Below are 113,880 nucleotides of genomic sequence, written 5' to 3'. Positions count from 1 at the left end.
GAACGTGGTCGTGGCGGGGCGGGTGGCGGAGTCGACGCCGTCACGGATCGTGGGCCCGTGGCCCCCGTTGACGAGCAGGGTGAAGAACGCATCCATCACGTCGTCGTTCAGGGCCCGGCCCCCGCACGTCCGGTGCAGCTCGCCACCTCGGGCGGCCAGCTCGATCTCGAGGAAGGATCCCCGCTCGGCGTACGGCAGGGTGGGGTCGACGACCAGGTAGTCGGCGAGGACGAGGTCGGTGAGCGGGTGGCTCCCGTCCGCTCCGACGGACCAGTCCTGGGTGCCATCGAGGCCGTCCCAGAACGCCAGGTTGGCATCCAGGCGCGCCCGGTAGGCCCCGCAGTAGGAATCGCCGAGGTGGAACGCGTCCTCCATGTTGTAGAGGTCGCGGATCTCCAGATCCCGGTTGACCCGATCGAAGTCCTTCGGGGCCAGCAACATGTTCTTCACCTCGGGCCGGCCGACCCGTTCGATGCGTACGTTGAGCTCACCGCGGGTCAGGGTCTCGGCCACCACGCCGACGAGCCCCCTGCCCGGCAGGAGGCCCGAGTCGATCTCGACCACGATGCTCAGCACGTTCTTGCCGTCCAGGAAGATGGATCCCTCCTCGGTGAAGGCGAGCTTCCGTGTCGCGATCGTGGCCAGCGCGGCGCGGGCGTCCATGATGAACGGGTCCCACCGCACCCCGGCGAAGACGCGGACACAGTCGCCGATACCTCCGGGCTCGTCGTTGACCCGGAAGGCGACCTCGTCACCGCTCGGCGTCAGACAGCTGCCGTGCTGCGTCGCCCCACCGGCATCCGGACTCTTCACCTGCTCGGGCGGGTCGAAGACGCAGTCGAGGACCACCTCGTCATCGCCCGCGACGAACGGCGCACCGTACGAACCGCCGACAGCCACGCTCAGCGGTCGCAGCCGGAAGCGGTAGAGCAGCCCCGACGAGAACAGGTCGGTGGGTCTGGCCATCGGCAGGGTGTTCATCACCAGAACGAGACGACCTGGAGAGTCGGGGCTCGGGAACGCGTAGAAGTCGGTGATGTCCGCGATCGGGTCGGCCAGTGCGCGCGGCCCGGAGATGTGGTCGGACATGGCAGCTCCTCGCCCCGCTCGCGGCTAGTCCGCGGCCTCGTCGAGCAGGGGCCGCATCGCGGGATGCTGAAGGATCTCGGCGGCCTGCGGATCATCGAGGACCTGCTGGAAGGCGCTGTTGACACGCTGCGCCTTGCGGATCTCCTTGACCGTGCCGCCGTAGTTGCGGGCGTACGCCGCGGCACTCTGCTCGGCTCCCAGGACGAACGAGCGCACGGCCGCCAGGTCCGGCAGTCCGTCGTACCCCTCGACATGGCTGAAGATCACGTCGAAGAGGGCCAGCGTCGGCCCCGAGGTGAAGAAGTCCTCCATGTAGGCGTCCCACGGGCCGTCGAAGCTGGTGATGAATGCCAGCCGGGTGTCGTCGTCGAACAGCACGAACCGCGCCTCGTGGATGGTCTGGATCGCCATCCCGTAGTCGCCCGGCCGATAACCGGGAGTGTCCTGCAGCGCCTGCAACGCCTGGCGCAAGGACGCCGCCCCACCGGGTTTGACCCGGAAGAACAAGCTGAACTCGCTCGTCGGCCCGACGCTCAGCCCGGGCTGCGGGCTCACATCCGATGTCGTCACGACTTCCTCCAAGTCTCCGGCTGGGAACTCCAGCAGACTGAACGTAGGACCACGTCCACGCCGAAGACTTCACCCCTCACGGATGAGCCGACGCGGCTCGGGGCCACAGCTCACTGCGCCACCAGCCCCAGCTCACGCGCACGCCTGACGGCATCGTTGCGACGACTGACACCCAGCTTTCGAAGGATGTTGCGCACGTGGGTGCGGACCGTGTTGACGGAGATGTACATCACGCTTGCGATCTCCTCGGTGGTGAGCAGGTTCGCCAGGTGACCCAGGACCTCCCTCTCCTTCTGCGTGAGCTCTTCGAGCACAGGTGCGGGTGGGCCCGCCGGGGCCGACAGACTCCGTGAAGGCCCCGTCGAGATCTCGAAGAGCCATGCGTGCTCAGCGCTCAGCTGTCTGTCCCGCACGAGCAGTTGGCGCACCACTGCGGGCGCTTCGTGGAAGGGGCGTCGTACTCGTTCCTGCGAGGCCAGCGTGAGGGCACGGTGGAGCGCCGCGTGTGCCCGGGCCGATGGTCCGTCGTGGAGCCGGCGCGCGCACTCGACCAGCCAGCCGGAGACCTGGATCGGAACTGCAGCCCGCTTCGAGAGGACCGTGGACATCGCGGCATCGGCGGCGTCAGAGTCACCCAGCTGCATCTGCGCCAGCGCGACGACTCGGGCCGCCTCGGGTTGGTCGGCAAGACCCTCGACCTCAGCCATTGCCGCCGGCTCACCAGCGGCGACTCGCACGTGGGCGAGCTCGATGCGTACCTGCTGACCGAGCCAGCCACACTCGTCCCCGACTTCGGTGGCAGCCTGCTCGAGCCCGCTGGCCGCGCCCAGCCGGTCACCGTGCGCCACCTGGAGGCGCGCCCTGATCAAGGCCAGGAAGGCATGTGGGACATGGTCACGCGGTGGCAGGCCCAATCGCTCCACCGACTGAACGTGATCGGCAGCCGCGCGCAGGTCGTACCGTTCCATCTCCACCCAGCCACGTGCTATCCGGGCGGCGGCCGTCCGGTCTGCAGCATTGACACCGATGCGCTCGGCCGCGCCGATCGCACGATCGCCGAGCCTCACCGCCCTGGAGAGCTTGCCCCGGCAGCACGCGATGACGGCCTGGTAGCCCAGACACTCCACCAGGATTATCTCGGCTCCGGCGCTCGTGGCCGCGGCGACTCCAGACTTGAACATCGCATCAGCCGTGCCCAGCCTCCCGAGGCGCAGGGCCGCGATGCCCTTGCTGAGAAGGACGAGAGAAGTCAGCTCGGGGCGGGAGCTCCCCGCCGGGCCGTCGCCCGGCGCTTCCAATGCCTGTTCGGCCGCGGTGGCGAGGGACATCGCTTCACTCGGGTCCTCCGACGACTGCGCACCCACGGCCTCCAGCACCCGGACGGCGACGTTGGTGGCCCACGGATGAGAACCCGATGGCTCTGCCGGCACGGTCCGTACCCGAGCCAGCTCGCTCGTGAACCCGATGGTGTCGCCGGCTCCCAACGCGAGGGTCGCTCTCACGACAGTGGACGCAGGGTCCTCCAGCTCGGCCGGGATCGACCGCAACGACAGGGTCAAGGCGCTCGTGCTGTCGTCGAGAAGCATCTGGCCGACCGCCAGGTCGTCGACGACTTCTGCGGCCGCCTCCTCCCATGCCTCGATCGCCACGAAGTGACCGACGGACGCAGTGACCTGACCGTCGCGCGCGTACCACTCCGCCGCTGTTCGCTGCAGACGCCTCATCTCATCAGGCGACTCGTAGGCGAGCACGGCGCGAAGGAGGTCCCGGAAGAGCGGGTGGTAGCGGTAGCACCCAGGGTGGCCTGATACGGGCTCGATGAGAACGTTGTCCCGGGTCAGAAGGCTCAGCGTACGTTCTGCCGTGGGGCCGGCGAGCGCCTCAGCCAACCCCTGTTGGATCGTGTCGGGGACGCTCGTCGCCAGGAGCAGGGCTCGTACGTCTGGGCTCTGGGCGGCCAGCACCTCGCCCACGAGGTACTCCGCGATGTTGCCGGTGTCGCCGACGATCTCCGCGACGGCGCGGTCCGGATCTTGTCGCATCCGCAGTAGCTGAGCACCGAACCGCAGCCCCGCCGCCCACCCCTTGGTCCGAAGGTTGAGCGAGCGTACGGACTCCGGTGTCAGGGTCAGTCCCGCCCGCTTGGTCAGCTCCGCGGCTTCCTCATCGGTGAAGGCGAGGTCTGACATCCGCACCTCGACGATCGTGTCGTCGAGCCTGTAGCGGTACAGCGGAAGTACCGGATCGGCCCGTGTCACCATCACCAACCGCAGATGACCGCCGGTGTGTCGCAACAGGAAGTCCAGATCGTCCGCCACGTCTGCGGAGAGCAGGTCGTATCCGTCCACGACGACCGTCAGTGGTGCCGGGTGGACGTAGACCGCCTCCGCGACAGCCCGGCGAACCCGGCGGTCGAGCGGGCGCTCGTCCCGACGGACCGTCTCGGGTGGGATCGCTACGCCCAGGCTTTCAAGACACCCGATGAGACCGGGCCACAGCACGGCCTCCGCTCCGTCAAAGGTGATCCAAGCCGTGCGACCCTGCTCCTCGGCTGCGGCGACCCAGTCCGCCACCAAGGCTGTCTTCCCCGTCCCCGCCGGCGCGCTGACCAGCACCAACGGGCAGCCGTCGCTGTGATCGAGCAGCTGCAGGAGGCGGGGTCGTCGGACGTACCCCGAGGGAACCGCCGGAACACCGACCCAGCCATCGCCGGGGTGGGGACCCATCGCGTCGACGTGCCTCCTCGATCGAACCAGTGCGCAGCGCGCCCTACGGATTGAACAGGGGGAACGTCAGTCCCGAGGACTTTTGACGTTAGTACGACGTCCTGATGCCGTACATAGCCCTTACGCGTCAGGCGTGCGGGCCAGTGCAGCAGGACCTTCCTCCAGGTCAGCCCCGTCCGATCGACCCACACGCCCCCGGACTCGACCAAGGACCTCGCGGCCCGCACCCACCTTTCATCGGAGGCCGACGACCCGGATGTTCTCCACCGTCAGCCCCTCAGCATCCAGCATGCCCACCAGGTCGGCCACGCCGAGACCCGCGGCGGCCGTGGCGCGGAAGACGGTGCACGGCTGCCGCTCCATGGCATCGGGTTGCAGCGCGCGACGGAGCACCGGACCCAGCTCACCATCGACGGTCAGCTCGACCATGACCTCGGCGTCGGGCCCGGCCTCACTCATGCGTCACCCTCCTTCGGTTCCTCGTCCGCCGTTCCTGTGATGAGCCGTCGGACCTCCACGACGTCGAGACCGAAGGTCCGAAGCCTCGCGAGGAACCCTTGGAGCTCGGCCTGGTCCCGGCACCGGCGGATCAACACGGTTCTCGTCTCTCGCGACGAGGTTTCGACGTCGACGAGCTGCATCAGGACCTGCTCCGGGACCAGCCCGGCGACGCGTATCTCGAAGGCTTGGGCGTCGGTTACCGGATCCGGCGGGTTCTGATCCATGGTCTCAACTCGACTTCCCGCACTCGTTGCTTGGCCGCTACCGCTCCCCAAGCCTGGTGCCGAAACAGTGACAGGGCGTCGTCCGTGGTGGATGAGGACCATGAACTCGCCGATGCGGCTAGCCGGTGAACTCGCCTGCGAAGTACTCGAGCGCTGTGGTGGTCTTGGTCTGCTGGTCGCCCGAGATCTCGAGTCCGCGCCTGACCAGGAACGCCTTGAGCTCCGCCGCGACCTGGAAAGCGCTCCCGGGCGCGCATCTGGAGGAGAGCTCGAGGATGCGCGAGCCATCCGGGTAGAGCCACAGCTCGGCGACCAACCGACCGGCGTACTCCTCTGGCCGCAGCTTCTGCTTCAGGACGGTGATCGGGCCAAGGCGCACCAGATCGTCGAGCTCGAGGTCCGAGGGGGCGTTGGTGCGGAAGAAGCTCTGCTGCTCCTTCGTGTAGAGCTTGTGGGTCGCGCGCGTGCCCGCGGCGACCTCCTTGACGTCGGTCCGGCCGATGGACGCCTTCATCGAGGCGGAGCAGACGAAGCCTCCGGGCATCGCATCGACCTCCACGGTCAGGCTCTTGGACTTGTGCGCTCTCGAGACATCCGTCGGGTTGACGGGCCGTAGTTTCACGACGGAGTCGTCGTTCCGTCCCCGGATCCGACGCGCGCGGACGACGACCCCGCGCCGGTTGAGTGCCAGGTCGGCGGTGTCGAAGAAGTACACCTGCCGGAGCTGGGCGTCCAGCGGGTCCAGGCCCAGGGCTTCGACCGCCCGAGGTCGCTCGGCGTTCGGCACGGTCATCTTGAGCTCGACGCTGTCGGCCAGCTTGGTCAGCTCGAGCAGCTCACCGAGCTGCTCGGCGGTTAGCAGTCCCGGTGGCTGGGGGCTTGTGGACATGGTCGATCACGTTTGCACGCGCGCCGAGGCCGGGGCATCACCCCAGCCGGATGACTCGGACCGATGCGGTTCGAGCTTGATCAAGCACTCAGGATCGACCGGATCTGCATGATCAGGAACAGCGCGATGACGATCTCGCTGACGACCCAGGCGTTCGCGTTCATCCAGCTTCTGAGGGCCGGCAGCACCGTCTCGGCTCGCGTGCCCATCAACAGAAGCACCAGCAGCGGTGCGCTGATCAGCAGCCCGGTGACGAACAAGAAGCCGATCGACCGCCACAGCGGTTCCCCCTGAGAAGCCAGGAGCGTGCCGACGGTGAAGGTGACGATCATGTTCGTGGGCATGAACAGGAACAGCAGAAGACCTATCCGGAACGAGGCCCTGGGCGACGCCGTCTGCAGCTTCCGCATGTATTTCGGAGGCTCGCTGACGTGCCGCTTGAGAAACACCCGCACGGCCGCCACCAGCAGCAGAGCCACGAGGAACCAGTCGACTGCGACGGAACCGGACTCTCCGTCGGCCCCCTCCAGGTTCAGTGCCCGCGCCAGATAGTAGAACGCGGTCGTCGCGGCGGTGGACGCCACGATCGCGCCCCCGACGTAGGCGTAGGAGTTCCGCAGCGCCTTCTCGCTCGTCGCGAGCATGATGGCGGTGATGATCTGCGGACCGGCGATCATCACCACCGCCAGCGGCACGACCTTCAACAGGTTGTCCATCCGGATCCCCCGGCATGCTGTGGTGTGCTGTCCGTCGGTGGCGGGGCGGCACGAGGAATGAAGCACCTGACGAGATCACCGTGCGGTGTGCGGGACGAGAAGTCCTCACCCCCGGGGGACGAGTTCCCACGGGAGACGGTGCCGTGCGGTCAGCATCAACCGAGCATGTGCAACACATGGTCCCGTCGGCGCGTCATGATGACACACACATCGCCCGCACTCGGAGGGTCACATGAAACAGCTCGGCGTCATCCTTCTCATCGGCGCACTCGCACCCGTGTTGGGGCCGGCCCTCAGCGCCCAGGCGTCGCCGCCCGACCTCGTCTGCGACGGCAGCTACCACCACCGGACGTTCCGCCACGTGGTCATCCCGGACGACGCCCGCTGCGTGATCACCCGCTCCAGGATCACCGGCAACGTCCGCACCACCGGTGCACCGAGGGTGGTCAGCATCACCGACACGAACGTCGGGCGGAACATCCACGTCCGCAACGTCGTCGAACGCGTCACCATCGGGGCTGCCGGGTGCCGCGTGGACCCGGTCGCCGGACGCAATCTCATGGTCCGTAACTCCCGCAACGTGGCGATCTGCGAGATGTCGATCGCCAACAATCTCGTGGTACGCGACAACCGGGGGACCTTGATGGTCCGGGACAACAAGGCGTGCAACAACCTCCGCGTCGTCGACAACCACCTGCGGTCCCTGCGTGTGCTCAGGAACTCCTACGCCGGCAACTTCTCGGTGGATCGCAACAGCTGGGTGGACCGCAGGATCGTGAAGGGCAACGTGAAGCTGCGCAAGAACCCCGCCGCGTGCCGTCGCGGGTGATTGCGCACCACCGTCACAGCTTCTCCTCCGCGTCACCGACCTGACCGGCCACCTCGAGCCCACACCCGAAATAGCCCAAAAGAACCGGCCTCTGACCAGGTCAACTACCTGATCAGAGGCCGGTTCCGCTGGTGCGTGATACTGGGTTCGAACCAGTGACCCCTTCGGTGTGAACGAAGTGCGCTACCACTGCGCCAATCACGCGTTGCGGGTGAAACATTAGCGCATCCGTCAGTCGGGTCCACATTCGGGGACCCGACTGGCCCTAGGCTCCTCGTCATCGGCTCGACACCACGAGGCAACCTGGAGGAGCGAGGATGCTCGCCTACGAACGGACCGGCAGCGGGGAGCCGCTGCTCCTGATCCATGGCATCGCCCACCGCAGGCAGGCGTGGGCGGGGGTGGTGGAGCGGCTGGCGGGCGAGTTCGAGGTGATCACGGTCGATCTGCCGGGTCACGGCGAGTCGCCCGCGTTCGATCTGGCGGGACGTACGGTGCGGGCGGCGGTGACGGACGAGCTCAACGCGCTCCGGGTCAGCCTCGGGATCGAGCGGCCACACGTGGCCGGCAACAGCCTCGGCGGACTGCTCGCGCTGGAGATGGCGGACTCCGGGCACGCGCGGTCGGTGACGGCGCTCTCCCCCGCCGGCTTCTGGATGAACCGGGCCGACTATCTCTACGTGCGGGGTCTGTTCGCCGGGATCCAGGCGGTCGCACGACCGCTGGCGCCGGTGGCACCGACGGTGCTGCGGTCGCGGGTGGCCCGAACGGTGACGATGGGCTGCTTCTACGCCCACCCGGAGCGGATCGACCCGGACGTCGCGGCCGGCGACGCGGCCAACATGGTCGCCTCACGCGAGGGCATCAAGACGTTCTTCAGCAGCGCCTACCGCTATCCCGGGGCGACACAGACCGACGTGCCGACCACGATCGCCTGGGCGACGCGTGACCTGACGCTCCTCCCCTACCAGGCGAAGGTGGCTGCTCGGCGTCTTCCGCATGCGAGCCACCGGTGGCTGGCGGGCTGTGGCCACGTGCCGATGAACGATGACCCCGACCTGGTGGCCGAGGTCATCCGCGAGACCGCCCGGACACGGCCGCGCGGCCATCAGGTCGCCTAGCCCCGCGCCGCCAGGATCGCGCGCGGGTCGAAGGCGACTCGGATCTCGGTGATCAGCCCGTCCTCGACCCGCATCCAGTTGGCGGTGGGGGCGGGCTCGGCAACCGTGGTGTGCAGATCGAACCAGGTGATCACGCTCGATCCGTCGGAGAGCAACTCCTTCACCTCGATCTTGTCGAGCACCTGGGACATGCCCTCGAGCCCGGCGATGCACCCCTCAGCGCCCTTGATGGTGGCTAGTGGGCCGGCGAAGCTCACGTCGTCGGCCAGCAGCGAGCGCAGGCGGGTGAAGTCGTGCTCCTGCCAGGCGGTGAAGTACGCCTCAGCGAGCTCGGCGGCGGATGCGGTCATCGGGATCTCCTCGGGTCGGTTGGCCTTTCACCAGCCAGCCTGACCGGGATCCAGCGAACACTCAAACAGATAGTTCTGCTGATTGCTAGCATCAATGGTTATGGAGATCGGACAGCTCCGCTACTTCGTCGCCGTGGTCGACCACGGCTCGTTCACGGCCGCGGCGCAGCGGCTCCACGTCAGCCAGTCGGGCATCAGCGCCCAGCTCGCGAAGCTCGAGCGCGAGCTCGGCCACGACCTGCTCGTCCGGGGTCCACGCAACGTACGGCTCACCCATGCCGGCGAGACGCTCCTCCCCCGCGCCCGCGACGCGATCCGCGCGATCGAGGGCGTGCGGCAGAGCGCCGACGAGCTGAGCGACCTGATCCATGGACATGTACGCCTCGGGATGATCGCCGGCTGCACGATCCCCGGTTTCCTCGACGCCGTCGCCGCCTTCCACCGCGAGCATCCCGGAGTCAGCGTCGAGCTCGTGGAGGACACCTCCGACAGGCTCCAGCAGCGTACGTCGGCCGGCGAGCTCGACCTGGCCCTGATCTCCCATGCCGGCCCGGTCATCGACGACTTGGCGACGGCTTCGGTGAGCGACGAACGGCTCGCCGTGATCACGCCGGCCGGCCACCGCCTCGCCGGCGCGGAGCCACGTCTCGGCGACCTCCACGACGAGACGGTGCTGTGCATCCCCCCGGGCACCGGGATCCGTACGGCCTTCGAGCAGTCGTGCGCGCGGATCGGGATCGAGGCGCGGGTCGATCTGTCGGGGTCCAATCCGGAGACCCTGCTCGGGCTCACCGCCCGCGGCCTGGGCGTGTGCGTGCTGGCCGAGTCGATGGCACGAGGCACCGAGCTGGTCGCGACCACGATCGTCGATGCGGAGGTGCGGGCCGGGCTGGCGCTGGTGATCCGCGCCGACGACCGGCAGCGTGCCACGCGACGGCTCTACGACCTGCTCCGCAGCTCCCTCAGCTGAGCACGTCCGCGGCCACCTGCGGGTGGCGCAGCCCGGGGTGCTCGCGTGGGAGCGAGCGCTGCAGGACGATCCAGCTCACCAGCAGGCACAGCGCGACCAGGGGCCAGCTGAGCGCGACCCGGGCGACAGCCAGGGCGAACACGTCGCCGGACCACCACAGCGGCGCGAAGACGGCGACGCGGACGACGTACTGACAAACCCAGACCCAGCTCGCGCGCGAGTAGCCGCGCAGCAGCGCCGGGTCGCGCCGCCAGGCTCCGCGCTGGCGCAGCACCAGGCCGACGACCACACCCAGCAGCGGCCGGCGGAACACGATGCTGACCAACCACACCAGGGCGCTGGCCGCGTTGGCCGCGAGCTGGACCACGAAGAAGTCCTCCGCCCGTCCCGTACGCAGTGCGATCATCGCCGCGACCGCGACCCCGGCCACCCCCAGCAGCACGGCGCGCGGCTTGCGGCCCTTGCGCCACTGCCAGACCGCAACGATCCCGGCGACCACCAGCGACACGACCGTCGCCACCCACAGCTCCCGGCTGACCAGCCACCCGACCGCGAACGCGAGCGGCGGGATGGTGGCGTCGAGCGCGCCGCGCGCGCCTCCGAGGAGGTCGGCGAGGGTCTCGTCGTCATCGCGGCGGCCGGTCGTCATCACGTGAGTAAGGCTAGCCTTACCTGCAAGCGCGCGTGACGCCTCGGTCGACGCGGGTGACGCCTCGGCAATGTTCACCGGGGAGGCAACCAGCGGACGTACCCCGGACATCCGGTGCCGCTTGGCTCGATCCGCGCCGCTGCTCGGGCACGCGGAGACGCCACATCTCACGCGGAGGATCCAACGTGTCACACGAGCACCCCCATTCGCACAGCCACGGCCACGACCACTCGCACGCCGGCCACACCCACTCCCACGAGGTCGACGAGATCACCCTCGCCGCCTCCTCGGACGCGTCCGACAGCGACCTGCGCCCCGCCGAGGTCACCCGGCGCAACCTGCTCCGCGCGGCCGGCATCGCCGGCGCGGTGACCGCCGGGATGGCCGGTATGACCGGCGTGACCCCGGCGATGGCGGAGGCCGCAACTGTCGCCACGACGAAGGGCGGCAACCGGGCCACGATCCGGCACTGGCTCGCCGGCGACCACCACATCCACACCCAGCACAGCTCGGACGCGATGTACCGGGTCATCGACCAAGCGCAGCACGGCGCGGCGTACGGCCTGGACTGGCTGGTCATCACCGACCACGGCGGCGCGACCCACGCCAAGCTCGGCGTCGACCTGGTCAACCCCGACATCGTCGCTGCGCGCAAGGTCCTCAAGGACACCTTGATCTTCCAGGGTCTGGAGTGGAACATCCCGGCCGCCGAGCACGGCACCGTCTTCGTCGCCCCGGGCGCCCACGAGGTCGCGGTGCTCAAGCAGTTCGAGAACGACTACGACGGGTCGGTCAAGGGCGCCAGCGGCAACACCCCGCAGAACGAGGCGCTCGCCGTCGCCGGTATCCAGTGGCTCGGCAAGCAGGTCGACAAGCGTCGCGTCGCGGATGCCCTCTTCCTGGCCAACCACCCGGCCCGCAACGGCATCGACAGCCCGCACGAGGTGCGCGCCTGGCGCGACGCCGACCCGCGGATCGCGGTCGGTTGGGAGGGCGCACCCGGTCACCAGGCGGCCGGCCTGCCCGCCGGCTACGGCCCCGGCAGCGCCCGCGGCTACTACGGCAACGGCCCGGGCCCGAACTCGTTCCCCGGCTACCCCGCCGAGTCCTACCGCTCCTGGGGCGGCTTCGACTGGTTCACCTCGACCGTCGGCGGCCTGTGGGACTCGCTGCTGGCCGAGGGCAAGCCGTGGTCGATCAGCGCCAACTCCGACTCGCACGTCAACTGGGGCACGACCTCGCGCCGCCCGGACGGCTCCGACTCGGCCTCCTTCAACGCCAACGGCCGCTACGGCGACCCGGTCTACGCGGGCTCCCTCAACACCACCGCCGGCGACTTCTGGCCGGGCTACTACAGCCGCACCCACGTGGGCACCACCGAGCGCAGCTATGGCGCCGTCATGAAGGGCCTGCGCATCGGCCGCGTCTGGGTCGACCACGGCGCGCTGGTGAAGTCGGTCGACGTCCGCGTCGTCTCCTCCGACGGCGGCTCGGAGAGCCTCGGCGGCACCCTGAAGGCGAAGAGGGGCAGCCGGATCTCGCTGGTCGTCACCATCGCCGCCCAGGACGTCCCGAACTGGTCGCAGTTCATCCCGTCGCTCAACCGGGTCGACGTGATCCGGGGCGCGGTCGACCCGACGTACGTCACCGACCGCGACACCTGGAAGGCGCCCGACACCAAGGTGATCGAGCAGACCGACACCTCGGGCCGCACCGGCACGTTCCAGCTGCGCTACGACCTCGGCCGCGTCGAGGAGGCGTTCTACGTACGCGTCCGCGGCACCGATGCCAACCGGTCCCAGCCCGGCTACCTCGGTGCGAGCGTCGACCCGGCCGGTCCCGCGATCGACGTCGTCGGCGACGCCGACCCGTGGGTCGACCTGTGGTTCTACACCAACCCGGTCTGGGTCGTCCCCACTCGATGAGCACCGCCCGATGAGCACCCTGGCCGTCGACGCCGACGCCCGGGACCTCGCCGCAGCCGAGCACCTCGTCCACCGCCTGGACGAGGTGCTCGGCGCGGACGGGCCCGAGGACGCGTACGTCATCAGCACCCACGTCGTGCAGGAGCCGACCGCCCGCCTCGTCGCCGTCCTGGACTGGCCCGGCGGCCCGGCGGTCGAGGAGCTGACCGCGCTCCTGGCCGACCGCCTCCCCGACGCGTACGTCACGCTCGACTCCCCCGCGATCGCCGAGGCCACCGCCCGCACCGCCGGGCGGCTCGCCCGCTACCCGGGTCGGACCAGGATCGAGACGGTGACCACCGTGGCCGCGGTCGCGACCGACAGCGTCGTCGACGCGGTCGAGGGGCTGGCCGGAATCACGCTCGCACCGGACGACGCTCTCGACCTCACCGGGTTCGCCCGGCCCGTGTGGCGCGAGGGCCGCTGCGTACTCCTGGTCCAGCGGGCCGCCGGAGGCCTGGTGCCCTTCGAGATGCGCCATCAGATCCCCTGCTGCTCCGACCACTGAGGGTCCGACCACTGAGGGTCCGACCAGCAGGGTCAGACCGACGCGGAACCCCGCGGAAGCGGTGCCTCCCAGTGGCGCCACATCGCCAGCAGCCGCCATCCCGAGCAGACGATGAACGCGGCCGCCATGGCCAGCGAGTTCGGCACGTGGGCGAACAGCCCGAAGGCCGCCACCGAGGCGCCGGCGAAAGCAGGGATCGCGTAGAAGACGCTGCGGCGCAGGATGATGGGGACCCGACCGGTCAGGACGTCGCGAAGCGCGCCGCCACCGACGCCGGTGGCCAGTCCCATGACCGCGGCCGCGAGCGGGGAGAGCCCGAAGTCGAGCGCCTTGACCGCACCGGCGATGACGAACAGACCCAGCCCGAGGGCGTCGAAGACGTTGACCATCGGCTCCAGCCGGCCGAGCGCGGGGTGGAAGAAGAAGGTCAGCAGACCGGCCGCCATGGGAACCACGAGGTAGCGCCAGTCGGAGAGCGCCGCGACCGGAGTCGCGCCGATGGCCATGTCCCGCAGGAAGCCGCCACCCAGCCCCGTGACGCAGGCCAGGACGATCACGCCGAAGATGTCGAGCTCCTTGCGGACCGCCATCAGGCCGCCCGAGAGCGCGAAGACGAAGCACCCGACCAGGTCGAGCACGAGAAGGGTCAGCGACTGTTCCACCGCCAAATGGTCGCCTCGCACGTCCCAAAAACCCCAAATGCCACGGCCACGCCGCATGGCCACCCCATACGATGAAGCTCCGTGGCGTAGGGTCGTCACAACCGTATCTAGAATTGAGAAGAGGATGTCAGCCGAAGGATTGCCCCTGACTCCGGGCCAGCTCGAAGAGCAGGCTCCGGATGAGGCTGGACCCGTCCTTCTGCGGCTCATCTCGGTCAGTGACGATGGTCTACGCATGCTTCTCGTCGATGACGAGGACCGTGAATACACCGCCGACATCGACGACCGTCTCCGTGCAGCACTCGAGGCTGTGTCGACCCGCCGATCGGAGCAAACCGTGAACAAGACCCCGAGCAGCAGCCTGCGGCCCCGTGACATCCAGACCCGCATCCGTGCGGGCGAGAGTGCCGAGGAGGTCGCCGCTGTCGCCGGCACCACGGTCGAGAAGATCTTGGCCTTCGCCGGCCCCGTCCTCGCCGAGCGCGAGCACATGGCGCAGCGTGCCCAGCAGGCTTCCGTACGCCGTCGCCCCGGTGAGGCCGCCAGCACCGCCCGCACCCTGGGGGAGGCGGTCAGTGCCCACTTCCAGACGATGTACGCCGACCCGGAGTCGGTCAACTGGGACTCCTACCGGCGTCCCGACGGGCGCTGGAAGCTCACCGGTGAATACGAGACCGCCGAGCGCTCGGGCATCGCCGAGCTGACCTACGACGTCCCCGGCAACTACGTCGAGCTCGAGAACGACGACGCCCGCTGGCTGACCGGCGAGAAGCTCGAGGCCCCGGCGCCCGAGCCGGAGCCGGTCACCGACGACATGCTCGCCGCCCGCCGTCGCCGTGCACAGGGCTCGGCCCCGCAGGCTCCGGCGGCGCCGGCCACTCCTCCTCCGGCGCCCCAGCCCGCGCCGGCCGCCAAGGCCACGAAGTCGGTTCCGGTCGATGTCGACACCCCGCTGGAGGCCTTCCTCGGCGCCGACACCCCGACCGAGAAGCAGGCTCCGGTCCCGGCCGAGCCCGAGCCGGTCGAGGAGCCAGCGGCGGAGCCGGTCGCCGAGCAGGTCGAGCCCGCAGCCGCCGAGGCGGACCCGGCCGACGAGGCTCCGCAGAAGCCCGCCAAGAAGTCGTCCTCCCGCCGCAAGCGCGCCTCGGTGCCGAGCTGGGACGAGATCATGTTCGGCGGCGGCAAGCAGGACTAGGGCGAGCACTCCGAATCGTCTGACCACGTTCACGGACCGGCCATCGGCCGGTCCGTGATGCGTCGGTGGACCGACCTGCCATGGTCGGTCAGGGGTCGGGTGGAGTTCACGCGTCGCCGATGAAGTGAGTGGAGGCAAGCACTTCCACCCTTTCTCGGAGGCCCCCGATGCTCCTGCCCGACTCGCTGAGCCGACGCTCTCTTCTCACCAGCACCGCCTCGACCGGATTCGCCGCATCCGCAGCCATGCTCCTCGGCACCGGCTCGATCCCCGCCGACGCGGTATCGGTCACGGGCGTCACATCGCTCTCCGGTTACCCGTTCACCTTGGGCGTCGCCTCCGGCGACCCACTCCCCAACTCCGTCGTCCTCTGGACCCGCCTCGCCCCCGAACCGCTCGCCGCCGACGGCCTCGGCGGCATGCCGCAGGTGCCGGTCAAGGTCCGTTGGCAGGTCGCGGAGGATCCGCTCTTCCGCAAGGTCGTGAAGTCCGGCACCGTCACCGCCACCCCGAGCCTGGGGCACTCGGTCCATCCCGAGGTCTGGGGCCTGCGCCCCGGCCGCGACTACTGGTACCGCTTCCTGGCTGCCGGTGAGGTCAGCCAGACGGGCCACACCCGGACCGCTCCCGCGTACGGCTCCTCGGTCTCGCAGATGAGCTTCGCGTTCGCCTCGTGCGCGCTCTACAGCCACGGCTTCTACACCGCCTACCGGCACCTGGCCGACGAGGACGTCGACGTCGTCTTCCACCTGGGCGACTACCTGTACGAGTCCGGCGTCACCCCCGAGAACAACTGGCGCGGCACCCCGGTCACCCCTGCCGTCGCCGGAGAGACGCTCGACCTGGCGCGCTACCGCCTGCAGTACGGCCTCTACAAGTCCGACCCGGACCTGATGGCCGCCCACCAGGCCCACGCGTTCGTGGTCGCCCCCGACGATCACGAGGTCGAGAACAACTGGGCCGACGAGACCCCCGAGGAGCGCAGCCAGTCGAAGGGCGAGCTGTGGATGCCGCGGCGTACGGCTGCCTTCCAGGCCTACTACGAGCATCTGCCGTTCCGCGCCAGCGCGATTCCCGACGGCCCGGACATGCAGATCTACCGGAGCCTGCGCTATGGCGACCTGGTTGACTTCAATGTGATCGACACCCGGCAGCACCGCGACGACCAGGCTTACGGCGACGGGTCCGACCCCGCGAGCCCCGAGCTGACACCAGACATCTACGACCCGTCACGCTCGATGATGGGGTTCGAGCAGGAGAAGTGGCTCCAGCGCAGCTGGCGGCAATCCCGGGCCCGCTGGCAGGTGCTCGCCAACCAGGCGCCGATGGCCGAGACCGATCTCGACGAGACCGAGGCCAAGACGCTCTACATGGACCCCTGGGACGGCTACGTCGCCAACCGCAACCGGCTCCTCGAGGGCGCCCGCACCAGCGGCATCGAGAATCTCGTCGTCATCACCGGCGACCGGCACCACAACTACGCCAGCAACCTGCTGGCCGACTACGACGACCCCGAGTCCGCCGTCGTCGGCAGCGAGTTCGTCGGCACCTCCATCGCCAGCGGCGGCGACGGCGCCGACATGACCACCGGCGGCGAGAGCCTGCTGCGGGCCAACGACCACCTGAAGTTCTTCAACAGCCAGCGCGGCTACGTACGCGTCAAGGTCACCCCTGACGAGCTCTCCAGCGACTTCCGGGTGGTGCCGTACGTCCAGCGCCCGGGCGCCCCGATCTCCACCCGCGCGACGTACGTCGTGGAGAACGGCCGCCCCGGAGTCCAGCTCGATACCACGAGCGCCCCGGTCGGGACGCGGTACGCCGACGTGCCCATGCCGAGGCTCAACCGCTGACCGGCGGGGTCAGCCGAACGGCAGTGGCTCGGGCACCAGCGAGACCGACTGGGCCCGGGCCGCGGTCAGGCGGCGGCGGTGGTGCTGGCGGCAGAGGACCTCGTAGGAGACCGCGCTGGGGGCTGTCTCCGAGTCACCGTCGATGTCGCCGACGACGACCTGGTCGCCCTCGGTGACCATGACGCCGTCCTCGACCCGGGCGTTGTGGGTTGCCCGCTTTCCGCACCAGCACAGCGCTTCGACCTGCAGCACCTCCGTACGGTCGGCGAGCTCGACGAGGCGGGCGGCGCCCGGGAAGAGCCGGGTGCGGAAGTCGGTGAGGATGCCGAAGCAGAACACGTCGATCTGCAGCTCGTCGACGATCTTGGCCAGCGCCTCGATCTGCTCGGGCGAGTAGAACTGGGCCTCGTCGCAGATGAGGTAGTCGATCCGGGCCCCGTGGGTCAGCGCGTCGACGGCGTGGCGCCAGAAGTCGAAGTCGTCGGTGACCTCGATCGCGTCGTGGGTCAGGCCCAGCCGCGAGGTGACCACCGCCTCCCCGGAGCGGTCGTGGACGGTGAAGATGAGCCCCACCCTGCCGCGTGCCGCGTGGTTGTGGTTGGTCTGCAGCGCGAGGGTCGACTTCCCCGCGTCCATCGTCCCGGTCCAGAAGGTCAGCTCAGCCACTTGCGGAAGCCTAGTGGTCCACGGCCCCGCCCGTGGCAGGGCCCTCGTGGCTGGACATGCTCCGCCGGTAGTGGCGCGCGACCCGGGCCCGGTTGCCGCAGCCTGCCGAGCACCACTCCCGCCGCGGATGGTCGCGGACGAAGTAGAGGACGCATCCGGGGCCGCCGCATGCCCTCAGCTCGTGGGGCGCCTGCTGAGCCACCACCTCGGACCCCTCCAGCGCCACCAGGTTCAGCGCCCGCTGCAGCCCCGAGCCGTCGGTGAGCCACTCGCGCTCGAAGCCGCCCTCCGGCCCGGGGCGCAAGGCCGGAGCACAGTGGGACACGAACTCGTTGACCACCGCGAGCGCCATCTCCGGGCTGAGCGCCTCCGCGACGCTGTGCGGCCGGCCGTCGGCGGTCACGTCGGCGGCCAGCCGACGCAGGGCGTCGCGCAGGGCCCGGGCCCGGCCGAGATCGTGCCCGTTCAGCTCCTCATGCCTTCCCAGTCCCGCCTGCTCGGCCCACGCCTCGAGGTGTGCCACGGTCTCCAGCGAGTCGTGCACACCCGTCCGGTCGGCCCAGATCGTGTTCATGAGGCGTACGGCCCGGGGCTGGGTCGGATACAGCACGGGCACCTGCTGCTCCACAGCCGTCGTCTCCTCTGCCATCGATCCTTGTTCGCGGTCCTAATGGTCAGTCTAGGCCTCGGTCGTTAGTTCACCCCGCGCAACAGCCAGCTGAGCCTCGAGCTCGCTGATGCGTTCGGTCAGCTCGGCGACAGTGTGCCGGGCGGCCGCCAAGGGCACCAGCTGCGGGATGTGCTGCTTGCAGTTCCAGTCGTAGGCCTCGACGTCGATCAGGATCGCGCGCTCGACGCGCGCCGTGCCCCCGGCCGGAGCCAGCGACTCGACCAGCTCGGGATCATCCTCGGGCTCGACGACCCGCGCGCGGCCGAAGATCTTCATCCTGGCCTGCAGCTGGTAGTCGATCAGGAACAGCGAGACCCGCTCGTCGTGGTCGAGGTTCCCGCGGGTGATGTACTGGCGGTTGCCCCGGAGATCGGCGAACCCCAGGGTGGTCTCGTCGATCACCTTCAGGAACCCCTGCGGTCCGCCGCGGTGCTGCATGTAGGGCCAGCCGGTCTCGCTGACGGTCGCCAGGAAGAAGCTGTCCCGCGACGAGATGAACGCGGCCTCGCCCCTGCCGATCCGGTCCGACTCACCGCCCATCTCGGCCATCCGTGCGTACGCGGCGGCGCTTCCGTGGATCTCCTGGTGCTCGGTCACGAGCGGCGTGAACGCAACCTGCGCGTAGTGCCCGGTCATCGCCGGCCCTCGATTCGGTGCTCACCCATGGCCCACTCCTTCCCGCCGGAGACGGCGAGTCGTCACTAATGGATACACACGGTGTAACCATTAGTGACGAGGTTCATTCCCCTAGGAGACCAGCAGCGGGATGAGCATCTCGTCGGGCGTCAGCGACCCGTGCAGCCCGACCAGGGTCGTCTCGTACTGGAACAGGCTCGTCGAGACCACCGCGTGCTGGCCGTGGGAGGCGACGATGACGTCGCCGAGCCGCGGCAGCACCGACGGCGTGACCGGTCCGAACCAGCCGCGCCGGATGGCGGTCTCCCGCGTCATCACCTCGGCCTTGTCACCCAGCTTCTCCGACCAGGTCGCGACCACGTCCTCGACCGCGCCGCGCGAGCAGTAGAGATGACGGAAGCGGGCCTCGCCACCGACCAGGGCGACCCCGTCGCGCAGCTCGGGGAAGTCGTCGATGTCGGTGCGGGAGGCCGCCGGCGAGTCGACCATGCCGTGGTCGGCGATCACCAGCAGACGTACGGACGGGTCCAGCGCGTCGCGCAGCTGCTCGGCCTCGGCGTCGATCATGGAGAGCTGCTGCAGCCAGGGCGAGGAGGCGACACCGTATTTGTGGCCGGTCCAGTCCAGGTCGCCGTCGTAGAGGTAGGTCAGCGAACCCGGCACCCGAGAGAGCGCGACCGCCGACGCGATCCGCTCACCGACCCGGTCGGCGCCGACGAACTCCGCGCCCCGGTGGGCGGCAATGGTCAGGCCCGAGCCGCCGAAGACCCGCTTGTTGATCACCGTGACCGGAACGCCTGCCTCCCCCAGCCGCTGGAAGACGGTCTGGTTGGGCTGCCACTCGACGGGGTCGACGTCCTTGGGCCACTGCAGTGCGTTGAGCAGGTGCTCGGTGCCGGGGATCCGGGAGGTGTAGCCGACCAGACCGTGGCCGCCCGGGGTCAGCCCCGTGCCGAACGAGGTCAGGCTCGTCGCCGTCGTCGAGGGGACGCCCGCCGTGCCGGCCTCCTGGACCTCGCTCAGCGAGGACAGGAACGGCGCCGCATGCGCATAACGCCGCAGCAGGTTGGTGCCCATCCCGTCGACCAGGAAGACGACGTACGCCCCGGCCGGGGGCAGCTCGAGACCGGAACGCGCCTCCGCGGCCAGCGGGATGCCCAGGGCGGCAGCGACCGCCGGCAGGACATCACCCAGTGAGCGCTCCCCGTAGGCAGGAGCGACGAACCCCGTCACCTGGTCCTCACCCGCGGTGGGTGCGAGCCGAGAGCGATTCTGCGAAGGAGAGCAGCCGGTCGACCGAGTGGTGACCGTCGGCGGCAGCCGAGACGCGCAGCGAGAAGTCGTCGGGCGTCAGGACACCGGTGTAGCCGTGGTCGGCGTCGCAGTTGGGGTCGGAACAGCCCGCCGGCTCCAGGTCGACGCGGTTGACGCCGCCCCAGCCGATGGTCATGACGACCTCGGCGGGCTTGCTCGAGCCCTTGGTGGGGTTGGTGATCATCCGGGTCACCACGACGGAGTTGACCGCGTCGATGCGTACGGCCTCGGTCGAGGTCGAGGTGTAGGGCTCGGGCAGCAGGTCGTCGCCGGCGTGCTCGTCGGTGTGGGCCAGGATCAGCCTGGTCGGGGTCAGCACGAGCACGGAGAGGTGGCGGCGCACCTCGTCACGGTCGAAGGTCGGCTCGTGGTGCAGGAAGAAGGACGACACCTTCTCCCCCGCCACGGCGGAGGCGACACAGTCGGCCACCACCTCGGGGTAGTAGCCGGTGCGGTCGATCTCGGCGCGCAGGTCGTCGGCGCGGTCGAGATCCTCGGTGCGGGTGCTCATGCCACCCATCCTTCCACGAGGCGGCACATGGTCGATAGGCGGACGTCGCGAGCGTCGCGAGGCGCGTGCGTCGGCAAGGCGTCGTCGCGAGGGCATACCGGGGTTGTATGGCGAGCGGCGGCAACGCAGCCGACGCGCGCGGATCGCGGCGCGCAGCAGGCCGCATGTCGACCATGTGCCGCCTAGCCAGGAAGGGTGTCGCCCACCGCCGGGTTGAGGCGGCGTACGAACCAGTCGGAGCGGGGATCGGCGACCAGATCGACCCGGGCGGTGGCGGTCAGGACAGCGGAGTACTCCAGGCCGACCAAGACCAGGGACAGGTCGAGGGAGGAGATCTGGGGCAGGTCGTTCTGCAGCTGGGCGACCTTGAGGACGAGCCGCTCGATCTCGTCGACGTCGACCATGTCGCCGCCGCGATAGCCGAAGAGCATCGGAGCGGCCTTGATCTCCCGCACCATCGAGGCCGCGTCGCGCTTCGACAGCGGCGGGATCCGATAGGCGCGGTCGGCCAGCAGCTCGGTGATCGGGCCGGCGATGCCGAAGGAGACCACCGGTCCGAAGAGCGGGTCCTCCATCGACCGGATCGCGACCGGGACGCCAGGCGGCGCGGTGCGCTGCACGGCGAACCCACCGGTCTCGGGCGGGATCCGGCTGGTGATCAGCTCCCAGGCCTCGGTCATCTCGTCGACGTCGTCGATGTTGCGGACGACGTGGGCCTGGTCGGGCCGCTCCCGGACGCTCTCGACGGTCGCCTTGAGCACGACGTCCCAGCCGAGGTCCTCGGCCGCGGCGATCGCCTCCTCGAGGGTGGTGACCTTGTGGGTGTTCCACAGCTTGATCCCGTAGGCCGCCAGCACCATCGTCAGGTCCTCGCGACTCAGCTCGCCACCCGAGGGACGCGCGGCGAGCACGTCGGTGACGATCTTGCGCGCGGTGCGCGGGTCGCACTCGTCGGCGCTCAGCCACGGGGTCTCGCCGTCCGCGGTGCGCAGCCACACGGCGTACTCCACGACCTTGGCGAGGGCTCGCACGGCCGACTCCACCGAGGAGTAGGACGGCACCGAGCCACGGCCGGCGGTCGACCCGGCGACGTCGGGGACGCGGAGCAGCTCGGGGACACCTTCGGCACCGAGGAAGCTGGTGACGAGCGGTTTGTCGGACTGCTCCCCCACGGCGGCGAGGACGTTGGCGATCTCCTCGCCGGAGACGTTGAGCGGTGGGATGTAGACCGAGATCACCGCGTCGACCTCGGGGTCGTCGATGGCCGCGTCGAGCGCGTCCTCAAAGTCCTCGGCGGACGGCTCGGTGGGCAGCGGGACCTGCTTGTTGACCTGCAGCCCGACCGAGACGGCGGCGTCGGCGGCCAGCAGGCCCAGGGCGTCGGAGTTGCCGACGATGGCCACGCGCCTGCCTCGCGGAAGGGGTTGGTGAGCCAGCAGCTGGGCGACGTCGAACATCTCGTCGAGGGTGTCGACCTGGATGATCCCGGCCTGGCGGAACATCGCGTCGACCGCCGCCGGTGGGGCGCTGATCTTGCGGACCGCGTGACCCATCGGCACACCCTGAGTGGTGCGGCCCGACCGGACCGCGACGATCGGCTTGCGCTGCGAGACGCGGCGGGCGATGCGGGAGAACTTGCGCGGGTTACCGATCGACTCGAGGTACATCATCACGACCTCGGTCGAGGCGTCCTCCTCCCAGTACTGGAGCAGGTCGTTGCCGGAGACGTCGGCACGGTTTCCGGCGCTGACGAAGGTCGACAGGCCCAGGCCACGGTTGTTGACCTTCTCCAGGATCGCCGAGCCGAGCGCACCCGACTGGCAGAAGAAGCCCGCACGTCCGCGCGGCGGCATCGTCGGGGCGAGGCTGGCGTTGATCCTGACCTGCGGGTCGGTGTTGATGACGCCGAGCGCGTTGGGCCCGATCAGCCGCAGCCCGTAGGAGCGGGACAGGTTGACCAGGCGGCGCTGCCGCTGGCGGCCCTCCTCGCCGGTCTCGGCGAAGCCGCTGGAGATCACCACGAGACCGTGGACGCCCTTGGCAGCGCAGTCGAGCACGACGTCCTGCACGGCGTCGGCGGGCACCGCGACGATCGCCACGTCGACGTCGTCGGGGATGTCCTGGACGCTCTTGTAGGCCGGCATGCCGCTGACCGCGCTGGAGCTGGGGTTGACCATGTAGACGCGGCCGGTGAAGTCGCCGATCACCAGGTTGCGTACGAGCGCCTGACCGACGGTCTCCTGCCGCCGGCTGGCGCCGATGACCGCGACCGACCGCGGGTTGAAGAAGCGGTGGATCGAGGCTGCCTCGGCCTCGTGCTCGCGCAGTGCGAGGCGACCGACCGCGGTGTCGGTGACGTCGATCGAGAACTGCAGCGAGATGACCCCGTCCTCGTAGACGCTGGCCACCTTGTAGCCGGCGTCGCGGAAGGTCTGGATCATCCGGGCGTTGTCGGGCAGTACGTCGGCGGTGAACTTGGTGACCCCGCGCTCACGCCCGGCCTGGGCGAGGTGCTCGAGCAGGATCTGCGCGATCCCGCGGCCCTGGTAGTCGTCCTCGACGAGGAAGGCGACCTCGGCCTCACCGGGCGCGACCACGTCGTAGCGCCCGACCGCGATCATCCGGCCACGGAGCGTGAGGATGAACGCGACCCGGTCCTTGTGGTCGACCTCGGTGAAGCGCGCCACGTCCCGGGCCGAGAGGTGCGGCATCGGCGAGAAGAAGCGGTAGTACTTCGACTCGTCGCTGACCCGGTGGTCGTAGAAGTCGACCAGCAGGTCCTTGTCGGCCGACCTGATCGGCCGGATGTGGGCCGTCCGCCCGTCGCGCAGCAGCACATCCGCCTCCCAGTGGGAGGGGTACGGCGGTGTCTGCTGCGCGGTCACGAGAGAAATCTAGCGGTAGGCACCAGTCAACTACAGCGGGCACGAAGCTGAAGAGCGTTCGCAAGCGTGCGCCATTCGGCAAGCGGCAGGTCGGAGGAGCTGTCCTCGGTGAGCACCTGGACCAGGACGTGGTCCGCGCCGGCGTCATGATGCGCCTGCAGGCGCCCCCGCACCGCGTCCTCGTCGCCCCAGGCGGCTCCGAGGTCCACCCAGCGGTCGCTGCCCTCGCCCTCGAAGTCTTCAGGCTCGAGGCCGTAGTCCTGCAGGGCTCCGGTGTAGTTGGGCAGGCCGAGATACATCGACAGGCGCTGCCGGGCGATGGCCCGAGCGCGTGCCGGATCGGTCTCGAGGACCACCTTCTGCTCGGCAGCCAGCAACGGACCGGGACCGAGAGCGGCCCGTGCGTGCGCGGTGTGCTCCGGCGGCATCAGGTAGGGGTGTGCACCGGCGGTGCGGCTGCCGGCGAGACCGAGCATGCGCGGGCGGAGAGCAGCCAGGAGCCGGCCCTCCTCGGGGACCGTGCCCACGGCGTCGAGCTCGTCGAGATAGTCGACGGTCCGGCTGTAAGGCTTGACGTACGTCTGCTCGCCGACCCGCTGCGCATGACTGTTGCCGAGACCGAGCACGAACCGGTCGTCGTACGTTGCGTTGAGCTCCTGATGGCGTTCCGCCACCTCGGCGGCGGGGTTGTCCCAGATGCTCGCGATGCCCGTGACGACGAGCAGGTCGGTGGTGCCGGCGAGCAGCGCCTCGTGTACGTCGAACGGCAGCGAGGAGACCCCGACCCAGATCGCGCCGTACCCCAGGCTCTCCACCTCCGCCGCGACCTCACGCGCCCGGCCGAGGTCGGTCCACTGCTGCGCACTGGTCCACACCCCATACGGCGTCAGCCGCCGCTTGAGCACGTCCACCTTCTGCTGGTCAGGCATGCCACAACTCCTCCGAAATAGGTTATGTTCGACGATGATCGAACATTCAAACCTTGTACGACGGAGATCGAACATGTCAACCGACTTCCGCACCCCCGCAACCGACGCGGCACTCCAGGGCGCCCTCGACGCGGTCGGCGACCCCGTACGCCGCTCGATCCTCCGGCAGCTGGCTGCGGCCGAGCCGTGGACGATCGCCTGCGGTCAGTTCGACCTCCCTGTGAGCAAGTCGACGCTGACCCATCACTTCAGGTCCCTCGTGGACGCCGGGCTTCTCGAGCAGCGCGACGAGGGGAACCGGCGGATGAACCGCCTGCTACGCGACGAGTTCGACCGCCGGTTCCCTGGACTGCTCGACCTGGTGCTCGATCAGTGACGTACGGCGTTGGCACGGTCGCGCTCGTTGAGCACCCGCCAGCCGTCGTAGTCCCAGTTCCGCGCCAGCTTCTGGGCGTGCTTGGGAGCATCTCCCTCGTGGTTGCGCAGGACGAGCTCGCGCACGGCGAACTCGACCGCCTCCTGGGGAGTGGTCGCGCCGGAGATCCGCTGGACCTCCGCGAGCAGCTCGTTGTCGAGCTCGATCTGGGTGACAGCCATCGTCAGCACCTCCATGTGCGTCAGCGGGTGATGTCCTGATCCATCCAGCGTACGCGCCCGAGGGCTGCGAACGGACCCCCTCCGCTAGCGGCCACCCATGCCGTAGGCGCGAGTCACGGTGGCGACACGCACCTGGTAGTCCTCGTACCACAGGCTGCGACCGGTCTGCTGGGCACGACGGTGCTCGGCGACGGTCTTCCATGACCGGGCGGCCTCGTCGTCGGTCCAGTACGAGACGGTGATGCCGATGCCCTCGCGGGCAGACTCGATGCCCAGGAATCCCGGCTGCTCGGCGGCGAGCTCCTCCATCCGGGCGGCGGTCTCGGCGTAGCCCTCTCCTGTGGGCGTGCGCAGGGAGGTGAAGATGACGGCCGTGTAGGGCGGCTCGGGCGTCTTGGCGATGCTCACGGCCGGACGCTAACCCCGCCGAATCCGAATGCGGAAGCGATTTCGACAACCACGCGCCTACGGCGAGCCCCGATGGCGGACTCGCACAGGGATTCGAGACAATGCCCCTTATGGCACGCGGCAAGACCAAGCAGGAAGTCCCCGACGACTTCGAGGAGCACATCCTCGACACCGACATCGGGGACGAGATGCGGTCCTCATTCCTGGAGTACTCCTACTCCGTCATCTACTCCCGGGCTCTGCCCGACGCCCGCGACGGCCTCAAGCCCGTGCAGCGCCGGATCCTGTTCACGATGAACGACATGGGCGTACGTCCCGACCGCGGCCACGTGAAGTGTGCCCGCATCGTCGGTGAGGTGATGGGCAAGCTGCACCCGCACGGTGACGGCGCTATCTACGACGCGCTGGTGCGGATGGCGCAGCCGTGGGCGATGCGGCTGCCGATGATCGACGGGCACGGCAACTTCGGCTCCCCCGGCGGCGACGACCCGGCTGCTGCGATGCGTTACACCGAGGCTCGGATGGGTCCGGCCGCGCTGGCGATGACCGACGACATCAAGGAAGACACGGTCGACTTCCGTCCCAACTACGACTCGCGGGAGATGGAGCCGAGCGTGCTCCCCGCCGCGATCCCCAACCTGCTGGTCAACGGCGCCACCGGCATCGCGGTCGGCATGGCCACCAACATGGCCCCGCACAACCTGGTCGAGGTGATCGCCGCCGCGCGCCACCTGATCAAGCACCCGGGCGCCGAGCTCGACACGCTGATGAAGTTCATCCCCGGACCCGACCTCCCCACCGGCGGCACCATCGTCGGCCTGGATGGGATCAGGGATGCGTACGAGACCGGGCGGGGCTCCTTCAAGATCCGCGCCACCACCCGGATCGAGACGTTCGGGCGTCGCAAGGGCATCGTGATCACCGAGCTGCCGTTCAACATCGGCACCGAGAAGATCGTCGAGCGGGTCAAGACGCTGGTGCAGTCCAAGAAGATCCAGGGCATCGCCGACCTCAAGGACCTCACCGACCGCGCGCACGGCACCCGGCTCGTCATCGAGGTCAAGAACGGGTTCGTGCCCGAGGCCGTCCTCGAGCAGCTCTACAAGATGACCCCGCTGGAGGACTCCTTCGGCATCAACAACGTCGCCCTCGTCGACGGCCAGCCGCGCACGCTCGGCCTCAAGGAGCTGCTGGAGGTCTTCCTCGGCCACCGCTATGACGTCGTCCGGCGCCGGTCGCAGTTCCGCCGGGACAAGGCCGCCGACCGGCTGCACCTGGTCGACGGGCTGCTGATCGCGATCCTCGACATCGACGAGGTCATCCAGCTGATCCGCTCCTCGGAGAACGCGGGCGAGGCCAAGGAGCGGCTGATGACCGTCTTCGACCTCAGCCAGGCCCAGGCGGAATACATCCTCGACATGGCGCTGCGCCGGCTGACGAAGTTCTCCAAGATCGAGCTGGAGAAGGAGCGCGACGAGCTGCAGGCCACGATCGAGTACCTCGACTCGATCCTCGGCGACGACGAGATGCTCCGGAAGGTCGTCTCCGACGAGCTCGGCGAGGTGGCCAAGACGTTCGGCACCCCGCGGCGCACCGTGCTGCTCGCCTCCGCCGGCACCCCGGCGCTGGAGTCGATGAGCCTCGAGGTCGCCGACGACCCGTGCTACGGGTTGCTCTCCTCGACCGGGCTGCTGGCCCGCTCCTCCGACGCCGAGCCGTTCACCACCGGCTCTACTGATTCTGGGGCGCGCGCCAACCACGACGTGATCGTCTCGGTGGTCCCGGCGACCGCCCGCGGCCAGATCGGCGTGCTCACCTCCCGAGGCCGTCTCGTACGTCTCGGGGTGCTCGACCTCCCGGCGATGCCGCCGACCCACGGCGACCCGAACCTGTCCGGTGGCCTGCCGCTCTCGGCGCTACTCTCGCTGGAGTCCGACGAGCGGGCCCTGGCCCTCACCACGCTGGCGACCGACGGGCCGGGCATCGCGCTCGGCACCCGCCTCGGCGTCGTGAAGCGGGTCAATCCCGAGGTGCTGCTCAACAAGGACGAGTGGGAGGTCATCAAGCTCGCCGACGGCGACGAGGTCGTCGGCGCTGCCCAGCTGCGCACCGGCACCGAGTCGCTGGTCTTCGTCACCTCCGACGCCCAACTGCTCCACTTCCCCGCCGACGTCGTACGCCCCCAGGGCCGCAGCGCCGGCGGCATGGCCGGTGTCCGGATGGCCCACGGGTCCAAGGTCGTCTTCTTCGGCGTCGTCTCCCCCGACGCCCCCGAGGGTGCGGCGGTGGTGACCGTCGCCGGATCGTCGAGCGCTCTGCCCGGCACCGAGACCGGCAGCGTGAAGACCACGCCGTTCAGCGAGTTCCCGGCCAAGGGCCGGGCCACCGGCGGCGTACGCGCCCACCGTTATCTCAAGGGCGAGGACACCCTCGTCTTCGCGTGGGTCGGTGCCGCTCCCCCGATGGCCGCCGCAGCTTCCGGCGCCCCCATCGACCTGCCCGAGATCGACCCCCGCCGCGACGGCTCCGGGGTGCCGCTGGAGCAGCCCATCGACGCCGTCTGCGGGCCGGTCGCGCACACGTTCCCGGTCTCTGCCGGGTAGGTGGATGCTCACCGAGGTAACTCGGCCGACGCGCACCTCCCCCGCGGAGTTCCACGAGGGAAGCGCGCGCCCGCCGAGGTAACTCGGTGAGCGGACCTTCCCCTGCGGGGCTCGACGGCTGTGCATGCTCACCGAGCTAACTCAGCCGGACCGCGCCCGCCACGCGCACCCGGCGGGCACGGGATGCTCACCGAGGTAACTCGGCGGACGCGCGCTTCCCCGGCGGAGCTCCACGAGGGATGTTCATGTTCACCGAGGTAACTCGGTCGGCCCACACCGCCCCGCGGGATGCCCACCGAGGTAACTCGACCGGCCCACACTCCGCGCCGCGTGCCCGACGGGACACGGAATGCTCACCGAGGTAACTCGGTCGACGCGCGCTTCCCCGGCGGAGTTCCGCGAGGGAAGCGGATGCTCACCGAGATACCTCGGTGAGCATCCGTCCCCTCAGCGCAGCGCGATCGGGTTCACCGGTGCGCCGACAGCCCCGGTGACGCGGAGCGGGGCAGCCGTGAGGAGGAAGTCGTACCGACCGTCCTCGGCGCACGCATCCGCGAGGCCGTCGAGGTCCCACATCTCGCCCAGGAAGAGCCCGAGGTGCGGGATCGCGACCTGGTGGAGCGGCTGGAAGGCGTCGTCGAACTCGTTGGGCCGCACCTCGAAGCCCCAGGTGTCGGTGGCGATGGCGGCGATCTCGGTGCGGTGCAGCCAGTCGGCGGTGGTGAAGGACAGGCCCGGAGCCGGTCCCCCGGCATAGCCGCCCCACCCCTGGCCGGCGGCGACGCCCCGGCGGGCCCGGCTGAGCTGGCCGGTGCGTACGACGACGATGTCGCCGCGCCCCACGACCGTGCCCTGCGCGGCGATCGTGCGCTCCAGGTGCTCCTCGGTGATCGCGAAGCCGTCAGGGAGCTCGCCGTCCGTGCCCAGCTCGGCACCCAGCGCACGACCCACGTCGAGCAGCACCCCGCGACCGCAGACCACGTCCGCGACCGTCTCGATCCCGGTGACCCCGTCCCCGAGCGAGGTCACCACCGACTCCGCCGGACGGCCGTTCCAGGCGTGCCCGTGGTCGAAGATGTGGCCGAGCCCGTCCCACTGCGTCGAGCACTGCAGCGGCATCGCGATGACGTCGTCGGCGCCGCCGATCCCGTGCGGGAAGCCCTGGACGCCGGCGACCGCGTCGGTGCCGGTGTCGAGCATCGTGTGCACCGGGTTCGTACGCCGTCGCCAGCCGTTCTGCGGTCCGTCCATGTCGAACGGCAGCGAGAGCGAGTAGGACCGGCCGGTCCGCACCAGGCCTGCCGCCTCGACCCGCTTCTGGTCGGTGAGGAAGTTCATCGTGCCGCGGACGTCGTCCTCGCCCCAGCGTCCCCAGTTGGAGACCCGGGCGACCGCCTTGGCGATCTCGCCCTCGGGATCGCTTCGGTCCAGGAGGGTCATGACGCGTCCAGCTCGGCGAAGGTGTCCGCGACCCAGTCGGCGACGAAACCCATGACGTGCGGGAGGTGGTCGAGACCGATGTGCTCGGTGGCGCCCTCCTCCGGGGTGAAGATCCGCAGCTCGCGCTTGGGGCTGTTGACCGCCTGGTCGAAGGACCTCTGCGCATAGGCCAGAGGGATCTGGCGGTCGTTCTCGCCGTGGACGATCAGGAACGGCACCGTGATCTCCTCGACCACACCGTCGAGCTTGATCGACTCGGCGAACTCGATGAACGTGTCGATGTCGGGCTGCCCCCAGACCCACAGCACGTGGTCCCAGTAGTGCGGCACCGGGTTCTCGCCCTCGCGGTCCAGGCGGCGCTTCTGCACCGCACCCCAGTCGTGGTTCGCGCCCCAGGCGACGCACAGCGCCAGCCGCTTCTCGTACGCCGCCGCGCGAGGCGCGTAGTAGCCGCCGAGCGACCAGCCCACGAGCCCGATCCGATCGGCGCGTACGTCCGAGCGCGCCTCGAGCCAGTCGACGCAGGCCGCGGCCCAGGCCTCGGTGTCGACGCGAGCGGGGAGCCCGTCCAGGCGCAGCGCCTCCCCCGCGCCACCGCAGTCGACCATCAGCGTCGAGATGCCCCGGGCGGCGAGCTCGGTGTGGACGCCGGCGCCGACCATCATCTCCTTGGTGGAGTCGAGGCCGTTCCACACGATCATGACCGGCGCCGGCGTCCCGTCCCGGTGAGCCGGGTGGAAGTAGGCCGGCAGCGTGGTCTCGCGGCCGTTCTCGACGTACGGGACGGCGACCTTGACCGTCGGCTGGTCGAGCAGCTCGAAGGAGCGGACCAGCAGGTCGACGCTGCGCTGGTACTCAGCGTTGCGACCGGGGTCCTTCGCGCTCTGCATCCGCTCCGCCTGGGAGACGTAGACCGAGGCCCGGAACAGCTTCTGTCCCGCCGTACGCCGGTGGCCGGCCTTCTCGGCCTCGGTCGCCTGCTCCTCGAGCTGGTCGGCGACGCCACGCCAGGCGGCCATGAACTCGGCGGTGCCCACGTCGGAGCCCTGGGCCGCCAGCTCGCGCAGGGGCCGGCAGGCACGGTCGACCTCGTCGATCAGGCCGCCGGAGTTGAGCGTGGCGACCACGCCCAGGTTCCAGACGTAGTTGCCGGGAAAGTACTCGAACATCTCATGTCCTCTTCGTAGTGATGATTCTCAGCGCAGGGCGTCGGAGACGGCCTTGGCGCCGGCGTGCGAGGCGGCGCCGCCGTCGACGGGGATCTCGGCACCGGTGACGTAGGCGGCACCGTCACCGAGCAGGAAGACCACGACCGAGGCGACCTCCTCGGGCGTGCCGACGCGGCCGAGCGGGGCCGCGGCGACCGAGGCCTCCCGGAACGCAGCCGGCGCGGAGGCGGTCATCGCGGTCTCGATGAACCCCGGGTGGACGGCGTTGACACGGATCCCGCGCTGCCCCAGCTCGAGCGCCGCGGTGTGGGTGAGGCCGCGGACGGCCCACTTGCTGGTGGTGTAGGCCACCGGGTAGTGCCCCTGCAGGGCGGCGAGCGACCCGATGGTGACGATCGACCCGCCGGCGGGCATCAGCGGCGCCAGCGCCTGGATGCCGAGCAGCGGCCCGAGCACGTTGACGTCGTGGGCGTCGCGCATGTCGGCGACGCTCGCGGCGCCGACGCGGGCGCGGCGGGTGATGCCGGCACAGCTCACCAGCCCGTGGACCGGGCCGAGCTCCTCGGCCAGCTCGGCCCAGGCACCCTCGTCGCGGACATCGAGGGCCCGGACGCCGGGTGCGGGCTCGCGGTCGACGCCGACCACGGTCCCGCCCTCGGCCGCCACGGCGGTGGCGACGGCTTCCCCGATGCCCGAGGCGGCCCCGGTGACCACGACCGTACGCCCGGCCAGCGACGTCATCGGGGCACCTCACGAGCGGCCGTGCGAGCAGCCTCATCCCGGCGACGCACCGGCGGCAGCTCGGGCGCCGGCGGCGCGGCCGCGACGGTGTTGGTGAGGGTGCCGATCCCTTCGACCTCGAGGGTCACCACGTCGCCAGGCTGCAGCGGCTTCGGCTCCTGCGCGCCACGACGGCCCCAGAGCTCGGCCAGGCACCCGCCGTTGCCGACGGTGCCCGAGCCGAGGACGTCGCCGGCGACCACGCGGGAGTCGCGCGAGGCGTACGCGATCATCGTCTCGAAGGTCCAGCCGATGTTGGCGAGCCGGTCGCGGCCGACCTCGGTGCCGTTGACCGAGACGGTGCACAGCAGGTCGAGGAAGCCGTCCTCGTCGCGGTAGGGCTCGAGCTCGTCGGCCGTCACGATCCAGGGCCCGAGCGTGGACGCGAAGTCCTTGCCCTTGGCCGGCCCCAGACCGACCTGCATCTCCCGCCCCTGCAGGTCGCGGGCCGACCAGTCGTTGAGGATCGTGTAGCCGAAGACGTACGCCCCGGCCTCTGCGGGTGCGACCGACCGGCCCTCCGCGCCCACGACGACCGCGACCTCCAGCTCGAAGTCACGGGCCAGGCAGGCCGCGGGGAACGCGACCTCCGCATCCGGGCCGAGGATCGCGTGCGGGTTGGTGAAGTAGAAGGCGGGTGCGTCGTACCAGGCGTCCGGGACGCCCTCGGCGCCGTCGACGGAGCGGCGTACGCCCTCGACGTGCTCCTCGAAGGCGACGAAGTCACGGACCGAGGCGGGCTCAAGCGGTGCCAGCAGCTCGGCTTCGGCGAGGTCCAGCGGCTCCGCAGCCCGCGCGTCCGCAGCGGCACGGTCGAGCGCCGCTCGTCCACCCGCGATCAGCGAGCGCATCGAGTGCACGGCGGCGAACGGGTGCAGCCCTGCCTCGGTCACCAGGCCGACGCGGGGCGCACCGAGGACGGGGTCGTGGAAGGTGGCCAGCTTCATCGGGCTCTCCTCATCACGGGGCTCAGACCGGCGGGGCAACGAAGACGCCCTTGTCCGGGTCGTTGAAGGACTTGCCGGCGACCAGCTCGTCCATCGGGTTGGCGGTGCCCCACTGGTCGGTGACGTCCGGGTCGCTGAAGTCGTAGAGGTGCGGGTGCCAGCTGTCCTCGACGAGCTCCTCGAGCTCGGTGGTGTATTCGATGGTGTTGCCGTGCGGGTCGAGGAAGTAGCTGAAGGTGTTGTTGCCGGCCAGGTGCCGACCCGGTCCCCAGATCTTCTCGACGCCGGCGCGCATCAGCCGCCCGGTGCCGCGCATGTATTCGTCCAGGCCGCGCATCTCGAAGGAGGCGTGGTGCAGCGCGACGTGCGGCCCGCGGGCGATCGCGAGGCTGTGGTGGAACCGATTGGTGCGCAGGAACCACATCACCGAGCCCATCCGCGGATGGGTCAGGGTGTCGGAGAGCGCGAAGCCGAGGTGGCGCTGGTAGAACGCCACGGTCTCCTCGGGATTCGGCGAGTTGATGACGACGTGGGACAGCTTGACCGGGACCGACTCCCCCTCCTCGATCTGGCGATGTTGACGCACGGCAACATCGCAGGAGACCTCGACCGTACGTCCGTCGTTGTCGAAGAAGCGGAAGCCGTATCCGCCGCCCGGGGTCAGGACGGGGCCGGGCTCGCTGACGAGCTTCACCCCGGCACGGCCGAGCCGCTCGGCCATGGCGTCGACGTCGGCCGGGCTGGCCGCACCGAACGCGATCAGGTCCAGCCGCTTGTCGTCAGCGCGACGCAGGCGCACGGAGTAGTGCTCCGGGGAGCCCTCCGCGGCCAGGAACGCCAGGCCGGAGTCGGTGGTCTCGGCCTTGAGCTTCCAGGTGTTCGTGTAGAACTCCAGCTGCCGCTCGTAGTCGGGCACGGCCAGGTCGACGTGGCGCAGGTGGGTGATCAGCCGCTCGGCCGGCGGGGTCTCGACGGTGGGGTCGATGATGGTCACGGGGTTCTCCTTCATGAGGCAGATTTCGCGAGGTAGGTGGGTCAGGCCGGGTCGGTGACGAGTGCGGCGACGCCGGCTATCAGGCCGGGTACGTCACCGCGCTCGTGCGCCTTCAGCCAGGTGCAGAGCTGGAGCGAGGCCTCCACGACGGTCTTCGCGCGCGGCAGTCGGCGCTCGATGAACGCGGGCCAGACGGCGTCCAGATCGTCGAGACCGGTGAGGAGCTCGGCGAGCACGGCGGCGTCCTCGAGCGCCTGGGCAGCGCCCTGGGCAAGCGTCGGAGGGCAGCTGTGAGCGGCGTCGCCGATGATCACGACGCGGCCGCGGTTCCACGGGCCGTCGACGACATGACTCTCGAAGTGGGTGTGGTTGACCCGCGCGGCGTCGGTGAGGGAGGCGCGGATCTCGTCCCACGGCCCGTGGTAGGCCTCGGCCAGCTCGCGCATCACCGCCAGCCCCTCCTCGGGCGAGAGGCCGGTGCGGTCCTGCGCCGGCTCGACGATGTAGGCGTAGAGGCTGTCCGCGGAGGTCGGGCAGTAGCCGGCGATGTAGGACGGCCCGCCGTAGTAGAGATCGGTGCGGGTGACCTCGGCCGGCCTGCCGGTGAACGTTCGCCAGATCCCCATCCCGACCGGCTCGGGCTCCACGTCGATGCCGATCGCCCGGCGCGTCCAGGACCGCACCCCGTCGGCGCCGACGACGAGGTCGTAGCGCCCGTGCGACCCGTCGGCGAAGGCGACCTCGACACCCGACTCATCCTGCTCGATGCCGGCGGGGGCGACCCCGAAGCGCACCTTGGCACCCGCCGCGACGGCCCGGTCGAGAAGGATCCGGGCGAGCGTGGGGCGGTACATCCCCATCGTCGCCGGCAGGTCCGGGCCGCCGGTGCGGTGGTCCTCCATCTCGACCAGCAGGCTGCCCGTCGGGTCGGGCGCGCGCAGCCCGAGGGTGTCGTAGCCGTAGCCCTCCGCGCGCACCTGCTCCCACACACCGAGGCCGCGCAGCACCCGCAGCGCATTTCCCTGCAGGGTGATCCCGGAGCCGAGGGCGGACAGGTCCGGCTTGGCGTCGACGAGGTCGACCGAGACGCCCTGCTCGGCGAGCAGGATCGCGGTAGCCGTCCCGGCGGTTCCGGCACCGATGACGAGAACCGAGCTGATGGCGGGCATGAGATCTCCCTGGATATGCGGGGGTGGAGTGACGAGCACCACTCTGGGCGAGCGAGCACTATTCAGGAAGAGCGGATTCCCTATCCTCGCCATACACCGCGTTTATAGTCGGGCCATGGCCACCGACCCCCTGCGGAACCTCGACCTCAACCTGCTGCTCTCCCTGGACGCGCTGCTCGAGGAGCGCAACGTGACCCGGGCAGCGGAACGGCTCGGACTGAGCCAGCCGGCAGTCTCGGCCGCACTGCGGCGACTGAGGCGCCACTTCGGCGACGAGCTCCTGGTACGCATCGGCAACCGCTATGACCTCACGCCGCTGGCGGCCCAGCTGCGCGGCGCCACGACGACTGCCCTCGCCGGAGTCCGGCGGGTCTTCGAGGCCGAGCCAGGCTTCGATCCCGCGATCTCCACCCGCGAGTTCACCGTCGTCGCCTCGGACTACTCAACGACCGTCCTCGGCGACCATCTCGCCACCGAGCTCGCCCGAGAGGCCCCGGGCGTACGCCTACGCTTCCAGCTGCAGACCCGCGGCGATGTCGACCACGCACCGGAGTCGCTGCGCCACGTCGACGGGATGGTGCTGCCCCACGGCTTCCTGCGGGACCTGCCCGCCGTCGAGCTCCACACCGACGGGTGGGTGCTGGTCGTGTCTGCGGACAACGACCACGTCGGCGAGGAGATCACCCTGGATCAGCTCGCCGAGATGCCGTGGGTCGTGACCCACCTCGCCCCGACCGCCTTCACCCCGGCCGCACGCCAGCTCAGCATGATCGGCGTCGAGCCCGACGTCCACGTGGTGACCGAGACGTTCCTCCCGGTTCCGTTCCTGGTGGCCGGAACGCCTCGGGTCGCCCTGTTGCAGCGCCAGCTCGCGACCAGACTGGCGAGCTCCGCCGGCGTACGGATCTTGGAGTGTCCCTGGGACGTGGTCCCGCTGAAGGAGGCCTTCTGGTGGCATCCCGCCCACCGCGTCGACCCGGCCCACGCCTGGCTGCGGCGGATGATGAAGCGAGCCGCGGCCCAGCTGGGCCGAGCAGACTGACCACCGACTATCGACGGCGCTGATACCCGACAGAAGCAGGTTTGGCTTCCGCAATACCTCCCGGATCTCCCACGATTCTGTGACTGCTGTCACAACGTCTCGGCCTGATCCAAGGGAGACCCATGCTCGACACCACCACGCCATCGCGGCGCGCCGGACGCCCACAAGGCTTCCTGCTCATGTTCATGAGCTGCCTGCCGGTCCTCGGCGCCGTGCTGCTCGCTCCCGTCCTGCCCCGGATGCAGGACCACTTCGGCGACAGCGGCGCGGCGACCGCGCTGGTGCCGCTCTCGCTCACCGTCCCGGCACTGATGATCGCGCTGCTGGCACCGTTCGCGGGCAGCATCGTGGACCGGTTCGGACGCAAGCGGCTGCTGCTCACCGGCCTGGCGGTCTACGCCGTCTTCGGCACCGCACCCCTCTGGTTGGAGGGACTGGGCCCGATCGTGCTCAGCCGGATCGGCGTCGGCGTCGCGGAGGCCGCGATCATGACCTGCTGCACCACCCTGATCGCCGACTACTTCTCCGGCACCGAGCGCGACCGCTGGCTCGGCCTGCAGACCGTGTTCGCCTCCCTGTCGGCGACCGTGTTCTTCGCTCTCGGCGGCGCGCTCGGCGCGCAGGACTGGCGCACCCCGTTCTGGCTCTACGCCTCCAGCCTGCTCTTCCTCGCCCTCGCCGCGGCGCTGCTCTGGCAGCCCGCCGGCGAGACCGCCGGGTCTCCCGAGCGCGCCCCGCTCCCGCCGCTTCCCGTCCGCACCTTGGCGGTGCCGTGCGCGGTCACCCTCGTCGGCGGCATCGTCTTCTACACCCCGATCGTGGAGCTGCCCTACGTGCTCGACGCAGCCGGGATCACCGCGGTGCCCGTGATCGGCGCGTTCACCGCGCTCGCCTCGCTCGCGACCGCAGGTGGTGCGTACGCCTTCGGCCGGATCTCCGGCCGCGGCACCGCCACGCTGCTGCCGATCGCCTTCGGGCTGGCCGGAGCCGGCCTGATGGTGCTCGGTGCCACCTCGCTGGTGCCGGTCATCGTGCTCGGCGCGGTGGTCGCCTCGGCCGGCACCGGCCTCATGCTGCCCACCCTGCTCGTCTGGGCACAGTCCGAGCTCACCTTCGAGCAGCGCGGGCGCGGCACCGGCCTGTGGACGGCTGCCCTGTTCCTCGGCGAGTTCGTCTGCCCGCTCCTCGTGGTCGTCTTCACCGGCGTCCTCGGCGGACTCGGCGCCGCAGTCGCCCTCGTCGGAGCCGTCGCCATCGTTCTCGCCCTTCTCACCCGTCGCATCCTCACCCGCGACGTGGCCGTTCCCGCCTGATCCAGGAGACCGATCACCCATGTGTCATGTGCTCAACGAGGCCGTCGCCTCCCTCCCGACCACCGACCGCCGCAGCCTGCTGTCGATGGTCGGCCTCGGAGCCGTCGGCGCGGTGGCCGGCTCGGCCCTGCGTACGCCCGCGGCGGCCGCCGCACCCACGTCCGCCCGCCGCCGCCCGAAGGCCCGCACGCGGGTCGTACTGCTCGGCACCGCCGGCGGCCCGGCCGTGCTCGACGGCGGCCGGCACGGGGTCTCGACCGCGATCGTGTTCGAGGACAAGGTCTACGTGGTCGATCTCGGCATCGGCGCCTTCGGCCGCCTGCAGCAGAGCGGCCTGGCCCCCGACACCGGGCTGGGCTCGGCGCTCTCCCGGGTGCGCGGGATCTTCTTCACCCACCTGCACAGCGACCACACGGTCGACTGGCCCACGACGTACGCGATCGGGTCGATGAACATCGTCGGCCGCTCCGGTGGGCCGGTCCAGGTCTTCGGCCCGGGTGCCCGCGACACGCTCACGCGGGTCTTTCCGCCCACGCGTCCGGCACCGGGCCTGGTCAGCCCGGACGAGCCGATGCCCGGCATCTCCTCGATGACCGGCCATCTGCGCAACGCCTTCGCCCAGGACTTCAACGACAGGCTGCGGGACAGCAACTTCCCCGACCCGGACACGCTCTTCGAGGTCCACGACATCGACCACTCGGCGGTGTGGAGCATCGACCCGGAGGGTGTCCCGCCGCGGCTCGAGGCCCCGATCGACGTCTGGAAGGACGGCGAGGTGACCGTGACCGCGACGCTGGTCGACCACCATCCCACCGCCCCGGCGTACGGCTATCGCTTCGACACCCCGGACGGCTCGGTCGTGGTCTCCGGCGACACCTGCGTGAGCCAGAACCTCATCGACCTCGCCCGCGGCGCCGACGTCTTGGTCCATGAGGTGATCGACCCGGAGTTCGTCGAGCGGCTCGTCGCGTCTCTGCCGTCCGAGACCGCTGGACCCGTCCGCAAGCACCTGCTCGAGTCGCACACGACCATCGAGCAGGTGGGCCGCGACGTCGCCGAGCAGGCGGGCGTCGGCACCCTTGTCCTCTCTCATCTCGTCCCTGCCGACAACCCGTCCTCACGGTGGCGACAGGCCCGCAGGGGCTTCTCCGGGGAGCTGGTCGTCGGTGAGGACCTCGATGTGATCCCCATCGGCACCACGACGTCATGAACGGGAGTCCCCGGGGGTACCGGGGCTTCCATGCTCACCCTGGGACGTGCGGCTCGCCTCAAGGCTCGTCGGCTTCCGTGGGGTCCGGCCCTGACGACGGCGGCGGCAGGGGCCATCGCCTACTGGATCGGCGCCGTCTTCCCCGGGCCGGCCGGCGAGTTCCCCTACTACGCGCCCCTGGGTGCCGTGGTGGCGATGTCCTCGACGGTGATGGGCTCCGTACGCCAGTCCGTCCAGAGCGTCGTCAGCATCTGGCTCGGCTCGGGGATCGCGCTCGCGGTCGGGGCGGTGCTCTCCCCCAGTCCCGTGACCGCAGCTCTGGTGATCGCGGTGGGGACGCTGGCGGGGACCTGGCGCTGGCTCGATGACAGCGGTCACTGGGTGCCGACGGCCGCCCTGTTCGTGCTGATCATCGGGACCGAGGACCCGGTGGCGTTCGTGAGCGCGTTCGGCGGGCTGACCCTGATCGGGGCCGCGATCGGTGTCGCGATGACAGTGCTGTTCCCGCGTCTGCCGCTCGCGCCCACGGCACGGGCGATCGACGACGTACGCGCCGAGGTGCTCGTCCAGCTCCGGCGGCTGGCCCGTGCCCTGCAAGGAGACCGACCACCGACCGCGAACGAGTGGAGCGCCTATCGGGCACGGCTCGAGCCGGCGGTGCAGAACATGCGTGCCGCACGGCAGCTCGTCCTCGAGGCCTCCCGCGTCAACCGGCGGCGGGAACGTCACCGGCAGCACCTGGACAGACAGCTCGAACAGGCAGCGAGCCTGGAACGGGTGTGCTTCCTGGTCGAGGAGCTGACCCAGCTGTTGGAGGAAGAGGAGCGGGCGGGCAACGATCTCGTCGGGCTCGGCCCCGAGCTGCGACCGCAGACGGCGCAGACGCTGCTCGCTCTCGCCGACCTCGTCCAGTCGGGCGACGGCCGGACCGTGGACCCGGAGGTCAAGGCGGACGCACAGGACGCCCTCGCCACGCTCGTCCGTCAGATCCATGACGTACGCGCGGGCGAGTCCACCGATGACGAGCTCTTCACCGCCGGCAGCATCGTCACCACGATCCGACGGTGCCTGGAGACTCCGCGCCCGGTCAGCGTCGCCGATTAGGCCACCTCGACACCACGAAGGTTGCGAAGCGTGGCATTCTGACCCGCATGCCCCTGAGCCTGCCACGCTTCGCCTTCGCTCTCGTCGCCCTCCTGGCCGCGCTTCTCGTGATGACCTCCTGCGGCGACGAGGACCCGACCAAGGGACGTACGCCGCAGCAGGTGCTCGCTGCGGCCCAGAAGAACCTCGACGAGACGAGCGGGATCAACTTCTCGCTGGCCTCCGACGACCTGCCGGAGGGCATCACGACCCTGAAGGCCGCGACCGGCACGCTGACCCGCGAGCCGGCGTTCGAGGGCAAGCTGACGGTGCCGGTGATGGGGGTGGAAGCGCAGGTCGACGTGGTGTCGGTCGACGGTGTCGTCTACGCCAAGCTGCCGTTCACGACCTCGTTCCAGGAGCTCGACCCGGCCGACTACGGGGTGCCGGACCCGGCAGCGCTGATCGCTCCGGAGGGCGGCATCTCCTCGCTGCTGTCGGCCACCGAGGACGTGAAGGCCGGCAAGTCCGTACGTGGCGGCGCCGACAACGACGAGATCCTCTCGACCTACACCGGCACGCTCCCGGACACGGCCGTCCAGAAGATCCTCGCCGGAGCGGCCGGCGACTTCGACGTCACCTACATCATCAACGACTCCGACGAGCTCACCGAGGCCACCATCACGGGCCACTTCAGCGGTGAGGGCGAGGCTGCCTACTCCTACACCATCGAGGTGACCGAGTACGGCGTCGAGAAGGAGATCACCAAGCCGTGAGAGCGGTCCTGTGGCTCGCCGCTGTCGCGGTGGCCTTCGCCGCCGCGGACACCTACGTCGTCGTGCTGGCGTTGCCGGACATGATGGCGGGCGTCGGGCTCTCGATCGAGGAGCTCCAGCGCGCGGCGCCGCTGATCTCCGGCTTCCTGCTGGGGTACGTCGCGGTGCTGCCGCTGATCGGACGGCTCGCTGACCTCCTCGGCCATCTGCCGGTGCTCGTCGGTGGCCTGGTGGTCTTCGCGTTCGGCTCGTTCCTGACGGCGCTGTCGTGGGACCTCGCGGCGATGGTGGTCGGCCGGTTCTTCCAAGGCCTGGGTGGCGGCGCGCTGGTACCGGCGACCCTGGCACTGGTCGCGGTCCTCTACCCGGCTGAGCGCCGAGGCGTGCCGCTCGGGCTGGTCTCTGCCGTCCAGGAGCTCGGCTCGGTGCTCGGCCCGCTCATCGGAGCGGCCGTGCTCGCGGTCGCGGACTGGCGAGCGATCTTCGTGCTCAACCTCGTGGTCGGTGCCGTCCTGGCGGTGGCGATCCAGCGTCTGGGCCGCTCGGACGCGGTCCGAGGCAGCTCGCGTCGGCCGGACCTGGTCGCGCTGGCGCTGCTGCTCATCGCCGGCGCGGCGTACGTGCTGCTCGCGGTCGAGCCGACCGCCCTCGTCCAGGACCTGACCTGGGGCGCGCTCTATGTGCCCGCGGCCGGGTCGACGCGTTGGCTGACACCGCTGGGCCTGGTCACGATCATCGCGACCCTGGGGTGTCTGGTGAAGTGCGGCCTCCGGCCAGGCGTACGCAGCGTGCTCGGCCGGATCGCCGCCGAGGTCGACCTTCTCGGGGCGCTGCTGCTCTCGATCGCTCTGGCCGGGGTGATCCTGGCCTTCGCGACCGCCGACCCCGAGGTGGCGGTCTTCTCGGAGCAGGGCGTCTGGTATCTCGTCGCCGGCGGGCTGGCGCTGCTCGGTTTCGTCTTCCACCTGCGCCGGGCGCAGGACCCGATCGTCCCGCGCGGCGCGTTCGCCCGGACGCCGGCGTGGGGCTCGGTGCTGATCTCGTTCTTCGTCGGCGCCGCGCTGGTGGCCGCACTGATCGACGTACCCCTCTTCGCTCGCACCACGATCTACGGCGACAGCCAGCTGAAGGCGGCCCTGGTGCTGCTGGAGTTCCTGGTCGCGCTGCCGGTGGGTGCTGTCGCGGGCGGCTTCCTCACCCGGCGGCTGCCGGCGGGCGTGATCGCCGGTGGCGGGATGCTGCTGGCCGCTGTCGCGTTCGTGTTCATGGCCCGCTGGGACGCGGACGCGCTGCGCTCGGCGTCAGCCACCGTCGTGCTCGTCGCCGGCGGCCTCGGCTTCGGCCTTGCGCTGGCGCCGGTCAACGCCGCGATCCTGGCCACGACCGAGCAGTCGATGCACGGGCTGACCACGTCCTTCACCGTGGTGGCCCGGATGGTCGGCATGCTGGTCGGCATCTCCGCGCTGACCACGGTCGGCCTGCGCAGCTACTACTCAGCCCAGGCCGACCTGCCGTCGCTCTCTTCGGTCTGCACCGGCGGTGGGATGTGCGAGGAGTATCAGGACCTGCTCATCGGGGCGGCCATCGCCCAGGAGCACACCGTCTTCGCGGGGGCTGCGGTCTGCGCCTGGATCGCGGCACTGCTCGCCGTGGTGCTGCTGCGGGGCGCACCGACCCGGGCGCTGTCGCCGAGCGAGACCGTCACCGCACTCTAAGGCGTCTCGACGTACTCCGGGCGGGTGGATCCCATCCGCTCGTGGGTCCGGTTCCGTTGCCCGGCCGACCTCTCGACCACTCCGAGCGCGGCACCGAGACCGAAGGCCGGCATGTTGCCGTACAACGTCTCGACCTGATCGGCGGGCACCCGGTAGGTCTCGTGCCAGATCCCGATGTCGCCGGTCGAGGCCGCACGCCGGTTGAAGGCTGCCCACGCGGGAGCGTGCGTGAGCGACGGGTCCTTGGCGAACCGGCCGAGGTCCTCGACGCTGCGCCAGTACTGCACGGTCAGCAAGACTCGGCCCGACCAGTAGCTGCGCGCGGAGAGCATCCCGAGATCCGGGTTCCTGGCGAGCTCGGCGAGCATCCGGGGCATCCCGACGAAGACCGGGAACCAGCTGCGCACCTTGTGCCAGCGATGGATGCGCATGCCGATCAGGAACACGACGACCTCGTCGGTGACGTCGGCGACGCTGTGCCCGGGCGTGACACCGACCGGCACGTTCTTCGGAGCCTCCCGGTAGGCCCTTGCGATCTTGGACATCCCCGTCTCCCTTACTGGATAGTTGCAATATCTAGTCTAGGATAGTGCTCCTATCCAGCAAGCCTGTCAACTACTTCCACGGAGGCACGATGCGGATCTCCGAGCTCGCCGACTCCACCGGCGTGAGCGTCGCGACGATCAAGTACTACGTACGCGAAGGCCTCCTCTCCCCCGGCAGAAAGCTCTCCGAGCGCTTGGCCGACTACGACGACCAGCACGTACGCCGCCTGCGCCTGCTCCGGGTGCTGCGCGATGTCGGCGCGGTCCCCGTCGGCGCGCTCAAGGCGCTTGTCGACGCCACTCAGGACCGCAGCGCGTCGGTGCACGACATGTTCGGCAAGGCCTGCGACGCACTCCGCACCGAGACCACGGTCCCCGAGACCAGCGACATCCATCTCCGCGAGCTCGCCGACCAGATCGTCGATCGGGCGGGGTGGACGAAGGTGAGGCCTGACGCACCCGAGCGCGACCACCTCGCCGGCATCATCAGCGTCATCCTGGACAGCGGCCTCCCCACCGACCCCGAGGGCGCGGCGACCTACCTGCCTCTCGTGGATGCCCTCGCCACCTACGAGCTCGACCAGATCGACGCCACCCAGGACCGCGAGGCGATGATGGAGCAGATGGTGGTGGGCCAGGTCGTCCTCGGAGAGTTCCTGCTCTGCCTGCGCCGGCTGGCACATGAGCACCACAGTGCCCTGCGTTTCGCCGAGCGCCGCTGACCCAGCCGCCCGGTCCTGCAGGCGGCGGCACCGCTCACGACCGGCGCGCGGTCAGGAACCGCTGGTGACACGATCGCTCACGCCCGTGACGCCCACCGCGTGGGCACAGTGGGCGCAGCAGAACATGTGCTGCTCGTTCTGCACCCCGTGACCGAGGATGCGGGTGCCGCAGTTGACGCACACCGGGGCGATCAGCGGCACCGCACACTCGATCGAGTCGAAGACGTGCTGCTCACCCGAGGCCGTGGTGACCTCGAAGCTTCCGTCGTACTCGTTGCCGCACGTGACGCACTTACCCATGGTCTGTCCTCTCGTTGCCGTTGACCGGACTTCACACCAGTCACTTCACCCTGGACACCGCGCGGCCCGGGGCCCCCAGGAAAGGGCGCACCGGGCCGCACGGTTTCTAGGTGAAGATGCTCACTCCGCCGGGGCCGACCAGCAAGCCGACCACGATGAGTACAGCTCCCCATAGGATTTGGCCACGGACCAGCGACACGATGCCGCTGATCACCAGGACTGCCGCGATCAGCCAGAGAATTAATGCCATTCGGATCTCACCTCGGTGTGTAGTTGTGGTGGGGAAGCCCCTCGGTACCCGGTCAGGCCGACCCGTATACCCCCTGACGGCAAACATCAGGAGAGCGCGAACCTCTCCCACGACCGGTGCGCGCCCAGCAGGTCAGGAAGCTCGGCGGCCACCGCGGAGCCGGACTCCTCGGCCTTCACGCCGGGCGCCGGGACCGCGATCCCGGCGGTGGCGACGGCCTCGGCGCCGCTCCCCCAAGCCAGCAGGGCCTTGCCGTGCCGGAAGATCTCCTCCACCAGCAGCATCACGTGCGGGTCCGAGGCGACAGCGCCCGCACCGTCGGCGAGCACGAGCGCGTCGAACTCGACGGAACGAGCCGTCGCGAACGTACGCTGCACGGCGAGCTCGCCGCCGAGCGGAGCCGCCGTCGGTGCGATCAGCAGCGGCATCATCCGGGACCCGAGGAGCGCGGAGCGCAGCCCGTCGACCTCGTCGACCGCACTGTCCGGACCGACGAGGATCCCGACGGTCCGCCCGTCCGGCGGGAAGGAACCACCCAGCATCGACAGCGCCGGGCTCGGCTCCGGGTCGGCCAGCTCGTCGGTCGGCGAAGGTGCCGGCAGCCCGAGGGCCTTGGCCACGCCGCCGCAGAGGTCCGGCGCGATCTCGGCCAAGCACTGGAGCTGGCGTTCGCGGATCGCGGTCTCGTGGACCTTGCCCAGCTCGAAGGAGTACGCAGCGATGATGTGCTGCTTCTCGACCGGCGTCATCGACTGCCAGAAGAGCCGCGGCTGGCTGAAGTGGTCGTCGAACGAGGCCGGCTGCGCGCGCTGCTTGACCGTCTCGGGCACCGTGACCGGGTTGTCCAGGAAGGCTCCCTCGGGGTCACCGGCCAGGAACGGGCATCCGCCGTCGAGCGAGTTGGGGTGGTACGGCGCCACCCCGTCGTGCACCTCGTGCTGGTGGAACCCGTCGCGCAGCATGTCGTTGACCGGCGCGTGCGGCCGGTTGACCGGGATCTGGTTGAAGTTCGGCCCGCCGAGGCGGGTCAGCTGGGTGTCGACGTAGGAGAACAGCCGCGCCTGCAGCAGCGGGTCGTCGGTGACGTCGATGCCGGGCACGAGGTTGCCGACGTGGAACGCGACCTGCTCGGTCTCGGCGAAGAAGTTCGTCGGGTTCCGGTCGAGCACCAGCCGGCCGATCCTCTGGACCGGCGCGATCTCCTCGGGGACCAGCTTGGTCGGGTCGAGCAGGTCGATCCCTTCGTACGTCTGTTCCGGAGTGTCCGGGAAGACCTGGATCCCGAGCTCCCACTCGGGGTAGGCGCCCGCCTCGATCGCGTCGGCCAGGTCGCGGCGGTGGAAGTCCGGGTCGAAGCCGCCGAGCATCTGGGCCTCCTCCCAGAGGAGGCCGTGAACGCCGAGCTTCGGCTTCCAGTGGAACTTGACCAGGCTGGTCTCCCCCGCGGCGTTGACGAGCCGGAAGGTGTGCACGCCGAAGCCCTCCATCATCCGGTAGGAACGGGAGATGCCGCGGTCGGACATGTTCCACAGGGCGTGGTGCTGGGCCTCGGTGTGCAGCGAGACGAAGTCCCAGAAGGTGTCGTGCGCGGACTGCGCCTGCGGGATCTCCCGGTCGGGGTGGGGCTTGCCGGCGTGGATGACGTCGGGGAACTTGATGCCGTCCTGGATGAAGAAGACGGGCATGTTGTTGCCGACGAGGTCGAAGGTGCCCTCGTCGGTGTAGAACTTGGTCGCGAACCCACGGGTGTCACGGACGGTGTCGGCGCTGCCGCGGGATCCCAGCACCGTGGAGAACCGCACGAAGACGGGGGTCTGCCGGCCCTCGGCCAGGAACCCGGCCCTGGTCACGGACTCGGCGGTCCCGTACGCGGTGAAGGTGCCGTGCGCGCCGGCACCGCGGGCGTGGACCACGCGTTCCGGGATCCGCTCGTGGTCGAAGTGGGTGATCTTCTCGCGAAGATGGTGGTCCTGGAGCAGGGTCGGGCCGCGTTCGCCCGCCTTGAGGGACTTGTCGGTCTCGCGCAGGCGCACACCGCCCGAGGTGGTCAGCCACTCGGTCTGCTGCTCGGGGGCGCCGGGGCTCGGCGTGTCAGTCATAGCGGTCCTTCGTTCGGGGACAGAGCTCGTAGTCCCGTACCCGCGCCGCGATCCGACATGCCCGGCCGGCCCTCCCTCACCTTCCGCAGCCGTCGGCGACCCAGCGGAGCACGTCGTCCCACTCGTCGAGGAACCGCTCCAGGCCGTAGCGCTTCCGGGCGTGCCGACGCCCGATGAGACCCGCCTCCTCGGCGACGTCGGGATCCTTCATCAGATGACGCACGGCGGGGACGATCTCGTCGCGGCGGGTGGTGACGAAGCCGGCCTCGTGCGGCACGGCGAGCGGGGTCTCGGCCATGGCCAGGGCGACGACCGGCATGCCGAGGTGCATCGCCTCGATCAGGGAGAGGCTCAGCGAGGTCCAGCGGTTGAGGTGGACGTACACCCGTCGTCGCGGGAGGTGGTCGTGCAGATCCTGCTGCGACAGGTTCTCGTATGTTCGCAGCCCGTCGTACGCGGGCAGGTGCTCGACCTGCCTGCCGAAGACGTCCGCGCCGACACCCTCGGACAGCGCCGGGAGCAGGTCGGCGCCGACCGAGCGGCCTCGGCGTACCGGATCGTTGACGACCAGCCCGGCACGCTCGATGTCACCGGTGTAGCGGCGGCCGGGGTCGACGATGCCGTGCTCGATGACCGTCGTCGGCGTGCCGCTGCAGTCCCACAGCAGGTCGTTGAAGCCGGTGACGTGCACGATCGGGACACCGCCACCCGCCATCGGGTGGCGAACGTCCGGGACCGCGCCGACCGGGGTGTCGTGCTCCACGTAGACCGCCGATACGTCGCGGCCGGGGCGCCGCCCACCGAGCCACCGCTCAGCCAGGTCGACCTCGTGCGGACGCTGGAGGACGACGACGTCGACCTCCTCGTCCGCCAGCGCCTCGATGCTCACCTCGCGGACCGATGCCGGCCACTCCCAGGTGCTGCTGCGGCCGAGGCCGTCCGGGCCGCGCTCGGGGGTGACGGGGAGCAGATAGTCATGGCGACCGTGCACGAACGACGTCGTCCAAGTGCCGTGCACGTGCCAGATCAGGATTCTCATTCCCTGTCGGTGCCCGAGAGGGCTGTCTGTGATGCGGCCGGGCGGGAAAGTCGCCCGACACTCACCCACAAGGGTGATGCCGACCCCGCAGACCCACACCCACGGGGGTGAAGTTGACGGCGAAGCCGTTGGAACGCGCTCGATCCGGGCACTACCTGAACATGACGACGACGACTTTCGAGACAACGACGGCTTTCGAGACCGACCTACCCCGGGCCGAGCGGCAGCGTCTGACCTCAGAGCTGTTGGCGAAGGCACACCGTGCTGAAGGTGAGGAGAAGGACCGGCTCCTCGAAGAGGTGATCCTGCTCAATGCAGCGGTCGCCCGCTCGATCGCGCACCGCTACACCGGCCGGGGCATCCCGCGTGCCGATCTCGAACAGGTGGCCTACATCGCGTTGGTCAGGGCGGCGAAGAGCTTCCATCCCGACCGCGCCGACGATTTCCTCACCTTTGCCGTACCCACGATCAGGGGTGAGGTGAAGCGTTGGTTCCGCGACCACGGCTGGACCGTGCGGCCCCCGCGCCCGATCCAGGAGCTGCAGAGCACGTTGCTGCGGATCGGCTCCGAGCGGGGCACCCTGCCCACCGCCGAGCTGGCCGAGATCGCCGACGTCCCGGAGCAGAAGGTACGTGAGGCGCTCGACGCCCGTGGCTGCTTCACCCCCACCTCGCTGGACGCCCCGCTGCGCCCGAACGACGCGCAGTCCTCGGACGCCACGATCGGCGACATGCTTCCGGGTATCGACGGTGGCCTGGGTGACTGCGAGACCCGCCTGGCACTGGAGCAGGCGATCAGCGGACTCTGCCCGCGCGACCAGCTCGTGGTGAGGCTGCGCTTCCTCGAGGACCGTAGCCAGGCGGAGATCGGCGAGGCGATCGGCGTCACCCAGACCCAGGTCTCCCGGATCCTGACCCGGATCATCGACGAGCTGCGCGGGCAGCTCGAAGACGTAGGCATCGCCGCCTGACTCACCAGACCCGCATGACCCGTGTCCGTGACGGGTACGGGACCGACAGCCGACTACGACATCAAGGAGACTGGCATGACGTACTCGACGATCACCGGCGAGCGCGACGACACCGCCCAGCGCTCGCTGTGGAACGGTACGACGCCCAAGACCAGGTGGCAGGAGTCGTCCTGGGGCAAGCGGATCGCGGCGGTCGCCGCATTCGTCATCCCGGTCGCGATGACCGTCGCCACCGCCGTCATCCGCAAGAAGGGCACCGACGCCCTGCTGCGAAAGTTCAAGGCGGGTGAGAAGAAGTGAGGAAACGCAACCTCGTCACCTTCGCCCTCGGTGGCGCCGCCGGCTACGTGGTCGGCCGCTACCCCACCGCGACCTATGAGAAGCTGCGCGATGGTGCCGGCATGACCGTCGGTCTTGCCCGCGAGCGGATCGGCGTCATGGCCGACACCTTCCCGCTGGGCCGGAACGGCGATCACCGCGCCCCGACCACCCAGCCGGCCGCCGATGACGGCGTCGCCGACCGGACCTCGACGGCGTACGTCTCGCGGCCGCATCCGTAGTCGCTCGAGCATCGAGACCGATAGGCCTATGGGGGGTCTATCGGTCTCGACGTTTTCGCTGTCGGTGATGATGCGGGTTCCCAGTTCCAGCAATGACCGATGGTCCCAGACGTACGCGCCCCTCTACCGACTAGTAGAGAGGCGCGTACGTCTGGGATCTGGCCGGGCCTCGCGGCCCGACAAGGCTCAGCGCCCGACAGCCTTCTCGAGCTCGGCCTTGTTCATCTTCGAACGTCCCTTGATGTTCTTGTCCTTGGCCTCTTCGTACAGCTGGGCCTTGGTTCGCCCGCCTGGGCCGCGGTGGCTGCGCAAGCCACCGCGGCGGCCTGAGGAGATGTCCTTGGTCGAGGTGCGGCTGCGCTCGCGGGACTCACCTTCGCGGGCACGCTCCTTGTTGACCGTGCGAGCCGCGATCTCCTCGGCGGTGTCCTCGTCCTCGCCCCGGTCGAGCAGACCTTCCTTGATGTGCTCGTACTGGCGTTCTCGCTTCTTGCTCCAGGCACGTTGCGGCATCTCAGCCCCTCCTGTTCGGCTGGTCGAGGCGCTCGTCGTCCTCGGCGACATGCTTGTTCCGTCTGGCGTCGTAGAGCCAGGCGGAGATGCCGACCAAGACGACGATCACGCCGATCACGGTGAAGACGATCACTGGGGTGCTCATGGGGATCCGGTACCCGCTGGTCGCGATGTCTACGCGGCGACGGCCGTGCGCATTCGGCGGAGGATCCGTGCCAGGGATCGAGACACCTGAGCCTGGGTGGCACCGATCCGGTCGCCGATCTCGGACTGGCTCAGGCCGTCGACGAAACGCAGCTGCAGGATCATCCGGTCGGTCTCCCCGAGGTCGCCCATGGCCTGCTCCACCAGCATCCGCGCCTCCGCACGGTCGAAGCCGGGGTCGGGCTCGCTGAGCTGCTCGATGAGCGAATCATCGTCCCTTCCGGGGCGTACGCTCCGGTCCAGCTCACGGAAGCAGTGGCGGATCTCGCCGGTGGCCATCGGTACGGCATAGCTCAAGAACTCACCTTGCGCCGGGTCGTAGCGGCGCGCAGCCTTCACCAGCCCGATTCTCGCGGCCTGTCGAAGGTCGTCGACCTCGACGCCACGGCCGGTGTAGCGAGCAGCCAGGGAGCGCGCCACCGGGAGGTGACGTACGACAAGGTCCTGCTGAGACGAAGCGTCCGGCGTGGTGTCCATGGCCCGAGTCTGTCGCGTGAACCGGCGATTACCTCGTGTTCGCGAGAGAAATGGCCCCCAGGGGTGAGCCCAACCCCCACAGCGCACTCACCCCTGAGGGTTAGAACCGCGGTCCCGGGTCCGTTGCCGAGACCGCGGCACCGACAGCGCGGTCGTGGTGTCACCCCCATGCCGAAGCAGGGCCAGTCACCCAGACCGTTCTGTCGATAAGTTATCGGTAACCATCCGGGCACCCACGGATGCACCCGACTCCGAGGAATTCTCGTCGGGCGGTGCGAATCCGTGCGTGATCGCCCAGCTGACCGCCTGGCTGCGGGTGGTGACCTCGATCTTGCGGTAGGCCTGCCGAATGTGGCTCTTGAGCGTGTTTCCGCTGACCACGAGCTTCTCGGCGATGTCCTTGTTGGACAGTCCCTGGGTGATCAGCGCGAGCACCTCGACCTCGCGGGTGGTGAGCCCGGCGACCGTGCCGAGCCGGTCCTCGCGTTCCTCGAGCGGCTCGCCAGCGGCGGTGAGCTCGATGGCGCGGACCAGCTCGCCGGCATGCACGCTCATCGAGACCCATGCCCGCGCGCCCAGCGAGTAGGCCTTCGCCCGGAGGTCGGGGCGCATGTCGCGGCTGAAGATGAGCACCTTGGCGTCAGTCTCCTGCAACAGATGCACCAGATCCGAGCCGTCGGCCAGATGCAGGCCCAGGGTGTCGTAGAGGATCACGTCGACCCCGGGTGCCCGGCTCCGTACAGACGGAAGCGCTGCCACGACCAGTCGGTCCGGATAGTCCGCGAGCATGGTGGTGAGCCCGCGCATGACAACTTCTTGCGGGCTTACCACCGCGACCCGCAGAATCCCCGGCCTCATCACTCCTGAACCCTCTCAGATCGGTGGGCGGTTGGACAGGTGTATGGGCACAACACGCCGTGGGTACCAGGGCCGATGTCCATCCAGACCCCCATGAGACAGGAGCAAACCGTGTCCCACGTGACCGAAGACCTCAAACAGGCCTCCGAGCTACCCGAGGGCGACGTGGTCAGGATCCTGCTGCACCAGCACGCCGGCATCCGCCAGCTCTGCGCGACCGTGGGGAACTCCGAGGGCCCGGCCAAGCGCCAGGCGTTCGACGACCTCCGGGTCCTGCTCGCGGTGCACGAGACCGCCGAGCAGCTCGTCGTCCATCCGGTCGCCTCGGTGCACGGTGGCGAGACGCTCACCAGGGCGCTCACCGCCGACGAGCAGGAGGCCAGCGAGATGCTGGCACGGCTCGAGGACGCCGGCGTCGACAGCCCCGAGTTCGACGAGAGCTTCCCCATCTTCCAGATCGCGGTCGAGCAGCACGCCGAGGAAGAGGAGCGAGTCGAGTTCCCGCTCCTCCTCTCCATGCTCGACGAGACCGCCCGGCACACGATGGGCAAACGACTGTCGGCGGCCGAGATGGTCGCGCCCACCCGCCCCCATCCCGGCTCGGCCGGATCAGTGCCCAAGCAGCTCGCCACGATGCCGTTCCACTTCATCGTCGACCGCGTGAAGGACGCGCTGGGCAAATAGCGACGTGGCACAGTGGGTGCCGAGGAACATCGACGACATCATCGAAGTCTTCAGACGGGAGCACAACCATGGTCGAGAAGGAAACCCAGGACCCCCAGACCGGCGCCGACGAGAGCACCGAGGCCCCGATCCCCTTCCCCACCCCGGAGCGGGTCGAAGAGGAAGGCGCCGAGCGCGATCGCCAGGACGAGACCGAGGAAGAGACGTTCCCCGCCAGCGACCCGCAGTCCAGCTGGGCAGGGCCCGCTGACCCGCGGGACCGCTGACCCGGGTCTGCGGGAGCCTCAGGCCAGGCCCCGACGCTCCAGCAGCGGAGCGATCGGGGCCGGCCGGCCGCGCCACTCCGCATAGGACTCCAGCGGGTCGCGGGTGCCGCCGATACCGATCACATAGCGGACGTACGACTCGCCGTTCTCCCTCGTCAGGCCGCCGTTCTCCCGGAACCACGCCACCGTGTCGGCGTCCAGGACCTCCGACCAGATGTAGGAGTAGTAGGCCGAGGCATAGCCGCCGAAGATGTGCTTGAAGTAGGCCGTGTAATAGCGCGACCGCACCGCCGGGTTGTCCAGGCCGACCGCCGCGAGCGCGGCCGCCTCGAACTCCTCGACCGCCTCCGGCGAGGTCGGTACGTCACCCGGGGCCAGCTCGTGCCAGGCCAGGTCGATGAGAGCAGCGGCCAGGTATTCAGACGTCGCGAACCCCTCGTTGAACGTGGAGGACGCCTCGAGTTTGCCGAGCACGTCGGCCGGGATCGGCTCGCCGGTCTCGTAGTGCACGGCGTAGTTGGCGAGCACCTCGGGCCAGAGCATCCACATCTCGTTGACCTGCGACGGGTACTCGACGAAGTCGCGGTAGACCGAGGTCGCCGCGAACCGCGGGTAGGTCGCGCGCGCCAACAGCCCGTGGAGCGCGTGTCCGAACTCGTGGAAGAGGGTGTTGACCTCGTCGAAGGTCAGCAGCGTCGGCTCCCCCGGCGCCGGCTTGGGAACGTTGAGGTTGTTGGTCACGATCGCCGATGGCTCGCCCAGTAGCGTGTTGGCGGTGACGTAGGAGTTCATCCAGGCACCGCCCTTCTTCGAGTCTCGGGTGTAGAGGTCGAGCAGGAAGAGCCCGATCGGCTCGCCGTCGCGCGAGACCTCGAAGACGCGCACCTCGGGGTGATAGCCCTGCAGGTCGGGCCGCTCCTCGAAGGTCAGGCCGTAGAGTCGACCGGCGGCGAAGAAGACACCGTCGCGCAGCACCCGGTCGGCCTCGAACCACGGCCGCAGGACGGCCAGGTCGACGTCGTACTCCGAGGCCCGGACCTTCTCCGCGTAGTAAGGCCAGTCCCAGGCCTCGATCGGCCCGCCCGCGGACGCCTCGAGCGCGGCCTGCTCGGCCCGGGCGTTGCGAGCCGCCGGCGCGGCCAGCCGCTCGAGCAAGTCCCGGACGGCCTTGGGAGTGCCGGCCGTGTTGTCGGCCGTCACCAGCCCGGCGTAGCTGTCGAACCCGAGCAGCTGCGCCTTCTCCGCCCGCAGCCGCAGCGCGTCGAGCGCGATGGAGCGGGTGTCGTTGTCGTTGCCGCGCGAACCGCGGGCGAGCTGAGCCTCGAACAGCCGCTGCCGCAGCTCCCGGTTCTCCAGCACGGACAGGTAGGGGTGGGCGGTGAACAGGGTCAGCGTGATCAGGAACTTGCCCGCCAGCCCGCGCCCCTCGGCCGCCGCCGCGGCCGCGGAGATCTCTCCCGGGGTCAGCCCGGCGAGCTCCTCGACAGTGTCGACGACCACGGCGAGGTCGTTGGAGTCTGCCTGCGCCGCCTGCCCGAACGCCGCCTCCAGGGCGGAGATCTCCTGGTTGAGCTCACGCAGCCGGGCCTTCTGCTCCGGGCCCAGCGCAGCGCCGGCGAGCACGAAGTCATGGTGGTAGCGCTCGACCAGATAACGGTCCTCGCCCTCCAGCGCGTCCCGGTTCTCGTAGACGGCATTCACCCGCGCGAAGAGCGCGTCGTCGAGGAGCAGCGCGTCGTGGTGGGCCGCCAGCCGGGGAGCGTACGCAGCATGGAGCTCGTCCAGGGCGTCGGAGGAGTCCGCGGAGAGCAGCGAGAAGAAGACCCGCAGGACCCGGTCCAGCCGCTCTCCGGACCGCTCCAGCGCGACGAGGGTGTTCTCGAACGTCGGCTCCTCGGGGGACGACGTGATCGCGCTCAGCGCTGCCAGCTGTTCGGTCATCCCCTGCTCGATCGCCGGACCGTAGTCGTCGATCGCGATGTCCGCGAAGCGGGGCAGTCGGTGGGGCAGGTCGCTGGGCTCGAGTAGGGCGTCGATCATGCCGCCAGCTCCGTTGACGAGAGCGGAGAATACGCAACTGGCGGCATGTGGCTGATGGTCGTTCGCTGGCGCTCACTCATGGCGCGCACGCTATCTGACACGGGTCGATGCCGTCGCCGCGATATCGGCTACCTTGACACCATGTCCGACTTCGATGACCTGCTTGCCGCGAACCGCGAATATGCCGACAAGTTCGACGACGGAGGCTTTGACGGCGTCGCCCACGCCGGCGTGGCGATCGTGACCTGCATGGACTCGCGCATCGAGCCGCTCGCCATGCTGGGCCTGGGCCTCGGTGACGCCAAGATCTTCCGCAACCCCGGCGGCCGGGTGACCCCGCAGGCGATGGAGGCACTGGTGCTCGGCGTGCACCTCCTCAACGTCAAGCGCATCCTGATCGTGCCCCACACCCGCTGTGCGGTCGCCTCCAACACCGACGCCGAGCTTCGTGCCAAGCTCGCCGAGTCCGCCGGCAAGGACGCCTCCTGGCTCCACCTGCCCATCACCGACGACCAGGTCCGCGCGCTGGCCGAGGACGTCGCCAAGGTCCGCTCGCACCCGTTCGTTCCCGAGGACGTCAAGGTCGGCGGGTTCATCTACGACGTCGACACGGGGCTCCTGAACCAGAAAATCTGAAGCGCGCCAACCACCTGTAGGCGAGAGTTGTGGCGTGAGCCTCACAGACCCTGCACAGCAGGACCCGCCGCAGCGTGAGATCGCCGCCCAGGCGATCGATCTGCACAAGACCTACGGGAAGGGCGCCGCGGAGGTCCGCGCGCTCGACGGAGTGAGCCTGGACCTCTACGCCGGGCAGTTCACCGCGATCATGGGCCCGAGCGGCTCGGGCAAGTCGACGCTGATGCACTGCCTGGCCGCGCTCGACAAGCCCACGACCGGTGAGGTGATCGTCGGCGGTCGCAAGCTCGGCAGGCTGCGCGACCGCCGCCTCACCGAGCTGCGTCGGGACAAGATCGGGTTCGTCTTCCAGGCGTTCAACCTCGTCCCGACCCTGACCGCGCAGGAGAACATCCTGCTGCCGCTGTCCCTGGCCCGGAAGAAGCCGGAGAAGGAGTGGTTCGCCCAGGTCATCGACACGGTCAACCTCCGCGAACGACTCGATCACAAGCCGAGCGAGCTCTCCGGCGGTCAGCAGCAGCGGGTCGCCTGCGCCCGGGCCCTGGTCTCCAAGCCCGACATCGTCTTCGCCGACGAGCCGACCGGCAACCTCGACTCCACCTCGGCTGCCCAGGTGCTCGACTTCCTGCGCCACAGCGTCGATGACCTCGGCCAGACCATCGTCATGGTCTCCCACGACCCGGTCGCCGCCTCCTACTGCGACCGGGTGGTCTTCCTGGCCGACGGCCGCATCGTCGACGAGCTGGCCACGCCGAGCCGGGAGCAGATCCTCGCCCACATGGCCGACCTGCAGGCTCGGGCCATGGGACTGGACCCGATCAGCGAAGGCGCGTGAGGATGAGCGAGCGTCAGCGAGCGAACCACACGCACAACTCGCCGCCGCCTCCGTACTCTGGCGCTTGCGCAACGGAGGTGGCGACGTGAGCGAGCGTCAGCGAGCGAACCACATGAACACCACGCCGCCGCCTCCGTACTCTGGCGCTTGCGCAACGGAGGTGGCGACGTGAGCGAGCGTCAGCGAGCGAGCCACATGAACATCACGCCGCCGCCTCCGTACTCTGGCGCTTGCGCAACGGAGGTGGCGGCGTGCTACGGCTGACCCTGCGCAACCTCGCCGCGCACAAGGTGCGCCTGCTCATGTCGACGCTCGCGATCGTCCTCGGCGTGGCGTTCCTGGCCGGGGTGCTCACGTTCTCGCACGGGCTCGACCGCACGTTCTCCGGAATCATCAACGGCTCCACGCCCGACGGGCAGGTACGTCCCGTCAGCAGCGCCTCCGCGACCGAGGCCACCCGCCCCGGTGGTGGCGGCGAGGCCACGCTGGCACCGGAGGCCATCGAGAGGCTGCGTACGCTGCCGGAGGTCGCCCGCGCCGACGGTGTCGTCCAAGGCGCCGGGCTCTACGTGCTCGACACCGACGACAAGCTGGTCAACAGCTCGGGCGCGCCGACGCTGGCCTTCAACCACACCGGCACCCCCAACCTGCTCGGCGAGCCGATGCTCGAGCTCGAGGAGGGCAGCTGGCCGGCGACGACGAAGGAGCTCGTCCTCGACAAGTCGACCGCGGAGAAGGCCGGCTATCGGGTGGGCGACGCGGTCACTCTGATCGCGCCCCAGGGTGAGACCCGGCGCTCGGTCACCCTCACCGGCATCGCCGCCTTCAACGGAGGCGGCACCGCCGGCGCCCAGCTGCTCGTCTTCAGCACGGCCGGAGCGCAGGAGCTGTTCACCGAGGGCAAGGACGTCTACTCCGCGGTCTCGCTCACCGCCGCGCCGGGCGTCAGCCAGAAGGAGCTGGCCGAGGCCGCGAACACCGTCGTCCCGAAGGGCTTCGAGGCGATCACCGGCAACGAGGCCGTCGCAGAGTCCGAGGACGCCATCGGCGACTTCCTCGACGTGATCTCGGTCTTCCTGATCGTCTTCGCCGTGATCGCGGTGATCGTCGGTGCCTTCATCATCGTCAACACCTTCTCGATCCTGATCGCGCAGCGCTCGCGCCAGCTGGCGCTGCTGCGGGCCCTGGGCGCCTCACGACGCCAGGTCACCGTCTCGGTGCTCTTCGAGGCCCTGGTCATGGCGCTGATCGCCTCCACCATCGGCGTCCTCGCCGGCTGGGGGCTGGCCCACGGTCTGGCCGCCGTCTTCCGCCAGGCCGGGCTGGAGATCGCTTCCGACGTTCTGGACCTGACCCCACGCACCATCGCGATCTCCTACGCCGTGGGCGTCTTCGTCACGCTTGCCGCCGCGCTCCTGCCTTCGCGGCGGGCCGCGAAGGTCCCGCCGGTGGCGGCCATGCGCGAGGACACCCAGCCTCCGGCCAGATCCACCGCCCTGCGTACGTCGGCGGGGCTCGCCCTGCTGGTCGCCGGCCTCGTGCTCGCGGCGATGCCGCGGATCGGGATCCCCGAGATCCGCCTGCCCGGAGGGTTCGAGGTGCCGACGAGCCCGGCGCTGTGGGTGGGCGTCGGCGCGGGCGTCTCGATCCTCTCGGTCGCCTGGATCAGCGCGTTCCTCGGACGCCCGGTGCTCGCGGCGCTGCGTACCGTCTCGGGTGCTGTCTTCGGGATGACCGGCAAGCTGGCCGGCCAGAACGCGATGCGCGACCCGCGGCGCACCGGCGCCACCGCCTCGGCACTGATGATCGGGCTGGCGCTGGTCTCGCTGATCGGGGTGCTCGCCGCCTCCATGAACGCCTCGATCTCCGACGTGGTCGAAGACGAGTTCAAGCCCGACCTGATCGTGCAGAGCCCCACCTTCACCCCGTTCCCGACCTCCATCGGTGACGAGATGGAGCAGGTCGAGGGTGTCGCCACCGTCTCCCGTTCCCAGATCGCCCAGGCGGTCGTCGGCAAGGTGGACCTGCAGAACCCGAAGAAGAACGAACCCGCCTTCCTCTTCGGCGTCGACGAGCACATGCCGCAGATCTACGATCTCGACGTGCTCAAGGGCAGCGACGACGTCAAGCCCGGTCAGGTCCTGGTCACCGAGGAGACCGCGAAGGAGCACAAGTGGCAGCTCGGCGACCGTGTCGACCTGACCTTCCGCAGCGGCCGCCAGCTGCATCCTCGGATCAGTGGGATCATCGCCAAGACCCAGGTGACCGGGGACATCACCGTACGCATCGAGGATCTCGCCGAGGCCAAGGTGCCGCGGGAGGACGCCTCGCTCAGCATCCTGCTCGCTCCGGGAGCCGATCCGGACGTCGTCCATGAGCGTCTCGACGAGCTCGTCGCGGACCGTCCCGTGGTCGCGGTGCAGGACAAGGACGAGTTCGCCGAGTCGATCAAGGGTCAGGTCAACCAGCTGCTCTACATGATCTATGGCCTGCTCGCGCTGGCGATCGTGATCGCGGTGATCGGCATCGTCAACACCCTCGGCCTGAGCGTCATCGAGCGCACCCGTGAGATCGGCCTGCTCCGGGCGATCGGGCTCTCGCGCGGCCAGCTGCGCCGGATGATCACCCTGGAGTCGGTGACGATCGCGGTGCTCGGCGCGGTCCTCGGGCTCGCCCTCGGGGTGCTCTTCGGCGTACTGCTGCGCGACGCTCTGCGCGACGACCTGACCAGCCTGTGGGTGCCCCTCGACCAGCTGGCACTCTTCCTCGGCGTCGCCGTGGTCGTCGGTGTCCTGGCCGCGCTCCTCCCCGCCATCCGCGCGGGGAGGGAGGACGTCCTCAAGGCGATCGCCACGGAGTAATCTTGCGGAGGTGAGCAACGAAACCCCCGCCGACCTGCCCGAGCCCACCCTCCGCGTCCGCGAGCCGGAGACGGCTGCGGTCGGGATCCCCGGGGTGCTCCACTCGATGGAGTACGCACTGCGCGAGATGGGCCCCAAGCGCAGCCTGCAGACGCTCCTCAAGGTCAACCAGGTCGGCGGCTTCGACTGCCCCTCGTGCGCCTGGCCGGACCCCGACCACCGCAAGCCGGCGGAGTTCTGCGAGAACGGCGCCAAGGCAGTGGCCTGGGAGGCCACCCGCAAACGGGTCGACCGCGACTTCTTCGCGGCCCACTCGATCGCCTCGCTCGACGAGCGTGACGACCACTGGCTGGAGGCGCAGGGCCGGCTGACCGAGCCGATGTACGTCGGCCCCGGCGAGACCCACTACTCCCCCATCTCCTGGTCCGACGCGATCGCGCTGATCGCCGATCGCCTGCGCGCGACCGACGCCGACCGTTCGGTCTTCTACACCTCCGGCCGCGCCTCCAACGAGGCCGCCTTCGCCTACCAGCTGCTCGCCCGCCAGCTCGGGACCAACAACCTGCCCGACTGCTCCAACATGTGCCACGAGTCCAGCGGCACCGCGCTCGGCGAGGTGATCGGCATCGGCAAGGGCACCGTGACCTACGACGACCTCGCTGAGCACTCCGACCTGATCTTCGTGGTCGGCCAGAACCCCGGCACCAACCACCCCCGGATGCTCACCGCGCTCGAGTCCGCCAAGGAGAACGGCGCGAAGGTGGTCTCGGTCAACCCGCTGCGCGAGGCCGGGCTCGGACGGTTCCGCAACCCCCAGACCGTACGCGGCGTCACCGGGGCCGGCACCAAGCTCGCCGACCTGCACGTGCCCGTTCAGGTCAACGGCGACCTCGCCCTGTTCGCCGGGATCAACAAGATCCTCGTCGAGCGCGACGCCGTCGACCACGCGTTCCTGGAGCAGCACACCGACGGGTTCGAGGTCGCCGCGCAGGCGTGGGCAGCGATGGAATGGGACGACATCACCAGGCTCAGCGGCATCTCGCGCGAGGAGATCGAGTCGCTGGCCGACCTGGTCGAGACGCGCGAGCGCATCATCGTGTGCTGGGCGATGGGCCTGACCCAGCACAAGAACTCGGTCGCCACGATCCGCGAGATCGCCTCGTTCCTGCTGCTGCGCGGCAACATCGGCAAGCCCGGGGCGGGCGCGTGCCCGGTCCGTGGTCACTCCAACGTGCAGGGTGACCGCACCATGGGCATCTGGGAGAAGCCGCCGGCGTGGTTCCTCGACGCCGTCGGTGCCGAGTTCGGCATCACGCCGCCGCGCGAGGAGGGCTTCGACGTGGTCGCCGCGATCGAGGCGATGCGCGACGGTGGTGTCGATGTCTTCGTCGCCCTGGGCGGCAACTTCGCCGCAGCCACACCGGACACCGCCGTCACCACCGCGGCGCTGGCCGACGTCGGTCTCACCGTCCAGATCTCGACCAAGCTCAACCGCAGCCATCTCCACCACGGCCGCGAGGGCCTGATCCTGCCCTGCCTGGGCCGCACCGAGCGCGACGAGACCGGTGGCCGCGAGCAGTACGTCACCGTCGAGGACTCGATGGGCATGGTCCACGCCTCCTACGGCCGGCTGCTCCCCGGTTCGAAGGAGCTGCGCAGCGAGATCGGCATCATCTGCGCCATCGGCGAGGCTCTGTTCGGCTCGGATCAAGGCGTCGACTGGGCCACGATGGGTCAGGACTACTCCCAGATCCGTCGGCACATCTCCGCGGTGGTCCCGGGTTTCGAGGACTTCGAGACCCGCCTGAAGGCGCCCGGCGGGTTCGCACTGCCCAACGGTCCCCGCGACTCGCGCACCTTCAACACCGCGACCGGCCGCGCCCGGGTCACCGCCAACCCGCTGACCGCGATCTCCGCTCCCCCGGGCCACCTGCTGCTGCAGACGCTCCGCTCCCACGACCAGTTCAACACGACCGTCTACGGCTACAACGACCGCTACCGCGGCATCAAGGGCGGCCGTCACGTCGTCTTCGTCAACCCCGACGACCTCCGCGACCTCGGCATCGGCGACGGCGCCACCGTCGACATCGTCTCGGTCTGGACCGACGGCGAGCGGCGTGCTGAGGGCTTCCGCGTCGTCTCCTACGGCACCCCTCGCGGCTCCGCCGCGGCCTACTTCCCGGAGACGAACGTCCTGATCCCGCTCGACTCCTACGCCGACGGCAGCCGCACCCCGACCTCGAAGTCGGTCGTGGTGCGTCTGGAGGCGCGCTAGCCGGGAATTACATTGCGGGTGTCTGTGTTGGCACCTAACGTGATGCGCATGTTCCGCGTGGTTTCCGAGTTCGACCTGTCAGGCAAGGGCCTGACGGGCGCTCCCACGTGGGCTCCGTCAGTCGATTGCACCGGCGCCGAAAGCTGACCCTCCTCCTGTCTCACAGGACCCGCGGAGGAGGGTGGCCCGCACCGGCCCCCTCATCGCGGTGACAGCGCTGTGAGGGCTTGCCGGAGGGTCCTGGCTCACCCCGAAATCTTCTGACACACAAGGAACTCTCATGGCCAAGAGCCAGTTCGTGCGGACCAAGCCGCACCTCAACATCGGGACGATGGGTCACGTCGACCACGGCAAGACCACCCTGACCGCCGCGATCACCAAGGTGCTCGCTGAGCGCGACCCCGACGTGAACCGCTTCATCGCCTTCGACGGCATCGACCGTGCCCCGGAGGAGCTGCAGCGCGGGATCACGATCAACATCTCGCACGTCGAGTACGAGACCGCCACCCGGCACTACGCGCACGTCGACATGCCCGGGCACGCCGACTACGTGAAGAACATGATCACCGGCGCCGCCCAGGTGGACGCCGCCATCCTGGTCGTCTCCGCTCAGGACGGTGCCATGCCGCAGACGCGCGAGCACGTGCTGCTCGCGCGCCGGGTGGGCGTGCCGTACCTGGTGGTGGCGCTCAACAAGGCCGACACCGTCGACGACCCGGAGCTGCTCGACCTGGTCGAGCTGGAGGTCCGCGACCTCCTCTCCGAGTACGGGTTCCCCGGCGACGACGTGCCCGTGGTCCGGGTGTCCGGGCTGAAGGCGCTCGAGGGTGACCCGGAGTGGATCGCCGCGATCGGTGACCTGCTGGACGCGATCGACGACTACGTGCCGGTTCCCGAGCGTGAGCTCGGCGAGCCGTTCCTGATGCCGATCGAGAACGTCGTGACCATCACCGGCCGCGGCACGGTCGTCACCGGTGCCGTCGAGCGCGGCTCGCTGAAGGTCGGCGACGCGGTCGAGGTCGTGGGCCTCGGCGAGACGGTCACCAGCACCGCGATCGGTCTGGAGACGTTCGGCAAGTCGCTGGAGTCCGCCGAGGCGGGCGACAACGCCGCGGTGCTGCTGCGCGGCATCAAGCGCGACGAGGTGCGTCGCGGCCAGGTGGTGGCACTGCCCGGCAGCGTACGTCCGCACCGGAGGTTCCGGGCGAACCTGCACGCGCTGACCACGGCCGAGGGCGGGCGGCACACGCCGTTCGCCGCGGACTACCGGCCGCAGTTCTACTTCCGGACCACGGACGTGCCCGGCGGGATCGACCTGGGTGACATCGCCCTGGTCATGCCCGGCGACACGATCGAGCTCGGGGTGGAGCTGGAGAAGCCGATCGCCATGGAGGTCGGCCTCGGCTTCGCGGTCCGCGAGGGCGGTCGCACCGTGGCCGCCGGCACCGTGACCGAGCTGCTCGACTGAGGTGACGAGGAACGGCCCCCAACCTGGTTGGGGGCCGTTTCTGCTAGCTGCGTGGCCGCCAGCGCTTCCAGAGCGCCTCACCCTCGGCGCGGACCTTTCCGCCCCACTCCAGGCGCACCAGCGAGGTGATCTGGTCCTCGCTGGCATCGGCGGCCGTGGCGATGAGCGTGACCGGCTCCTTGAGCGGCGCCGGCCGCCGGTAGCGTACGTCGATCCCGGCCGTCACGTAGGCCAGCGACTCCCCCTCGGCGGGCATCCAGCCGTTGAGGAACGCCTCCTGGTGCACCGCGGCGGCGCTGTGGCAGTCGAGCAGGGTCGCGATGACGCCACCGTTGAGGAACCCGCCGCCGTTGTCGTGCTGCGGCCACGGCTGGAAGGTCGCGGTCACGCTCCCGTCCAGCTGTGGGTAGCTCTTCAGCTGGAGCCCCTGCGCGTTGGCCGGCCCGCACCCGAAGCAGGTCATCGTCGGCCACCACTCGTCCTGCAACGCGATCATCTTCACCGCGCCACCATAACCACGATCAGCCGATCCCGGTCCGGAAGCCCTCGCGCCAAGTCGGGTAGGACGGGGTCCAGCCGAGCTCCCGCTTCGCCTTGGCGTTGGACGACCCTCGCACGGAGGTCATCAGGGCGACCCCGAACTCGCCGATCAGCGGCCGGGCGAGCCAGGCCGGGAGCCGCATCGGGTTCCGCCCGCCGACCTGCTCGGCCAGGAACGGCATCCACTGGTTCACCGGCGCCGGCTCATCGTCGACGATGTTGTAGATGCCCGGCGCGCCCCGGTCGATGGCCGCGACGGTCGCGGAGGCCACGTCGTCGATGTGGACGAACGACCACACCCCCGTACCGCCGCCGACCACCGGCATCTTGCCCTTGCGCAGCAGCTCACCGATGGCGCCGTCACGGGACGCAGCGTTGCCCGGGCCGTAGAAGTTGCCGTAGCGCAGCACCAGTCCCTCGACGTCGGATGCCGACGTCACGGCGTCCTCGAGGTGACGGATCGCCGCCAGGGTGCCCCGCGCCTCCTTGCCGGGGTCCTCGATGAGCGATGAGGTCTCATCCTTGACCCAGTCGCCGATGCGCTCAAGGGTCCAGCCCCCGCCGAAGCTCTGTGCCACGAACCGCCGCACGCCGGCCGCCCGAGCCGCCGCGAGCAGGTGGTCGGTGCCCTCGGTGCGCAGCCGGTTGGTCATCGCGAAGTCCTGGTCCCACTTCTTCAGGTTCCCGCTGAGGCTGCCCAGCGCGGTGAGCTGGTGCACGATCACCTCGGGCGAAGCCTTGGTGACGGCGTCGGTGACGCTCTGCGGGTTCAGCGGATCCATCACGACCCCGGTCGCGCCCAGGCCGGCCAAGGTCTCGCACCCCGCGTCGTGGCGGGTCGAGCCGTACACCTCGTGTCCGGCGGCCACCAGCAGCGGCACCATCCTGATGCCGACCGCGCCGGTTCCGCCTGCGATGAAGATGCGCATTTCCTGTTCCTTTCGTCGTTGTCGACCCGACCGACGAAACGACCTGCGCTCGTGTGACAGCTGGCGTAAGGTCCTGCACTCGTGGACCTCGCAAGCGCTCATGACGGGCTCCGCCCGCTGATGTTCTCGATCGCCTACCGGATGCTCGGCAGCGTCGCCGAGGCGGAGGACATCGTGCAGGAGGCGTTCCTGCGGATGCACCGCAGCACCGAGGAGGTCGACAACCTCGACGCGTACGCCACGACCGTCACCACCCGGATCGCCATCGACACCCTCCGCTCGGCCCGCCATCGGCGCGAGCAGTACGTCGGCCCCTGGCTGCCCGAGCCGATCCTGGTCTCCGACGAGGACCCGAGCCACCGCCTCGAGCTGGACGAGACCGTCAGCACCGCGTTCCTGGTCCTGCTGGAGTCGCTCACGCCGGTCGAGCGTGCGGTGTTCGTGCTGCGCGAGGTGATGGGCTACGACTACGAGGACATCGCCCCGGTCGTCGACAAGAGCGCGACCAACTGCCGCCAGATCTTCACCCGCGCCCGCAAGCGGATCGCCGACGGCACCCCACGCTTCGAGCCCTCACCCGAGCGCCGCGATCAGCTCGCCTCCAGGTTCGTCGCCGCGCTCTCCGCGAGCGACGTCACCGGGCTGGAGCGGCTGCTCGCCGACGACGTCGTCTTCGTCGCCGACGGCGGCGGCCGGGCTCCCGCCATCCAGAAGCCGATGCACGGCGCCGTCGCCGTCGCCCGCTTCCTGCTCGGGCTCATGCGTCAGGGCGAGCGTCTCGGCGTACGCTTGGAGCTCTCCCACGCCAACGGCCAGCCGGCGATGCTCACCCGCGGCGCCGACGGCGCCCTGCTCGGCGTCATCGCGCTCGACGTCGAGGGCGACCGGATCGTCCGGATGCACAACGTCCTCAACCCCGAGAAGCTCGGCCACCTGGGCGAGGTCGGCGATCTCTTCGCGCTGCTGGCGGAGCGCTGACCGACGCCTCGGATCAGGCGAGGTCGGCCTTGCTGATGATCCCGTGCACCCCGACCGTGCGGTCGACGACCTGCGAGACCACGAAGTCCGAGGCGGCGGAGAGGTAGGCGTACGCGATCGCCCGGTCCAGACCCATGTCGTGCTCGAGGAAGTCGAGGGCGTTGACGACCGCTCGCCTCATCGCGACATCGAGATCGCTTCCCTGGCCGCCGACCGACCCGTCAGGGTCGGAGAGGCCGATCGGGATGTAGGCGCCGTCCGTCTCGGCGAACGGGTAGTCGTACGCCACCGATGGAGCCTCACCCGATCCGGGCTTGCACACGGTCAGTCGGAACGTGCCTCGCAGCGAGCCCTCCAGCGCCGTGAGCGCGACCTCTCCGTTGCCCATGGCCATGTGCGGGTCGCCGACATAGAACAGCGCTCCCTCGGCCTTGACCGGGAGGTAGAACGTCGAGCCCACGCCGAGCAGGTTGATGTCGATGTTGCCGCCGCCGAGTGTCGGCGGGATCGAGTTCGCCTCCGGAGCGGTCAGCTCGGTGGTCTCGGCATAGGCGACGCCCATCGTTCCGAAGAAGGTGTTCACCGGGAAGCTCACCCGGGATCTCCCGGCGCCCATCTTCACCTTGTCGCCCTGGAGCTCGGCGAAGACCGACACGTTTCCGTACGCGGTGGGCTGCCCGGTCGCGCGCCCGTCGGTCGCCACCGCTGGCATCACCTCGTCCAGCGTGATCCCCGCGGGCGCCGCTCCGTCCCTGGTGAGCGCGAGCGCGCCCTTGCCGTGACGGGAGGAGACGATTCCGTACGGCACCCGCGGGGTCGCCTCGAGCGTCTCGATCTTGAGCACGTCGCCGGGCTCGGCGCCCTCGACGAAGACCGGCCCGGTGATCACATGAGGCCCGTCGACGTCGAAGTTGCGTCGGGTGCGGTCATAGGAGGCGGCCACCTCGACCGCGTCGCGGAGCACGTCCTTGCTGCGTACACCGTGCGCGCCGAACCACGCGACCGGGTCGCGGCCCTGATCCTCGAGGATGCCCTCGTGGGAAATGGAGTCGATCGTCACCGTACGCCCGGACCGCACCCGCGCCACGGCCGTGGCGTGCACCGACGGGACGTAGCCCCACAGCACGTCGTCCGTCTCCGACGGCACGTAGACGTCGCCGGCGATCCGGCCCTCGCCCGGCTGCAGGATGCCGCGGAAACGTCCTGGCTTCCTCGGGGCCGCGGAACCGTGGGCGTGAGCCGCACCTGAGGCACCGACCGATGCCGCACCGGCACCGGCGACACCCAGTGCCGCCTGCACCAGCCTTCGTCGACCCAGACCCGCGGTCAGGTGCTCGGCAGCTCTGCGTCCGTCATGCGTCATCGTCGTCTCCTCGACCTCGGCTACAGCGAGCCTGACGCTAAGGAAGCCGCATTTCGGACCTGTGACAGCCGCGGGTCAGCGGCGTATCTACTGCTCCAGGAAGGTGCGCAGCGACTGGTCGACCAGTGGACGACCGAGGTCGCCCGAGGTCAGCGCCTCGCCGAGCGCACCGACCGAGTCGAGGCGACTGACGAGGTCGACCAGCTCGCCGACCTCCTCGCCCATCTCGGCCGGCGTGGTCGAGGCGACCGGACGGTCCAGGAGAAGCGGGCAGTCGACCGGGCCGCCCTCGGGCTCCGGGTGGCCGAGGGCGGCGACCCAGCAGCCGATCTCGAAGCGCAGCGGCGCGGACGGGCCGGCGCCCTGGGCGCGCAGGTCGATGTACCAGACGATGTCGTCGCTCTTGGGGTCACCGAGCCGGTGGTGGCCCTTGCGCAGCGGCATGCCGCCGGACTTGAACGCCTTTGTCGCGGCTACCCGGGCTGCCTTCTGGTCCATCAGAAGTCCAGATCGTCTTCGGAGAGCTGACCGCCCCCGGCGACGATGAACTCCTTGCGCGGAGCCACCTCTGAGCCCATCAGCAGGTCGAAGACCGCCGCGGCCGCGTCGGCGTCGTCCAGCGTCAGCCGGCGAAGGGTCCGGTGGCGGGGGTCCATCGTGGTCTCGGCCAGCTGGTCGGCGTCCATCTCACCCAGACCCTTGTAGCGCTGCACCGGGTCCTTCCAGGAGACGTTCTTCTTCTTCAGCTCGGCCAGCCTGCGCTGCAGCTCCGGGTCGGAGTAGGTGTAGATGTATTTCTCCATCCCCTTCTTCGGGTTGGAGATCTCGATCCGGTGCAGCGGCGGGACCGCGGTGTAGACCTTGCCGGCGGCGATCAGCTCGGGCATGTACTTGAAGAACAGGGTCGCCAACAGCGTACGGATGTGGGCGCCGTCGGAGTCGGCGTCGGCCATGAAGATGATCTTGCCGTAGCGGGCGGCATCGAGGTCGAAGCTGCGGCCGGTGCCGGTGCCGACGACCTGGATGATCGAGGAGCACTCGGCGTTCTTCAGCATGTCGCCGACCGAGGCCTTCTGGACGTTGAGGATCTTGCCGCGGATCGGCAGCAGCGCCTGGAACTCCGAATTGCGGGCCACCTTGGCGGTGCCGAGCGCGGAGTCACCCTCGACGATGAAGAGCTCGGCGCGGTCGTCGGTGGTGCGGCAGTCGGCGAGCTTGGAGGGCAGCGCGGAGGACTCCAGCGCGTTCTTGCGCCGCTGGTTCTCCTTCTGCTGGCGCAGCGAGAGACGGGTCTTGGAGGCGGCGTAGACCTTCTCCATCACCAGCTTGGCCTGCTGCTTCTGGGCGCCACGGGACTCGGTGAGGAACGTCTTCATCTCCGCGGCGACGACCTTACGGACCACGCTGCGAGCAGCCGGGGTGCCGAGGATCTCCTTGGTCTGGCCCTCGAACTGCGGCTCGGCCAGGCGCACCGTCACCACGGCGGTCAGCCCCTCGAGGACGTCCTCCTTGACGATGTCCTTGTCGTTGACCTTGAGCACCTTGGCCGCGCGCATGGCGTCGTTGAAGGTCTTGGTCAGCGCGTTCTCGAAACCACTGACGTGGGTGCCGCCCTTCGGGGTGGCGATCACGTTCACGAACGAGCGGATCTCGGTGTCGTAGCCGCTCCCCCACCGCACCGCGATGTCGACGCCGAGCTCGCGCTCGACGTCCTGCGGGGTCATGTGGCCGGCGTCGTCGAGCATCGGCACGGTCTCGGTGAAGGTGTCCGACCCCTGCAGACGCAGCACGCCGCTGACCGGCTCGTCCTTGGCCAGGAAGTCGACGAACTCGGCGATGCCGCCGTCGTGGCGGAACTTCTCCTCGATCTTGTCGGCCCCCGACTGGTCGCGGATGACCAGCTCGAGGCCAGGGACGATGAAGCTCGTCTGCCGAGCGCGACCGAGCAGACCCTCGAGCTCGAAGCGGGCGTCCTTGGTGAAGATCTGCTTGTCCGGCCAGAACCTGATCCGGGTGCCGGTCTTGCCCTTGGCGACCCGCTTGCCCTTGCGGGTCAGGCCGCTCTGCGGGGTGAAGCCCGCCGTCGGCCCGTCTCCGTCGAAGACACCGGGTACGCCGCGGCGGAACGACATCCCCTGCTGGGCCGGCGAGCGGTCCACGTCGATGTCCATCCGGCTGGAGAGCGCGTTGACGACCGAGAGGCCGACACCGTGCAGACCGCCGGTCGCGTTGTAGGAACCGCCGCCGAACTTTCCGCCGGCGTGCAGCTTGGTCGCGACCACCTCGACGCCCGGGAGCCCGGTGCGGGGCTCCTTGTCGGTCGGGATGCCGCGGCCGTCGTCGTAGACCTCCACCGAGCCGTCGGGGTGCATCGCCACCTCGACGTGGCCCGCGAATCCGGCCAGCGCCTCGTCGACGCCGTTGTCGATGATCTCCCACAGGCAGTGCATGAGACCACGGGTATCGGTCGAGCCGATGTACATGCCGGGACGCTTGCGCACCGCCTCCAGGCCCTCGAGGACGAGGAGGTGCGCGGCGTTGTAGGTGTTGTCAGAGATGATCGGCTCCTGGCTGTACTGCGCTGCTGCGTTGTTGCTCGCGGGGGTGGGTCCTGCTCAGATGAAATCTACCGTGCGACACGCCCGGCCCTCACGCAGGCACGCGGCAACCGGTCGAGGCACCGAGGGGCGGCACACGTACGTCGTGATCGGTCCGTTACGCGGAACTTGCGGGTTTCGATGCACGAAATGGTCAGTCGACAGGTAAGAATGTCCTCACGGACAGCGATGTCCCGCGGGGTAGGTCCGACCCGGATCCCCGACTTGGAGCGACAACTGCAAGGATTGAGGTGCGGCGGAGGTAAGGGTTCGCGAAGAGACGCTAGCGATCTAGGGAATCTTCCACGGCTCACGTACGTTATCCCGGCGCAATCATGATTCAGAAATGAGGCCGATGTGACCACTGCCGTTGCCACCAGCTCGCCGCTCACGTCCGAGGACCGTTGCGACCGGTGCGGAGCGCAGGCCTACGTACGCGCGGAGCTCCACTCCGGCGGCGAACTGCTGTTCTGCGCCCACCACGCCCGCGAGCACGGTGAGAAGCTCAAGGAGATCGCCAGCTCGATCACCGACGAGACGCACAAGCTCACCGAGAAGAACTGACCCCACCCACCGACTCCCCGGAGGCCCGGACCACGACGGTCCGGGCCTCCGGCGTTTTCTCCGGACCACGGGGCTAGGGTTCGCTCCGTGAGTCTCGTCGAAGTTCTCGTCGCGCTGGTCATCGCCTTCGGCATCGCCGGCATCATCGTCCCCATCCTTCCCGGCGGGGCGCTTCTCGTCGCCGCCGCGATCCTCGGCTGGGCCATCTGGCTCGGAGAGTCCACCGGATGGGTGGTCTTCGGCATCTCCGCGGCATTCATCGCCGTCGGCCTGATCACCAAGTACGCCATCCCCGGCAAGCGTCTCAAGGACTCCGGGATGCCGCTGTCGACCCAGATCGTCGGCGCGATCCTCGCCATCGTCGGCTTCTTCGTGATCCCCGTCGTCGGGCTCTTCGTCGGCTTCCCGGTCGGCGTCTTCCTGGCCGAGCTGCGCCGCCACGGTGGCGACGCCACGAGCGCCTGGGCCTCCACCTGGACCGCGCTGAAGGCCATGGGCCTGTTTATCGTGATCGACGCCACCGCTGCCACCCTCGCCACCATCGTCTGGGTCGTCGGGCTGTTCCTCACCCCGTAAGCCGGGTGCGGGGATACCCGGTGATCCAGGTATCCCCGCGGTGGCACACGTGAGATCAGCTGTCGGCGAGCACCACGTCGTCGGCCATGACGTACGCGATCCGGTGGTTGAACCAGATCTGGTAGTAGGTGGTGTCACCGCTGATCACGATGCAGTCAGGCACCCCGTTGACGGCGGCGCAGTTGAAGTTGTTCGCCTTGTAGTAGTCGGTCGGCACCGTCTCGTCGGCCACCACGTAGTGCTGACCTGCAGGGATGGTGTATTGCAGCGGCGCGATCGTCCGCGGTGTCACGCCGGCCGGATAGTCGCTGGGCTTGGTGGGATAGGCGGTCCCGTAGATCTTGGCGGTGACGCCGGGCTTCGGGGTGATCACCTTGCCGTCGGAGGGCAGGAGCACCTCGTCCGGGTTCTGGATCCAGCCCTGCTTGCCGCCGAACCAGATCCCCCACCAATCGTCACGGGTGCGGTCGTTGACGACGACCTTCTGCCCGGCGGCCAGGCGCGGGCCCCAGTTGGAGACCCGTGCCGAGCCGCCGACAACGGTGTCCGCCAGCAGCGGCGCATCGGTGGACGGCGCGGAGTAGACGTTGACGAAGTTGGTCCCGCGGTCGCTCGGGCAGGGCACGCCGGTCCCGGTGCAGCCGGTCATCACGTTGCCCGTGTTGGTCTGGAAGTCAGGCTTGACCGTCCAGATCGCGCTGCGCGAGCGGCGGTCGGGCTTGATGGGCGAGTCCAGCAGCTCGAAGTAGTGGTTCCAGTCCCAGTAGGGGCCCGGGTCCCAGTGCATCCCGGCGACATTGGCCGGAGCGACGCCCTGGACCTGGTCGTGGCCGATGATGTGAGCACGGTCCAGCGGGACGTCGTACTTCTCGGCCAGGTAGCCGACGAGCGTCGCCGAGGTCTGGTACATCGCCTCGGTGTACCACGCCCCGTTGGCGGCGTAGCCCTCGTGCTCCAGCCCGATCGAGTGGCTGTTGACGTACCAGTTCCCGGCGTGCCAACCGACGTTCTTGCCCGGGATGTGGTGGGCGACGTGCCCGTCGACCGAGCGCAGCGTGTAGTGCCACCCGAGGTACGTCGGGTCCTGGACCAGCCGCACCGTGCCGTTGTAGGAGGTCTCGGTGTCATGGATGACGATGTAGTCGACCGAGCCCTCCTGAGGCCGGTTGCCGAGGTCGTGGTTGCCGTAGGCACCGATCGAGGAGCCGGTCTTCGCGTAGGGCGCCGGCAGCGACTCGCAGCCGAGGACGGCCGGGCACTCGGCCGCCTCCGCGGTGTCGGCCTCGGCGAGGTCGAGGCGCTCGACCGCCTCCTCGCTCGCCGCGACCGGCTTCGCCGCCAGGGCGACCTCGTGCCCGTCGTTGGTCGTACGCGACTCCCCCGCGCTCAGCGTCGCGAACACCTGGCGGGCGAACTTGAGCGCGGTCGCCTCGTCAGCGGCTCCGCTGTAGCGACCGACCGCGGCGCTCCAGTCGGCCAGCGTCTCGGCTCCGCCCGCGGCCTCCTGGTAGTCGGCCAGCACCGCGGCGCCGCCGCAGATGTTGGCGACCGCGTCCGCGCGCAGGGCGGAGACCGGGATCCCGGTGATGTCGTTGGCCGTACGCAGCGTCTCGACCTCACCGAGCCGGGCCGCTTCCTCGCGCTGGAGAGCGGAGCGCTCTTGGTCGGAGCCGTCGCCCTTCCCCAGCGGGTCGGGGTGGGCCTCGGTCTCCTGCGCCAGGGCCGGAAGGTCGGTCAGGTGCATCGGACCGTATCCACCCGAGGTGCTGGGCGCGTCACCGTGCGCGTCCCAACGAGACTCCATGTAGGAGACCGCGAGCAGCACCTCGGCGGGCACGCCGCTGGTCTCGGCGGCTCGCTCGAAGACCGCTTGCCGGTCCGTCGTGCCTTCCAGGCACGCATCCCAGTCGGTCCCGGACGCCGAGGCGACCGCAGTGATCGGCACTGTCACGAGCAGGCCGCCGAGCAGTGCTCCGGCTGCTGTCAGAGCCGGACGATGTGAACGTAAGAGTCGCAAACGCACGAGAAAACCTCCCGGGGAAGGACAGTTGATCCGTGCAACCTAGCCGAGCGCGCCGCGGTCGCGGGCGATTCTTCGGAAAATGGCGAACGCCCTCCCAGATGTCCGGGAAGGCGTTCGGTGTGACCAACGAGGGTCAGTCGAGATAGTCACGCAGCACTTGTGAACGCGACGGGTGTCGCAGCTTCGACATCGTCTTCGACTCGATCTGCCGGATGCGCTCGCGGGTGACCCCGTATACCTTGCCGATCTCGTCTAAAGTCTTCGGCTGACCGTCGGTCAGACCGAAGCGCATGCTCACCACGCCGGCCTCACGCTCGGAGAGCGTGTCGAGCACCGCGTGCAGCTGCTCCTGGAGCAGCGTGAAGGAGACGGCATCGGCCGGGACGATCGCCTCGGAGTCCTCGATCAGATCACCGAACTCGGAGTCACCGTCCTCACCCAGCGGGGTGTGCAGCGAGATCGGCTCACGGCCGTACTTCTGGACCTCGATGACCTTCTCGGGGGTCATGTCGAGCTCCTTGGCGAGCTCCTCCGGGGTGGGCTCACGGCCCAGGTCCTGAAGCATCTGCCGCTGGACACGGGCCAGCTTGTTGATGACCTCGACCATGTGCACCGGGATACGGATGGTGCGGGCCTGGTCAGCCATCGCGCGGGTGATCGCCTGCCGGATCCACCACGTCGCGTAGGTCGAGAACTTGTAGCCCTTGGTGTAGTCGAACTTCTCGACCGCACGGATCAGACCCAGGTTGCCCTCCTGGATCAGGTCGAGGAAGAGCATGCCGCGGCCGGTGTAGCGCTTGGCCAGCGAGACGACCAGACGGAGGTTGGCCTCGAGGAGGTGGTTCTTGGCGCGCTTGCCGTCCTCGGCGATCCACTCGAGCTCGTCGAGGTTCTTCGGAGTGATCTTGCCGCCCTTGCCGAGCTTCTCCTCCGCGAAGAGACCGGCCTCGATCCGCTTGGCGAGCTCGACCTCCATCTCGGCGTTGAGCAGCGGGACCTTGCCGATCTGCTTGAGGTAGTCCTTGACCGGGTCGGCCGTCGCGCCGGCGACCATGACGGTCTGCTCGGGCTCGTCGGTGTCGTCGGAGGTGGAGACCACGAAGCTCTGCTTCGAGGCTTCCTTCTCGTCCTCCTTGATCGTCGGGTCGGCCGCGACGTCCTTCTCGAACTGCTCGTCAGGGATGTCGGGCAGGACCTTCTTGCCGTCGGGCCCGATCGTGACGACCGTGGTCTCCTCGTCGGAGTCGGTGTCCGAGTCGTCGACATCGAGGTCGTCGACGTCGACGTCGACATCCTCGAGGACGATCTCCTCGCCGTCCTCGTCGATCTCGGTCGTCTTCTTCGGCTTGGGCTCGTCGGCCTTCTTCGCCGCCACCTTGGCCGCCGGCTTCTCGGCCTCGGCGGCGACCTTCTTGGCGGCAGCCTTCTTCGCCGGGGCCTTGGCCGTGGTGGTCTTGCGGGTCGAGGTCGTCGCCGCCGCGGCACGGCCGGTGACCGCGGTGCCGAGGTCCACCGAGATGCCGAGCGTGCTCAGGTGACCGAGCAGGGCCTTGAGGTGCCTGGGCTCGACCGCGGCATCCTCGCTGGCCTGGCGGACCTGGTCTGGAGTCACCCGGCCGGTCGGCTTGGCCTGGTCGATCAGTGCCTTCACGGCAGGGTGGGCGAGTACCTCAGCGGGTATCTTGCGCGCGTTCGAGGACACGAACACCTCTCCGTCGAACTTGGTCGAGACTTATCAAAAACTCAGTTTGGGCGCGGCAGGGCCCGGGGTCGTCAAGAGCCGCAGATTCATTCTGCCACGGTGGTGGTGAACAGTCCCCATCCGGGGCGTCGTGTTCACCATCGACTCATCCGGCCGCTTTGGCTGCGGCCTTCTTCTGTTGTTTGTAGTCACGCACCTTCTGTAACGACGCACCGTCGACGACGTCAGCCACAGAACGGTAACCATCGAGCGCGTAGTCCCCGACCGCCTCTTCCCAGCCCTCGGGCCGCACCCCCAGCTGCTTGGCGAGCAACGAGACGAAGATCTGCGCCTTCTGCTTTCCGAAACCCGGCAGCGCCTGGACCCGCTTGAGCAGGTCCTTGCCGCTGGTTGCCTCGGTCCACAGCCGGGTGACGTCGCCACCGTACTCGTTGGTGACGATGGTCGCGATCCCTTGCACCTTCGCCGACATCGAGCCGGGGAAGCGGTGGATCGCCGGCGGCGTCGAGGCGACCGCCTTGAACTCGTCGGGATCCATCTCGGCGATCTTGGCGGGATCCAGATGCCCGAGGCGGGTCACCAGCTTGTGACCTCCCTTGAACGCATCCTCCATCCGGTACTGCTGATCCAGGGCCATGCCCAGCAGCAGCGCGAACGGATCCTCGGAGAGCAGCTTGTCGGCGGCCTCGTCGCCGGTGATGTGGAGCGAAGGCATAAGGGACATCTTGCCTCATCGGACGAGCCAACACGCTGTCGAAGCCGAAGCGATCCACGCGAACGCGATACGTTTCGTGCATCCGAAACGACGGGCGTGGACCGACACGGGTCCGGAGGGGACGTCTCGATGGCGACCGTGCTGTTCTGTCCGGTGACCTTCAACCTCGCCGAGACCACCCGGATGATTCAGGTGGCTCGGGCGCTGAGTCCGGACCACCGTGCGGTGTTCATGGGCTACGAGGACGACTATGTCGACCTCATCCGTGATGCCGGATTCGACTACATCTCGCGAGCTCCCGCGTTCACGCGCCTCGAACGCGATCAGCTGATCGCGTTCGACCAGGGAAGGACACTGAAGAACCCCTACACCGAGCAGGTGGTCTCCGAACGCGTCGCCACCGAGCGGGAGCTCATCCGTGAGCAGGGCGCTGCAGCCGTCGCGACCGGATCCAACCTGACCTCGTACATCTCTGCGCGCGCCGAGGGCGTGCCGCTCTACTACCCGGTCCCCTTCGCACTGACCGAGCCGCAGGTGCGTCAGGCCCGCCATCTGTTCCTCGTGGACGGGCGTGGCCCTATGGCGCGACTCGCGGATCGTCTGGCCACGGCCGCCTTTCGCTGGATCTACACCAAGGCGCCGCTCGCGCCACGACCGTTCGCCTCCGTTGCGGTCGCGAACGGCGTACCTCCTCTCCGGACCATCTCGTCGCTCATCACCGCCGATCGCAACCTGCTGACCGAGATGCCGTGGGAGCTCGAGGGATTCACGCTGCCGGACGGCTACGAGCGAGTCGGGCCGATCTTCGCCCACATCGAGGCGCCGATACCGCCGGTCGTCGAGGAGCTGGCCGCCGCATCACGCCCGCTGGTGTATCTCGCGCTGGGGTCCTCGGCGAACCGTGACCTCGCCATCGCCGCTGCCCAGGCGCTCGGCACGCTTCCGGTGAACGTGATCGCGCCGATCTCCCACTACCTGCGTGGCGGCGAGTCTCTCCCGTCCAACGTCCACGTCACCGAGCTGCTGCCGGCGCACCGGCTGGGTGGGCTGGTCGACGCGGCTGTGCTGCACGGCGGGCAGGGCACGGTCCAGACGGCGTGCGCGAGCGGTATCCCTTTCGTCGGCATGGGGCTGCAACCCGAGCAGACCTGGCACGTGCGGCTGTGCGAGCAGCGCGGGAACGCGATCGCGGTCTCTCCGAAGCGGGTCGGATCCCCCGAGTTCGTCGCGGCCGTCCGTCGTGTCCTCACCGATCCGGGGATTCGTGCCGCGGCTGAAGAGGTGCAGCAGGCGTACGCAGGAGCCGACGGCGCCGCCGCGTCGGCCCGGATCATCGAGACGGGCCTGTGAGCTCGCGAACCCTGTGGAAAGACGGTCGCGCGAATCAGGCATCCGTTGCACGCTAGGCCCATGGCCTCCATGTCCACTCTGTCCGAGACAAGCGTCGAGGGTCTCCACGAGCCGCTCTCGCCTCTGCTCGAGAAGCGACTCAGGCGTGCCGTGCTCGACCACACCGCCACCGAGCACCGGCGCTCGTTCCTGGCGCTCGTGCATCTCGGCATCCCCGGCGGCAAGGAGGTCGCCCATGCACATCGCGAGGACGAGCCCACCGACCAGTGGCTGCGCGCCGACATCATCCACAGCATGCGGCGGCGGGTCGGCGTGCCCGACCCGATCGTGTGGCTGACCCGCGCCGCAGAAGCGGTGGACGGGCGCGAACCGGAGTTCGAGGACGTCGATCTGCGCTGGCTCGCCGCCGCCCGCCAGGCGTTCCGGGAGATCGGCGAGCCCCTGACATACGTCGTCGTGACCCGCAACGCGTGGATCGACCCCCGCTCAGGGCTGTCGCGTCGGTGGAAGCGGCTGCGCTACCGGACCGTCTAGGTCGGCTAGGCAGGGAGGCCCGGCCAGGTGAGCGCCTCCTCCCAGGCAGCAGGAGGAACCGCTCCCTCGAGCATCTGCGCGACCAGCACTCCGAGACCGTGGTGACGCTCGCTCGCGAAGCACCGATCGAGGGCGCACCAGGCGAGCGCGCCGTCACCGCCCAGCCAGGCGGCGAAGGCCAGCACGGCCGCAGGGTGGGCGACGTGGTCGTCGGGGCTGCGGCGTACGACATCGGTCCACAGGCGCACGTGGGCCTTGGCCTCCGCGCGGGTCATCCCTCCCCAGGCGGCGTCGCGTCGTTGCGGGTCGCCCAGAGCCAGCAGCAGGGAGGCGATCTGGCCCGCCGACAGCACGACGCCGGCGAGCGCGTCGTCGATCAGGCGGCCGACCTCGTAGAGCTTCATGGAGGACGCCTGGCCCAGCGCCACCTCGGTCTCGGCGACGGCAGCGGGGACCGCGGCGATGGAGGCGACCAGGTCACCGCGCGAGCGGTGCACCAGGTGTCCGTCATAGACGGCCTGGGCACGGAACGGATGCTGGTCCACGTCGAAGGGCACACCCTCGTCGGGATTGCCGTGGAATCCGAGCGGGTCGAACCAGCGGCCACCATGGACCCGCAGGCAGCCGATCAGGTCGATGTCGCATTCGGCGAGCCGCTCGGCGAGACGTCGGGCCAGCTTCGCCCCGAACCGTGGGCCACTGTCGTAGAGGACGAGCAGGACACCGCGCACCTGATGGCGGACCGCGGGCAGGAGCAGGCTGTCCAGGCAGGTCTCGACCTCGCCCGGTGGCGGTAGGTCGATCCTGCCGTGGACCTGGTGATCTCCGCCGAAGGTCAGCATGACGATCGACTTCTCGGGCTGGAACCCCAGCAGGATGGGAACGGCTGCCAGGACGTCCTCGGGACGGGTGATGGAGAGTTTCGTGGTCATGCGGACCACGCTCCCTGCGACCGCCGACAGTCTCCCGGTCAATATCCGCACCTGTGCACAACTCGTGCTCGAACATTTGTTGTGGACGGTCAACGGCGCGGATTATCGGGCGAGACTGTCCCCGCTGCCCGATAGGTTGCCACCATGAGACCGCACGCGTCGGTGATGCACCTCGACCTCGACGCGTTCTTCGCCTCGGTCGAGCAGCGCGACAAGCCGTCGCTGCGCGGCAAGCCGGTGGTCGTCGGCGGGATCAGCGGGCGCGGCGTGGTCAGCACCGCCTCCTACGAGGCCAGGACCTTCGGCGTCCGCTCGGCGATGTCGACCCGCGAGGCCCGCGCGCTGTGCGGGCACGCCGCCTTCCTCTACCCGCGTTTCCACGCCTACAAGTTGGTCAGCGAGCAGGTCTTCGGGATCCTGCGCGACCTGTCACCGCTGGTCGAGCCGCTCTCCCTCGACGAGGCCTTCGTCGACCTCGCTGCCGCGGACCTGCCCGACCTCGAGGTCGAGACGGTGACCGAGACCGCCGCCAGGATCCGCGCCGAGGTCGCCGAGGTCACCGGCGGCCTCACCGCGAGCGTCGGCCTGGCGAGCTCGAAGTTCATCGCCAAGATCGCCAGCGACCTGGACAAGCCCGACGGTCTGGTCGTGGTGGCGCCCGGCACCGAGCTCGACCTGCTCCGCCCGATGAACGTCAAGGTGATCCCCGGCGTCGGCCCGGCCACCGCCGAGCGCCTGCGTCGCGCCGGCATCCACACCGTGGCCGACCTGGAGCAGGTCAGCGTCGAGGAGCTCGTACGCCTCGTGGGCAAGTCCCACGGCACCAACCTCTACAAGCTGGCCCGGGCCCAGGACGACCGCCGCGTCGAGCCCGAGCGCGAGACCAAGTCGGTCAGCGTCGAGGGCACCTACGACACCGACCTGACCGACCGCCCGCTCATGGAGCAGATCCTCACCCGGCAAGCCATGGAGGTCGCCGCCCGCCTGAAGAAGAACGGCCTCTCCGGCCGCACCATCACGATCAAGATCAGGCTCTACGACTTCACCACCATCAACCGCTCGGCGACACTCCCGGCCCCCACCGACCAGGCCGGCACCATCGCCCGCCTGGCCAGGACCCTGCTCGGCGAGCTGTTCACCGCGGGCGAGACGGCCGGCGGCGTACGCCTTCTCGGGGTCGGCGTCTCCGGTCTGGCCGACTGGATCCAGGAAGACCTCTTCGGTGAGGACACCGACGAGGACGCCGAGCCCGAGCTTCCGCTCCCCGAGCCGGCCCGTCGGCCCACATGGGCGGCCGGGATGGACGTCGTCCACACCGAGATGGGCCGCGGCTGGGTCTGGGGCTCGGGGCGAGGCGTCGTGACCGTGCGCTTCGAGACCGCTGAGACCCCCGCCGGCCCGGTGAGGTCCTACGCCGTCGACGACCCCGCTCTGCAGCCTTACCCCGGGTCCTGAGGGCGCAGGCCCCGCTTAGCCCGCGGCCGGGCAGCGCGTGCGGTATCACGCCGAGCGACCAAGGTGTGCGATACCGCCACGCGATAGATTTGCGGAGTTGTACCGAGGCCTTGACACAATCGACTTTGTACCGAATGCTCGACACAAGTTGTCCGTTCTCAGGGAGGCCCCGTGTTTGGAATCGGACTGGTCGAGCTGGCGCTCTTCGTCGTCACGCTGGGCTTGTCAGTGACGGTGTTGATCGTGCTGGCCACCAATCGCAGCGGTATGTCGGCCGCACGAGAATGGCGATGGGTGCGCCTGAGCCGCTTGGCCGGGCTCGCGCTGGGCATCCTGATCGCTTGGATGCTCATCGATCCCTCCGCTTTCGGGGTGATCGGTGACCAGATCTACCAACACGTCGCCATCGGCTACGGATCCCACGCTGATCTGGGATCGGCGGGTGGCGTGTCGACGATGGTCGCGCCGGTGGGATTCGGCCTCGGCGTACTTCTCGGGGCGGTCGCAGGCGAGACGGTCGTCCGGCCCGCTCGGCCGACGGGGCCGCGCACGGCTTCCCTCGAGCATCGGTCCCTCGTCACCTACCTGCCCAGGAACACCTCGTACGCGGTCGGGATCGGCCTCGCGCTCCTGGGGGCCACGCTGTTGCTGACCACGCTCACCGCCTGGGAGGACACCTACCTGGGTGGACGACGGGCAATCGGTTGCACCGTCTCTGCGGTCACCCAGATCAGGACGCCCTACCCCGGGTCGTTCTACTCCGTCCCGCTGGCGATCGCCCTTGGCATCGTCCTCGTCACCGCCGCGGCAGCTGCCGTCGTCGTCGTGCGCCGTCCCCGCGGGCTCGCACCTATCGACGCCGGCGACGACATGCTGCGCGGGCGGTCCATGACCGTCATCATCGCGGCCGTCGGTGTCGCGGTCGGGGTCAGCCTGGCGGGCATCGCGGGAACCGCAGCGACCGCACTCCTCGGCCTCGACACCACCTGTGCCGGCCCGTGGATCCCCATCGCCGGCTGGGCCCTGGTGCCGGTAACGCTCTCGGGTATCGGCCTGACGGTCTGGTGCTTCGTCCTCCTGTTCGTCAACGACACTCTCACCATCGGTTCAGACGCCGCCCGACCGGTCGAACCGTCGCCGGAGCACGCATGAGGATCACCGTCGACCCGGACAGTGGAACACCGCCGTACGAGCAGATCAGGCAGCACATCGACGACCTGATCACCACCGGGTCGCTCGCCACGGGACACCGCCTTCCATCCGTGCGTCAGCTCGCCGGCGACCTCGGCCTCGCGCCCGGCACCGTCGCCCGCGCCTATCGCGAGCTCGAGCAGGGCGGCCTGGTCCAGACCCGGCGTGGCGCCGGCACCCGGGTCATCGGCAGCAATCGCCCCGCCGCCGACCCGCTGCTCGCCAAGGCGAGGACGTACGTCGCCTCTGCCCGGGCGCTCGGTTGCGACGACGCGCAGATCAAGGACGCCATCGAGCGGGCTCTCACCGACTCCTCGCGGTCGCGGGGATAGGGTCTCGTTCATGTCTGCAGCTCTCCCCTCGACGCACTGGCCGATCGCTCCGAAGAAGCCCTCGTCCAAGCAGTTCCACGGCCTGACCAGGACCGACGACTACGAGTGGCTGCGCGACAAGGAGAACCCCGAGGTCATCGCCTATATCGAGGCGGAGAACGCCTACACCAAGCAGCAGACCGACCACCTCGCCGACCTGCGCTCGCAGATCTTCGAGGAGATCAAGGCGCGCACCCTCGAGACCGACCTGAGCGTCCCGACGCGCTCGCGCGGCTACTGGTACTACGGCCGCAGCTTCGAGGGCAAGCAGTACGGCGCGAGCTGCCGGGTCGCGGTCGCCGACCCCGACGACTGGACCCCGCCGACCCCGGCCGACGTCACCCACGACCAGCCCGCGCTCCCCGGCGAGGAGGTGCTGCTCGACCTCGACGAGCTCGCCGAGGGCCACGACTTCTTCAGCCTGGGCGGGTCCTCGGTCAGCCCCTCGACCACCCTCCTCGCCTACGCGACCGACGTGACCGGCGACGAGCGCTACACCGTACGCGTCAAGGACCTCACCACCGGCGAGCTGCTCGACGACGAGCTCACCAACGTGCACGGCGGCGCGACCTGGGACCGCGACTCCGCCAACCTCTACTACACGACCGCCGACGAGTCCTGGCGCGCCGACAAGATCTGGCGCCACCGCCTCGGCACCTCGCAGAGCGAGGACGAGCTGGTCTACCACGAGACCGACGACCGGTTCTGGGTCGGCGTGGGACGCACCAAGTCCGACCGGTTCATGGTCATCGGCACCGCCGCGAAGATCACCGCCGAATACCGCTTCCTCGACCTCGACGCCCCCGACGCCGGCTGGCAGGTCTTCGCGGCTCGCGAGGAGGGCGTGGAGTACTCCGTGGAGCACGCCACCATCGCCGGCGAGGACGTCTTCCTCGTCACCCACAACGCCTCGGGCCCCGACTTCGAGATCGCCACCGCGCCGATCGCCCCGACCCCGCGCACCGAGTGGCAGCCGCTCGTCCCGCACACCTCCGGCGTACGTCTGGAGGACGTCGACGCCTTCGCCGGCCACCTGGTCGTGCACCAGCGCAGCGAGGGCCTGACCCAGCTCCGCATCCTGGAGCTCGGCGAGAACGGCGTCTCCGACGACTACCTGGTCAAGTTCGACGACGAGCTCTACACCATCGGCTCCGGCTCCAACCCCACCTTCGACTCCCCCGTCGTCCGCCTCGGCTACACCACCATGCGCACTCCGGCCTCCGTCTATGACTACGACGTACGCAGCCGCGAGCTGACCCTGCGCAAGCAGGCCCCGGTGCTCGGTGGCTACGACCGTGACGACTACGAGGAGCACCGGCTGTGGGCGACCGCGCCCGACGGCGTACAGGTGCCGATCTCGATCGTGGCGAAGAAGGGTCTCCACGAGCAGGGACCGATCCCGGTGCTGCTCTACGCCTACGGCTCCTACGAGGCCAGCATGGATCCCTACTTCTCGATCGCCAGGCTGAGCCTGCTGGACCGTGGGATCGGGTTCGCGATCGCCCACGTCCGCGGTGGCGGGGAGATGGGCCGGGCCTGGTACGACGACGGCAAGATGCTCAAGAAGCAGAACACCTTCTCCGACTACATCGCCTGCGCCCACCATCTCGCCGAGTCGGGCTGGTCGACCCCCTCCACGATCATCGCGGAGGGCGGCTCCGCCGGCGGGCTGCTGATGGGCGCGGTCGCCAACCAGGCACCCGACGCGGTCGGCGCGATCGTCGCCGCGGTGCCCTTCGTGGACGCGCTGACCACGATGCTCGACGCGACGCTGCCGCTGACCGTCACCGAGTACGACGAGTGGGGCAACCCGGAGGCCGACAAGGAGACCTACGACTACATGGCCTCCTACGACCCCTACACGAACGTCTCCGCCCAGCACTACCCTCCGATCCTGGCCGAGACCAGCATCAACGACACCCGGGTGCTCTACGTCGAGCCCGCGAAATGGGTCGCCAAGCTGCGCGCGACGGCGGAGAATCCTGGTGACGTACTCCTGAAGACGGAGATGGCGGCCGGACATGGAGGAGTCTCGGGACGCTACAAGGCGTGGGAGGACCGGGCGTTCAGCCTTGCCTGGATGATCGACCAGGTGACCTCTTCGTAGGGCATATCTGCGGAGTTCTCGGGGTACTCCATGAGAAACCCCTGAGATTCACCTCGCGATGCAACTTATCGCCCGCGGCGTACGTCGAACCGGACAAGAGATCGAAGTCGGATCGATGACAAGGCGCTCTACCAGGGAACACCTGGGAGGGGCGAAGCGTTGAAACCACCGTGAGGCCACAAACCTCACCGTGAGGAGGTTCCCATGGCGACACGCACCGCCACTGCCACCCGAGAGATCGAGGGCCGTGACAGCGTCGGGCTGTATCTCGACGAGATCGCCCGCAACGAGCTCCTGGATGCTGCCAAAGAGGTTGAGCTGTCCAAGGCGATCGAGGCCGGCCTGATGGCCGAGCACCTCTTGGCCGAGGGCCGCGTCGGCCGCAAGAAGGCACCCGGTGGAGCCACCCGAGCCGAGCTGGAGTGGCTGGCCGAGGAGGGCCACCGCGCCACCCGTGAGTTCATCAACGCCAACCTGCGACTGGTGGTGTCCATCGCGCGGAAGTACGGCCGCGCGCAGATGCCGATGCTCGACCTGATCCAGGAAGGAAACACCGGCCTGATCCGGGCCGTGGAGAAGTTCGACTACACCAAGGGCTACAAGTTCTCGACGTACGCGACGTGGTGGGTGCGTCAGGCGATCACCCGCGGCATCGCGCAGCAGGCGCGCGTGGTCCGGCTCCCGGTCCACGTCGTCGAGGAGCTCAACCAGGTCGGCGGCGCCCGCCGCACCCTGGAGCGCCAGCTCGGCCGTGACCCGGAGCCCGAGGAGATCGCCACCGAGCTCGGCATGGACATCGAGCGCGTCCTCGACCTGCTCTCCTGGGGCCGGGACCACGTCTCGCTCGACACCCCGATCGACGAGGACGGCGACACCTCGCTCGGCGACCTGATGGCTCAGGAGTCGGCGCCCTCGCCCGACATGGACGTCATCGACGTCGAGTCGCGTGAGCGTCTCAACTCGTTGGTCGGCCAGCTCGACGAGCGTTCCGCCGACATCGTCCGCTCCCGCTACGGCCTCACCGACGGCCGTCAGCACAAGCTCGCCGACATCGGCGTCAAGCACGGCATCTCCGCCGAGCGCGTACGCCAGCTCGAGCGCGAGGCCCTGCAGAAGCTGCGCCGCTTCGCAGACCCAGACCTGGCGGCCTGATCCCTACCCGCCGACTCGGCGTCCCTTCGGGGGCGCCGAGTCTTTCTGTGTCGAGACGTCGGCCCGGTCGGCCGAGGCGTCACTCGCGCCGGCCGAGTTGGCAGCGCGGTGCCAACTCGGCCGACCGGAGCGACGCCTCGGCAGTCAGTAGCCTCCGGGAGGCGGAGCCATCTCGAGTCGTACGCCGATCAGCCGGATCGGACGGTCCTTCTCGATCCGGTCCAGGAGGGCCTCGGCCTCGTCGGCGAGGCGGTCGGCATCGAGGGTGGGCTCGGGGAGCTTGTGACCGCGGGTGACAGTGAAGAACGGCTTGTAGCGGACCTTGATCTCCACTCTGGTCACCGGGCGGTCCTCCTTGACCACGTCGGTCAGGCACTCACCACAGAGCCGCCGGGTCGCAGCGACGATGTCCGACCACTCGACGAGGTCCTGCTGGAAGGTCTCCTCGTGACCGTGGCCGCGAGCGACCCACGGTGACGGGTCTACCGGGCTGGTGTCGGCGCCTCGGCCCAAGCGGCGCAGCCAGGGACCGGTCGTGGGGCCGATCGCGGCTGCCAGACCCTCCGCCGAGGCGGCCCCGAGGTCGGCGACCGTCTCGATCCCGAGCCCGGCCAGCCGCTTCGCGGTCTTGGCCCCGATGCCCCACAGCGCGTCGGTCGGGCGGTGGCCCATCTCGGCGTCCCAGGTCTCGTGGGTGATCCGGTAGACGCCGGTGCCCCGCAGCTGACCGTCCGGACCGGGCTCGTGACCGCCCGCCCCGGCCTCACGCGCGAGCGCACCGTCGACCCGCTGCTTGGCGAAGCCGGTGGCGAGCTTGGCCTGCAGCTTGTTGTCGCCGACCCCGACCCCGCTGCGCAGCCGGGTGCGCTCGAGCACCACGTCGCGTACGTTCTGGGCGAAGGTCTTCGGGTCGCCGAGGTCGCCATGACCGGGTCCTGGCCCGAGGAAGGCCTCGTCCCAGCCGAGGACCTCGACCAGGACCGGTACGCCGCTCCACTCCAGGGAGCGGAGCGTGTCCATGACGCCGGCAGAGGCCTGGTCGTAGGCGGCGTGGTCAACCGGCAGCAGCACCGCGTCGGGACACTTCCGCACCGCCAGCCGCAGCGGCATCCCGGAGCCGACCCCGTGCGCCCGTGCCTCGTAAGAGGCCGTCGAGACCACCGCCCGCTCGGTCGGGTCCCCGCGTCCGCCGACGATCACCGGCTTCCCGGCGAGCTCGGGGCGACGCAGCACCTCGACCGCCGCGATGAACTGGTCGAGGTCGACGTGCAGCACCACGTTCGTGGTCGCTCGCGGGCGCTCGCTCATGCGTCGATGGTGCCACGAACCGGCTCAGTGACGCCTCGACGCCAGAAACTGACTTCTCGGCGTCGACGACTGACCGCTCGGGGATCAGTCGGAGGCTGCCTCGGAGAGGGCCGTGGAGGCCTTCTCCGCCTGCTCACGTACGTCGCCGGGGACCGGGACCGCACCAGCGGTGCGCTGCTGCCACAGCTGCATGGCGACGACCTTGGCCGCCGCATCCTCGACGCGGTCGCGTTCGAGTCGGCCGGAGCGGAGGGCCTTGACGACGCTGCGGTGGGCGGCCTTGGAGTTGGCAGGCATGAGCAGGAGGTCGGCGCCGGCCTCGAGAGCGACCACCGAGGGCTTCTTGGTGGTGGTCGTGACCGCGCCCATGCCCAGCGAGTCGGTGACGGCGATGCCGTCGAAGTCGAGGTCGTCGCGGAGCAGGTCGTAGATCGGGGCAGCCATGCTGGCCGGCTTCCCGGGAGCCACCGCCTTCACGTCGACGTGGCTGATCATGACGGCCGGAGCCCCGGCGTCCACGGCCGCATCGAACGGCACCAGGTCGCGCCGCTTCAGCTTCTTCTTCCCGAAGTCGAGCTCCTGGAGCCCGAGGTGGGTGTCGCCGGTGACGGCGCCGTGGCCAGGGAAGTGCTTGGTGGTGGAGACCAGGCCGGCCTCGTTGTAGCCCTGCACCGCAGCGGAGACAGCCGTCGCGGCCACCCGGGGGTCCTCGCTCGGCGAGCGCGACCCGATCGTCGGGTCGGTCGCACCGACGGTCACGTCGGCGACCGGCGCGAACGCCCAGGTGAAGCCCAGGTCGCGCAGCTCGAGTGCCGTCGTCCGAGCCGCCTCGGTGGTCACCCTGATGCCCTTGCGCGGCTTCGCCTCGATAGCGTCGCCAGTGCGCGCGAACTCCGGGAACTCGGTGGCCACGCCACGCAGGTGGGAGACCACGCCGCCTTCCTGGTCGACGCCGATGACGGCAGGAAACGTTCGGCCGTCGGCCGCCACCGCGCGCGAGACCGCGGCGGTCGTCTTGCGCACCTGCGCCTCGTCGACCACGTTCTCACCGGTCACGCTGACTCCCGCGAGGTGGAGCTTGCGCACCATCTTCGCGGCCTTGGCCGGATCGGTGCCGTGGTAGCGGCCCACGATCACCTGGCCGGCGAGCTGCTCCTCGTCCCAGCCGGCGACGAGCTCACGGGCGGTCGCCAGCTCGCCGCGCGTCGGACCCCAGCCGAGCGGTGTCCCATCCTTCGTCGGGTCGGTCTTCGTGGCGGCGTTGGCCGGCTTGTTCGGCTCGTCCTCGACACTCGTCGGCATGCCGACGGTCACCGCCGCCGCACCCGCGCCGGCAGCCAGGGCCAGCACGGCGCCTGCGACCACCGGCCTCAGCCACCGCCTCGGACGACGCGGCTCGACCTCTGATTCGGTGTGCTTGCCCCCAGTCACCCGGCCGAGTATGACAGGAACCCCTCCCCGCCATCACCTTCCGGCGAGTGAGTCGTAGATCTCCCGCACCCGTTTGCGCAGGTCCTCCAGGGTGCCGGTGTTGTCGATCACGTACGTCGCCGCGGCGAGCCGGTCCTCACGACTGGCCTGCGCGGCGATCCGACCCCGGACGTCCGCCTCGGCCATCCCGCGGGAGACCGCGCGCTCGACCTGGGTCTCGACCGGTACGTCGACGACGATCACCTCGTCGAAGCAGGGGGCGTAGCCCACCTCGACCAGCAGCGGGATGTCGTTGACGACCAGCCGGCCCGCCTCCCGCCCGGCCTCCTCCAGCTCCGCGGACCGCACCCCGACCAGCGGGTGCACGATCGCGTTGAGGCGGGCACGGGCACCCTCGTCGGCGAAGACGATCTCCCCCACCTTGGCCCGGTCCAGCTCGCCCGTCTCGGTGAGCACCGTCGGCCCGAACTCCTTGACGACGGCAGCGAGCCCCGGCGTACCGGGCTCGACGACCTCTCGGGCGATCTTGTCCGAGTCGACGATCACCGTCCCGAGCTCCGCCAGCAGCTCCGACACCGTGCTCTTCCCCGAGGCGATCCCGCCGGTCAGTCCTACGCGCATGGGCGCAACCCTAGGCCGTGTCCTCCAAGGACGCGGCGGGGGCACACGCGAACCGGCGCCGGTAGGCCTGGGGCGACAGCCCCCGCACCCGGGTGAAGTGGTGGCGCAGGGCCGCGGCGTTGCCGAAGCCGACCTCGCCCGCGATCCACTCCACCGACCGCTCGGTGCGCTCCAGCAGCTCCTCGGCCCGGCGGACCCGTTGTGCGGTGATCCAGGCATAGGGCGTGGCCCCGGTTTCGGCGCGGAACCGCCGTGCGAACGTACGCGGCGACATCAGCACCTGCCGGGCCAGCGAGTCCACGTCGAGCTCCTCGTGGAGATGGGACGAGATCCAGGCCAGCAGGGGCCCCAGCGTCTCCGCGTCGGGCTCGGGGACGGGGTGGGAGATGAACTGCGCCTGTCCCCCGTCACGCTGCGGCGGGACGACCATCCGGCGGGCGACGGCGGAGGCGACCGCGGCGCCGTACTCCTGGCGCCAGATGTGCAGCGCGGCGTCGAGCACGGAGGCGGTGCCGGCGCTGGTGACGATCTGGCCGGTGTCGACGTAGAGCACCTCGGGGACGACCCGCGACTCCGGGAACCGCCGCTGCAGCTCGGTGGCGTACTTCCAGTGAGTGGTGCACTCGATCCCGTCGAGCAGGCCCGCCTCCCCCAGCGCGAAGGCGCCGGAGCAGGCGGTGAGGAATCGGGCCCCACGGGCGTGCGCGCGCAGCAGCGCGTCCTTCACGTCCACGGGAAGGGTGCCGCTGGGACCGCCGAACGCGGGGATGGCGATCAGGTCGGCCTCCTCGAGGCGCTCCAGGCCGTTGGGTGCCTCGACCTTGAACCCGAGGTTGGTGCGCACCATCCCGGCCGTCGGCGCACACACGGCGAAGTCGAGGTAGGGCACCCCGTCGTCGCGGCGGTCGATGGCGAAAGCCTCGCAGACCGCACCGAACTCGAAGGGGGCGACACCGTCCCAGATCACCGCAGCGACGTTCCTAAGCACCTCAGAAGGGTGCCAGTTGGCAGGAAATCGCGCAACTTAGGCATTTCTGCCAATGTGGCAGGAATACCTGGTAGCGAAGAATTACTGCCATGACCACCGCACTGATCCTCATCGCACTGTTCGCCCTCGCCACCTACGCCACCTTCGCCGTCGTGCACGGCGACCGCCCCAAGGCCGCGCCTCGGTCCCACGCCACCGACCCGGCCTTCGAACCCCGCAGCAGCCTGCCTGCCGCCAGGTGGCCCTAAAAGGCCGAATACCCGGCCCCTCGAAAGGGACCGGGCATTCGTGCGTTTTCAGAGCATCAGCTCAGAAGCTCACGCGTTCACTGACCGCCGGTCAGCTTCTCGCGAAGCGCCTGGAGCGCCTCGTCGGACGCGAGGGAGCCGCCCTCGTCCTCGGAGACGGTCTCGTCGACCGAGCCACCCGAGGAGTAGGAGGTGGCCTCGCCGGCCTCGGCAGCCTTCTCGGCGGCCTCCTGCTGCTGCTTGATGTGGGCCTCCCAGCGGGCGTGGGCCTGAGCGTACTGCTCCTCCCACTTCGCGCGCTGCTCGTCGTAGCCCTCGAGCCACTCGCCCGTCTCCGGGTCGAAGCCCTCGGGGTAGATGTAGTTGCCCTGGTCGTCGTAGGTCGCCGGCATGCCGTAGAGGGTCGGGTCGAACTCCTCGACGTCGGTCGAGGTGACCGTCTCGTTGGCCTGCTTGAGCGAGAGCGAGATCCGGCGACGCTCGAGGTCGATGTCGATGATCTTGACCATGACGTCGTCGTTGACCTGGACGACCTGCTCGGGGATCTCCACGTGGCGCTCGGCCAGCTCGGAGATGTGCACCAGACCCTCGATGCCCTCCTCGACGCGGACGAACGAACCGAACGGCACCAGCTTGGTGACCTTACCCGGGACGATCTGGCCGATCTGGTGGGTGCGGGCGAAGTGCTGCCACGGGTCCTCCTGGGTCGCCTTCAGCGACAGGGAGACACGCTCGCGGTCCATGTCCACGTCGAGAACCTCGACGGTGACCTCGTCACCGACGGTGACGACCTCGGACGGGTGGTCGATGTGCTTCCAGGACAGCTCGGAGACGTGGACGAGACCGTCGACGCCGCCCAGGTCCACGAACGCACCGAAGTTGACGATCGAGGAGACGACACCCTTGCGGATCTGACCCTTCTGGAGCTGGGTCAGGAAGCCGTGGCGAACCTCGGACTGGGTCTGCTCGAGCCAGGCACGGCGCGACAGGACCACGTTGTTGCGGTTCTTGTCGAGCTCGATGATCTTGGCCTCGAGGGTCTGACCCACGTAGGGCTGCAGGTCGCGGACGCGACGCATCTCGACGAGGGAGGCGGGGAGGAAGCCACGCAGGCCGATGTCCAGGATGAGACCACCCTTGACGACCTCGATGACCGCGCCCTCGACGACGCCGTCCTCCTCCTTGACCTGCTCGATCGTGCCCCAGGCGCGCTCGTACTGCGCGCGCTTCTTGGACAGGATCAGGCGGCCTTCCTTGTCCTCCTTCTGGAGCACCAGGGCCTCGACCTTGTCGCCGACCTCGACAACCTCGGACGGGTCGACGTCGTGCTTGATCGAGAGCTCGCGCGACGGGATGACACCTTCGGTCTTGTAACCGATGTCGAGCAGGACCTCGTCCCGGTCGACCTTGACGATGACACCATCCACGATGTCGCCGTCGTTGAAGTACTTGATGGTCTCGTCGATCGCGGCGAGGAAGTCCTCTTCCGACCCGATGTCGTTGATCGCTACCTGAGGCGCGTCGTAGTCGGGAAGAGGAATGTTGAGCGTGCTCGTCATAAGGGAGGTGGTTTCCTTGGGTGGACAGATGTCGTCGGGTCATACACGTCCGAGGCCCGGTCGACCACCTCTGCCAGCACGTGCACGACGGGCATCGTCGTCCGGCGTGAACCGGCGGCCGAGGTAGCAAGCCAAAGGTCCGCTAGGTCCGGGACCAGGGCAGACTTCAGACGCAGTTTCTTAGCCTACGCTCCGCGTACAGGCCCCGTCCAACTGTCGCGGCCCGGTTGCCGCATTCCCGCGTTCAGGCCGGGAGGCATACGCTGTAGACGTGGACCAAGCCATCAGCCCGGTCGTCCGACCGGAGGCCCCCATCGATCCCTTCGGGGCGATCGAGACCATCGACACCACCGGCCCCGTGGTCAGAGCGGAGCGGCGCTCCGTCAGCGAAGCCGAGTCCCGCCGTGCCAACGGCCCCGACTGGGACAGGTACGCCGACGAATACCAGGCCACCCACGGACCCTTCCTCGGCGAGGCCGGGTTCGTCTGGGGCCCCGAGGGGCTGACCGAGGCCGACCTCGGCATCCTCGGCGACGTACGCGGCAAGGACGTCCTCGAGGTCGGCTCCGGCGCCTGCCAGTGCTCCCGGTGGGTGAACACCCAGGGCGGGCGCGCGATCGGCCTGGACCTGTCCGGCCGCCAGCTCCAGCACTCCCGCCGCCTCGACGAGCAGACCGGCGTCGTCGTACCCGCGGTGCAGGCGACGGCGACCGACCTGCCCTTCGCCTCCGGCTCCTTCGACATCGTCTTCTGCTCCTTCGGGGCGCTCCAGTTCGTCAGCGACCTCGCCCACGCGGTCGCCGAGACCGCCCGCGTCCTGCGTCCCGGCGGCCGGTTCGCGTTCTCGATCACCCACCCGACGCGCTGGATGTTCCCCGACGACCCCGGCCCCGAGGGCCTGATCGCTGCACAGTCCTACTGGGACCGCACCCCCTACGTCGAGGTCGACGACGAGACCGGCAAGGTGTCGTACGTCGAGCACCACCGCACCCTCGGAGACTGGGTCGCGATCCTGGCCGGTGCCGGGTTCCGGATCACCGACCTGGTCGAGCCCGAGTGGCCCGAGGGCCACGAGCGGGTCTGGGGCGGCTGGTCGCGGACTCGAGGCCTGCTGACCCCGGGGACGGCGATCTTTGGCGCGGACCTGGTGACCAGCTAGTCGCTCAAGAAGCCGAACGCGGGCCCGGGAGCTGTCCGCTCCCGGGCCCGCGTTCGTTCAACTGGCGTGCTGAGCCTCAGGCATCAACCAGGGTGCGGTCGTCCTCGGCGGCGTGGGCGCCACCGTTGGGCTTGCGACCGCGCAAGACCAGCCACAGACCGATCAGCAGGAAGATCAGGCCGGCGACGACGCCACCGACAGGGATCCAGGTGCCGATCAGGCCGAGCTTGGAGATGTTGGCCTTGGCGTCCTCGGCGTTGTTGGAGACGGTCTCCTCGGAGTAGCTCATCTCGGCGTCGATCAGCTCCATGCCGGTGTCGGTGACCATCTTCTGGGTCGCGCTCTGGTCGATGTAGGAACCGGTGGTCGGCTCGACGAAGATCGTCTGGGTGGCCTCGTAGCTGCCTCGGACGTCGTCCTCGGTGTCCTTCACGCCGTCGTCACCCGGCGAGAGCGAGGTGTCGTCCTCGGAGGCGGAGACCTCGAACCGGTAGGTCTTCACGCCCTCGATCTCCGCGTCGTCGACGTAGGTGGCGATGACGGTCGTGCCGAGCGTGTCGTCCCAGTACTCGTAGTCGTGGCGCTCGGTGTTGAACGGGAACTTCCCGGCCAGGCCGCTCATGTTCGCGACAGCCCGGTCCTCGCCGACGTACTTGGCCTGGTCCTCGACGACCTCGGACGTCTTGCGGTCCATGGCGTAGGCACGTTCGCTCGTGGTCACCACACGCTCGTCCTCCTCGGCACGGGCGCACGGGGGCGTCTCGCCCTCCTGGACCATGATGCAGCCGGCCTCGACGAAGACGACGACGTCGTCGGTCGAGTCCTTCGGCGCCGCTTCGGTCGTCCGGGTGTATTTCACCTCGACCGGCTCGTCCGACTTGGCCAGCGCACCGCTCGCGGTGCCCTCGAGCACGGTGGTGGTGTTGACGTTCAACGGCACGGTCGCCGCGGCGTCGCGGCCCCAGAAGCCGGCTACCGCAGCTGCGACCAGCGCAAACGCGCCGATCAACAAGAAGACGTAACCAATCACTCTTCGCATGTTCTTGCCCCTCCCAAGGCCTCAGTTCCCCCCTCGATCCGCGAACCGTAGCAGTAATACCCGGGCAGGTGTGCAACGGGTCACAAACCGCTGTGCGACACTTCGTCTTCGTGTCAGTCCCCCACCCCGTATCCGAGCCGAGCGTGGCAGCACGTGAGCGCCGGCAACCGACGCAACCCCGCGAGCTGGTCGTCGCGGCGGCGGCCGTCCTGATCGGGATCCAGGCCGGCCTTCGGGCGTGGGCCCTCTATCCGGGGTGGTTCCTGCTCGACGACTACCGTCTGATCGACGACGCTCGTGGTGGGCCGCTCAGCCTGGAACGGCTGCTGGCACCCTACGACAGCCAGTTCATGCCGGTCGGCCGGGCGATCGCCTGGCTGGTGAGCCGCGAGGACGCCAACTGGGCGATGGCCGCGACGTCGATCTTCACCGTGCAGGTGCTCGCGGGCATCGCCTGTGCGTGGATGCTCTTCACTCTCTTCGGTGTGCGCCCGTGGGCCCTCGCACCGCTGGCTCTCTACCTCTTCACCGCGCTGAACATGCCCGCGATGATGTGGTGGGCCGCCGCGCTCAACCAGGTGCCGTTGCAGCTGGCCTTCTTCGTCGCTGTCGGGGCCTGGATCCGATACCTCCGGGGCAGACATCTGGGCTGGCTGGCCGTCACGATGCTCGCCTTGGCCTTCGGGCTGCTCTGCTACGTCAAGACCGCGCTGGTGTTCGTGGTGCTGGCCTACCTGCTGCTGGCCTACTTCACCCAGGGCTCGCCGCTGCAGCGGGCCCGGCAGGCCGTACGCCGCGCCTGGCCCGCGCTCGTCGTGGCGCTCGCCATGGGCGGTGCGTACGCCTACCACTACGCCACCGAGGTCCCCTCCATCTTCGCCAGCGAGGAGCGGCCCCCGACAGGTGCTGTCGCCGAGGCGATGCTCGGGCGGTCCTTGGTCACCGGCCTTCTCGGTGGTCCGTGGCGTTGGAACGACTCCAATCCGCCCACCGTGCAGATCGACCCTCCGATGTGGGCCACGAGCGCGGCCTGGGTCGTGCTGGTCGGCTTCGCGGTCGGGGTGGCGCTCTACCGCAGGCGTACGGGACGGGCCTGGCTGCTGCTGGTCGTCTACGCACTCCTGGCGTTCGGTCTCCTGGTGACCAGTCGCGCGCCGCTGGTCGGAGCCGTCGCCGGGCTCGAACTGCGCTATCTGACCGACCTGGCCCCCGTCGCGGCGCTGTGCCTCGGGCTGGCGACACTCCCCCTGCTGGGTGCGACCGAGTCGAGCGAGCTCCGGGAGACACCACTGCTGACTGCCACCCCGGACCCGAGGATCCTGGTCGCAGCGGTGACAGCGGTCGCGCTCTCCGGGATCTGGAGCGGCGTGACGTACGCCAGGGTCTGGCACGACGACCATCCCAGCGCCGACTACCTGCACAACGCGATGTCGGACCTGCGGAACCTCGGCGGCGTCGTCGATCTGCTGGACCAGACGGTGCCACGCTACGTCGATCCGGGCTTCACACCGCCCTCGAACACCACTCGGGTGCTGCTCCCGCTGCTCGTGGACAACGCACGTTTTCCGTTGGCGAGCGACAACCTGAACCTGCTCGACGAGAACGGCCACGTGCACCCCGCCGAGGTCGAAGGGGTGAAGTCCCGGCCCGGACCGGCCGACGGGTGCGGCTGGAAGGTGACGTCCTCGCCGACGGTGGTTCCGCTGGAGAGCGTCGCCTTCGACTACAGGTGGTGGGTCTCGATCGGTTACCTTGCACCCCAGTCCGGAACGCTCGAGGTGCGCGCCGGCGACAGCACGCGCGAGGTCCCGGTGCACCGGGGCCTGGGAACCGCCTTCGTCCGGGTCGACGGTGAGGTCGACGAGGTCGTGCTCCAGATGCAGGACGAAGCGGCGACCTTGTGTGTCGACAAGGTCGCCGTCGGCGAGGTGAAGACGATGGAGACGCCATGACGCAGGTCGTGCAGGTCGGGAAGGTCGCGCAGACCCGGTTCGAGGGCATCGACTCGATCCGCGCGCTCGGGGCTCTCGCCGTGCTCACCACCCATGTCGCCTTCTGGGCGGGGGCCTACACCGACAACGGTGTCCTCGGCGTGCTCCTGGCGCGTCTCGACGTCGGGGTCGCGGTCTTCTTCGTCCTCTCCGGCTTCCTGCTCGGGCGGCCGTGGCTCGTGCGGGCGGTGACGTCCCGGCCCGCCCCCGCGGCAGGCCCCTATCTGTGGAAGCGGTTCCTGCGGATCGCACCCCTCTACGTGGTGACCGTCGCGGTCGCACTCGGCCTGCTCCGCTCCAACCAGGGGACGGGGCTTCGCACCTGGCTGGTCACGCTCGTGATGGGCAACACCTACCTCGACCGTTCCCTACCCGCCGGCCTGACCCACATGTGGAGCCTCGCGGTCGAGGTCGCGTTCTACGTGCTCCTGCCGGTGATCATGGTCGTGCTGGTCGGAAACCGCCGCCGGCTGACGCTGCGGCGGTTCGTCCTCGGCCTCGCGATCATGGCCGCGGCCACCTACGTCTGGGGGCTGCTCGCCGTGCCGCTGCTGGAGGAGCGGATCAGCGCGATGCCGGCGCAGTGGCTGCCGGCGTACCTCCTCTGGTTCGCCGCCGGACTACTCCTCGCGCTGGTCCAGGTGGTGCGCGAGCAGAAGCTGCGTCCGGGCTACGCGGGAAGACTGGTCACGCTCGCACGGCTGCCCGGAAGTGCCTGGCTGCTGGTCGGCGGACTGATGCTCGTCGCCTCGACCCCGATCGCCGGTCCGACGATGCTGACGTCGCCGTCGCCGGCGGAGGTGGTCGTCAAGCACACGCTCTACGCCGCTGTCGCCTTCGTGGTGGTCGCGACCGCGGTGTTCGCAGATCCCGCAGGTGTCTACGGGCGGCTGCTCGCCCACCGGTTCTCGCAGTGGCTGGGCCGCATCTCGTACGGCATCTTCTGCCTGCACCTGCCGGTGCTGCACCTGGTCATGTGGGTGACCGGCTGGAAGGTGTTCGGCGGTCACGGCTTCCAGATCTGGGCGATGACGGTGGTGATCTCGGTCGTGGTGGCCGAGGTCGCCTACCGACTCGTCGAGGTTCCGCTCGCACGGTTCAGGAACCGGCCGCCGTTCTTCCTGCGCTCTCGGCGTGAGGTCGCGGCCAGCAGCGTGAGCGTCACCGGCACGAGCACCGGGTAGACCAGCCAGCCGATCTCGCCCGCCCAGCCGTTCGGGCCCGCCCACGGACGCAGCGAGTAGGCGAACGCGACCAGCAGGATCGGGGCGGCCCCGAGCCAGCCGACCCACGGGAAGAGCCTGACGCCGCGACGGCGGGCGACCGCGACGGCGGTCAGCGCCACGGCCGCTGTCGCCGCGCAGACGACCGCACCCGTGGTGCCGGCGATCAGGCCGCCACCGACCACGGCGAGGGGGGTCAGCAGGAGCGGGCCGGCGCGCCACTCCCCCGCTAGGCCGTCGACGCCGACGTCCTCGGCCGCAGACCGACGGCGCCGACGGCTCCGGCGCAGCAGTCCGCCGAGGACCAGCAGCACCAGCAGCCCCCCGGCCGCGGCGCCGGCGGCCAGCCCGGTCCGGTAGCGCTCGTCCGGAGCGAAGACAGCCTTCACCTCGGTGTCGTCACGGAGCTCCCACCCCTGCTGCCATCCGTCGACGGTGACCGGGCGCAGCGCCCCGCTCTCCTGGCGGGCCTGCCAGCCGGGGTTCGTGTTCTGGCGCAGGACCACCACACCGGAGGACCGGCCCGGCTCGACCTCGCGGGTCTGCGCCGTCTCGACGACGGGGACCGGTCGAGCCGAGTAGTCGCCGAGACCCGAGGGGGTTCCGTACGACCCGGGCGCCGTGTCGACCATGGTGAGGCTGACCGGTGCCGCGACCGGTGATGCCTCGACATCGATCGTGTTCTCGCCTGCCCGGGTCGAGGTCTCGATCCGTTGGCCGGTTCTCTGTTTGGCCTTCTTGGTCCGGGCGACGGGTCGCTTGCAGAGCTGGGCGTCCACGGTCTCGCCCCGAGCCAGTGCGGCCGGCGACGCGTCCAGGGCGCTGCTGAACCGCCTGCCGTTCCAGACCACGTCCGGGCCGGTGCCGCAGGCCATCCGAGTCACACCCTCCGAGAGGGTCACGGCCGGGAACCCCTGCCTGCCCAGCGAGATCTCGCTGATGCCGGTGCCGATGTCGATCGCGCCGGTGTCGAACCCGGCCGCCGCAGCGGGCTCCATCCGGTCGATCTGGATCTTGAGCTGCTTGGTGCGGATCGGCTCGAAGGTGGCGACGCCGTCCTCGTCGAGCTCGACCTCTCGCCGGCCTCCCGGCCAGGTCAGGGTCAGCCCGACGGGACGCTTGGCCGCTGCGTCCTGGTCGAGCGCGACGCGCAGGTAGGCGAACCTGCGCGGCCTCAGCCAGCGCAGGTCGAGCGTGGGGCGCAGGTCGTCGGGGTCGGCGAGCCACGTCGTGCCCGAGTCACCGTCGAGCACGGCGAGGGCGGAGGCGCGCGGGTCGGGGACGGCGCTCGAGGAGGCCTCGACGCCACGGAGGAAGGGGTCGAGGATCAGGCGGTCGAGCGCGGGTCCGGCGACCGGTCGAACGCGCAGGCGTGCCGACCAGTCCGTCGCCTCGGGGAGGGTGACGACTCTGCGCATGTCGAGCGGCTCCTCGCCGCTGCGCTCACGGCCGGGCACGCAGCGTACGTCGTCGCGGACCTCGGCACACCCCAAGCGGGCGTCCTGCTCGGCGCTGAGCGCCACCACGTCCGGGTTGCCCCACGTCTCGGGGAGGGTGGGCGTCGCGAGGCGGCGGACGACGTCGACGCCCGGGATGGTGACCTCGGCGAGGGCGAGACCACCGCCGGCAGAGCCGGCGTCCTCCACCCGCACCCACTCGGTCGCACCGCGGGGCAGGGTCACCGTCTGGCGGTCGCCCGGCCCGAGACGTACCTCGTCCGACACGCCGCCCTCGGTGCGGACCCGGACGACCTGCCGAGCATGCGCCTCGGCGCCGCCGACCAGATGGACCTGGTCGACCCACGTCGGCTCGGTCAGGTCGATCCGCCACCACGGGTTGCGGCTGACGTAGCGCCCCGCGACCCACTCGGTCTCCTCCCGACCGTCGACGGCGGCGTACGGGAGGTCACCGGGCCTGGAGCCGCCGACCGAACCGGCGTCCGACTGCGACGAGGAGGCGGAGATCGATGCGGCTCCCTCGAGGCGGGTGGTGGTCAACCAGCGGTCGCTCTCGGTGAGGCGGTAGTCGTAGGCGGGGTTCCCGGTGCGCTTGACGTCCCCGTCGGTCAGCGTCGCCGAACCACCGTCGTGGATCCGGCTGAAGGCGCGCTCTCGCGCCCGCAGGCCGTCGGTGAGCACGACCGGGCCGGTCGGGTCGCCCTGCTGATCCACGCCGAGCACGGTGGGGGTGTCGCCGAGCACTCCGGTGTCGGTGAGATCGAGCAGGTCCTCGGGCCCGCCCGCGACCGTGGTGGTCGTCGGTGCCACGACCGCCTCGGCGGTGTCGGTGGCGACCTCGTAGATCTCGAGGGCCGGGTAGGTGTCCTGCCAGCCGCCGTTGACCGAGAGCCGCCCCTCCTCACCCTCGAGCGTCGCCTCTCCGCCCACCTCCGGCCCGAAGGTGGCGACCTGGTTGATGCCCGGGGACTGATCGAGCGCCTGGTGCACGAGGACAGGGTCTGGGATGTCGTCACCGCGGACGACGTCGTTGCGCACCACCAGGTGACGGACACCGGCCCGGCGCAGATACGAGGTCAGCCCCGTGGAGCCCTTGCCCTGAGCGAACCGGGACTCGATCTCGTCGAGCATGCGGATGTTGCCCTCGGGAGCGAGCGGGATGATGTTGCGTACGGCCCAGGGGTTGTCGGCGAGATACTGCAACGGCTCGTCGCGCGGCGAGCCCCAGACGTACTCGGCGAAGGGTGAGCCGGGCACGAGCAGCGAGGTCGACCCCTCCCCGTTCGTACGCAGCCAGTCGGCCGCCTCGTGCCAGTAGCCGGGGACGCCGAGGGTCGCCCCGGCGGGGGTCAGACGCCCGGTGATCACCGGCGTCACCGCACCGAGGAGAGCGACCAGGGTCATCGCCATCACGGCGTAGCGCCCCGCCGTGGCCGGGATGCGGGCCAGGGAAGGTCGCCCGGTTGCCTGGGAGTCCCTGGGCGCCAGCGAACGGTCCAGGGCGATCGCGATGCCGATGACCAGGGGCAGCCTGATGACCGGGTCGAACTTGTGCACGTTCCGCAGCGGCGCCAGGGCGCCGTCGAGAAGGCCGCGGACGTCGCCCGCGAACCAGCCTTCCACCGCTCCGGTGTGGCCGGCACCGACCATCAGCATCCCGACGAGGACGGACAGGCCGAGGAAGAGCCGGTGCGAGGATCCTCGGCCGAGGATGCCCGCCAGGCCGACGAGCAGCAGCACGCCGCTGTCGAGGATGAGGTAGGGCGTCGTGATCAGGTCGTGGCCGGCACGCGAGTCGCTGTCGAGGTAGGGCACCCAGTTGGAGGTGCCTCGCAGGACGTTGAAGGCGTCGGTGGGCAGGGTGGTCACCGAGCTGGTCTCGATGTAGTCCAGGAAGGCCGGACTGTAGGCGCCCAGCAGGAACAGCGGCACCAGCCACCACAGCGTGCCGAGCAGCGTGAACAGCGGCCACCACAGCATCAGCGAGCGGCGCCGGCGCCCGGGCTTGCGGGTCAGCAGCCAGATCGCCCCGAGCGGGATCACCGCGAAGGTGGCGGCCGCGTTGACGCCCCCGACCATCGCGATCGCCAGCGCGGAGAGGGCGGCGCCGAGCCGGGTGCTTCCTCTGCTGGAGGCGATCACCAGGGGTAGCAGGACCCAGGGGGCGAGGGCGCTCGGCCAGGCCTCGATCGAGATCGGCCCCAAGGTCGTCAGCATGCGGGGCGAGAGCGCGAAGGCCAGCCCGGCGACCAGGCAGGCCAGGTCGGAGCGTACGCCGACGGCCTTGGTCACGCGCGCGGCGCCGAGGAACGCGACGATGAGGATCAGGGCGAGCCACAGCCGCTGCACGATCCAGGCAGGGATGTCGAGCCCCCAGCCGGCGGCGAAGAACGGGCCCATCGGCCACAGGTAGCCGTAGGCCTGGTTCTGCAGCTGCCCGAAGGCCGACTCGGAATCCCACAGATGGAGGGCACGGCCCAGGAAGTCGACGGGCGCGACGGCGAGGTCGAACTTCGTGTCGGGCACGAGCAGCCCGGGCGACTGGACGAACGCGATCCCGAGCAGCAGCACCGAGATCGCCAGCAGACGGATCCGAAATACCCGACTGATGGCCCCGCTCAGGTCTTGCGGAGCACGAGCAGGAGGTTCCACGAGAGCACCTCCCTCACCACCGGGACCCGCATCAGCCACGCCGCCCACGCCGGGTGGTAGCGCGGAACCGCAGCCAGGATCTCGGCATTGCCGGCCTTGCGCTGGGCGCGCGCCCAGCGCAGCCCGGCGGAGGCGGTCGCTGCGTACATCGACTCGCCGAACTTGTTCTTGGGTTCGTGTCCGTGCTTGCGCTGGTAGCGGCGGCGGGCGAACCGACCGCCGAGCAGGTGCCACGGGCTGGTCTCGTGGCCGCCCCAGGGACCCCACCAGAGCGTGTAGGAGCAGAAGACGACGCCACCGGGCTTGGTCACCCGCAGCATCTCGTCGAGCATGGCGGTCGGGGTCGGGACGTGCTCGAGCACGTTCGAGGAGTAGCAGGCATCGACCGAGTCGGTGCGGACCGGGAGCCGCATCCCGTCGCCGAGCATGCTGCCCTCCGCGACGATGCCGGCGCCCTGCATCTCCCCGGCGTCGGCGTCCAGCGCGAGGTAGGTCGCGCCGGCCCCCATGAAGGCGTCGCGGAAGTAGCCCGGGCCACCGCCGACGTCGAGCAGCACGGTGCCGTCGAGCGTCTGTCCGTCGGTGTAGTGCGCGAGCTGGCCGACCGAGTCGGCGGCCAGCGCGGTGTAGAAGCGCGCCGGATCGGTCTGCTCGACGCGGAAGTCGTTGAAGAGGTCTACGGAACGGCGCAGCGTCGCCCTCCAGCCGGGGCCGGCCGGGGCGTCGGGCTGGGCCCCGCTCCGGGGGTCGAGGAGGTTCGCCACGGCGGGAACCCTAACTGATTACCCCGGAGGGTGTGCATTCGGTCACGATTTGTCCTACTCTCCAGTAACGGTGTTGAGGGACACCGGTCGCGCAACCCCTGGGGAGGGAGCGCTCGGCAGCGGGGTAACTGCGAGATCCAGGGGAGCACTGATTTGCGCGCCAACGATGGAGCGCGGCTGAACGCTTGCCATGTGGCGGTGTTCAGCTGGCGCGACTCAGACAACCCCGAGGCCGGTGGGGCCGAGCACTACCTCCACCAGATCACCTCCGGCCTGGTGGACGCGGGCGCGCGGGTGACCGTCTTCACCGCGGCCTACCCCGGCGCCCGTCCACGGGAGGAACGCGACGGCATCCGCTACGTACGCCGCGGGGGCAAGCTCAGCATCTACTTGTGGGGCGTGCTGCTGCTGGCGCTCGGGCGGTTCGGCCCGATCGGCCGTGTCGACGCCGTCATCGACGTGCAGAACGGGCTCCCGTTCTTCACCCCGCTCGGCACCCGCGCGCCGGTCACGGTGCTCGTCCACCACGTCCACCGCGAGCAGTGGCCGGTGGTCTACCCCGGCCTGTCCGGGCGGATCGGCTGGTGGGTCGAGTCCTGGCTGGCGCCGCGGCTCTACCGCCGCAAGCAGTACGTCGCGGTCTCCCGCGCCACCCGCGCCGAGCTCGCGACGCTCGGGGTCGACCCTGCCCGGGTCGCCGTCGTGCACAACGGCGCCGCACCCGCCCTCAGCGACCGGCCGGCGAAGACCGAGCACCCCTCCATCTGCGTCGTCGGGCGGCTGGTGCCGCACAAGCGGGTCGAGCTCGCCATCGACGCGGCGGCGGCGCTGCGGGCGTCCTACCCGGACCTGAGGCTGAGCATCGTGGGCGGCGGCTGGTGGGCCGACGAGCTCGCTGCGTACGTCTCCCGGGCGGGGGCCGAGGACTTCGTCGAGATGCTGGGACATGTCTCGGAGGAGGACAAGGAAGCCGTCTACGAGCGGTCCTGGCTGATGGCGCTGCCGTCGCTGAAGGAGGGCTGGGGCCTGGTCGTCACCGAGGCCGCACAGCACGGCACCCCGACGGTCGCGTTCCGTGATGCCGGCGGGACGACGGAGTCGATCGCCGACGGCGAGTCCGGGGTGCTGGTCGACGACCAGGCCGGTTTCGTGGCCGCGCTCGAGAGTCTGCTCGGCGACGAGATCCGCCGCAAGGAGCTGGCCGAGGGTGCCCGCTGGCACGCGCGTAAGCACACCTGGGAGCAGAGCCAGCTCAACTTCAACGCGGTGCTCGCCTCGGCGCTGCAGGGGCGCGTCGTCGGCGCGGACTGATCATCCTCGGAGACGAGCAAGGGCCCGGCGGATCACCGCCGGGCCCTTTCAGATTGTCGTGATTCAGTTGTCGGTGCCGTACTGAACCGTCGACTCAGAGACGCTCGGAGGATTCTCGACGGTGCTGTTCGTGCTGCTGCTGACAACTCCGACGACAGTCGCTGCGGCGACTCCACCGCCCACAAGAATGCTGGCGACGATGGCAATGATGTTGCCCATGTTGGTGTGACCTCCCTCTCCTAGCCGCGAACAGTAGCAGCCAGCCGGCGGACCATACTGATCAGTAGCAGAATTGTTGACGTTGTGGCGACGAGCCATATCAGGACGTACGCCGCCCACCCACCGATCACTGCCACCAGGGCTGCCGGGCCGATCGAGCAGCTCGTCACCGCGTCCCCTTCCTGGGGCAGGCGCTGCAGGAGCAGGCCGCCGTCGACGAAGACGACCTCGCCGGCCAGACGGGGTGACTCCCCCGCGGTGCGGTCGGTGACGGCGTACGAGATGCCCAGACGCCTCAGCGCGCTCGCCCGCGCCTTGGGTTCCGGCTCGGCGAGTGCCTCGGCGACCCCGGCTCCACGTGGGTCCTCACCCGGGATCGTCGTGTCGCCGACGACGAGGTCGCCGTTGGTGACGCTGGGACGGGGCAGCAGGCGAGGTATCGGGTCGAGCACCGGACGGCCGTCGTTCCACGACGGGGCGCGGTAGGCGGACCAGGGCAGCACCAGTACGTCGCCGGGCGCCGTCTCGTCGGCCAGCGCCGCGCCGACCCGCTGCCAGGAGGGCGGATAGTCGGCCGCGCCGATCCCGCCGGCCAGGCCCCAGGCGGCGTCGGGGAGAACGGCGATCGGCGCCAGGGTGACCACGACGGCCGCCGCCCATCGCGGCGCGGTCCCCCGGAGCCTCTCGCCGAGCGCGTCGACGCCCGCGGCCACGGTCATGACGAGCAGCGGCAGGCACAACGGAAGCAGGCGACTGCTGTCACGGAACAGCGCCAGGCCGGGTAGGTCCTGGGCGAGGGTGTCGAGCGCCTCCGGTGCCGCCCAGCCGGCGACCGCGATCGCCAGGCCGGCGACCCACAGCCCCAGGATCCGGACCCGCTGAGTGTCGGAGGTCCACCATCTCCTGGCGCCGGCAGCGACCGTTGCCGCCAGGAGCGCCAGCGCCACCCACGCCAGCCAGCCCTCGCGGCTCGCCGGGACGACGGAGGTGTTCCAGATCCCGCCGAGCGTGAGCGCCGCCAGCGGAGCGGGCAGGGCGTCCCCGCGCAGCGCGAAGACCTCGAACCCGGTGGCCGAGGCGGCCTCCGCGGTGTGGGTCAGTCCTGCAACGAGCCAGGGAGCGTTGACCGCCGCCACCGCGGCGGCCAGCAGGACCGGCCGCCGGCCGCGACGCAGGCCGGTGGCGAGCAGCACGGCAGCCGAGACGATGCCCGCGCTCGCGCTCAGGCTCCCGACGATGAGGACGGGCAGCATCCACACGGGACCCTGCCCGGCGGGACGGTGCTCGTCCGGGCTCGTCTCCCCCGCCCACCGGCGGCCGGCGACCACGAGCCAGGGCACCGCGGCATAGGCCAGCAGCATCGGCCAGTGGCCCATCCACAGACGCTCGGCGACGTACGGGCTCCAGACCGTCAGGCTCACCGCCGCCAGCCGCGCGGCGAGCGAGCGGGCCCGGACCAGCTCGGCGGCGCCGGCCCCGGCCATCACCAGCGCCCCGACGAGGACGAGCTTCTGCAGCACCAGCCCGGGCACGATCTCGTCCAGCACCGCGACCACCGCGTCCGAGGGCACCGCCCGAGGAAGCCCCGACCCGAGCCCGAGCACGTCGCGCGTCAGCGTGAGGTCGGGCACCCACACCATGTCGTAGCTGAGCACGAACCCCGACCCCAGCGCCGGGCCGAGCATGAGCACCGCGAGCACGCCCGCCCACACGGTAGGCACCACCCGCTCCCTCACGCGGCCACCCTACCCAGCCGAGACGTCGCGCCCGTCGGCCGAGACGTCACTTGTGGCGATCGAGTTTCAAAGCTGGGCGGATGCCGGTGCCGGCATGTGGCTAGCGGCACCCTAGGCTTTCCAGGTGCCCACGATGACCGCCAGCCCGACCAGCGCCCGCCGGCGCAGGCTGTCCGCGCTCATCCGCAGCAGCGGTTTCCTCGCGGTCTGCATCATGGTCACCAACGTCGCCACCTACGGCTTCCAGATCATCGCTGCCAGGATCCTCGGGCCGGCTCAGTACGGCGGCGTGTCCGCGATGATGTCGTTGCTGCTCGTGGTCGGGGTGATCCAGCTCGGGATGCAGGCGACCGCAGCGCGCCGGGTTGCCGAGGCACCGGCCGAGGACGCCCGCGGCCTCGAGCGCACCGTGCTGCGCGCGACCTATCGGGCAGCGATCGTGGTCGGGATCGTGATGCTCGCGGCCTCTCCCCTGGTCTGGCGGGTGCTGCGACTGGACTCGATCTATCCTGCGCTGCTGGTCGCGGTGTGTGCGGTGCCCCTGACGGTGATGGGCGGCCAGTCCGGGGTGCTGCAGGGCGAGCGGCGCTGGCTGAGCCTGGCGATGGTCTATCTGGCCCTCGGCATCCCCCGGGTCGTGGTGGCCACCGCGGCGATGCTGATCCGTCCCACCGAGGGTGCCGCCATGGCCGGCGTCGCGTTGGCCCAGTTCGCGCCGGCGGTCGTCGGGTGGTGGGTGCTGCGGCGACGTACGACGTCCGAGACCGTCGGCCCGATGAAGCCTGTCGTCATCGAGATGCTGCACGGCTCGTTCGCGCTCCTGGGCTTCTTCGCCCTCTCCAACGTCGACATCCTGATCGCCCGCAACGTGCTCTCCGACCATGTGTCCGGTCTGTACGCAGGTGGCCTGATCCTCACCAAGGCCGTGCTGTTCCTGCCGCAGTTCGTGGTGATCATCGCGTTCCCATCGATGTCTGCCGAGGCCAGCCGCCGCTCCGCGCTGCTCAAGTCGCTGGCTCTCGTCGGCGGGCTGGGCATCTGCGCGATCGCCGGCGCCTGGCTGCTGTCGTGGCTCGCGATGATCTTCATCGGCGGCGACAAGTACGCCGAGGTCGAGGAGCTGCTGTGGGTCTTCGCGATCCTCGGCATGGTGCTCTCCGTCCTCCAACTGCTGGTCTACTCGGTCCTGGCCCGGCGCAGCCGGCTCTCGGCGTACCTTCTCTGGATCGCCGTCGTCGCCGTCCTCGTCCTCGGCGCCGCGCAGACCAGCGTCGAGGGCCTCGTCTGGGCCGTCCTCGGTGTCGACGCCGTCCTCGCCGCCGTCCTCCTGACGGTCACCTTCTGGCGTCTCGGCCAGAGCGCCGACCGCCGCTGATCTGCGTTTTCACCAAACTGTCGGTGCGGCAGGCTTAGATGTGCGCATCATGCCTCGCTGGTCAATCGACGCCGTGGAGAAAACGGCCCCGGACGCCGGGTCGCTCAACGCCGCCCGCAAGCTCGCCGTCCCCGGCCCCTGGTCGGAGACCGGCGCCACCGACGTGCTCGTCTGGGGCAAGTGCCAGGGCTCGGGCAAGACCCCATACCAGGTGAGCGTCGACCTCACCGGCCCCGCCTACAAGTGCTCGTGCCCGTCACGGAAGTTCCCGTGCAAGCACGCCACCGCGCTGCTGTTGCTGTGGGCCGGGGCGCAGGTGGGTGAGGCCGACGAGCCGGAGGCGTACGCCTCGGAGTGGGCCTCCCAGCGTGCCGCTCGTGCCGCGGGCGCCGCCGAGCGTGCCTCGGCACCGGCCAAGCCAGTGGACAGGGCAGCCCAGGCGAGACGGGCCGCGGAGCGTCGCGCACTGATGGACGGCGGCGTCGAGGACCTGGTGCTGTGGCTGGAGGATCTCGTACGCGGCGGGCTCGCGACCGCGAAGACGCAGCCGTGGACCTGGTGGGACGCGGCCGCCTCCCGGCTGGTCGACGCGCAGCTGCCCGGCCTCGGCGAGCGGGTCCGGGAGATGGCGGCCGCGGTCAACCGGCGTGAGGACTGGGCCGAGCATCTGCTGATCGAGATGGGCCGTTGGTGGACCGCCGCCCAGGCCTGGCGGTCGTGGGACTCGCTCGACACCGACACCCAGGGCGATCTGCGGGTGGTGATCGGCTGGGCGGTGCCGAGCGCCCAGGTCCTGGAGGCCGGGGTGCACGCCGACGTGTGGACCGTGCTGGGGGCGCATCGCGACGAACGGGGCAACCTGATCGAGCAGCGGACGTGGCTGCGCTCCGACTCGGGCGAGACCGCGCTCCTGCTCGACTTCGCCGCGGGCGGCAACCCGCTGCCGATCGCCCGGCTGGCCGGTGCCCGGCTGGAGGCGTCGGTCGGGCTCTATCCCGGGCACGCCCCACGCCGGGTCGTGCTGGCCTCCGAGCCGACAACGCTTCCCGCCGCCTCCGACCTCGGCAGCGCGACCGATCTCGCCGGCGCCCGAGCGGCGCTCGCGGCGATCCGGGCGGACAACCCGTGGGCGGACCGGGCGCCGGTCGTGGTCCGCGTCGCCGCATCCGTGCCGGAGGGTGACGAGCCGCCGTTCGTCGTCGACGATGCCGGTCACCAGGTGCCGCTGCTCGGTGAGCCGGGGACCTGGTGGCGCCTGCTGGCGCTGACCGGCGGCCACCCGGTGACCGCGTTCGGCGAGATCGAGGACGGCGGGCTGCGGGTGCTCACCGTGGTGAGCGCCGAGGACGGATCCGACGACGGGGAGCTGGTGGCGCTGTGACCACGATCGAGGAGTGGTGGGACGCGGTCGCTGCGACCGCGGTGCTCGGCTCGGCCCGGCGCGGAGCACCCCCGGCACCTGAGACGGTGCCGATGCCGGATCGGCGCGGAGCTTCGGCACAGACCGCGCTGCTCGACGCGGCGGCGCTCGGCGGAGCGATGGTGCGCTCGGGGCGGCCGCTTCGCACCGGGTCCGCACCGGCGGCGGCCCAGACCGATCGGCTGCCGGTCGCGCCGGCTGGTGGCATACAGCTGCTGGAGCTGGTGCTCAACCAGACCCCCGGCGGTGCGGACCTGCGGGGCGATCTCCTCGGTCATTGGCTGGCCTGCGCGAACGCGGCCGGCTACCGGGTGCCGCACCGACTGCTCCCCCGGCTTCTCGACCAAGCGCTGACCCGACCGGAGCTGCACCGGGACGCGCTGACGGCGGCGGACGCGCGCGGCGCGTGGCTGGTGGCCAACAGGCGCCGGTGGCGTCCGATGATCGCCTCGGCGCAGGCCGCTCGTGCAAGTGAGGCATCCCTCGACGACGCGGCCTGGGCCCACGAGCCGACCGCGGCCCGGGCCGAGATGCTGACCCGGCTGCGCGCCGTCAATCCGGCCGCCGCACGCGAACGGCTCGAGTCCGTCTGGGCGAGCGAGAAGGCCGCCGACCGCGCGACGCTGATCAGGACGCTCCGCACCGGCCTGAGCCTCGAGGACGAGCAGTTCCTGGAACGCGCCCTCGACGACCGGGCCGCGGACGTACGCCTCTCCGCCCGGCATCTGCTCGATGCCCTGCCTGCCTCGGCACGCGGGCAGCGGCTCGCCGCGCTGCTCGGCCCGCTCATCAGCAGGACCGGGATCGTGCGCAAGACGCTTCACATCGAGCCGCCCACCGAGGCCGACGCCGCCGCCACGCGCGACGGGCTCGACAAGGCCCCGAAGGGCCGCTCCCAGCGCGGCCACTGGCTCCGACAGCTCGCTGCGGGCGCCCCGCTCGAGGTCTGGACCGACGCCGCCGGCCGCGACCCCGACGCGACCTGGGCGATGATCACCGACCCCGACGCCCGCGCCGGCATCATCAGCGCCGTCATCGCCCGCCGCGACCCCGCCTGGGCTCGCGCGCTGGTCGATGACGTCCACCGCGGTGAGCTTCTCGAGATCGTGCCGAGCGCCGACCGGGAAGCGATCGTGCTGCGTCAGATCCTCACTGGCGCCGGATCGGGCACGGGATCAGACGGGGCGACCATCTCGGCCCGGCTCGGCACCGTTCCCGGCCCGTGGAGCCTCGACTTCAGCCGTACGATCCTGGACCTTCTCTCGAGCCGAGAACGGGAGCTCACCAGGTCGGTCGCCATCCTGGCCGCACGGATGCCGCCCGAGATCGTGCCCGACCTGCACCGACTGCCCGACTCGCTCGCCAAGCAGCGCAACCAGCTCATCCAGCACCTCTCCCTCGTCCACGCCATCACGGAGGCCTTCCAGTGACCGACATTCTTCGCGCCCACGCCGAGGACGCCTACGCCGCCGAGCTCACCGCTCTGGCCGCCCACGATGCCGAGACCGGTCGGCCGCGCCCGCCGCAGTGGCGACTCTCCCCCTGGGCCGTGACCACCTACCTCCTCGGCGGCGAGCTGCCCGACGGCACGGCGATCAGCGCGAAGTACGTCGGCGCCCGCCGTCTCATGGAGATCGCGGTCGCCTCCCTGGCGACCGACCGTGCGCTGCTGCTGCTCGGCGTGCCCGGCACGGCCAAGACCTGGGTGGGCGAGCACCTGGCCGCCGCGATCTCGGGCGACTCGACGCTCGTGGTCCAGGGCACCGCCGGGACGCCGGAGGAGTCGCTGCGCTACGGCTGGAACTACGCCCGACTGCTCGCCGAGGGCCCCTCGCGGGATGCGTTGGTGCCGAGCCCGGTGATGCGGGCGATGGAGACCGGGGCGCTCGTACGCATCGAGGAGCTGACCCGCATCCCCGCCGACGTCCAGGACGGTCTCATCTCGATCCTCTCGGAGAAGACGCTGCCGGTTCCCGAGCTCGACGACGAGGTGCAGGCGCGACAGGGGTTCAACGTCATCGCGACCGCCAACAACCGCGACAAGGGCGTCAACGATCTCTCCTCCGCGCTCAAGCGGCGCTTCAACACCGTCGTGCTGCCGCTGCCGGACACGCTCGACGACGAGGTGTCGATCGTGCGGACCCGCGTCGAACAGCTCGGGGCCTCGCTCTCGCTGCCCGCCGACCTGAGCCGGCTGGCCGAGATCGAGCGCGTGGTCACCATCTTCCGCGAGCTCCGATCGGGCGTCACCGCCGACGGACGTACGTCGGTGAAGTCGCCCTCCGCCACCCTCTCGACCGCCGAGGCGATCTCGGTGATGACCAACGGCGTAGCGCTCGCCGCCCACTTCGGCGACGGCGTGGTGCGGGCCGACGACGTCGCGGCCGGGCTGGTCGGCGCGGTCGTGAAGGACCCGGTGCAGGACAGGATCGTGTGGCAGGAATACCTCGACACCGTGGTCCGCGACCGGCCGAGCTGGGCCGATCTCTACCGCGCCTGCCGGGAGCTGGTGTGACCGAGCGCAGCTGCGCCTTCGAGATCCTGGGCGTACGCCACCATGGGCCGGGCTCCGCCCGGTCGGTCGCGGCGGCACTCGAGGAGCTCTCCCCCGACCTGGTCGTGATCGAGGGGCCACCGGAGCTCGACGCGCTGCTGGAGCTGGCCGGCGACCCGGAGCTGGTCCCGCCGGTCGCGGCGCTGGTCTATGCGGTCGAGGAGCCGCGGCGCTCGGCGTTCTACCCGTTCGCGTTCTTCTCCCCGGAGTGGGTCGCGATGCGCTGGGCGCTCGAGCACCGCGTCGACGTCCGCTTCGCGGACCTTCCGGCGACCCATTTCCTGGCCCCGGCCGCGCCCTCCGCGGAAGCGGCCGACGAGCGGCCCGAGCCTCGCCCGTCCGGGTCCGACCCGATCTCCCGGCTCGCCCGGGCGGCCGGCTACGACGACCCCGAGCGGTTCTGGGAGGACGCCGTCGAGCACCGAGCCGAGTCGTCGCTGGGCCGGTTCACCGCGATCCGCGAGGCGATGGCGGAGATCCGCACGGAGGACCCCGCCGATCTCGAGAACGAGCAGCGCGAGGCGTCCATGCGCAAGGTGCTGCGCGCGGCGAGACGCGAGGGCCGCGAGCGGGTCGCGATGGTCTGCGGCGCCTACCACGCCCCGATGCTGCACCCGTCCGCCTGGCCCAAGGTCGCCGACGACACCGCCCTGCTCAAGGGACTCCCGAAGATCAAGGTCACCGCCACCTGGGCACCCTGGACCGCCGGCCGTCTCGCCACCGACTCCGGCTACGGTGCCGGCGTCACCTCCCCGGGCTGGTATCAGCACCTCTACGCCCACTGGCACGCCGGCACCCCGGCCGATGTCGTGCCCGGCTGGCTTACCCGGGTCGCCCGGGTGCTCCGCGCCGAAGGACTGTCCGCGGCTCCGGCGACGGTCGTGGAGGCCGTACGCCTCGCCGAGGCGCTCGCCGCCGTCCGGGGCCGCCCCTCACCCGGGCTCGAGGAGCTCGAGGACGCGACCGTCACGGTGCTGTGCGAGGGGTCGCGGCTGCCGCTCGCGCTGGTGAATCGCACGCTGGTGGTCGGCGAGGAGCTCGGCCAGGTGCCCGAGTCGGCGCCCCTGGTGCCGCTCGCCCAGGATCTCGCCCGCCAGCAGAAGCGGCTCCGCCTCAAGCCGTCCGCCGCCGAGACCACTGTGGTGCTCGACCTTCGCCGCGAGGCCCAGCGCGAACGGTCGCTGCTGCTCCACCGGCTACGGCTGCTCGGCATCGACTGGGCCACCGAGGCCGATCGGGGTGGCACCAGGGGCACCTTCAAGGAGGCCTGGACGCTCGAGTGGCAGCCGGAGTTCGCCGTACGCCTGGTCGAGGCCGGCCTCTACGGCACCACCGTGGTCGCCGCGGCCGAGGGGCTCGTCGCCGAGCGGGCGGCCCAGGCCGACGACCTCGGCACGCTGGCCGAGCTCATCGACCAGGCGCTGGTCGCCGACCTCCCCGCCGGGCTCGAGGCCGCGATCACGGCACTCGCCGAGCGCACCGCCCACCAGCACGACACCCTCTCCCTGCTCCGGGCGGTCGAGCCTCTGGCGCGGACCCAGCGGTACGGGGACGTACGCGGTTCGGACACCGGCGTGGTCGCCGACGTGCTCCACACCGTGGTCCTCCGCGCCGCCGCCGGGCTGCGGGCCGCCTGCACCTCGCTCGACGACGACGCGGCCGCGGCCATGAAGGGCGCGCTCGACGCCGCTCACCGCGGCGTATCTCTGGTCGGCGAGGCGCCCGCCGGCTCCTCGGCTCCGGCATGGGTGGCGACCTGGGAGCAGGCACTCGTCGCGCTCGCCGCCGACGACCAGGTCCACGGGTTGGTCGCGGGACGGGTCAATCGCATCCTCCTCGACTCCGAGCAGGTGGACATCGAGACCGTCTCCGCGCGGCTCAGCCGTCAGCTCTCCCGCGGCACCTCGCCGGAGCACGCCGCGGCCTGGGTGGACGGGCTGCTCGAAGGCGAGGCACTGCTCCTGCTCCATGAGGTCGAGCTTCTCCGCCTCCTCGACGAGTGGGTCGCCGGAGTCGCGGAGACCACCTTCGAGGACCTGCTGCCGCTGCTGCGGCGCACCTTCTCCCGCTTCCAGTCACCCGAGCGCCGTCAGATCGGTGGCCGCGTTCGCAACCTCGACGCGGCGGCCGACCTCCATCACACCGCCACCCTCGATCTCGACCTCGCGCTGCCCGCGGCCGCGCGGGTCGCCGACCTGCTACAGCTGGAGCCCGCATGACCCCCGAACGCGACCGTCTCACCCGCTGGCGTCTGGTGCTCGGCGGAGACGCCGAGGAGTCCCTGAGCCCCGGGACCGGCGGAGCGCCCGTGTCGCTGACCGCCGAGGACCGTGCCCGCGACGAGGCGCTCGAGCAGCTCTACGGCGAGCAGCCGAAGGGCCGCAGCGCGGGTCTCGGCGGGTCGGCTCCCCGGGTCGCGCGGTGGCTCGGCGACATCCGCACCTACTTCCCCACCTCGGTCGTGAAGGTGATGCAGGGCGACGCGATGGACCGCCTGGGTCTCCACCAGCTCCTCACCGAGCCCGAGATGCTGGACTCGGTCCAGCCCGACATCCACCTCGTCTCCACCCTGATCGGCCTCGGCCGGGTGATCCCCGAGCACAGCCGCGAGTCGGCCCGGGCCGTCGTACGCACCGTCACCGACGAGCTCGAGTCCCGGCTCCGTTCCCAGACGGTGCAGGCGGTCACCGGTGCCCTCAACCGGGCCGCGCGCACCCGTCGTCCGCGGCCCGCGGACATCGACTGGGGACGTACGATCGCCGCCAACCTCAAGCACTACCTGCCTGAGCACCGCACGGTCGTCCCCGAGCGCCTCGTCGGCCACGCCCGCAAGACCCAGCAGACTCAACGGCGCATCATCTTGTGTATCGACCAGTCCGGCTCGATGGCCGAATCGGTCGTCTACTCCAGCGTCTTCGGTGCCGTCCTCGCCTCGCTGCGCTCGGTCGAGACCAAGCTGGTCGCCTTCGACACCGAGATCGTCGACCTGACTGAGGATCTCGACGACCCCGTGGACGTCCTCTTCGGCGTACAGCTCGGCGGCGGCACCGACATCAACCGCGCCCTCGCCTACTGCCAGAGCCTCATCGAGCAGCCCGAGGAGACGGTGCTGGTCCTGATCAGCGACCTCTACGAGGGAGGGATCCGCGAGGAGATGCTGCGACGTTCCCGCGAGATCACCGACTCCGGCGCCACCATGGTCGCGCTCCTCGCCCTCAGCGACTCCGGCGCCCCGAGCTACGACGCCGGCCATGCCGCCGCACTCGCCGACCTCGGCATCCCCGCCTTCGCCTGCACCCCCGACCTCTTCCCCGACCTGATGGCCGCCGCCATCGACAAGCGCGACCTCGGCACCTGGGCCAGCGAGAACGACATCACCACCGCCGCCCCCACCGACTGACTCACGCCGAGGCGTCAGCTAGGTCGGCCGAGACGTCAGCTAGGTCGGCCGAGACGTCAGTTACGCCGGCCGAGACGTCAGTTCCGTACGCCACAGTTGCCGTTTCGGCCGACACCCCTGACGTCTGGGCCGACGTCAGTGACCCCTCGGCCGACGCGGCTGACGTCTCGGCGAGTCAGTGGGCGGCTTCGTGCCAGGAGAGGCCGGTGCCGACGGAGACGTCGAGCGGGACGTTGAGGTCGGCGGCGGAGCCCATCTGGGCACGTACGAGTGTCTCCAGCTGCTCCCGCTCACCTGGTGCGACCTCGAAGACGAGCTCGTCGTGGACCTGGAGGAGCATCCGGGAGGAGAGGCCGGCCTCGTCGATGGCGGCCTGGACCCGCAGCATGGCGACCTTGATCAGGTCGGCGGCGGAGCCTTGGATGGGAGCGTTGAGCGCCATCCGCTCCGCGGTCTCGCGCCGTTGGCGGTTGTCGGAGAGCAGGTCGGGGAGGTAGCGGCGACGGCCCATGATGGTCTCGGTGTAGCCCGTGCGGCGGGCCTCCTCGACCAGGCTGCGCAGGTAGTCGCGGATACCACCGAAGGTCTCGAAGTATTCCTCCATCAGCCCCCGCGCCTCGCTCGGCTCGATGCCGAGCTGCTGGGAGAGACCGAAGGCGGACAGGCCGTAGGCCAGCCCATAGTTCATCGCCTTGATCTTGGCGCGCTGCTCCACCGAGACCGCGTCGGGATCGACGCCGAAGACCCGAGCGGCGGTGATCGAGTGGAAGTCGCGCCCGGAGCGGAACGCCTCGATCAGCAGCTCGTCCTCGGAGAGGTGCGCCATGATCCGCATCTCGATCTGCGAGTAGTCGGCCGTCATCAGCGACTCGAAGCCGTCGCCGACGACGAAGCCCTTGCGGATCCCGCGACCCTCCTCGGTGCGCACCGGGATGTTCTGCAGGTTCGGCTCGGTCGAGGAGAGCCGCCCGGTGGCCGCGATGGTCTGGTTGAAGGTGGTGTGGATCCGGCCGTCATCCTGCACGGTCTTCAGCAAGCCCTCGATGGTGACCCGCAGCCGGGTGACGTCGCGGTGGCGCAGCAGGGCGATCAGGAACGGGTGCTCGGTCTTCACATAGAGCTGCTGGAGCGCGTCGGCGTCGGTGGTCCAGCCGGTCTTGGTGCGCTTCGTCTTCGGCATGTCGAGCTCGTCGAAGAGCACCACCTGCAGCTGCTTGGGCGAGCCGAGGTTGATCTCCTTCCCGATCACGCCGTAGGCCTCGTCGGCGGCCTGCTTCATCTGGCCGGCGAAGTGTCGCTCCAAGGCGTCGAGGTGCTCGGTGTCGACCGCGATGCCGGTCTGCTCCATCCGCGCCAGCAGATGCAGCAGCGGAAGCTCCACCTCGGAGAGCAGGCGGTGTCCGCCGGCGGCCTCGACAGCCGAGTCGAGCTCGACGGCGAGATCGATCACCGCCCGGGCGTAGAGCATCGAGGTCCTGGCCACACCGTCGCCACCGACCTCCTCGTCGCCGAAGAGCGACTCCTGGCCGCCGTCGTCCTCCTGCTTGAGCTCACGCTTGAGGTAGCGCAGCGTCAGGTCGGCGAGGTCGTAAGAGCGCTGGTCGGGCGCCACGATGTAGGCCGAGAGCGCCGTGTCGGTGACCAGCCCGCCCAAGGTCCAGCCATGGGCGTCGATCGCCAGCAGCGGGCCCTTGGCGTCGTGCAGGATCTTCGGCTTCGAGGCATCGGCGAGCCAGCCGGCCAGCGCCGCCTCGTCCTCGGGCGTCAACCCGTCCACCCCGACGTACGCAGCCCGCTCCTGCGTCGCGAAGCCGAACCCGTCCACCCGGCCGGTGCCGGAACCCCAGGTCCCGCGCACATGCACCCCGACAGGCGTGGTGCCGAGCTCGCCGAGGTAGGCCGCGACGGCGCCGGGCGCCAAGGTCTCGCCCTCCAGCGCGAACCCGCTCTCGTCGACCGGGACGTCGTCCTCGGGAGCGAGCACATCGGTGATCCGGGTGCGGATCTCGCCGCGGAACTCGAGCTCGTCGAGAAGCTCCAGCGCAGCCGCGCGGTCCCACTCGACCCGTCCGAGATCCTTCGGGCCGACCTCCAGGGGGAGGTCTCGCACCAGCGCGTTGAGCCGCCGGTTGCGCATCACGTCACCGAGGTGGGCGCGCAGGTTGTCGCCGGCCTTGCCCTTGATCTGGTCGGCGTGGGTGATCACGTTGTCGAGGCCGTCGTAGGTGTTGATCCACTTCGCGGCCGTCTTCGGGCCGACGCCCGGGATGCCGGGCAGGTTGTCGGAGTCCTCCCCCACCAGCGCGGCGATCTCGGGATAACGGTGCGGCGGGACGCCGTATTTCGCCTCCACGGACTCCGGCGTCATCCGGGCCAGGTCGGAGACACCACGCATCGGGTAGAGAACCGTCGAGGACTCCGTGACCAGCTGCAGCGAGTCGCGGTCACCGGTGAGGATCAGCACCTCCATCCCGGCCTCCAGCCCTTGGGTGACCAGGGTCGCGATGATGTCGTCGGCCTCGTAGCCCGCCAGCGACAGGTGGCGGATGTGCAGCGCGTCGAGCAGTCGCTGGATCAGCGGCAGCTGGGACTTGAACTCGTCGGGCGTCTTGTTGCGCTTGGCCTTGTATTCCGAGTATTCCTCCAGCCGGAAGGTCTGCCGCGACAGGTCGAAGGCGACCGCGACATGCGTCGGGGTCTCGTCGCGCAGCACGTTGACCAGCATCGAGGTGAAGCCGTAGACGGCATTGGTGTGCTGCCCCGTGACGGTCGAGAAGTTCTCCACCGGCAGGGCGAAGAAGGCCCGGTAGGCCAGCGAGTGTCCATCGAGCAGGAGCAGTCGGTCGCGCGTCACGTCAGCCACGGTCCGACTCTATCCACGACCACCGACAACAGCGCGATCGCGTACGTGCGAACATGCATCTATGACGGATGCATCGACCGCTGACCAGACTGCAGGTGAGGCATTCTTCGCCTCGCTCCCCCACGGCATGGGCGGACTCAACGACAAGATGGGTGTCAAGATCCTCGAGATCTCGGCCGACAAGGTCGTCGGGACCATGCCGGTCGAAGG

At 69.9% G+C, this 113,880-nt stretch carries 103 protein-coding genes and 1 tRNA gene (2 of these 104 cut by a window edge); 48 read left to right on the top strand and 56 right to left on the bottom strand.

The annotated features are described in order from the left end of the window. The 7 genes from WBG06_RS20450 to WBG06_RS20420 form a co-directional block, all read right to left on the bottom strand. Positions 1 to 1,089, bottom strand: the 5' portion of a protein-coding gene (locus tag WBG06_RS20450; protein WP_336738802.1) for a DUF4331 family protein. Its footprint begins 54 nt before the window's first position; the window shows 1,089 of its 1,143 coding nt (coding positions 1-1,089); the start codon lies at positions 1,087 to 1,089; its stop codon lies off the left edge, out of view. A 24-nt stretch (positions 1,090 to 1,113) separates the two neighbouring features. Beyond that, complete coding sequence (locus tag WBG06_RS20445; protein ID WP_336738801.1) at positions 1,114 to 1,659, bottom strand: hypothetical protein; 546 nt, start codon at positions 1,657 to 1,659, stop codon at positions 1,114 to 1,116. A gap of 110 nt (positions 1,660 to 1,769) precedes the next feature. Next, the gene (locus WBG06_RS20440) at positions 1,770 to 4,385 is read right to left on the bottom strand and encodes a LuxR C-terminal-related transcriptional regulator (protein WP_336738800.1); all 2,616 of its coding nucleotides are present in this window, start codon (positions 4,383 to 4,385) and stop codon (positions 1,770 to 1,772) included. A gap of 234 nt (positions 4,386 to 4,619) precedes the next feature. Then, the gene (locus WBG06_RS20435) at positions 4,620 to 4,844 is read right to left on the bottom strand and encodes a hypothetical protein (RefSeq protein ID WP_336738799.1); all 225 of its coding nucleotides are present in this window, start codon (positions 4,842 to 4,844) and stop codon (positions 4,620 to 4,622) included. Beyond that, complete coding sequence (locus tag WBG06_RS20430; RefSeq protein ID WP_336738798.1) at positions 4,841 to 5,110, bottom strand: hypothetical protein; 270 nt, start codon at positions 5,108 to 5,110, stop codon at positions 4,841 to 4,843. The genes WBG06_RS20435 and WBG06_RS20430 overlap by 4 nt, the downstream gene beginning before the upstream one ends. 118 nt (positions 5,111 to 5,228) lie before the next feature. After that, a complete protein-coding gene (locus tag WBG06_RS20425; protein WP_336738797.1) occupies positions 5,229 to 5,999 on the bottom strand; it encodes a hypothetical protein in 771 nt (256 codons plus the stop codon). A gap of 80 nt (positions 6,000 to 6,079) precedes the next feature. Next, positions 6,080 to 6,715, bottom strand: coding sequence for a GAP family protein (locus WBG06_RS20420; RefSeq protein ID WP_336738796.1), 636 nt, complete (start codon positions 6,713 to 6,715; stop codon positions 6,080 to 6,082). Between the two features lie 232 nt (positions 6,716 to 6,947). On the opposite strand from WBG06_RS20420, the gene WBG06_RS20415 reads away from it, so the two are divergent. Continuing rightward, positions 6,948 to 7,544 (top strand): hypothetical protein, encoded by a 597-nt coding sequence (locus WBG06_RS20415; RefSeq protein ID WP_336738795.1) that lies wholly within the window; start codon positions 6,948 to 6,950, stop codon positions 7,542 to 7,544. A 129-nt stretch (positions 7,545 to 7,673) separates the two neighbouring features. Here WBG06_RS20415 and WBG06_RS20410 read toward each other — a convergent pair. Beyond that, positions 7,674 to 7,748 (bottom strand) — tRNA-Val (locus WBG06_RS20410). A gap of 113 nt (positions 7,749 to 7,861) precedes the next feature. On the opposite strand from WBG06_RS20410, the gene WBG06_RS20405 reads away from it, so the two are divergent. After that, on the top strand, positions 7,862 to 8,665 hold the full coding sequence (locus WBG06_RS20405; protein WP_336738794.1) for an alpha/beta fold hydrolase: 804 nt from the start codon (positions 7,862 to 7,864) through the stop codon (positions 8,663 to 8,665). Here WBG06_RS20405 and WBG06_RS20400 read toward each other — a convergent pair. Further along, positions 8,662 to 9,015, bottom strand: a complete 354-nt coding sequence (locus WBG06_RS20400; RefSeq protein ID WP_336738793.1) for a nuclear transport factor 2 family protein — start codon at positions 9,013 to 9,015, stop codon at positions 8,662 to 8,664. The genes WBG06_RS20405 and WBG06_RS20400 overlap by 4 nt on opposite strands. A gap of 100 nt (positions 9,016 to 9,115) precedes the next feature. Between WBG06_RS20400 and WBG06_RS20395 the strand changes: the two genes are divergently transcribed. After that, positions 9,116 to 9,985, top strand: coding sequence for a LysR family transcriptional regulator (locus WBG06_RS20395; RefSeq protein ID WP_336738792.1), 870 nt, complete (start codon positions 9,116 to 9,118; stop codon positions 9,983 to 9,985). Here the strand turns inward: WBG06_RS20395 and WBG06_RS20390 are convergent. After that, positions 9,978 to 10,634: a DUF3159 domain-containing protein gene (locus WBG06_RS20390; RefSeq protein WP_336738869.1), complete on the bottom strand. Its 657-nt coding sequence runs from the start codon at positions 10,632 to 10,634 to the stop codon at positions 9,978 to 9,980. The two genes, WBG06_RS20395 and WBG06_RS20390, sit on opposite strands and share 8 nt — an antisense overlap. Positions 10,635 to 10,819: 185 nt before the next feature. Between WBG06_RS20390 and WBG06_RS20385 the strand changes: the two genes are divergently transcribed. Beyond that, entirely contained in the window at positions 10,820 to 12,559 is a 1,740-nt protein-coding gene (locus tag WBG06_RS20385; RefSeq protein ID WP_336738791.1) for a histidinol-phosphatase, read from the top strand. Between the two features lie 10 nt (positions 12,560 to 12,569). Then, a complete protein-coding gene (locus tag WBG06_RS20380) occupies positions 12,570 to 13,106 on the top strand; it encodes a hypothetical protein (protein WP_336738790.1) in 537 nt (178 codons plus the stop codon). A gap of 32 nt (positions 13,107 to 13,138) precedes the next feature. Here the strand turns inward: WBG06_RS20380 and WBG06_RS20375 are convergent, their stop codons facing one another. Further along, the gene (locus tag WBG06_RS20375; RefSeq protein ID WP_336738789.1) at positions 13,139 to 13,768 is read right to left on the bottom strand and encodes a trimeric intracellular cation channel family protein; all 630 of its coding nucleotides are present in this window, start codon (positions 13,766 to 13,768) and stop codon (positions 13,139 to 13,141) included. Between WBG06_RS20375 and sepH the strand changes: the two genes are divergently transcribed. Further along, positions 13,671 to 14,963: a septation protein SepH gene (gene sepH / locus WBG06_RS20370; protein WP_336738788.1), complete on the top strand. Its 1,293-nt coding sequence runs from the start codon at positions 13,671 to 13,673 to the stop codon at positions 14,961 to 14,963. The genes WBG06_RS20375 and sepH overlap by 98 nt on opposite strands. Before the next feature lie 167 nt (positions 14,964 to 15,130). Next, the gene (locus tag WBG06_RS20365) at positions 15,131 to 16,813 is read left to right on the top strand and encodes an alkaline phosphatase D family protein (protein WP_336738787.1); all 1,683 of its coding nucleotides are present in this window, start codon (positions 15,131 to 15,133) and stop codon (positions 16,811 to 16,813) included. Between the two features lie 9 nt (positions 16,814 to 16,822). Here the strand turns inward: WBG06_RS20365 and WBG06_RS20360 are convergent, their stop codons facing one another. The 7 genes from WBG06_RS20360 to WBG06_RS20330 form a co-directional block, all read right to left on the bottom strand. Next, on the bottom strand, positions 16,823 to 17,479 hold the full coding sequence (locus WBG06_RS20360; RefSeq protein ID WP_336738786.1) for a thymidine kinase: 657 nt from the start codon (positions 17,477 to 17,479) through the stop codon (positions 16,823 to 16,825). Positions 17,480 to 17,489: 10 nt separating this feature from the next. After that, entirely contained in the window at positions 17,490 to 18,128 is a 639-nt protein-coding gene (locus WBG06_RS20355) for a CGNR zinc finger domain-containing protein (protein ID WP_336738785.1), read from the bottom strand. Positions 18,129 to 18,158: 30 nt separating this feature from the next. Continuing rightward, entirely contained in the window at positions 18,159 to 18,785 is a 627-nt protein-coding gene (locus WBG06_RS20350) for a pyridoxamine 5'-phosphate oxidase family protein (protein WP_336738784.1), read from the bottom strand. Between the two features lie 111 nt (positions 18,786 to 18,896). Further along, positions 18,897 to 20,018 (bottom strand): alkaline phosphatase family protein, encoded by a 1,122-nt coding sequence (locus WBG06_RS20345; RefSeq protein WP_336738783.1) that lies wholly within the window; start codon positions 20,016 to 20,018, stop codon positions 18,897 to 18,899. 7 nt (positions 20,019 to 20,025) lie between these two features. After that, positions 20,026 to 20,610: a DUF5998 family protein gene (locus WBG06_RS20340; protein WP_336738782.1), complete on the bottom strand. Its 585-nt coding sequence runs from the start codon at positions 20,608 to 20,610 to the stop codon at positions 20,026 to 20,028. Between the two features lie 182 nt (positions 20,611 to 20,792). After that, on the bottom strand, positions 20,793 to 23,495 hold the full coding sequence (locus WBG06_RS20335) for a bifunctional acetate--CoA ligase family protein/GNAT family N-acetyltransferase (RefSeq protein WP_336738781.1): 2,703 nt from the start codon (positions 23,493 to 23,495) through the stop codon (positions 20,793 to 20,795). A 26-nt stretch (positions 23,496 to 23,521) separates the two neighbouring features. Beyond that, positions 23,522 to 24,424, bottom strand: a complete 903-nt coding sequence (locus WBG06_RS20330; RefSeq protein ID WP_336738780.1) for a TIGR03620 family F420-dependent LLM class oxidoreductase — start codon at positions 24,422 to 24,424, stop codon at positions 23,522 to 23,524. Between the two features lie 73 nt (positions 24,425 to 24,497). Between WBG06_RS20330 and WBG06_RS20325 the strand changes: the two genes are divergently transcribed. Further along, complete coding sequence (locus tag WBG06_RS20325; protein WP_336738779.1) at positions 24,498 to 24,800, top strand: ArsR/SmtB family transcription factor; 303 nt, start codon at positions 24,498 to 24,500, stop codon at positions 24,798 to 24,800. Here WBG06_RS20325 and WBG06_RS20320 read toward each other — a convergent pair. Together WBG06_RS20320 and WBG06_RS20315 are read right to left on the bottom strand one after the other, a co-directional pair. Beyond that, a complete protein-coding gene (locus WBG06_RS20320) occupies positions 24,794 to 25,021 on the bottom strand; it encodes a type II toxin-antitoxin system VapB family antitoxin (RefSeq protein WP_183545086.1) in 228 nt (75 codons plus the stop codon). The genes WBG06_RS20325 and WBG06_RS20320 overlap by 7 nt on opposite strands. Before the next feature lie 84 nt (positions 25,022 to 25,105). Then, on the bottom strand, positions 25,106 to 25,429 hold the full coding sequence (locus WBG06_RS20315; RefSeq protein ID WP_336738778.1) for an antibiotic biosynthesis monooxygenase family protein: 324 nt from the start codon (positions 25,427 to 25,429) through the stop codon (positions 25,106 to 25,108). Between the two features lie 110 nt (positions 25,430 to 25,539). Between WBG06_RS20315 and WBG06_RS20310 the strand changes: the two genes are divergently transcribed. Beyond that, positions 25,540 to 28,032 carry a DNA gyrase/topoisomerase IV subunit A gene (locus WBG06_RS20310; protein WP_336738777.1) on the top strand — a complete coding sequence of 831 codons (2,493 nt, stop codon included), beginning with the start codon at positions 25,540 to 25,542 and terminating at the stop codon, positions 28,030 to 28,032. A gap of 447 nt (positions 28,033 to 28,479) precedes the next feature. Here WBG06_RS20310 and WBG06_RS20305 read toward each other — a convergent pair whose 3' ends face one another. Genes WBG06_RS20305 through WBG06_RS20280 form a run of 6 tightly spaced genes read right to left on the bottom strand, consistent with a single transcriptional unit; the run spans position 28,480 to position 34,531 of the window. After that, complete coding sequence (locus WBG06_RS20305; protein ID WP_336738776.1) at positions 28,480 to 29,472, bottom strand: cyclase family protein; 993 nt, start codon at positions 29,470 to 29,472, stop codon at positions 28,480 to 28,482. Then, complete coding sequence (locus tag WBG06_RS20300; protein ID WP_336738775.1) at positions 29,469 to 30,641, bottom strand: alpha/beta hydrolase family protein; 1,173 nt, start codon at positions 30,639 to 30,641, stop codon at positions 29,469 to 29,471. The genes WBG06_RS20305 and WBG06_RS20300 overlap by 4 nt, the downstream gene beginning before the upstream one ends. Before the next feature lie 27 nt (positions 30,642 to 30,668). Next, on the bottom strand, positions 30,669 to 31,382 hold the full coding sequence (locus WBG06_RS20295; protein WP_336738774.1) for an SDR family NAD(P)-dependent oxidoreductase: 714 nt from the start codon (positions 31,380 to 31,382) through the stop codon (positions 30,669 to 30,671). Beyond that, positions 31,379 to 32,368, bottom strand: coding sequence for a fumarylacetoacetate hydrolase family protein (locus WBG06_RS20290; protein ID WP_336738773.1), 990 nt, complete (start codon positions 32,366 to 32,368; stop codon positions 31,379 to 31,381). The genes WBG06_RS20295 and WBG06_RS20290 overlap by 4 nt, the downstream gene beginning before the upstream one ends. Positions 32,369 to 32,390: 22 nt before the next feature. After that, a complete protein-coding gene (locus tag WBG06_RS20285; protein WP_336738772.1) occupies positions 32,391 to 33,362 on the bottom strand; it encodes a VOC family protein in 972 nt (323 codons plus the stop codon). 41 nt (positions 33,363 to 33,403) lie between these two features. Next, positions 33,404 to 34,531, bottom strand: coding sequence for an FAD-dependent monooxygenase (locus WBG06_RS20280; RefSeq protein WP_336738771.1), 1,128 nt, complete (start codon positions 34,529 to 34,531; stop codon positions 33,404 to 33,406). A gap of 115 nt (positions 34,532 to 34,646) precedes the next feature. Here WBG06_RS20280 and WBG06_RS20275 point away from each other — a divergent pair, with 115 nt between their 5' ends. The 6 genes from WBG06_RS20275 (at position 34,647) to WBG06_RS20250 (ending at position 41,670) form a co-directional block, all read left to right on the top strand. After that, positions 34,647 to 35,573 carry a LysR family transcriptional regulator gene (locus WBG06_RS20275; protein ID WP_336738770.1) on the top strand — a complete coding sequence of 309 codons (927 nt, stop codon included), beginning with the start codon at positions 34,647 to 34,649 and terminating at the stop codon, positions 35,571 to 35,573. 122 nt (positions 35,574 to 35,695) lie between these two features. Then, entirely contained in the window at positions 35,696 to 36,886 is a 1,191-nt protein-coding gene (locus WBG06_RS20270) for an MFS transporter (RefSeq protein ID WP_336738769.1), read from the top strand. Between the two features lie 19 nt (positions 36,887 to 36,905). Beyond that, entirely contained in the window at positions 36,906 to 38,096 is a 1,191-nt protein-coding gene (locus WBG06_RS20265; RefSeq protein ID WP_336738768.1) for an MBL fold metallo-hydrolase, read from the top strand. A 30-nt stretch (positions 38,097 to 38,126) separates the two neighbouring features. Further along, positions 38,127 to 39,200 (top strand): FUSC family protein, encoded by a 1,074-nt coding sequence (locus WBG06_RS20260; protein WP_336738767.1) that lies wholly within the window; start codon positions 38,127 to 38,129, stop codon positions 39,198 to 39,200. A gap of 47 nt (positions 39,201 to 39,247) precedes the next feature. Then, positions 39,248 to 39,955 carry an LppX_LprAFG lipoprotein gene (locus WBG06_RS20255; RefSeq protein ID WP_336738766.1) on the top strand — a complete coding sequence of 236 codons (708 nt, stop codon included), beginning with the start codon at positions 39,248 to 39,250 and terminating at the stop codon, positions 39,953 to 39,955. After that, positions 39,952 to 41,670: an MFS transporter gene (locus WBG06_RS20250; protein WP_336738765.1), complete on the top strand. Its 1,719-nt coding sequence runs from the start codon at positions 39,952 to 39,954 to the stop codon at positions 41,668 to 41,670. The genes WBG06_RS20255 and WBG06_RS20250 overlap by 4 nt, the downstream gene beginning before the upstream one ends. Here the strand turns inward: WBG06_RS20250 and WBG06_RS20245 are convergent. Next, complete coding sequence (locus WBG06_RS20245) at positions 41,667 to 42,215, bottom strand: DUF4188 domain-containing protein (RefSeq protein WP_336738764.1); 549 nt, start codon at positions 42,213 to 42,215, stop codon at positions 41,667 to 41,669. The two genes, WBG06_RS20250 and WBG06_RS20245, sit on opposite strands and share 4 nt — an antisense overlap. A gap of 44 nt (positions 42,216 to 42,259) precedes the next feature. On the opposite strand from WBG06_RS20245, the gene WBG06_RS20240 reads away from it, so the two are divergent. Further along, entirely contained in the window at positions 42,260 to 42,937 is a 678-nt protein-coding gene (locus WBG06_RS20240; RefSeq protein ID WP_336738763.1) for a MerR family transcriptional regulator, read from the top strand. A gap of 51 nt (positions 42,938 to 42,988) precedes the next feature. Here WBG06_RS20240 and WBG06_RS20235 read toward each other — a convergent pair whose 3' ends face one another. The 4 genes from WBG06_RS20235 to WBG06_RS20220 form a co-directional block, all read right to left on the bottom strand. Continuing rightward, positions 42,989 to 43,237 carry a hypothetical protein gene (locus WBG06_RS20235; protein ID WP_336738762.1) on the bottom strand — a complete coding sequence of 83 codons (249 nt, stop codon included), beginning with the start codon at positions 43,235 to 43,237 and terminating at the stop codon, positions 42,989 to 42,991. A 106-nt stretch (positions 43,238 to 43,343) separates the two neighbouring features. Next, positions 43,344 to 43,487 (bottom strand): GPGG-motif small membrane protein, encoded by a 144-nt coding sequence (locus WBG06_RS20230; protein ID WP_336738761.1) that lies wholly within the window; start codon positions 43,485 to 43,487, stop codon positions 43,344 to 43,346. An 86-nt stretch (positions 43,488 to 43,573) separates the two neighbouring features. Next, positions 43,574 to 45,586, bottom strand: a complete 2,013-nt coding sequence (locus WBG06_RS20225; protein ID WP_336738760.1) for a catalase — start codon at positions 45,584 to 45,586, stop codon at positions 43,574 to 43,576. 76 nt (positions 45,587 to 45,662) lie between these two features. Further along, positions 45,663 to 46,625, bottom strand: coding sequence for a glycosyltransferase (locus WBG06_RS20220; RefSeq protein ID WP_336738759.1), 963 nt, complete (start codon positions 46,623 to 46,625; stop codon positions 45,663 to 45,665). A gap of 161 nt (positions 46,626 to 46,786) precedes the next feature. Here WBG06_RS20220 and WBG06_RS20215 point away from each other — a divergent pair, with 161 nt between their 5' ends. The 3 genes from WBG06_RS20215 to WBG06_RS20205 all read left to right on the top strand — a co-directional run bounded on the left by WBG06_RS20215 (position 46,787) and on the right by WBG06_RS20205 (position 48,156). Beyond that, positions 46,787 to 47,596, top strand: a complete 810-nt coding sequence (locus WBG06_RS20215; protein WP_336738758.1) for a sigma-70 family RNA polymerase sigma factor — start codon at positions 46,787 to 46,789, stop codon at positions 47,594 to 47,596. Between the two features lie 75 nt (positions 47,597 to 47,671). Continuing rightward, complete coding sequence (locus tag WBG06_RS20210) at positions 47,672 to 47,896, top strand: hypothetical protein (protein WP_336738757.1); 225 nt, start codon at positions 47,672 to 47,674, stop codon at positions 47,894 to 47,896. Continuing rightward, on the top strand, positions 47,893 to 48,156 hold the full coding sequence (locus WBG06_RS20205) for a hypothetical protein (protein WP_336738756.1): 264 nt from the start codon (positions 47,893 to 47,895) through the stop codon (positions 48,154 to 48,156). The genes WBG06_RS20210 and WBG06_RS20205 overlap by 4 nt, the downstream gene beginning before the upstream one ends. Positions 48,157 to 48,342: 186 nt before the next feature. Here the strand turns inward: WBG06_RS20205 and WBG06_RS20200 are convergent, their stop codons facing one another. The 4 genes from WBG06_RS20200 to WBG06_RS20185 all read right to left on the bottom strand — a co-directional run bounded on the left by WBG06_RS20200 (position 48,343) and on the right by WBG06_RS20185 (position 50,157). After that, positions 48,343 to 48,669: a plasmid stabilization protein gene (locus WBG06_RS20200; protein WP_336738755.1), complete on the bottom strand. Its 327-nt coding sequence runs from the start codon at positions 48,667 to 48,669 to the stop codon at positions 48,343 to 48,345. Position 48,670: 1 nt separating this feature from the next. Beyond that, positions 48,671 to 48,814, bottom strand: coding sequence for a hypothetical protein (locus WBG06_RS20195; RefSeq protein WP_336738754.1), 144 nt, complete (start codon positions 48,812 to 48,814; stop codon positions 48,671 to 48,673). 29 nt (positions 48,815 to 48,843) lie between these two features. Then, positions 48,844 to 49,350, bottom strand: coding sequence for a sigma-70 family RNA polymerase sigma factor (locus WBG06_RS20190; protein ID WP_336738753.1), 507 nt, complete (start codon positions 49,348 to 49,350; stop codon positions 48,844 to 48,846). Between the two features lie 186 nt (positions 49,351 to 49,536). Then, positions 49,537 to 50,157, bottom strand: a complete 621-nt coding sequence (locus tag WBG06_RS20185) for a helix-turn-helix transcriptional regulator (RefSeq protein ID WP_336738752.1) — start codon at positions 50,155 to 50,157, stop codon at positions 49,537 to 49,539. A gap of 162 nt (positions 50,158 to 50,319) precedes the next feature. Between WBG06_RS20185 and WBG06_RS20180 the strand changes: the two genes are divergently transcribed. Both WBG06_RS20180 and WBG06_RS20175 read left to right on the top strand, forming a co-directional pair. Then, entirely contained in the window at positions 50,320 to 50,892 is a 573-nt protein-coding gene (locus WBG06_RS20180; protein WP_336738751.1) for a hemerythrin domain-containing protein, read from the top strand. Between the two features lie 68 nt (positions 50,893 to 50,960). Then, positions 50,961 to 51,158, top strand: a complete 198-nt coding sequence (locus tag WBG06_RS20175) for a hypothetical protein (RefSeq protein ID WP_336738750.1) — start codon at positions 50,961 to 50,963, stop codon at positions 51,156 to 51,158. An 18-nt stretch (positions 51,159 to 51,176) separates the two neighbouring features. Here the strand turns inward: WBG06_RS20175 and WBG06_RS20170 are convergent, their stop codons facing one another. Then, positions 51,177 to 53,198, bottom strand: a complete 2,022-nt coding sequence (locus tag WBG06_RS20170) for a M3 family metallopeptidase (RefSeq protein WP_336738749.1) — start codon at positions 53,196 to 53,198, stop codon at positions 51,177 to 51,179. A 141-nt stretch (positions 53,199 to 53,339) separates the two neighbouring features. On the opposite strand from WBG06_RS20170, the gene WBG06_RS20165 reads away from it, so the two are divergent. From WBG06_RS20165 to tuf, 5 genes are all read left to right on the top strand, one after another. After that, on the top strand, positions 53,340 to 53,834 hold the full coding sequence (locus WBG06_RS20165; protein ID WP_336738748.1) for a beta-class carbonic anhydrase: 495 nt from the start codon (positions 53,340 to 53,342) through the stop codon (positions 53,832 to 53,834). Between the two features lie 34 nt (positions 53,835 to 53,868). Next, positions 53,869 to 54,669, top strand: a complete 801-nt coding sequence (locus tag WBG06_RS20160; protein ID WP_336738747.1) for an ABC transporter ATP-binding protein — start codon at positions 53,869 to 53,871, stop codon at positions 54,667 to 54,669. A 251-nt stretch (positions 54,670 to 54,920) separates the two neighbouring features. Further along, entirely contained in the window at positions 54,921 to 57,530 is a 2,610-nt protein-coding gene (locus WBG06_RS20155) for an ABC transporter permease (RefSeq protein WP_336738746.1), read from the top strand. Positions 57,531 to 57,540: 10 nt separating this feature from the next. Continuing rightward, positions 57,541 to 59,805: an FdhF/YdeP family oxidoreductase gene (locus WBG06_RS20150; protein ID WP_336738745.1), complete on the top strand. Its 2,265-nt coding sequence runs from the start codon at positions 57,541 to 57,543 to the stop codon at positions 59,803 to 59,805. A gap of 280 nt (positions 59,806 to 60,085) precedes the next feature. Beyond that, entirely contained in the window at positions 60,086 to 61,273 is a 1,188-nt protein-coding gene (tuf, locus tag WBG06_RS20145; protein WP_336738744.1) for an elongation factor Tu, read from the top strand. Positions 61,274 to 61,316: 43 nt separating this feature from the next. Here tuf and WBG06_RS20140 read toward each other — a convergent pair whose 3' ends face one another. After that, complete coding sequence (locus WBG06_RS20140) at positions 61,317 to 61,769, bottom strand: PaaI family thioesterase (RefSeq protein WP_336738868.1); 453 nt, start codon at positions 61,767 to 61,769, stop codon at positions 61,317 to 61,319. Positions 61,770 to 61,794: 25 nt separating this feature from the next. Next, on the bottom strand, positions 61,795 to 62,742 hold the full coding sequence (locus tag WBG06_RS20135) for an NAD-dependent epimerase/dehydratase family protein (RefSeq protein ID WP_336738743.1): 948 nt from the start codon (positions 62,740 to 62,742) through the stop codon (positions 61,795 to 61,797). An 81-nt stretch (positions 62,743 to 62,823) separates the two neighbouring features. On the opposite strand from WBG06_RS20135, the gene WBG06_RS20130 reads away from it, so the two are divergent. Next, positions 62,824 to 63,720 carry an RNA polymerase sigma-70 factor gene (locus WBG06_RS20130; RefSeq protein WP_336738742.1) on the top strand — a complete coding sequence of 299 codons (897 nt, stop codon included), beginning with the start codon at positions 62,824 to 62,826 and terminating at the stop codon, positions 63,718 to 63,720. Between the two features lie 13 nt (positions 63,721 to 63,733). Here the strand turns inward: WBG06_RS20130 and WBG06_RS20125 are convergent, their stop codons facing one another. The 3 genes from WBG06_RS20125 to WBG06_RS20115 form a co-directional block, all read right to left on the bottom strand. Next, complete coding sequence (locus WBG06_RS20125) at positions 63,734 to 65,083, bottom strand: acetamidase/formamidase family protein (RefSeq protein ID WP_336738741.1); 1,350 nt, start codon at positions 65,081 to 65,083, stop codon at positions 63,734 to 63,736. Between the two features lie 87 nt (positions 65,084 to 65,170). After that, positions 65,171 to 65,581 (bottom strand): hypothetical protein, encoded by a 411-nt coding sequence (locus WBG06_RS20120; RefSeq protein ID WP_336738740.1) that lies wholly within the window; start codon positions 65,579 to 65,581, stop codon positions 65,171 to 65,173. Further along, a complete protein-coding gene (locus WBG06_RS20115) occupies positions 65,581 to 67,644 on the bottom strand; it encodes a DNA gyrase/topoisomerase IV subunit B (RefSeq protein WP_336738867.1) in 2,064 nt (687 codons plus the stop codon). Before WBG06_RS20115 ends, WBG06_RS20120 begins: the two co-directional genes overlap by 1 nt. A gap of 393 nt (positions 67,645 to 68,037) precedes the next feature. On the opposite strand from WBG06_RS20115, the gene WBG06_RS20110 reads away from it, so the two are divergent. Further along, entirely contained in the window at positions 68,038 to 68,244 is a 207-nt protein-coding gene (locus tag WBG06_RS20110) for a DUF7455 domain-containing protein (protein WP_040756289.1), read from the top strand. A gap of 87 nt (positions 68,245 to 68,331) precedes the next feature. Beyond that, positions 68,332 to 68,820, top strand: a complete 489-nt coding sequence (locus WBG06_RS20105) for a DUF456 domain-containing protein (RefSeq protein ID WP_336738739.1) — start codon at positions 68,332 to 68,334, stop codon at positions 68,818 to 68,820. 55 nt (positions 68,821 to 68,875) lie between these two features. Here WBG06_RS20105 and WBG06_RS20100 read toward each other — a convergent pair whose 3' ends face one another. The 3 genes from WBG06_RS20100 to WBG06_RS20090 form a co-directional block, all read right to left on the bottom strand. Then, complete coding sequence (locus WBG06_RS20100) at positions 68,876 to 70,843, bottom strand: peptidoglycan recognition family protein (protein WP_336738738.1); 1,968 nt, start codon at positions 70,841 to 70,843, stop codon at positions 68,876 to 68,878. A 133-nt stretch (positions 70,844 to 70,976) separates the two neighbouring features. Beyond that, the gene (locus WBG06_RS20095; RefSeq protein ID WP_442945481.1) at positions 70,977 to 72,545 is read right to left on the bottom strand and encodes an RNA polymerase sigma factor; all 1,569 of its coding nucleotides are present in this window, start codon (positions 72,543 to 72,545) and stop codon (positions 70,977 to 70,979) included. Positions 72,546 to 72,690: 145 nt separating this feature from the next. Beyond that, positions 72,691 to 73,269 carry an HhH-GPD-type base excision DNA repair protein gene (locus WBG06_RS20090; RefSeq protein ID WP_336738736.1) on the bottom strand — a complete coding sequence of 193 codons (579 nt, stop codon included), beginning with the start codon at positions 73,267 to 73,269 and terminating at the stop codon, positions 72,691 to 72,693. A gap of 120 nt (positions 73,270 to 73,389) precedes the next feature. Here WBG06_RS20090 and WBG06_RS20085 point away from each other — a divergent pair, with 120 nt between their 5' ends. After that, positions 73,390 to 74,610, top strand: a complete 1,221-nt coding sequence (locus WBG06_RS20085; protein ID WP_336738735.1) for a glycosyltransferase — start codon at positions 73,390 to 73,392, stop codon at positions 74,608 to 74,610. 69 nt (positions 74,611 to 74,679) lie between these two features. Further along, positions 74,680 to 75,144 carry a hypothetical protein gene (locus WBG06_RS20080; RefSeq protein WP_336738734.1) on the top strand — a complete coding sequence of 155 codons (465 nt, stop codon included), beginning with the start codon at positions 74,680 to 74,682 and terminating at the stop codon, positions 75,142 to 75,144. Between the two features lie 5 nt (positions 75,145 to 75,149). On the opposite strand, the gene WBG06_RS20075 is transcribed toward WBG06_RS20080, so the two are convergent. Beyond that, positions 75,150 to 76,076: a DUF4192 domain-containing protein gene (locus WBG06_RS20075; RefSeq protein WP_336738733.1), complete on the bottom strand. Its 927-nt coding sequence runs from the start codon at positions 76,074 to 76,076 to the stop codon at positions 75,150 to 75,152. A gap of 144 nt (positions 76,077 to 76,220) precedes the next feature. Here WBG06_RS20075 and WBG06_RS20070 point away from each other — a divergent pair, with 144 nt between their 5' ends. The 5 genes from WBG06_RS20070 to WBG06_RS20050 all read left to right on the top strand — a co-directional run bounded on the left by WBG06_RS20070 (position 76,221) and on the right by WBG06_RS20050 (position 82,352). Next, positions 76,221 to 77,531 (top strand): DNA polymerase IV, encoded by a 1,311-nt coding sequence (locus WBG06_RS20070; RefSeq protein ID WP_336738732.1) that lies wholly within the window; start codon positions 76,221 to 76,223, stop codon positions 77,529 to 77,531. 171 nt (positions 77,532 to 77,702) lie between these two features. Beyond that, positions 77,703 to 78,683: a hypothetical protein gene (locus WBG06_RS20065; RefSeq protein ID WP_336738731.1), complete on the top strand. Its 981-nt coding sequence runs from the start codon at positions 77,703 to 77,705 to the stop codon at positions 78,681 to 78,683. Continuing rightward, on the top strand, positions 78,680 to 79,054 hold the full coding sequence (locus tag WBG06_RS20060) for a GntR family transcriptional regulator (protein ID WP_336738730.1): 375 nt from the start codon (positions 78,680 to 78,682) through the stop codon (positions 79,052 to 79,054). The genes WBG06_RS20065 and WBG06_RS20060 overlap by 4 nt, the downstream gene beginning before the upstream one ends. A 10-nt stretch (positions 79,055 to 79,064) precedes the next feature. Beyond that, a complete protein-coding gene (locus WBG06_RS20055) occupies positions 79,065 to 81,200 on the top strand; it encodes a S9 family peptidase (protein ID WP_336738729.1) in 2,136 nt (711 codons plus the stop codon). A gap of 204 nt (positions 81,201 to 81,404) precedes the next feature. Further along, positions 81,405 to 82,352, top strand: a complete 948-nt coding sequence (locus WBG06_RS20050) for a sigma-70 family RNA polymerase sigma factor (RefSeq protein ID WP_336738728.1) — start codon at positions 81,405 to 81,407, stop codon at positions 82,350 to 82,352. Between the two features lie 144 nt (positions 82,353 to 82,496). On the opposite strand, the gene WBG06_RS20045 is transcribed toward WBG06_RS20050, so the two are convergent. The 4 genes from WBG06_RS20045 to WBG06_RS20030 form a co-directional block, all read right to left on the bottom strand. Further along, the gene (locus tag WBG06_RS20045) at positions 82,497 to 83,660 is read right to left on the bottom strand and encodes a DNA polymerase IV (RefSeq protein ID WP_336738727.1); all 1,164 of its coding nucleotides are present in this window, start codon (positions 83,658 to 83,660) and stop codon (positions 82,497 to 82,499) included. An 84-nt stretch (positions 83,661 to 83,744) separates the two neighbouring features. Beyond that, on the bottom strand, positions 83,745 to 85,091 hold the full coding sequence (locus WBG06_RS20040) for a glycoside hydrolase family 3 N-terminal domain-containing protein (RefSeq protein ID WP_336738726.1): 1,347 nt from the start codon (positions 85,089 to 85,091) through the stop codon (positions 83,745 to 83,747). A gap of 33 nt (positions 85,092 to 85,124) precedes the next feature. After that, entirely contained in the window at positions 85,125 to 85,712 is a 588-nt protein-coding gene (gene coaE, locus WBG06_RS20035; RefSeq protein ID WP_336738725.1) for a dephospho-CoA kinase, read from the bottom strand. Between the two features lie 10 nt (positions 85,713 to 85,722). Continuing rightward, entirely contained in the window at positions 85,723 to 86,700 is a 978-nt protein-coding gene (locus WBG06_RS20030; RefSeq protein ID WP_336738724.1) for a helix-turn-helix domain-containing protein, read from the bottom strand. 89 nt (positions 86,701 to 86,789) lie between these two features. Here WBG06_RS20030 and WBG06_RS20025 point away from each other — a divergent pair, with 89 nt between their 5' ends. Then, positions 86,790 to 86,948, top strand: coding sequence for a hypothetical protein (locus tag WBG06_RS20025; protein ID WP_336738723.1), 159 nt, complete (start codon positions 86,790 to 86,792; stop codon positions 86,946 to 86,948). A 77-nt stretch (positions 86,949 to 87,025) separates the two neighbouring features. Here the strand turns inward: WBG06_RS20025 and rpsA are convergent, their stop codons facing one another. Then, entirely contained in the window at positions 87,026 to 88,507 is a 1,482-nt protein-coding gene (gene rpsA, locus WBG06_RS20020; protein WP_008361841.1) for a 30S ribosomal protein S1, read from the bottom strand. Between the two features lie 271 nt (positions 88,508 to 88,778). On the opposite strand from rpsA, the gene WBG06_RS20015 reads away from it, so the two are divergent. After that, a complete protein-coding gene (locus tag WBG06_RS20015; protein ID WP_336738722.1) occupies positions 88,779 to 89,666 on the top strand; it encodes a class I SAM-dependent methyltransferase in 888 nt (295 codons plus the stop codon). Between the two features lie 76 nt (positions 89,667 to 89,742). Here the strand turns inward: WBG06_RS20015 and WBG06_RS20010 are convergent, their stop codons facing one another. Beyond that, entirely contained in the window at positions 89,743 to 90,705 is a 963-nt protein-coding gene (locus WBG06_RS20010; RefSeq protein ID WP_336738721.1) for a DUF3068 domain-containing protein, read from the bottom strand. Between the two features lie 143 nt (positions 90,706 to 90,848). Here WBG06_RS20010 and WBG06_RS20005 point away from each other — a divergent pair, with 143 nt between their 5' ends. Both WBG06_RS20005 and WBG06_RS20000 read left to right on the top strand, forming a co-directional pair. Continuing rightward, positions 90,849 to 92,657, top strand: coding sequence for a hypothetical protein (locus tag WBG06_RS20005; protein ID WP_336738720.1), 1,809 nt, complete (start codon positions 90,849 to 90,851; stop codon positions 92,655 to 92,657). After that, on the top strand, positions 92,654 to 93,880 hold the full coding sequence (locus tag WBG06_RS20000; protein ID WP_336738719.1) for an acyltransferase family protein: 1,227 nt from the start codon (positions 92,654 to 92,656) through the stop codon (positions 93,878 to 93,880). The genes WBG06_RS20005 and WBG06_RS20000 overlap by 4 nt, the downstream gene beginning before the upstream one ends. Here the strand turns inward: WBG06_RS20000 and WBG06_RS19995 are convergent. Both WBG06_RS19995 and WBG06_RS19990 read right to left on the bottom strand, forming a co-directional pair. Further along, positions 93,763 to 98,028 (bottom strand): DUF3367 domain-containing protein, encoded by a 4,266-nt coding sequence (locus tag WBG06_RS19995; RefSeq protein WP_336738718.1) that lies wholly within the window; start codon positions 98,026 to 98,028, stop codon positions 93,763 to 93,765. The two genes, WBG06_RS20000 and WBG06_RS19995, sit on opposite strands and share 118 nt — an antisense overlap. Next, a complete protein-coding gene (locus WBG06_RS19990) occupies positions 97,995 to 98,792 on the bottom strand; it encodes a class I SAM-dependent methyltransferase (protein ID WP_336738717.1) in 798 nt (265 codons plus the stop codon). The genes WBG06_RS19995 and WBG06_RS19990 overlap by 34 nt, the downstream gene beginning before the upstream one ends. 192 nt (positions 98,793 to 98,984) lie before the next feature. Here WBG06_RS19990 and WBG06_RS19985 point away from each other — a divergent pair, with 192 nt between their 5' ends. After that, positions 98,985 to 100,103: a glycosyltransferase family 4 protein gene (locus WBG06_RS19985; RefSeq protein WP_336738716.1), complete on the top strand. Its 1,119-nt coding sequence runs from the start codon at positions 98,985 to 98,987 to the stop codon at positions 100,101 to 100,103. A gap of 63 nt (positions 100,104 to 100,166) precedes the next feature. On the opposite strand, the gene WBG06_RS19980 is transcribed toward WBG06_RS19985, so the two are convergent. Continuing rightward, on the bottom strand, positions 100,167 to 100,322 hold the full coding sequence (locus WBG06_RS19980; RefSeq protein ID WP_336738715.1) for a hypothetical protein: 156 nt from the start codon (positions 100,320 to 100,322) through the stop codon (positions 100,167 to 100,169). 20 nt (positions 100,323 to 100,342) lie between these two features. After that, on the bottom strand, positions 100,343 to 102,043 hold the full coding sequence (locus tag WBG06_RS19975) for a hypothetical protein (RefSeq protein WP_336738714.1): 1,701 nt from the start codon (positions 102,041 to 102,043) through the stop codon (positions 100,343 to 100,345). Between the two features lie 148 nt (positions 102,044 to 102,191). Between WBG06_RS19975 and WBG06_RS19970 the strand changes: the two genes are divergently transcribed. The 6 genes from WBG06_RS19970 to WBG06_RS19945 are packed head-to-tail and all read left to right on the top strand — an operon-like array spanning position 102,192 to position 110,807. Then, positions 102,192 to 103,433, top strand: coding sequence for a lipopolysaccharide biosynthesis protein (locus WBG06_RS19970; RefSeq protein ID WP_336738866.1), 1,242 nt, complete (start codon positions 102,192 to 102,194; stop codon positions 103,431 to 103,433). Positions 103,434 to 103,482: 49 nt separating this feature from the next. After that, complete coding sequence (locus WBG06_RS19965; protein WP_336738713.1) at positions 103,483 to 104,814, top strand: SWIM zinc finger family protein; 1,332 nt, start codon at positions 103,483 to 103,485, stop codon at positions 104,812 to 104,814. After that, positions 104,811 to 106,283: a DUF5691 domain-containing protein gene (locus tag WBG06_RS19960; protein WP_336738712.1), complete on the top strand. Its 1,473-nt coding sequence runs from the start codon at positions 104,811 to 104,813 to the stop codon at positions 106,281 to 106,283. Before WBG06_RS19965 ends, WBG06_RS19960 begins: the two co-directional genes overlap by 4 nt. Next, the gene (locus WBG06_RS19955) at positions 106,280 to 107,368 is read left to right on the top strand and encodes an ATP-binding protein (protein WP_336738711.1); all 1,089 of its coding nucleotides are present in this window, start codon (positions 106,280 to 106,282) and stop codon (positions 107,366 to 107,368) included. The genes WBG06_RS19960 and WBG06_RS19955 overlap by 4 nt, the downstream gene beginning before the upstream one ends. Continuing rightward, positions 107,365 to 109,626: a DUF5682 family protein gene (locus WBG06_RS19950; protein WP_336738710.1), complete on the top strand. Its 2,262-nt coding sequence runs from the start codon at positions 107,365 to 107,367 to the stop codon at positions 109,624 to 109,626. Before WBG06_RS19955 ends, WBG06_RS19950 begins: the two co-directional genes overlap by 4 nt. Continuing rightward, positions 109,623 to 110,807, top strand: a complete 1,185-nt coding sequence (locus WBG06_RS19945) for a VWA domain-containing protein (protein WP_336738709.1) — start codon at positions 109,623 to 109,625, stop codon at positions 110,805 to 110,807. The genes WBG06_RS19950 and WBG06_RS19945 overlap by 4 nt, the downstream gene beginning before the upstream one ends. A gap of 175 nt (positions 110,808 to 110,982) precedes the next feature. Here WBG06_RS19945 and polA read toward each other — a convergent pair whose 3' ends face one another. Beyond that, on the bottom strand, positions 110,983 to 113,670 hold the full coding sequence (gene polA, locus WBG06_RS19940) for a DNA polymerase I (RefSeq protein ID WP_336738708.1): 2,688 nt from the start codon (positions 113,668 to 113,670) through the stop codon (positions 110,983 to 110,985). Between the two features lie 61 nt (positions 113,671 to 113,731). Here polA and WBG06_RS19935 point away from each other — a divergent pair, with 61 nt between their 5' ends. Then, positions 113,732 to 113,880, top strand: the 5' end (the start) of a protein-coding gene (locus tag WBG06_RS19935; RefSeq protein WP_336738707.1) for a hotdog fold thioesterase. Its footprint extends 301 nt past the window's final position; the window shows 149 of its 450 coding nt (coding positions 1-149); it begins with the start codon at positions 113,732 to 113,734; its stop codon lies off the right edge, out of view.

It is taken from the genome of Nocardioides sp. CCNWLW239, assembly GCF_037137035.1.
Lineage (GTDB): Bacteria > Actinomycetota > Actinomycetes > Propionibacteriales > Nocardioidaceae > Nocardioides.
This window is presented reverse-complemented; position numbering and strand designations above follow the sequence as displayed.

What these genes read in the sequence shown, in the direction of transcription:
- WBG06_RS20050 (WP_336738728.1), top strand. Translation starts at nt 81,405, where the DNA reads ATGGCGACACGCACCGCCACTGCCACCCGAGAGATCGAGGGCCGTGAC.
- WBG06_RS20070 (WP_336738732.1), top strand. Translation starts at nt 76,221, where the DNA reads ATGAGACCGCACGCGTCGGTGATGCACCTCGACCTCGACGCGTTCTTC.
- WBG06_RS20340 (WP_336738782.1), bottom strand. Translation starts at nt 20,610, where the DNA reads ATGAGCACCCGCACCGAGGATCTCGACCGCGCCGACGACCTGCGCGCC.
- WBG06_RS20185 (WP_336738752.1), bottom strand. Translation starts at nt 50,157, where the DNA reads ATGCGCGGGCTCACCACCATGCTCGCGGACTATCCGGACCGACTGGTC.
- WBG06_RS20390 (WP_336738869.1), bottom strand. Translation starts at nt 10,634, where the DNA reads ATGACGACCGGCCGCCGCGATGACGACGAGACCCTCGCCGACCTCCTC.
- WBG06_RS20200 (WP_336738755.1), bottom strand. Translation starts at nt 48,669, where the DNA reads ATGCCGCAACGTGCCTGGAGCAAGAAGCGAGAACGCCAGTACGAGCAC.
- WBG06_RS20325 (WP_336738779.1), top strand. Translation starts at nt 24,498, where the DNA reads ATGTCAACCGACTTCCGCACCCCCGCAACCGACGCGGCACTCCAGGGC.
- WBG06_RS20175 (WP_336738750.1), top strand. Translation starts at nt 50,961, where the DNA reads ATGGTCGAGAAGGAAACCCAGGACCCCCAGACCGGCGCCGACGAGAGC.
- WBG06_RS20195 (WP_336738754.1), bottom strand. Translation starts at nt 48,814, where the DNA reads ATGAGCACCCCAGTGATCGTCTTCACCGTGATCGGCGTGATCGTCGTC.
- WBG06_RS20425 (WP_336738797.1), bottom strand. Translation starts at nt 5,999, where the DNA reads ATGTCCACAAGCCCCCAGCCACCGGGACTGCTAACCGCCGAGCAGCTC.
- WBG06_RS19965 (WP_336738713.1), top strand. Translation starts at nt 103,483, where the DNA reads ATGCCTCGCTGGTCAATCGACGCCGTGGAGAAAACGGCCCCGGACGCC.
- WBG06_RS20310 (WP_336738777.1), top strand. Translation starts at nt 25,540, where the DNA reads ATGGCACGCGGCAAGACCAAGCAGGAAGTCCCCGACGACTTCGAGGAG.
- WBG06_RS20435 (WP_336738799.1), bottom strand. Translation starts at nt 4,844, where the DNA reads ATGAGTGAGGCCGGGCCCGACGCCGAGGTCATGGTCGAGCTGACCGTC.
- WBG06_RS20125 (WP_336738741.1), bottom strand. Translation starts at nt 65,083, where the DNA reads ATGACGCATGACGGACGCAGAGCTGCCGAGCACCTGACCGCGGGTCTG.
- WBG06_RS20265 (WP_336738768.1), top strand. Translation starts at nt 36,906, where the DNA reads ATGTGTCATGTGCTCAACGAGGCCGTCGCCTCCCTCCCGACCACCGAC.
- WBG06_RS20280 (WP_336738771.1), bottom strand. Translation starts at nt 34,531, where the DNA reads ATGCCCGCCATCAGCTCGGTTCTCGTCATCGGTGCCGGAACCGCCGGG.
- WBG06_RS20135 (WP_336738743.1), bottom strand. Translation starts at nt 62,742, where the DNA reads ATGCGCATCTTCATCGCAGGCGGAACCGGCGCGGTCGGCATCAGGATG.
- WBG06_RS20355 (WP_336738785.1), bottom strand. Translation starts at nt 18,128, where the DNA reads ATGGCAGAGGAGACGACGGCTGTGGAGCAGCAGGTGCCCGTGCTGTAT.
- rpsA (WP_008361841.1), bottom strand. Translation starts at nt 88,507, where the DNA reads ATGACGAGCACGCTCAACATTCCTCTTCCCGACTACGACGCGCCTCAG.
- WBG06_RS19945 (WP_336738709.1), top strand. Translation starts at nt 109,623, where the DNA reads ATGACCCCCGAACGCGACCGTCTCACCCGCTGGCGTCTGGTGCTCGGC.
- WBG06_RS20365 (WP_336738787.1), top strand. Translation starts at nt 15,131, where the DNA reads ATGCTCCTGCCCGACTCGCTGAGCCGACGCTCTCTTCTCACCAGCACC.
- WBG06_RS20075 (WP_336738733.1), bottom strand. Translation starts at nt 76,076, where the DNA reads ATGACCACGAAACTCTCCATCACCCGTCCCGAGGACGTCCTGGCAGCC.
- WBG06_RS20225 (WP_336738760.1), bottom strand. Translation starts at nt 45,586, where the DNA reads ATGACTGACACGCCGAGCCCCGGCGCCCCCGAGCAGCAGACCGAGTGG.
- WBG06_RS20090 (WP_336738736.1), bottom strand. Translation starts at nt 73,269, where the DNA reads ATGTCCCTTATGCCTTCGCTCCACATCACCGGCGACGAGGCCGCCGAC.
- WBG06_RS20260 (WP_336738767.1), top strand. Translation starts at nt 38,127, where the DNA reads ATGCTCACCCTGGGACGTGCGGCTCGCCTCAAGGCTCGTCGGCTTCCG.
- WBG06_RS19970 (WP_336738866.1), top strand. Translation starts at nt 102,192, where the DNA reads ATGACCGCCAGCCCGACCAGCGCCCGCCGGCGCAGGCTGTCCGCGCTC.
- WBG06_RS19980 (WP_336738715.1), bottom strand. Translation starts at nt 100,322, where the DNA reads ATGGGCAACATCATTGCCATCGTCGCCAGCATTCTTGTGGGCGGTGGA.
- WBG06_RS20415 (WP_336738795.1), top strand. Translation starts at nt 6,948, where the DNA reads ATGAAACAGCTCGGCGTCATCCTTCTCATCGGCGCACTCGCACCCGTG.
- WBG06_RS20025 (WP_336738723.1), top strand. Translation starts at nt 86,790, where the DNA reads ATGACCACCGCACTGATCCTCATCGCACTGTTCGCCCTCGCCACCTAC.
- WBG06_RS20270 (WP_336738769.1), top strand. Translation starts at nt 35,696, where the DNA reads ATGCTCGACACCACCACGCCATCGCGGCGCGCCGGACGCCCACAAGGC.
- WBG06_RS20305 (WP_336738776.1), bottom strand. Translation starts at nt 29,472, where the DNA reads ATGACCCTCCTGGACCGAAGCGATCCCGAGGGCGAGATCGCCAAGGCG.
- WBG06_RS20210 (WP_336738757.1), top strand. Translation starts at nt 47,672, where the DNA reads ATGACGTACTCGACGATCACCGGCGAGCGCGACGACACCGCCCAGCGC.
- WBG06_RS20440 (WP_336738800.1), bottom strand. Translation starts at nt 4,385, where the DNA reads ATGGGTCCCCACCCCGGCGATGGCTGGGTCGGTGTTCCGGCGGTTCCC.
- WBG06_RS20120 (WP_336738740.1), bottom strand. Translation starts at nt 65,581, where the DNA reads ATGGACCAGAAGGCAGCCCGGGTAGCCGCGACAAAGGCGTTCAAGTCC.
- WBG06_RS20380 (WP_336738790.1), top strand. Translation starts at nt 12,570, where the DNA reads ATGAGCACCCTGGCCGTCGACGCCGACGCCCGGGACCTCGCCGCAGCC.
- WBG06_RS20060 (WP_336738730.1), top strand. Translation starts at nt 78,680, where the DNA reads ATGAGGATCACCGTCGACCCGGACAGTGGAACACCGCCGTACGAGCAG.
- WBG06_RS20255 (WP_336738766.1), top strand. Translation starts at nt 39,248, where the DNA reads ATGCCCCTGAGCCTGCCACGCTTCGCCTTCGCTCTCGTCGCCCTCCTG.
- WBG06_RS20295 (WP_336738774.1), bottom strand. Translation starts at nt 31,382, where the DNA reads ATGACGTCGCTGGCCGGGCGTACGGTCGTGGTCACCGGGGCCGCCTCG.
- WBG06_RS20300 (WP_336738775.1), bottom strand. Translation starts at nt 30,641, where the DNA reads ATGTTCGAGTACTTTCCCGGCAACTACGTCTGGAACCTGGGCGTGGTC.
- WBG06_RS20165 (WP_336738748.1), top strand. Translation starts at nt 53,340, where the DNA reads ATGTCCGACTTCGATGACCTGCTTGCCGCGAACCGCGAATATGCCGAC.
- WBG06_RS20230 (WP_336738761.1), bottom strand. Translation starts at nt 43,487, where the DNA reads ATGGCATTAATTCTCTGGCTGATCGCGGCAGTCCTGGTGATCAGCGGC.
- WBG06_RS20080 (WP_336738734.1), top strand. Translation starts at nt 74,680, where the DNA reads ATGTCCACTCTGTCCGAGACAAGCGTCGAGGGTCTCCACGAGCCGCTC.
- WBG06_RS20000 (WP_336738719.1), top strand. Translation starts at nt 92,654, where the DNA reads ATGACGCAGGTCGTGCAGGTCGGGAAGGTCGCGCAGACCCGGTTCGAG.
- WBG06_RS20430 (WP_336738798.1), bottom strand. Translation starts at nt 5,110, where the DNA reads ATGGATCAGAACCCGCCGGATCCGGTAACCGACGCCCAAGCCTTCGAG.
- WBG06_RS20400 (WP_336738793.1), bottom strand. Translation starts at nt 9,015, where the DNA reads ATGACCGCATCCGCCGCCGAGCTCGCTGAGGCGTACTTCACCGCCTGG.
- WBG06_RS20405 (WP_336738794.1), top strand. Translation starts at nt 7,862, where the DNA reads ATGCTCGCCTACGAACGGACCGGCAGCGGGGAGCCGCTGCTCCTGATC.
- WBG06_RS20350 (WP_336738784.1), bottom strand. Translation starts at nt 18,785, where the DNA reads ATGACCGGGCACTACGCGCAGGTTGCGTTCACGCCGCTCGTGACCGAG.
- WBG06_RS20395 (WP_336738792.1), top strand. Translation starts at nt 9,116, where the DNA reads ATGGAGATCGGACAGCTCCGCTACTTCGTCGCCGTGGTCGACCACGGC.
- WBG06_RS20055 (WP_336738729.1), top strand. Translation starts at nt 79,065, where the DNA reads ATGTCTGCAGCTCTCCCCTCGACGCACTGGCCGATCGCTCCGAAGAAG.
- WBG06_RS20275 (WP_336738770.1), top strand. Translation starts at nt 34,647, where the DNA reads ATGGCCACCGACCCCCTGCGGAACCTCGACCTCAACCTGCTGCTCTCC.
- WBG06_RS20235 (WP_336738762.1), bottom strand. Translation starts at nt 43,237, where the DNA reads ATGGGTAAGTGCGTCACGTGCGGCAACGAGTACGACGGAAGCTTCGAG.
- tuf (WP_336738744.1), top strand. Translation starts at nt 60,086, where the DNA reads ATGGCCAAGAGCCAGTTCGTGCGGACCAAGCCGCACCTCAACATCGGG.
- WBG06_RS20140 (WP_336738868.1), bottom strand. Translation starts at nt 61,769, where the DNA reads ATGATCGCGTTGCAGGACGAGTGGTGGCCGACGATGACCTGCTTCGGG.
- WBG06_RS20045 (WP_336738727.1), bottom strand. Translation starts at nt 83,660, where the DNA reads ATGAGCGAGCGCCCGCGAGCGACCACGAACGTGGTGCTGCACGTCGAC.
- WBG06_RS20245 (WP_336738764.1), bottom strand. Translation starts at nt 42,215, where the DNA reads ATGTCCAAGATCGCAAGGGCCTACCGGGAGGCTCCGAAGAACGTGCCG.
- WBG06_RS20220 (WP_336738759.1), bottom strand. Translation starts at nt 46,625, where the DNA reads ATGAGAATCCTGATCTGGCACGTGCACGGCACTTGGACGACGTCGTTC.
- WBG06_RS20320 (WP_183545086.1), bottom strand. Translation starts at nt 25,021, where the DNA reads ATGGCTGTCACCCAGATCGAGCTCGACAACGAGCTGCTCGCGGAGGTC.
- WBG06_RS20215 (WP_336738758.1), top strand. Translation starts at nt 46,787, where the DNA reads ATGACGACGACGACTTTCGAGACAACGACGGCTTTCGAGACCGACCTA.
- WBG06_RS20170 (WP_336738749.1), bottom strand. Translation starts at nt 53,198, where the DNA reads ATGATCGACGCCCTACTCGAGCCCAGCGACCTGCCCCACCGACTGCCC.
- WBG06_RS20010 (WP_336738721.1), bottom strand. Translation starts at nt 90,705, where the DNA reads ATGCGAAGAGTGATTGGTTACGTCTTCTTGTTGATCGGCGCGTTTGCG.
- WBG06_RS20420 (WP_336738796.1), bottom strand. Translation starts at nt 6,715, where the DNA reads ATGGACAACCTGTTGAAGGTCGTGCCGCTGGCGGTGGTGATGATCGCC.
- sepH (WP_336738788.1), top strand. Translation starts at nt 13,671, where the DNA reads ATGTCGAGCTCCTTGCGGACCGCCATCAGGCCGCCCGAGAGCGCGAAG.
- WBG06_RS20190 (WP_336738753.1), bottom strand. Translation starts at nt 49,350, where the DNA reads ATGGACACCACGCCGGACGCTTCGTCTCAGCAGGACCTTGTCGTACGT.
- WBG06_RS20290 (WP_336738773.1), bottom strand. Translation starts at nt 32,368, where the DNA reads ATGAAGCTGGCCACCTTCCACGACCCCGTCCTCGGTGCGCCCCGCGTC.
- coaE (WP_336738725.1), bottom strand. Translation starts at nt 85,712, where the DNA reads ATGCGCGTAGGACTGACCGGCGGGATCGCCTCGGGGAAGAGCACGGTG.
- WBG06_RS20085 (WP_336738735.1), top strand. Translation starts at nt 73,390, where the DNA reads ATGGCGACCGTGCTGTTCTGTCCGGTGACCTTCAACCTCGCCGAGACC.
- WBG06_RS20330 (WP_336738780.1), bottom strand. Translation starts at nt 24,424, where the DNA reads ATGCCTGACCAGCAGAAGGTGGACGTGCTCAAGCGGCGGCTGACGCCG.